We start from the raw sequence: 114,055 nt of genomic DNA on the forward strand, positions 1-114,055 counted from the left end.
TCCTCCGGAGCCGAGCATGACCCGCCCCTTCACCAAGGGTCACAGCGACCCGACCGTCCAGCCGGTGCCCGCGTCCGTGGTCCAGAAGGTCGACGACGCCGACTCCACCCTGCACAACCCCCAGCGGGCCGTGCTCTCCCTCGGCTCCAACCTCGGCAACCGCCTGGAGACCCTCCAGGGCGCCGTCGACGCGCTGGAGGACACGCCGGGCGTCCGCGTCAAGGCCGTCTCCCCGGTGTACGAGACCGAGCCGTGGGGCGTCGACCCCGGCAGCCAGCCGTCGTACCTCAACGCGGTCGTGGTCCTGAAGACCACCCTGCCCCCGTCCTCCCTGCTGGAGCGGGCGCAGGCCGTCGAGGAAGCGTTCCACCGGGTCCGCGACGAGCAGTGGGGCCCGCGCACCCTGGACGTCGACATCGTCTCCTACGCCGGCCTCACCTCCGAGGACCCCCGGCTCACCCTCCCCCACCCGCGCGCCCACCAGCGGGCCTTCGTCCTCGCCCCCTGGCACGACGTGGACCCCGCCGCCGAGCTGCCCGGCCAGGGCGCGGTGGCCCAGCTGCTGTCGGCCGTCACCCGCGAGGGAGTCGCGCCCCGCGCGGATCTGGAACTCCGACTGCCCGAGTAGTCGTTAAGGTCGACACGACCACGGCCCGCACGGGTCCGGGGGGAGCTGAAGGGACACCGTGAAACAACTGCGCATCAGGGTGCTGGCAGGCGTGTTCGTCGTTGCCGGAGTCCTGTCCTGGGCGGGCGCCCGACTGTGGAACTCGTTCGGGACCCTGCCGGGCGTACCGGTGGCCGCGCCCATCGTGCTCGCCCTGATCGCCGTGGTCCTGTTCGCCACGGCGCTCTCCCTGCGCGCCCGCTTCAAGGCCCAGCGCGAGCGCCGCTCCGACGCCAAGGGCGTCGACCCGATGATGGCCGCCCGCGCGGTCGTCTTCGGCCACGCCAGCGCCCTGGTCGCCGCCCTGGTCAGCGGCGTCTACGGCGGCACGGGCGTCCTCCTGCTGGAGCTCCTCGACATCCCCGCCCGCCGCGACCAGGCCATCTACGCCGGCTTCGCGGTCCTGGCCGGCTTCGCCGTCATAGCGGCCGCCATCCTCCTCGAACGCATCTGCCGCCTCCCCGAGGACGACGACACCCCACCCACGGGCACGGAACCGGCGGCTTGAAGGCCGTCGGTCCCCATAGCCGAAGAAGACGCGGTCAGCGCGCCATGATGAGGCTCATCGCCTCGTTGCGGGTCGTCGCGTCCCGCAGCTGACCGCGCACCGCCGAGGTGATCGTCTTCGCGCCCGGCTTGCGGATGCCCCGCATGGACATGCACATGTGCTCGCACTCGATGACGACGATCACGCCGCGCGGTTCGAGTATCTCCATCAGTGAGTCCGCGATCTGCGTGGTCAGACGCTCCTGCACCTGCGGGCGGCGTGCGTACACGTCCACCAGCCGCGCGAGCTTCGACAGACCGGTGATCTTCCCCGAGACCGAGGGGATGTAGCCCACGTGCGCCACGCCCCGGAACGGGACCAGATGGTGCTCACAGGTGCTGTACACCTCGATGTCCTTCACCAGGACCATCTCGTCGTGACCGAGGTCGAACGTCGTCGTCAGCACGTCCTCCGGCTGCTGCCAGAGCCCGGAGAAGATCTCCCGGTAAGCCCGTGCCACCCGTGCCGGGGTTTCCAGGAGGCCCTCGCGGTCGGGGTCCTCGCCGACGGCTATGAGGAGCTCTCGGACGGCGTTCTCGGCGCGTTTCTCGTCGAACTCGCCGATGGTGCCGTCTCCGGCCAGCGTCACGGGGTCGGTCATGTGGTGCCTCGTTCCTGTGCGTCCAGCGCGCGGACATGGTGAAATGCCGCGCCCCCCAGGCTAGAACCCGGGGGGCGCGGCATACATTCCGGCCAGGTGGCCGAGGGAGCGTCAGCTCTCGGGACGGTCCTCGGGGGTCTGCTCCGTGACCGGGCCGTGCTCGGTCGTCGTGGACTTGACCGTGCTGATCGCGGGCGTCACGCCGTTCGCACCGTTGGTCAGTGCCAGCTCCTTGGGGGAGAGCACCGGCGGGCGGGTGGACGGCGTACGGCGCGAGGAGCCGGTCCAGGCCGGACGCGGCGGGCGCTTGTGGATCGACGTGAAGATCTCGGCGATCTCCTCCTTGCCCAGGGTCTCCTTCTCCAGGAGGGCCAGGACCAGGTTGTCGAGCACATCGCGGTTCTCGACCAGGATCTCCCACGCCTCGTTGTGCGCGGTCTCGATGAGCTTCTTGACCTCTTCGTCGACCAGCCCGGCGACCTCTTCCGAGTAGTCGCGCTGGTGGCCCATCTCACGGCCGAGGAAGGGCTCGCTGTTGTCGCCGCCGAACTTGATGGCGCCGAGCCGCTCGGTCATGCCGTACTGGGTGACCATCGCGCGGGCCACGCTGGTGGCCTTCTCGATGTCGTTGGCGGCGCCGGTGGTCGGGTCGTGGAAGACCAGTTCCTCGGCGGCGCGTCCACCCAGCATGTAGGCGAGCTGGTCGAGCATCTCGTTGCGCGTGGTCGAGTACTTGTCCTCGTCCGGGAGCACCATCGTGTAGCCCAGGGCGCGGCCCCGCGACAGGATGGTGATCTTGTGGACGGGGTCGGAGTTCGGTGAGGCCGCCGCGACCAGGGCGTGACCGCCCTCGTGGTACGCGGTGATCTTCTTTTCCTTGTCCGACATGATCCGGGTCCGCTTCTGCGGGCCCGCGACCACACGGTCGATCGCCTCGTCCAGCGCCTTGTTGTCGACCAGCTTCTGATCGCCGCGCGCGGTGAGCAGCGCCGCCTCGTTGAGCACGTTGGCCAGGTCGGCGCCGGTCATGCCGGGGGTCCGGCGGGCGACGGCGGCCAGGTCGACGTCGGGCGCGACCGGCTTGCCCTTCTGGTGGACCTTGAGGATCTCCAGGCGGCCCTGGAGGTCCGGCGGGTCGACCGCGATCTGCCGGTCGAACCGACCGGGACGCAGCAGGGCGGGGTCGAGGATGTCGGGCCGGTTCGTGGCGGCGATCAGGATGACGCCGCCCTTCACGTCGAAGCCGTCCATCTCGACCAGCAGCTGGTTCAGCGTCTGCTCGCGCTCGTCGTGACCGCCGCCGAGCCCGGCACCACGGTGCCGGCCGACCGCGTCGATCTCGTCGACGAAGACGATCGCCGGGGCGTTCGCCTTGGCCTGCTCGAACAGGTCACGGACCCGGGAGGCACCGACACCGACGAACATCTCGACGAAGTCGGAACCGGAGATCGAGTAGAAGGGCACCCCGGCCTCACCCGCGACAGCGCGCGCGAGCAGGGTCTTGCCCGTACCCGGGCGGCCGTACAGCAGCACGCCCTTGGGGATCTTGGCGCCGACAGCCTGGAACTTGGCCGGCTCCTGGAGGAACTCCTTGATCTCGTGGAGCTCCTCGACGGCCTCGTCACAGCCGGCGACGTCGGAGAAGGTGGTCTTCGGCGTGTCCTTGGTGATGAGCTTCGCCTTGGACTTGCCGAAGTTCATGACCCGGGAACCACCGCCCTGCATCTGATTCATCAGAAACAGGAACACGACCACGATCAGGACGAAGGGCAGCAGCGAGAGCAGCACGCCGACGAACGGGCTCTGCTTCGCCGGAGAGACGGTGTATCCCTCGGCGATCTGCTTGTCCTGGTACTTGTTCTGCAGGGTCTGGGCGAGTGCCACACCCTGGTCGCCGATGTAGCTCGCCTGGATCTTCGAGCTGTCCTTGACCTTGACGCCGTCCTTGAGCGTGACCTTGATGGTCTGCTCGTCACCAGTGGTGAGCTTGGCCGACTTGATCTTGTTGTCGTTGATCGCCGCCACGACCTGGCCGGTGTCCACCGTCTTGTAGCCGCCGGAATTGCCGACGACCTGCATCAACACGACCACGGCAAGGACGGCCAGCACGATCCACATGACCGGCCCACGGAAGTATCGCTTCACGTCCATCCATACGGAGCGGTGACGCCCCGTCCCTCCTGCCACAGTGAGTTTGATAAGACAGTTCTTCTGACGGTACCCCAGCCTCGACGTCCGCAGCCGCACTCGGCGGTCCGGACGGACCACGGCCCGTCTTCCAATGCTCCAACGTCGCGGAGCCCGCCGGGGTTCCCGATCTTCCCCGGCGGTGTGGCCCGGTCGGGTCAGCCGCCGTAGACGTGGGGCGCGAGCGTACCGACGAACGGGAGGTTGCGGTACTTCTCGGCGTAGTCGAGGCCGTAGCCGACGACGAACTCGTTCGGGATGTCGAAGCCGACCCACTCCACCTCGATGGAGACCTTGGCGGCGTCCGGCTTGCGCAGCAGCGTGCACACCTTCAGGGAGGCGGGCTCACGCGAGCCGAGGTTGTTGATCAGCCAGGACAGCGTCAGCCCGGAGTCGATGATGTCCTCGACGATCAGGACGTGCCGGCCCTTGATGTCGGTGTCGAGGTCCTTGAGGATGCGGACCACACCGGAGGACTGGGTGCCCGCGCCGTAGGAGGACACGGCCATCCAGTCCATGGTGACGGGGGTGGACAACGCCCGCGCCAGGTCCGCCATCACCATGACGGCGCCCTTGAGGACACCGACGATCAGCAGGTCCTTGCCCGCGTACTCCGCGTCGATCTTCGCGGCCAGCTCGGCCAGCTTCGCGTCGATCTCTTCCTTGGTGATGAGCACCCGCTGGAGGTCGGCACCCATGTCTTTCGCGTCCACCCGCATCACTTTCGGTCGTCCCGCACTTATGGCCGCGCCGGCGGCCACCGGCAGGCCCGGCCCTTCGGAGCCGGGCTCCGGGGGTCGGGATTTCAGCCTTGCCGAATCACCAGTCTGCCACCCTGCCGCCGGGCGACGACCTTGCCCGGCAGATTGATGGCTCCCTGGCCGCGCCAGCCGGTGATCAGGCGGTCCATCTCCTCGACGTGACGGGCGAAGAGGGAACCGGCCGGGGCACCGGCCTCGATGGCGGCCCGGCGCAGTACGCGGCGGCGGACGGCGGGGGGCAGGGCGTAGAGCTTGGCGCACTCCAGCACGCCCTCCGCGTCGCGTACGGAGGACTCGGCCTGGCCGGCCCAGGCGTCCAGGGCGTCGGCGTCGTCGCGCGAGAGCTGGGCGGTGCGGGCGAGCGCCTCCACGACGCCCTTGCCGAGCGCCTTCTCCAGTGCGGGCAGGCCCTCGTGGCGCAGCCGGGACCGGGTGTAGGCGGGGTCGGTGTTGTGCGGGTCGTCCCAGACGGGCAGGGACTGGACCAGGCATGCCTTGCGCGCGGTCTGCCGGTCCAGCTGGAGGAACGGGCGCCGGTAACGGCCGTCGGCCCCCGAGACCGCGGCCATGCCGGACAGGGAGCGGATGCCGGAGCCGCGCGCGAGACCGAGCAGGACGGTCTCCGCCTGATCGTCGCGGGTGTGGCCGAGCAGGACGGCCGCGGCGCCGTGCCGTTCGGCGGCGGCGTCCAGGGCGGCGTACCTGGCGTCCCGGGCGGCCGCCTCGGGGCCGCCTTCGCGGCCCACGGTGACGGCGACGGACTCGACGGGGGCGAGGCCGAGTTCGCGCAGTCTGAGGGCGACCTCGTCGGCGCGCAGGGCGGAGCCGGGCTGGAGGCCGTGGTCGACGGTGATGCCGCCGGCGCGCAGACCGAGGCGGGGGGCCTCGAAGGCGAGGGCGGAGGCGAGCGCCATGGAGTCGGCGCCGCCGGAGCAGGCGACGAGCACGAGCGGGGCGGTGGCGGGGGCGGGGCCCCGGTGGCGCTGCGCGGTGCTCGGGCCGTTGGTGCGGCGGGCGACGGCTACGGCGCCGTGGCCGTGGCCGGTGGTGCCGTGCTCGGCGGCCTGGCCGGTGGCGATGTCGTGGAGGACGCGGCGGACCGCCAGGCGTATCGCCGCGACCGCGGGATGGGGACCCATGTCCGGTTCCCTTCATGAAGTTTCGGGGGACGAGCCCGAAGTCCGGTCACTCAGAGTGCGTCGATGGTGACAGAAGCGGGCCCTTCCCCGAGCATTGCACGCCTACGCATGGCTGACGGTCCCTCGGACGGGTGATTGAGAGGGCGTTCGTCTGCCGTGGGCCGGATGTGTGACACGGTGTTCCGCGCTCGGGTCAGGGTTCAGGTCAGGGTTCGGTGGTGCGGTGCACGCGCGCGACCCAGCCGGCCGGGTCGGAGATCTCGGCCTTGGTGGGCAGGGTGTTGGGCGAGGTCCACACGCGGTTGAAGCCGTCCATGCCGACCTCGCCGACGACCGCGCGGACGAAGCGCTCGCCGTCGCGGTACTGGCGCAGCTTGGCGTCGAGGCCGAGGAGCTTGCGCAGCGCGAGGTCGAGGCGGGAGGCGCCCTTGGCGCGGCGCTGCTGGAACTTCTCGCGGATCTCGGCGACGCTCGGCACGACCTCGGGGCCGACGCCGTCCATGACGAAGTCGGCGTGGCCCTCCAGCAGGGACATGACGGCGGTGAGGCGGCCGAGGATCTCCCGCTGGGCGGGGGTCTGCACGAGTTCCACCAGGGAGCGTCCGCCGTCCTCCTGCTCGCCCTCGGGGCGGCCCCCGGCGAGCGACTGGGCGGCGTCGCGGATGCGTTCGAGGAACGTCATCGGGTCGACCTCGGTCTCCGCGAGGAACGCCTGGATCTCGCCCTCCAGGTGGTCGCGGAGCCAGGGGACGGCGGTGAACTGGGTGCGGTGCGTCTCCTCGTGCAGGCACACCCAGAGCCGGAAGTCATGGGGGGCGACGTCGAGTTCGCGCTCCACGTGGACGATGTTCGGCGCGACGAGCAGCAGCCGGCCGCCGCCGGGGGTGGTTCCTGACGGGAGGTCGGGGGCGGCCGGGGCGAAGGTCTCGTACTGGCCGAGGACGCGGGAGGACAGGAACGACAGCAGCATGCCCAGTTCGACGCCGGTCACCTTGCCGCCGACCGCGCCGAGGACGGCGTTGCCCGCGCCGGGGCCGCGCCGCTCCTGCATCTTGTCGAGCAGGGGCCTGAGCAGTTCGCGGAACCCGGCGACGTTGGCCCGCACCCAGCCGGGCCGGTCGACGACCAGCACGGGGGTGTCGTGGACGTCCCCGGTCCCCATGCGGGTGAAGCTCCGGACGTGCTCCTCGGAGACCTTGGCGTGCCGGCGCAGCTCCGCGACGACCGCCCTGGCCTCGTCCCGGCTGATCTCCGGCCCCGGCCGCACGAGCCGCGTCGCGGTCGCCACCGCGAGGTTCCAGTCGACCATCCCCTGAGAAGCGGTGCCACCGAAGCTCGTCATGCGTCAACGGTACGTGAGCCCCCGCCCTCCGGGCAGTCCGCGAACCGGGCCCGGCGGGCTGGCCGGGACGGCGGTGCCGACGCCACGGACAAGATGCCGACACCGGCCGAGCCCCGCCGCGTCCCGCGCGGGCGCCGAAGCGGGAGCGCGGCACGCGCCCCAGGCCGCGCGACGGTGCCGGGCACGGGCGGCCGTGGGGCGGCGCGGGCGCCGTGCGCGACCCGAAGGCGCCTCACCGCAGGGGCTGGCCCGCGCGAAAGTGGCGTCGGCGCCGACGCCGGTCGGCCGCTGCGCCGGAGCCGATGCGCCGTACCGACGCCACCCGCGCGGGACACGCGCAGGGTGGGCGACCGTGCCGAGGCGGCGAGCCGACTGCTCGCCCGGCGCGCTGAGACCGGTCGTCCCAGGCACCGGGCTCGGCACCAGCGACTCCGCCGGACCGCCGGAGGCTAGCCGCAGCCGCAGTTGGCCAGGGTCGTTGCCGTGTGGTCCAGCGCCGACTGGGCCGACTGGGGGTCGGTGGTGCCCGAGGTGAGGAAGGCGAAGGACAGGAGGCGGCCGTCCTTGGTGACGACCGTGCCGGCCAGGGAGTTGACGCCGGTCAGGGTGCCGGTCTTGGCGCGGACGACGCCGGCCGCGCCGCCGTCGGCGTAGCGCTCGGCGAGGGTGCCGGTGAACCCGCCGACGGGCAGGCCGGTGAGGACCGGGCGCAGGCCGGGCCGGGCGGGGTCGGCGGCGGTGGCGAGCAGGGAGGTCAGGAGGTCGGCGGTGAGCCGGTCGTCGCGGTCGAGGCCGCTGCCGTCGTGGAAGGAGGCGCCGCGCATCGGCAGCCCGAGCTTGGTCAGCCGGGCGGCGACGGCCTTGGCGCCGCCCGCGAAGCTGCCGGGCTGCCCGGAGGCGAGGGCGGTCTGCCGGGCCAGTGCCTCGGCGATGTCGTTGTCGCTGTTGGTGAGCATCCGCTCGACCACGTCGGACATCGGGGGCGAGGAGACGGTGGCGAGGGTCGCGGCGCGGCCGGTGGCCTTGGAGGGGCCGGGCGGTGTGGTGGTGACGCCCGCCTCCTTCAGGAAGCCCGCGAAGGTGCGGGCGGCCTCGGCGGCCGGGTCGGCGACGCGGGCCACGGGTCCGCTGCTGGAGCCGTCGGTACGGCCCTCGTCGGCGGTGAGGGCGCTGATGACGGCGACGTTGTCGTTGACGCCGATGGGGTGCAGGGAGGGGCCGGAGTAGAGCGTGGTGTCGTAGGAGAGCGTGATCTTCTCGACGCCGCGCTTCTTCAGCGCGGCGGCGGTGTCGGCGGCCAGGGTGCGCAGGCTCGCCCAGCCGCCGCTCGCCTTGTGCGCGGTGAGGGTGGGGTCGCCGCCGCCGACCAGGACGAGTTCACCGGTGTCGGGTTCGAGCGCGGTGCGGGTGGTGAGGCGGTGGTCGGGGCCGAGCGCGGACAGCGCGGCCACGGCGGTGGCGATCTTGGTGGTGGAGGCGGGCGTGAACGCCTGGCCGGAGTGGGCCCCGTACAGGCGGGTGCCGGTGGCCACGTCCACGACGGCCGCGGCCTGGCCGTCGCCGAGGGCGGGGTCGGCCAGCAGGGGGTCCAGGACGCCCGCGATGCCGCTGGGCGGGACCTTCTGGGACTTCGCGGGCTCCGCGACGCCACCGAGCCCGCGCAGCACGGGCGGGGCGCTCGGCACGGCGCCGGCACCGCCCGCCTGGGCCGTTCCGCCGTCGTGATCTGCGCCACGTGCGAGCGTGAGGGCGACCGCGTGGTCCCGCTCCGCCGTACGCTGACCCGCGCCGTCGAAGGGGCCGGCGACAGCCACCGCGCCGACGGCCAGCGCCAGTCCGGCGGTGGCCGCCGAGGCGGTGTAGGGCCAGGTCCGCGGGGGCCTGGGACCGGGTCGGCCGGGTCCGGGCCGCATGGCGTTCGTCAACCGCGCAAGACGCGGTTTCGCGACGGCCGCCGCGTGCGCCAGACTCGGTCGTAGGGCGTCCGTGAGCCGCTTCACATGCGGTCTCGCGGACCGCAAAGGTCCCAGCTCCGGCACGACCACCAGCCCCTTTCGCACTCACACACCTGCGTGAGGGACACTTAACCACCAGAACTGTGCGCTGATCATGGAGGAGTCACCGGTGGAGTTCGACGTCACGATCGAGATCCCGAAGGGTTCGCGGAACAAGTACGAGGTGGACCACGAGACCGGTCGGATCCGCCTGGACCGTCGCCTCTTCACCTCGACCGCCTACCCGACCGACTACGGATTCGTCGAGAACACGCTCGGCGAGGACGGCGACCCGCTGGACGCGCTCGTCATCCTGGACGAGCCCACGTTCCCCGGCTGCCTGATCCGCTGCCGCGCGATCGGCATGTTCCGGATGACGGACGAGGCCGGCGGCGACGACAAGCTGCTGTGCGTCCCGTCGACGGACCCGCGCGTGGAGCACCTGCGCGACATCCACCACGTGTCGGAGTTCGACCGTCTGGAGATCCAGCACTTCTTCGAGGTCTACAAGGACCTGGAGCCGGGCAAGTCGGTCGAGGGCGCCAACTGGGTGGGCCGCCAGGAGGCCGAGGCGGAGATCGAGCGCTCCTACAAGCGCCTGGAGGAGCAGGGCGGTCACTGACCTGCCGTTCCGTGCTGAGCGGGCCGTGCCACCCCAGTGGGGGTGGTGCGGCCCGCTCGTGCTTTCACGCGCATACTGAGGCGTAATCGGAAGGTGCCATTCAGGGAGCGGTGCGAGGTGTCGGAGGCGGAGGACCGCAAGCCCCGGTCGGACGAGGCGCGGGCCGCGTACGACCCGGAGATCACGTCCGAGTTCGCCATTCCGGAGGGACTCGCGGTCGCCAGGACGAGCGGCGAGTCGGAGACGACGTCCGAGTTCTCCGTGCCCAGGGGGCTGGAGGGGGCGCAGCCGGAGGCCGAGCCGGAGGGCTCGGCGTTCAACATGCCGCCCACGTACAGCGTCAAGGACGCGCCGTCCGCGTTCACCCCCGCGGCGGGCGTCCCGATGATCACGCTGATCACGGACGCGCCCTGGCAGGACCGGATGCGCACGATGCTGCGCATGCCGGTGGCCGAGCGTCCGGCGCTGGAGCCGGTGGTGCGCGCCGAGGACGAGGGCCCGGCGGTCCCGCGCGTGCTCGACCTGACCCTGCGTATCGGGGAGTTGCTGCTCGCGGGCGGTGAGGGCGCCGAGGACGTGGAGGCCGCGATGTTCGCGGTGTGCCGGTCCTACGGGCTGGACCGCTGCGAGCCGACGGTGACCTTCACGCTGCTGTCGATCACCCATCAGCCCTCCCTGGTGGAGGACCCGGTGACGGCGTCCCGGACGGTCCGCAGGCGCGGCACCGACTACACCCGGCTGGCGGCCGTCTTCCGGCTGGTGGACGACCTCACGGACGCCGAGGCGCACGTCTCCCTGGAGGAGGCGTACGGCCGGCTGGCGGAGATGCGCCGTAACCGGCACCCCTACCCCGGCTGGGCGCTGACCCTGGCGGGCGGGCTGCTGGCGGGTGCGGCCTCGGTGCTGGTCGGCGGTGACGTGATCGTGTTCATCGCGGCGGCGCTGGGCGCGATGCTGGGCGACCGGCTGGCGTGGCTGTGCGCGGGGCGCGGGCTGCCGGAGTTCTACCAGTTCACGGTGGCGGCGATGCCGCCCGCCGCGATCGGGGTGGCGTTCTCGCTGGCGCACGTCGACGTGAAGGCGTCCGCGGTGATCACCGGTGGACTGTTCGCCCTGCTGCCCGGAAGAGCGCTGGTCGCGGGCGTGCAGGACGGTCTGACGGGCTTCTACATCACCGCCGCCGCGCGGCTGCTGGAGGTCATGTACTTCTTCGTCGGCATCGTCATCGGCGTGCTGACGATCCTGTACTTCGGGGTGCAGATCGGCGGCCAGCTGAACCCGGACGCGGCGCTGAACATCTCGTCCCGGCCGGTGGTCCAGATCCTGGCGTCGATGGTGCTGTCGCTGACCTTCGCGGTGCTGCTCCAACAGGAGCGCTCCACCGTGCTGTGGGTGACGCTCAACGGCGGTGTCGCCTGGTCGGTGTACGGCGCGCTGCACTACACCGCGGGCATCTCGCCGGTGGCGTCCACGGCGGTGGCGGCCGGTCTGGTGGGCCTGTTCGGGCAGTTGCTGTCGCGGTATCAGTTCGCGTCCGCGCTGCCCTTCACCACGGCCGCGATCGGCCCGCTGCTGCCCGGTTCGGCCACGTACTTCGGCCTGCTGTCCATCGCGCAGAGCGAGGTGGACAAGGGGCTGGTGTCGCTGGCCAAGGCCGTGTCACTGGCCATGGCCATCGCCATCGGGGTGAACCTGGGTGCCGAGATCTCCCGGCTCACCCTGCGGATCGGCTCCGCGGGCAAGCGCCGGGCGGCCAAGCGGACCAGGGGCTTCTAGGGGTCCCGCCCTACTGGGGGCGGTGGCCGCCCTGGTCGTACCCGTAGGGGTAGGGCTGCTGGGGCTGCTGCGGCTGCTGGGGGCGGCCGTAGCCGTCGTACTGCGGCTGCTGCGGCTGCTGGGGCTGCGGCTGCTGGCCGTAGTACGGGTCCTGCTGCTGCCCGTAGCCGCCCTGGCCCTGGTCGGGGTAACCCTGGCCGCCCTGGGGCTGGTTGCCGTAGCCCTGCTGCCAGTGCTGCTGCTGGGGGTGCTGCGGGGCGGCCTGCTGCTCGTACGGGCGGCCGTACGGGTCCTCGTAGGGCTGGTCGGGCTCGATGCGGCGGAGCTGGGTGGTGGCGTCGTCCATGGCCGGGGCCTGCGGGTGCTCGTGCCGGGGCTGCTCGGGGGCCTCCCGCTCCGCGCGCTTGTTCTTGCCGCGGGCCCGCAGGAACTCGATGGCGATCGGGACCACCGAGATCAGGACGATGAGGATGAGCATCGCCTCGATGTTGTTCTTGACGATGCCGATGTTGCCGAGCCAGGAGCCGAGGAGCGTCACCCCGGCGCCCCACAGGACGCCGCCGATGACGTTGAAGATCAGGAACGAGCGGTACCGCATCCCGCTGACGCCCGCGATGATCGGCGTGAAGGTGCGCACGATGGGCACGAAGCGGGCCAGCACCAGGGACTTGGGGCCGTACTTCTCGAAGAACTCGTGCGCCTTGATCACGTTCTCCTGCTTGAACAGGCGCGAGTCGGGCCGGTTGAACAGGGACGGGCCGACCTTCTTGCCGAACATGTAGCCCGCCTGGTCGCCCAGGATCGCGGCGACGCAGATCAGCGCGATGGCACCCCACAGCGGGAAGTCCAGCTGGCCGGAGGTGATCAGCAGTCCGGCGGTGAACAGCAGCGAGTCGCCCGGCAGGAAGAAGCCGATGAGCAGGCCGGACTCGGCGAAGACGATGAGCAGCAGACCCCAGATGCTGTAGGTGTTCAGCAGATAGTTGGGATCGAGCCAGCTCGGGCCGAGGGCGAGTGTCATCACGGGTCCGGGCTCCTGAGGGGGGAAGAGGGCGGCTACGGCGTCCATGTGCGGCCGCCCAAACTATCAACGCGTCACGACCGGCCCAGGTTCCACCGGCCGTCCCAGAATGCACTGTGGGGCGAGCGGGGCAAAGCTGTGAGCCATGGGACTCGATGACTACGGCGGCGGCCAGGGGCCCGAGCCGGACGTACTGGTGGTGACCGCGAACGACGTGCCCGGACGCCGGGTGGAGCGGGTGCTCGGCGAGGTCTTCGGCCTCACCGTGCGCTCGCGTCACCTGGGCAGCCAGATCGGCGCCGGGCTGAAGTCGATGATCGGCGGCGAGCTGAAGGGGCTCACCAAGACCCTGGTGGAGACCCGCAACCAGGCCATGGAGCGCCTGGTGGAGCAGGCACGCGCGCGTGGCGCCAACGCGGTGGTGGCGTTCCGCTTCGACGTCACCGAGGCGGCCGACCTGGGCACCGAGGTGTGCGCCTACGGGACGGCGGTGGTCCTGGCCCGCGAGTAAGCCAGGACCGGTGTGCCTACGCCTCGTGCCGGTCGGCGTTGGCGGCGATGGCCGCGTTCAGATGGGCGGCGACGCCCGGGCCGAGGGCGTCGTAGTACGCGGTGAAGCGGGCGTCGGCGACGTACATCTCACCCAGACAGCGGTGCATCGGGTACGGGCACTCGTAGAACCAGTGGCCGATGTGGCGGCGGTGCTCCTCGGCGAGGTCCATGGCCGCCGCGCCGGCCGGCGGGACACCGTCGGCCACCAGGGCGGCGTAGCGGGTGTTCCAGTCGTCGGACTCGGCGCGCATCCGCTGCCAGTCGGCCTTGGTGTGGCGGGCGGTGCGGCGCCGGGACTCGGCGTACGCCTCGGTGCCGCCCCAGCGGCGCTCGGTCTCCGCGGCGTATTGCTCGGGGTCGTGGTCCCCGAAGACCTCGAAGCGTTCCTCGGGGGTGAGGTCGATGCCCATCGTGCGTGCCTCCATGGCGTGTTCCACGGCCGCCGCCATCCGGCTCAGCCTCTCGATCCGGGCGGTCAGCAGCTCGTGCTGCCGGCGCAGGTGGGCGCGCGGGTCCGCGCCGGGATCGTCGAGCAGGGCGGCGACCTCGTCGAGCGGGAAGCCGAGCTCGCGGTAGAACAGGATCTGCTGGAGCCGGTCGAGGTCGGCGTCGGCGTAGCGCCGGTGTCCGGCGTGCGTGCGCTCGCTGGGGGCGAGCAGCCCGATCTCGTCGTAGTGGTGCAGGGTGCGCACCGTGATCCCGGCGAACCCCGCGACCTGTCCCACGGAGTAGCTCAACGTTCCTCGCTCCTTGTCGTCCGGGGCGCCGGGTGCGCCGTCGGTACGGGGTCCACGCTGCGTCCTCACGCCGGGTGAGGTGCAAGGGGGAATTCTGTCCGGGATGTTGTGTCGGTTATGTCCGCTTATGGTGAGCCCGTGGCCCAGGACACCGCGCAGCAGCCGCCTCCGACCGCTCCCACGGCCCCGGCACGTGCGCTGCTGCCGCTGATCCTGCCCTCCGTGACGGTGGGGATCGTCGCGAGCCTCATCTTCGTCGGGGTGAGCACGGCGGCCGAGAAGCTCCAGCACGTGCTGTGGGGGCCGCTGCCGGACGCGCTGGGGGTGGGCCGGTACTCGGTGCTGTGGATGTTCGTGATGCTCTTCGCCACCGGAGTCGCGGTCGGCCTGGTGGTGTGGAAGGTCCCCGGTCACGCGGGCCCCGACCCGGCCACCCTCGGCCTGGACGCGCCGGTGCTGCCGCCGGTGGTGCTGCCGGGGCTGGTGCTCGCGGTCGCTCTGATGCTGGCGGGCGGGCCGAGCCTCGGCCCGGAGAACCCGATCATCGCGGTCAACGTCGGCCTCGCCATGTGGCTCGGGCAGAAGCTGGTGCCCAGGGCGCCGGGCTCGCTGTGGCCGGTGCTGGCGGAGGCGGCCACGATCGGGGCGCTGTTCGGCACACCGGTCGCGGCGGCGCTGGTGATCTCCGAGGCGCTGGCCGGGCGCCCGCTGCGCGGACGGCTCTGGGACAACCTCTTCGCCCCGCTGACCGCCGCCGCGTGCGGTGCCATCACCACCACCCTGGTGGCGCGCCCCACCTTCGACCTGGGCCTGCCGCCCTTCGGCCATCCCCGGTGGAGCGACGTGGTGGCGGCACTGGTGATCGCCTCGGCGGCCGCGCTGCTCGGCATGTGCGCGGTCTACGTCTTCCCCTACGTCCACACCGCCTTCCGCCGGCTGCGGCATCCGATGCTGATGCTGCCGGCGGGCGGGCTCGTGCTGGGCGCCCTGGCGGCCGTGGGCGGCCATCTGACGCTGTTCAAGGGGCTCACCGAGGTCGGGGAGCTGGCGCGGGACCCCGACGGCTGGTCGGCGGGCCAGTTCGCGGTGATGGCGGTGGTGAAGCTGGCGGCGCTGGTGGTGGCGGCCTCCTGCGGGTTCCGGGGCGGCCGGATCTTCCCGGCCGTGTTCATCGGGGCCGCGCTGGGCCTGTGCGCGCACGCGCTGGTCCCGGCCGCGCATCCGTCGGTCGCGGTGGCCAGCGGGGTGCTGGGGATGCTGCTGGCGATCACCCGGCAGGGCTGGGTGAGCCTGTTCACGGCCGCGGCCCTGGTCGCCTCGCCCGGAGTGCTCGCCCTGCTGTGCATCGCCTCGCTGCCCGCGTGGCTGCTGGTGACCGGGCGGCCGCAGATGCAGTTGCGCGCGGACGGTACCCCGATCCGCTGAATTCCCCCTGAATTCCCCCTGATGGAGGCATGGTCCATGGCGCTGCACAGAGGTTCCCGGAAGCACGGGGAACGTCACATATCCGTCAACCCGTTCTTCGGGGACGCCGACCCCGTCAGCGGGATGACCGAGGCCCCGCCCACCCACCGGCTGCCGGACGCGCCGCTGGCCCCGGCGACGGCGTACCAGGTGGTGCACGACGAACTCATGCTGGACGGCAACGCGCGGCTGAACCTGGCCACTTTCGTCACCACCTGGATGGAGCCGCAGGCCGGGGTGCTGATGGCGGAGTGCCTGGACAAGAACATGATCGACAAGGACGAGTACCCGCGCACCGCCGAGCTGGAGCGGCGCTGCGTGGCGATCCTCGCCGACCTGTGGAACGCCCCCGACCCCTCGGCCGTGGTCGGCTGCTCCACCACCGGCTCCAGCGAGGCGTGCATGCTCGCCGGGATGGCGCTCAAGCGCCGCTGGACGAAGCGGAACGCCGACCGGTATCCGGGGGCCCGCCCGAACCTGGTGATGGGCGTCAACGTCCAGGTCTGCTGGGAGAAGTTCTGCGACTTCTGGGAGGTGGAGCCCCGGCTCGTCAACATGGAGGGCGACCGCTTCCACCTCGACCCCCGCGCGGCGGCCGAACTGTGCGACGAGAACACCATTGGGGTCGTCGGTGTCCTCGGCTCCACTTTCGACGGCTCCTACGAGCCCATCGCCGGCCTCTGCGCCGAACTGGACGCCCTGAAGGAGCGCACCGGTCTCGACATCCCCGTGCACGTGGACGGCGCCTCGGGCGCGATGGTCGCCCCCTTCCTGGACGAGGACCTCGTCTGGGACTTCCGGCTTCCGCGCGTGGCTTCGATCAACACCTCCGGCCACAAGTACGGGCTCGTCTACCCCGGCGTCGGCTGGGCGCTGTGGCGGGACTCGGAGGCGCTGCCCGAGGAGCTGGTGTTCCGGGTGAACTACCTGGGCGGCGACATGCCCACCTTCGCGCTGAACTTCTCCCGCCCCGGCGCCCAGGTCGCGGCCCAGTACTACACGTTCCTGCGCCTGGGCCGCGAGGGCTACCGCGCGGTGCAGCGCTCCACCCGGGACGTGGCGACCTACCTGGCCGGAAAGATCGAGGCGCTCGGCGACTTCCGGCTGCTGACACGGGGCGACCAGCTGCCGGTGTTCGCGTTCACCACCGCCGACCACGTCACCGCGTACGACGTGTTCGACGTCTCCCGGCGGCTGCGGGAGTACGGCTGGCTCGTCCCCGCGTACACCTTCCCGCCCGACCGGGAGGACCTCTCCGTGCTGCGGGTGGTGTGCCGCAACGGGTTCTCCCACGACCTGGCCGACCTCTTCCTCGCCGACCTCACCCGCGCGCTGCCCGGCCTGCGCCGCCAGCAGGGACCGAGCGGTGACAAGGAAGCGGCCACCGGGTTCCACCACTGAGCGCTACGCGTCGCGCTGCCGCTCCAGCGCGACCAGCTCGAACGCCGTCTTTCCGTCGAGGGACTCCCGGATGATGTCGGCGTGCCCGGCGTGCCGGGCCGTCTCGCGGATCAGGTGCAGACAGAACCAGCGCAGCGAGACCCGGCCGTCCGGCGGGAACCAGGGGTCCGGCGGGAGCGGGAAGGTCTCGTCCAGGCTGGGCGCGGAGCGGATCAGCTTCTCCGTCTCCGCGGCCAGCTCCTCCCAGTACGCGAGCTGCCCCGCGACCGTCTCGTCCTCGGTGAGCTGGAAGCACTCGTGCCAGTTCGACTGGTCCCGGTGCACCGCCGGGGGCTCCTGCCGGGCGCGGGCCTGCCACGCCTGCTCGACCTCGGCGACGTGCTTCAGCAGTCCGCCCAGGGACAGTTCACTCGCACTGGGACGGGTCCGCGCCTGCTCCTCCGTCACGCCCAGCAGGGCCCGGCGGATGCCGCCGCGCTGCTCCTCCAGGAACGCCAGCAGTGCCCCGCGCTCGTCTCCCGGCGCCTCGGCTCCCACATGAGTGACCATGACCGATCCCCTCTTCTGAGCTGTCCGCGGGACTCGTTCGCCCCGACACCGACGAAGCTACGGGCCATTGAGGTCAGATCCTGTCCTCAATGGCCCGTGACGGCGGAAGTTTCGCTGCCGAATCAGAACGGGAAGCCGCTGCGCCCGTGCTGCACCGAGATCCACTTGGTGGTGGTGAACGCTTCGAGGGTCGTCTCGCCGTTCAGCCGGCCGATGCCGGAGTGCTTCTCCCCGCCGAAGGGGACGATCGGCTCGTCGTGCACGGTGCCGTCGTTCACATGGAACATCCCGGTGTCGATCCGCTGCGCGAAGGCCACCCCGCGCTCGATGTCACCGGTGTGGACGGCGCCGCTGAGGCCGTAGGGAGTGTCGTTGACGATGCGGACCGCCTCCTCCTCGCCGTCGAACGGGACGAGGAAGACGACCGGCCCGAAGACCTCCTGCCGCAGCAGCTCCGACCCCTCGGGCACATCGGTGAGCACGCTGGGCGCGACCAGGTTGCCCTCGACCGTGCCGTGCACCAGGGCCGTCGCCCCCTCGGCGAGCGCCTGCTCGACCACCCCGGAAAGGGCGTTCGCCTGCGTGGAGTTGATGACCGGACCGATGACGGTACGCGGGTCGCGCGGGTCGCCGACCGGCAGCGAGCGCACCTTGGCGACGAACTTCTCGGTGAACTCCGCCGCGACCGAGCGGTCCACCAGCACCCGGTTGGCGGCCATGCAGACCTGCCCCTGGTGCACGAACCGGCTGAAGACCGCCGCGTCCACCGCGTAGTCGATGTCCGCGTCCTCCAGCACCACCAGGGCGCTGTTGCCGCCGAGTTCGAGCACCGCGCGCTTGAAGTGCGCGGCGCACACGGTGGCGACATGGCGGCCGGTGCCGTCGGAGCCGGTGAAGGAGATGACCCGGGGCACCGGGTGCTCGATGAAGGCGTCCCCGATCTCGGCGATGTCGGTGACGACCACGTTGAGCAGCCCGCCGGGCAGGCCCGCGTCCTCGAAGAGCTTGCCGATGAGGGTGCCGCCCGCGATCGGGGTGTTCTGGTGCGGCTTGAGGACCACGCCGTTGCCGAGCGCGAGCGCGGGGGCGACCGACTTGAGCGACAGCAGGAAGGGGAAGTTGAACGGGCTGATCACGCCCACCACGCCGACCGGCACCCGGTAGAGGCGGTTCTCCTTGCCTTCCAGCGGGGAGGGCAGGATGCGGCCCTCGGGGCGCAGCGCCAGGTGGACCGCCTCGCGCAGGAACTCCTTGGCCAGGTGCAGTTCGAAGCCCGCCTTCACCCGGGTGCCGCCCAGCTCCGCGACGATCAGCTCGGCGATCTCCTCCTCGCGCTCCTCCAGCAGGGCGAGGGCCCGCTCGAAGACCGCGCGACGCGCGTAGGGGCTGGTGCGCGCCCATTCCTTCTGGACGCGCTCGGCGGCCCGGTACGCCTGGTCGACCTCGTCGACCGAGGCCACGGTGATCGAGGCCAGCTTCTCGTCGTCGTAGGGGTTGAAGTCGATGACGTCCCAGGAGCCGGTGCCCGGCCGCCATTCGCCGTCGATGTACTGCTGGGCGAGGTCGCTGAAAAAGGCCGCCATGTGATCCCTCAATCGTGAGCGTACGGCTGAGTCACGCCAGGTGCTGATCACGGGCCATCGTACTGGTGCGCGCTGGAGAAGCCGAGGAGCCCTATGGCCCTCAACTTCCTTGCGCTTCAGGCTTGTTGGGCGAGCCGCTCGATGAGGTCGCGGCTCTCCTCGGGGCCGGGGCTGTCCTGCTGGAGCTCCTTGAGGGCGTGCTCGTACTGGGCGACGTCCTCACGCTTGTCCAGATAGAGCGCGCTGGTGAGCTGCTCCAGGTAGACCACGTCGGAGAGGTCGGACTCGGGGAAGCTGAGCAGGGTGAAGGCACCGCTCTCCCCGGAGTGCCCGCCGAAGCCGAACGGCATGACCTGGAGGCGTACGTTGGGCCGCTCGGAGACCTCGATCAGGTGTCGGAGCTGTCCGCGCATGACCTCGCGGTCGCCGTACGGGCGGTGCAGGGCGGCCTCGTCGAGCACGATGTGGAACTCGGGCGCGTGATCGCCGAGCAGATGCTTCTGCCGCTCCAGGCGCAGCGCGACCCGTCGCTCCACGTCCTCCGCGCTGGCGCCGCGCATGCCACGCCGGACGACCGCGCGGGCGTAGTCCTCGGTCTGGAGCAGGCCGTGCACGAACTGCACCTCGTAGACCCGGATGAGGTGCGCGGCGCCCTCCAGGCCCACATAGGTGGGGAACCAGCTCGGCAGCACGTCGGAGTAACTGTGCCACCAGCCCGCCACGTTGGCCTCCCGCGCGAGGGAGAGCAGCGACTCGCGCTCGGCCTCGTCGTCGATGCCGTAGAGCGTCAACAGGTCTTCGACGTCCCTGGTCTTGAAGCTCACCCGGCCCAGTTCCATCCGGCTGATCTTCGATTCGGAGGCGCGGATCGAGTAACCCGCCGCCTCGCGCGTGATCCCCCGAGCTTCACGCAGCCGCCTGAGTTGCGAACCGAGCAGCATCCGCCGCACCACCGATCCGGGCTCTCCCGCGCTCACGTTCGTCAGCCTCCCCAACCCGTCCTCAAGTGCCTGAGTCTGCCACTAAAACACTTCAAGCAGTACTCGTACGGTTACGGAAACGGAAAGAGCTGAACCGTTTCTGCCCGCCATAGGTCACGACCACTGGCGGCGATGGGCACTCCAATGGCGGAAAAAATGGCCAAGAAGCGGTACGCGCAGGGTGATTTCGGCCGCGTGCACGTGCATCTGCCCTTGCATCTGCTGTGCGCATCCGAAACCATGGTGCCGCGCCACCGCTGCCTCGCAACGACCGCGAATCCCGGGAGTGCCTCGCATGGGGACGAATGGATCGACCATGCTCAAGCCGTTACGGCAGGGCCTTCCGCCGCTGGACCCCACGGCCGTGTCCGAAGCCGCCTCCTGTGCCCTGCCCGCCCGTTACGAGGCGGTCCGCGAGGCCCGGCGCTTCACCCGCTCCACCCTCGGCCACTGGGACGTCGGCGACCGCTTCGACGACATCGCCCTGGTCGTCTCCGAACTCGTCACCAACGCCCTGCGCCACGCGCTGCCCGCCGAACTCCCGCCCGGCGCCACGCAGTCGGCGCCCGTCCGGCTGCATCTGCTGCGCTGGACCGGCCGGCTGGTGTGCGCGGTGCGCGACCCGAGCGACGAGACGCCCGTGCCGCGCGAGACGGAGGACGACTTCTCCGCCGAGTCGGGCCGGGGGCTGCTGCTGGTGGAGTCCTTCGCGGACGGCTGGGGCTGGCACCCGGTCGCGGGCGAGGCCGGCGGCAAGCTGGTCTGGGCGCTGTTCCGGCTGGGAAGCGCCGACTGAGCGGCCGGAACTCCCTTGCTGGTCACGGCTTTTGACATCGTTGCCAGCGCGGCTGCCGCCAAGGCCCGCCGGTGGCGGGGTCAGCCGGCGATGAGGTGGTCGAACTCGCCGTCCTTGATGCCGAGGAGCATCGCCTCGATCTCCGCGCGGGTGTAGACCAGCGCGGGCCCGTCCGGGAAGCGCGAGTTGCGTACGGCCACCTCGCCGCCGGGCAGCCGCGCGAACTCCACGCAGGAACCCTGGGAGTTGCTGTGGCGGCTCTTCTGCCAGGCCACGCCGTCCAGCTGCGTGGCAGTCATGCCGTTGTACACGTCGTACCCCCCGTACACGCCGTCAACGTAGCGGTCCACAGGTCGCTCCCCGCTGTGCACTGTCTGATGTGGCCATGGATGCTCTGGTCGATGTCGCACTGATCGACGTCGTGCTGGTCGATCGACCCGGATCATAACCTTGTTCATGTGCAGATGAATGGGCAGATGCACGTGCACGGCGGGTGTTCCCGCGGTTACAGCTTTGACGTCCGCTTTACCCGAGCCTCGGGGCAGGTGATGTTGACGCGTCTGCCCCGAAGCGGCTTTCGGCATGCGCGCGCGGGCTCCGCGCACGCGCTTCCGCGCCAGGTCGTCCGGATCGGAACGTCCCGCCCCGGGCAGAGACGCGCGCCGGGCCCTTCCTGTTCCCCGGTGTCCCGCGATCCCCCGGGTAACGGCTGGTAACTTGCTGCGGACCTCCGGCTCAGGGGGGCCTCGCGCACGGCCGGCGGGGCGACCGGCTACTGGTTGGGAGCTTGACGTGACGACGGCTACGGCGAAGGTGCGGGCCGCTGCGGCGGCGGGACTGGTGGGCGCGCTCGCGCTCACCGTGACGGCGTGCGGCGGAGACGGCTCACCGGACGACTCCCCCGCCACGAGCAGCGCGGCCCCGGCCCCCTCCGGCGCGGACGGCTCCGGCGGCGCCGACGCCTCCGACCGGCTCCAGGGCAGCTGGATCACCACCGGCGGGGGCAAGATCGTCGCCCTGGTGATCACCGGGAAGCAGGCCGGGCTGTTCGTGACCGGCGGCACGGTGTGCAGCGGTACGGCGGGCGAGCAGGCCGGTAAGGGCGTGATCCGGCTGAGCTGCCAGGGCGGCGACGACAGCCGGGCCGAGGGCACGGTCGACTCGGTCAGCGGCAAGGCGCTGAAGGTGACCTGGAAGGGGAGCGCCGGGTCGGAGTCGTACACCAGGGCCGAGGGCGGCAAGCTGCCCACCGGGCTGCCGACGAGTCTCCAGCCCTCGTAGGCCGGTCTCTCCTGTTTCCCCTTTCCCGTCATCTCCGCCTGAAGTGGTGAATCGGCGGGGGTGCGTGCTCGGTCCCCGCGCGAAGGCGCCATGATGCGGGGAGACGTCACGATCTCGATGGGACCAGTACATGCGCCGTGTCATTCCGCTCACCCTCACCGCTCTCGCCGCCGCCCTCGCCCTGACCGCCTGCGACGACGGCGGCAACGGCGGCGCGGACGGCGCCAAGAGCAAGACCGGATCGGGCTGCGCGACCGGCGCGGTCGCCCTGGAGGTCGGTTCCGCGAGCGTCGCGCCCGCCGCCGGGGACAGCGGCGAGGTGCCGGTCAGCATCACCAACCAGAGCGCCCCCTGCACCCTGGACCACTTCCCCGGCGTCACCCTGCGCCAGGGCGACCGGTCGGTGAAGCTGCCGGTGAGCGAGGGCGCGCAGGCGCAGACCCTGAAGCTGGCCAAGGGCGCCTCGGCGACCTTCACCGTCTCCTACGTACGCGGCGCGGACGGCGATGCCAAGGCCCTCAAGGCGAGCACCATGGAGGTCACGCTGCCGGGCGGCGGGGACACGAAGAGCTTCCCGTGGAAGTTCGGCCCGGTCGCGGGCAAGGGCGCGGACGGCCTGGACGCGTCGGTGAGCGCGTTCCAGCAGGTGGGCGACTAGGGCCCCGCCGGGGCGCGGGCCGCCTCCGTGCGGCCCTCGGCCGTGGCGACCCCCGGTATGGCCGACGGCGGCGTCCTCACGGCAGTGGTCGGCGGGATCTGACCTGGGCCTCGTCCGCCGCTCTCGCTCCTTCCGTCCACCCGGCCTCGTCGCTGACGCCGCGCAGCCGGGTGGTGGTCGTCTGCGGGAACATGCTCTCCACGCGGTCGGTCACCGCCGTCTCGCGGGTGACCAGCACCGGCAGCAGATCCCGGCTGACCTGGCTCTCGGCGGCGGCCGCGAGCCGGTCGCCGACGCGGTGGGCGTAGGCGGCGAGGAACGACTGCCGGAAGGTCTTGGTCCGCTTGCGGCCCCCGGCCCGCTGCGCCGCCTCCGCCCTGGCCATCGCGTGCGTGGCCTGCACCAGCAGCGAGGTGTACAGCAGCTCGACCGCCTCCAGGTCCGCCTCGAAGCCGACGACCGTGGAGAAGGCGAACGGTTCGTTCCACACCGCGCGGCAGTGGTTGGCGCGGGCGACCGCGTCCAGCAGCACGGCCTTGGCCTGCTCGTACGGCGGCTCGACGCCTGTCCGGCAGGCTCCGGGGGCGTCCGGCGCCGGGGCGGAGGCGGCGAGCAGCGCCTCGTCGACACTGTGCCGGGCCATCAGCTCCTGCGCCTTGGCGGTGAGCGCCTCGGCCTCCTCCGGATACCCGGTGCCCTCGGCCTTGGCGAGCAGGGCGCGGATACGGCCGAGGGTGCGGGAGGTGCCCGGTCCGGCGGGCCGCCGGGGTTCCTCCAGCGGCTCCAGCGTGGGCAGGCGCAGCAGCAGCCGGTACAGCTCCAGGACGGTGGTGGCGTACGAGAAGCGGTCGGTGGGGCGGGCGTCCGGCTGGTCGGCGAGGGCGTCGAGCTGGGCGGTCCAGCGGTGCCCGCGCGGCCGGTCCTTCGCCGCCTGGGCGCGGATCAGCCCTGCGGCGAGGCCGAGGTGGGCGTCCTCCAGCTCCCGGCGCACCAGCCGCGCCACATCGGCGGGCTGCCACCCGCGCTGCCAGGCCGCCGCCATGAACTCCTCGCCGCGCCGGGTGAGTTCGGCGTCGGCACCGGTGTCGGCGGCGAGCAGGGACGCGCCGGTGTCGAGCCCCGAGTCGGTGTCGTCGTAGAGAGCGGCCGCGAAGGCGCGTTCGACGGTGCTGGCAGTGCTGGTCACATGGTCGATCGTGCCATGTCCCGCCGACAGGCCACCAAAGTTGTCCACAGGGTGTGGACAACGGCGCCCCGTGTGAGCCGGGGACCCGAAAAGGGGTGTCAACCATCGGTTGACAGTGTCGAAGTGTCAACCTACGGTTGTCACATGGCGACCAACCCGAAAGTCACGGCATCCGTACGCCTCGACGACCTCATCGAGGCCATCAAGACCGCCCACGCCGAGCCCCTCGAACAACTCCAGGACGCGGTGATCGCCGCGGATCACCTGGGCGATGTGGCGGACCATCTGATCGGGCACTTCGTGGACCAGGCCCGTCGCTCCGGCGCGTCCTGGACCGACATCGGCAAGAGCATGGGGGTGACCCGGCAGGCGGCCCAGAAGCGGTTCGTCTCCAAGGAGTCGGCCGATCTCGACCCCAACCAGGGCTTCAGCCGCTACACCCCCCGCGCCCGCAACGTCGTCATGGCGGCGCACAACGCGGCGGTGACCGCGCGCAACGCGGAGGGGCGCCCCGAGCACCTGGTCCTCGGCCTGCTGGCCGAGCCGGAGGGCATCGCGGTGAAGGCGATGGCCGCGCAGGGCGTCGAGGCCGACGCCGTACGCCAGGCCGCGACCGCCGCGCTCCCCCCGGCCACCGGGACCACCCCCGACCTGGTCCCCTACGGCCCCGAGGCCAAGAAGGCCCTGGAACTCACCTTCCGCGAGGCGCTCCGGCTCGGCCACAACTACATCGGCACCGAGCACATCCTGCTGGCCCTGCTGGAGCAGGAGAACGGCGAGGGCGTCCTCGCCGGCCTCGGCATCACCAAGGAGGGCACCGAGGAGTACGTGAACCGGGTGCTGGCCCTGCTCCTGGAGCAGAAGAAGGCGGCCACCTCGGCCCAGCAGGCGGCCACCCACCCGGACGACGCGCAGGACAGCTGACCCGCGCGTCGAAAGCGCAGGTCAGCACCATTGTCAGACCCCCCTGCCACACTCACACGCATGACCGACCGGTGGGCGCTCGCACCGGCCGAGGACGGTGGCGTGGACGTCGCCCCCCTCGGCCCGGACGGGCTGCCCGCCGGTCCGGTCCGGCGCGAGAGCGATCTCGCCCAGGCGGTGCGGAGCCGCCCGGAGACCGGACGCTGGGTGTGGAGGTCGACCTCCGAGGTCTACCCGCGCCTGCTCGCCACGGGGGTGCGAGTGGAGCGGTGCTACGACATCGAGGACGCCGAGACCCTGCTCCTGGGCCACGAGGGGCGGTACGGCGAACCACGCTCGGCCGCCGCCGCCCTGGCCCGCCTCCGGGGCGGCCCCGTACCGCCCGACCCGCCGCAGCGCGCGGCCGAACCGGGCGCCCAGTCCTCGCTGTTCGAGCCGTCCGGCACCCGGATGCCGCTGACCGACCTCCTCGAGGTCTACGCCGAACAACAGCGAAGACACGAGCGGACCGCCCACCCCGACCGGATGCGCCTGCTGACCAGCGCGGAGTCGGCGGGCATGCTGGTGGCCGCCGAGATGAACCGCGCGGGCCTGCCCTGGCGCGCGGACGTGCACCGCGCCCTGCTCACCGACCTCCTGGGCGAGCGGTACGCGGGCGGCGGCGAACCGCGCCGCCTCGCCGAGCTGGCCGACGAGGTGTCCACGGCCTTCGGCCACCGGGTGCGCCCGGATCTCCCGGCCGATGTGATCAGGGCCTTCGCGCGGGCCGGGATCAAGGTCGGATCCACCCGCCGCTGGGAGATCCAGTCCCTCGACCACCCGGCCGTGGCCCCGCTGCTGGAGTACAAGCGGCTGTACCGGATCTGGGTGGCGCACGGCTGGTCCTGGCTGCGGGACTGGGTGCGCGAGGGCCGGTTCCGTCCCGAGTTCCTCGCGGGCGGCACGGTCACCGGGCGCTGGGTCACCAACGGCGGGGGCGCGCTGCAGATACCCAAGGTGATCCGGCGCGCGGTCGTGGCCGACCCCGGCTGGCGGCTGGTGGTGGCCGACGCCGCCCAGATGGAGCCCAGGGTGCTGGCGGCGATCTCCCGCGACCCCGGCCTGATGGAGGTCGCGGCCCGCGAGAGCGACCTCTACCAGTCCGTGTCCGAGCGCGCCTTCTCCGGCGACCGCGACCAGGCCAAGCTGGCCGTCCTCGGCGCGATCTACGGCCAGACCTCGGGCGACGGCCTGAAGAACCTGGCCGCGCTGCGCCGCCGCTACCCGAAGGCCGTGGCCTACGTGGACGAGGCGGCCCGCGCGGGCGAGGAGGGCCGCCTGGTCCGCACCTGGCTGGGCCGCACCTGCCCGCCGGTGGCCGGCGCGGACGCGGCGGAGGAGGCGGGCATCCCGCTCGGCGAGGAAGGCGGGGACGGCAGGGATGGCAGGGATCGCGGCGGCACGTCCACCGACCGCGGCCGGGGCCGCTTCGCCCGCAACTTCGTCGTCCAGGGCAGCGCGGCCGACTGGACCCTGCTGCTCCTGGCGGCCCTGCGCCGCGCGTGCGCGGACCTCGCCGCCGAGCTGGTCTTCTTCCAGCACGACGAGGTCATCGTGCACTGCCCCGCCGAGGAGGCCGAGCAGGTCGCCGCGGCCATCCGGGAAGCCTCCGCCCTGGCGGCCCGCCTCACCTTCGGCGACACCCCGGTCCGCTTCCCGTTCAGCACGGCCGTGGTGGAGTGCTACGCGGACGCGAAGTGAGCGCGCGGCGCCTGTGCGACCATGGCTGACAGAGCTCGATCGCGGCTCCTGGACGAGGTGCGCCGTACCCAGCACACGACAAGACGGCGCGTGGGAGTTCTCCATGGGATGGATCGCGCTCGTACTGTCCGGAATGCTGGAAGCGGTGTGGGCGACAGCCCTCGGCAAGTCGGAAGGCTTCAGCCGCCCGCTCCCGTCCGTGATCTTCGTACTCGGCCTGCTGCTCAGCATGTCGGGCCTGGCCTTCGCCCTCCGCACGGTCCCCGTCAGCACCGGTTACGCGGTCTGGGTCGGCATCGGCGCGGCCCTCACAGCGGCCTACGCCATGCTCTTCGACGGCGAACCGGCCGGCACCGTCAAGATCCTGCTGCTGCTCGGGATCATCGCGTGTGTGGCGGGCCTGAAGCTGACGCACTGACAGCGACCGGAAATACGTGGCTCATCCAGGGCAACCCTGACCACACCTCACGCGTCACACGAGCATCACTTGTCCGTGTTTCCGCAGGTCCGGAAAGGGCCCCACTTCCTGTGATGACTCGTACCCGCGTGGCAGCGGCGGCACTGACAGCCGCGTTCGCCACCGCCGGCGGTCTGCTGACCGCCACCCCGGCTTCCGCCGTCACCTGTGCCTCGCCGTCCTGGACCGCGCAGTACTACGCGAACACCTCGTTCAAGGGCACGCCCAAGCTGACCGCCTGCGACTCGGCGATCGCCGAGACCTACGGCTACGGCGACCCGGCCGGTGTGACGCTGCCGAAGGACAACTTCTCCGTCCGCTGGTCCGTCACCCGTGACTTCGGCTCCGGCGGCCCGTTCCGCCTCTCCGCGGCCACCCAGGACGGCATGCGCGTCTACGTCGACGGCGTGCGGCGGATCGACCTGTGGCGGAACGTTTCTTCGACCGTTCGCAAGACCGTCGACCTGCGCATCCCCGCTGGCAGGCACACGCTCCGCGTGGACTATGTCGCCTGGACCGGCTACGCCTCCGCCGCCTTCACGTACACCCCGCGCACCGACGCCAAGACCGACACGGTGAAGCCGCTCGCGCCGACCGGGCTCACCGCCGCGTACGACCGCAAGACGGCGAAGGCCACGCTGCGCTGGACCCGGAACAAGGAGATGGACCTCGCCGGGTACCGCGTGTACCGGCGGCTGAGCGGCGCGAGCTGGGCGAAGGCCAGCGGCACCAAGCTGCTCACCTCGCCTTCCTTCGTGGACGCGCCGCCCGTGACCGGCCAGACCTTCTTCTACGAGCTGCGCGCCGTCGACAAGGCCGGCCGCGAGTCCACCGGCAGCGCCGACGTGTCCGCCACCACGGTCGACCGCACCGCACCGGCGGCCCCGGCCGGCCTGACGGCGACGGACGGGCAGGACGGCGTGGCGCTGGCCTGGCAGCCGGTCCCGGGTGCGGCCAAGTACACCGTCTTCCGCCGGCAGCAAGCCGAGCCTGGCTTCCCGGAGACACCGGTGACCCAGCTCGCCACGGTGCCCTCGCCCTCCTGGACCGACAAGGCCGCCGCCGAGCGAACGGGCTACACCTACTACGTCGCCGCCGTCGACGCGGCCGGCAACCCCTCGGCGACGCGCGCGACGGCGTCCGCCACCCGTGGCGATCACGCACCCGCACCGGCCACCGACGTGACGGCCGTGTTCGAGCCGCGTACCGGCATCGTGCTGCGGTGGACCCCGTCGACCAGCGACGACGTCGACCGCTACGACCTCTACCGCGACGGTTACCTCTACCGGGACGACGTGTGGGGAGCCACCTACACCGACGCGACGCTCGACCACGGCCGCACGTACACGTACACCGTGGTCGCCGTCGACAAGGCGGGCAACCGCTCCCCCGTCTCCGCCCCGGCCTCCGCGACCACCGACGGCGACCAAGTCGCCCCGGCACCCGTCACCGGCCTGAAGGCGACACCGCGCGAGGACGGTGTCCTCCTGGAGTGGGCCCCGAACACGGAGCCCGACCTCAAGCGGTACGAGGTCTTCAAGGCCGAGAAGTACGACGACGGCGACGGCGGCCAGGTCTGGCTCGCCCACCGGGTCGAATACCTCGGCGAGGACACCACCTCGTTCCTCCACGCCAGCCCACCGGACGGCGAGAACGTCCTGTACGCCGTGATCGCCGTCGACAACTGGGAGAACCAGCTCCGCGTCGAGGACGAGACGGTGAACTGGGTCGAGGTGACGGAACTGGGCACCCCGACCGGGGACTGACCCCCCGGTCGCGGCCCCCCGCACCCGGCGGGGGGCCGCTCCCCGGCGCCCCGCTCCCGGACAACAGAAAACCCCAGGTCACGGCGAGTGAGTCCTGGGGTGATCCGAGCCGCTTTCGGGATTCGAACCCGAGACCTACGCATTACGAGTGCGTTGCTCTGGCCATCTGAGCTAAAGCGGCGTGCTGGACGCACCGGGGTGCGATCGGCAACGTCGGTAAGTCTACACAGGTGCGGGGGTGGTTCGTACCGGCCCCGGAGGGTGGGGCCGGTACCCGGGGTGGTCAGGTGCAGCGTTTGCCCTGGGCGGGCGGGGTGCCGTGGAGGAGGTAGGTGTTGATCGCGGAGTCGACGCAGGTGCTGCCGCGGCCGTAGGCGGTGTGGCCGTCGCCCTCGTAGGTGAGGAGGCGGCCCGAGGAGAGCTGGCGGGACAGGGACTGGGCCCAGCGGTAGGGGGTCGCCGGGTCGCGGGTGGTGCCGACGACCACGATGGGCGCCGCGCCCTCCGCCTCGATGCGGTGCGGCTCGCCCGTGGCCTTCACCGGCCAGTACGTGCAGTTCAGGGAGGCCCAGGCCAGGCTGGGGCCGAACACCGGGGACGCCTTCGCGAACTCCGGCAGCGCCTTCTCCACCTGCTCCGGGCCGTCGAAGGCGGGCGGGAGGTCGAGGCAGTTCACGGCCGCGTTGGCCATCATCAGGTTGCTGTAGTGGCCACGGGCGTCGCGTTCGTAGTAGCTGTCGGAGAGGGACAGCAGGCCCGCGCCGTCGTTCTCGTCCATCGCCGAGTTCAGCGCCTCGCGGAGCTGTTGCCAGGTGCTCTCGTCGTACATCGCCGCGATCACGCCGATGGTCGCCAGCGACTCGGTCAGGCGGCGGCCGTCCGCGTCGCCGGCCGGGATCGGGTGGGCGTCGAGCGCGCGGAAGAACTTCTCCAGGCGGTCGCCGACCTGCGCGGGCGTCGCGTCCTTGCCGTCCAGGGGGCAGTCGGCCTGCTTGACGCAGTCCTCGGCGAACGCCCGGAACGCCGTCTCGAAGCCCGCCGTCTGGTCCAGGTTGAGCTGCCGGGCGTCCAGGGAGGGGTCCATCGCGCCGTCCAGCACCAGCCGGCCGGTGCGGTGCGGGAACAGCCCGGCGTACGTCGCGCCGAGGAAGGTGCCGTACGACGCGCCCACGTAGTTCAGCTTCTCGTCGCCGAGCAGCTGACGCAGGACGTCCATGTCGCGTGCCGCCTCGACGGTGGAGACGTGCCGCAGCAGCCGCGCGGAGTGCTTCCCGCAGCCCTCGGCGAAGTTCCGGTCCGCGGCGGTCAGCGCGTCCGTCTCCCTGGCGTCGTCCGGGGTCGTGTCCGTCAGGGTGAACGCGTCCATCTGGCGGCCGTCGAGGCACTCCACGGGCTCGCTGCGGGCCACCCCGCGCGGGTCCACGGCGACCATGTCGTAGCGGGCGCGGACCTCGGCGGGGTAGCCGATGGCCGCGTAACTCTGGAGGTAGCCGATCGCGGAGCCGCCCGGACCGCCCGGATTCACCAGCAGCGAGCCGAGCGGCTTGCCCTTGCCGGTGGCCTTCTTGCGGGTGACGGCCAGCTTGATGTCGCCCGAACCGGGCTTGTCGTAGTCGAGCGGCACCTTCATCGTCGCGCACTCGAAACCGGCGGCGCCGCACGCCCGCCAGCTCAGCTTCTGCGTGTAGTACGGCGACAGCGCCGACGGGGTCGAGCGCGGCAGCGCGGCCAGCGCCGCCGCCACCGTGCCGCCCGGACTCCCGCCGCCGGGGGCGCAGCCGGACACGAGCAGCACGGACGCCGCGAGCAGGGCGGCCGCCACACGGGCCGTGGCGCGGGAGGCGGCCATCGGCCGGGACGGACGGCACGCCGGGGACGCCCCGAAGGACGGCCGGGCGGGCGAGGGCGACGGGGAGGGCCTGGTGTACATCAGATGAGCGTAACCCTGCGCGACGTTCCGGGTGCTGTGCGTCCTGATCGTGGCGCCGTACGGGGGAGGCCGGGCGTCAACTCGCATACGCCCCGCTCACCCCGCGCGCAGGGCCATCGTCATCGCCTCCACCGCCAGCAGCGGGGCCACATTGCGGTCGAGGGCGTCGCGGCAGGCGGCGATCGCCTCAATGCGGCGCAGCGTGGACTCCGGGGAGCCCGCGCGGGCGATGCGCTGGAGGGAGTCCTCGGCGTCCTCGTTGGCGATGGCCACACGGGAGCCGAGCTGGAGGGCGAGGACATCGCGGTAGAAGCCGGTGAGGTCCCCCAGGGCCACGTCGAGGCTGTCGCGCTGGGTGCGGGTACGGCGCCGCTTCTGCATGTCCTCCAGGTCCTTCATCACACCCGCCGTGCCGCGCGGCAGCCGTCCGCCCTGCGCGGCGCCGAGCGCCGTCTTCAGCTCGTCGGTCTCCTTGCCGTCCATCTCCTCCGCGAGCTGCTTGGCGTCCTCGGCGGCGGCGTCGACCAGTTCCTGGGCGGCCTTGAGGCAGGCGCCGACCTCGTCCACCCGCAGCGGCAGCTTCAGCACCGAGGCACGGCGGCGGCGGGCCTCGGGGTCGGTGGCCAGGCGCCGGGCCCGGTCGACGTGCCCCTGGGTGGCACGAGCGGCGGCCGCGGCCACGTCGGGCTCGACACCGTCGCGGCGCACCAGCATGTCGGCGACGGCCGCGACGGGCGGCGTGCGCAGGTTCAGATGGCGGCAGCGGGAGCGGATCGTCGGCAGCACGTCCTCGATGGAGGGTGCGCACAACAGCCAGACCGTGCGCGGGGCCGGCTCCTCGACGGCCTTGAGGACGGCGTTGGCCGACTTCTCGTTCAGCCGCTCGGCGTCCTCGACCAGGATGATCTGCCAGCGGCCGGTCGCCGGGCTGGTGAACGACTTGCGGACCGTGTCCCGCATGTCCTTGACCAGGATCTCCGCGCCCACGGCCGCGACCGAGGAGACGTCCGCGTGAGTGCCGAGCAGTGCGGTGTGGCAGCCGTCGCAGAAGCCGCAGCCCGGGGTGCCGCCGAGGGCGCGGTCGGGGCTCACGCACTGCAGAGCGGCGGCGAAGGCCCGCGCCGCCTGGTTACGGCCCGCGCCGGGCGGGCCGGTGAACAGCCAGGCGTGGGTCATCTTCGACGCCTCCGGCGGCGGCTGGCCCGCCGCGGCGGCCGTGACGAGCGCGTCGGCGTCCCGCGCGGCCGCTTCGAGCGCCGCGCTCACCTTCTCCTGCCCGACGAGGTCGTCCCAGACGCTCATGGGTCACGCCGCCCTTTCCATCACTTCGTGTTCCGTCGTCCATTGTGCGGGCGGGCACCGACAATGCCCGGCCCGCACGGCGAAGGGCGGCACCCGCCGCAGCGCCGAAGCGCTCCGGTGGACACCGCCCCCAGGTTCCGCCGGCTCAGCTGCGACGACCCCGGCCGCGCCGGTCGCGGCCGTCGTGCTCGTCGGCGTCCCGCTCGTCGTACGACCCGAGAAGTTCGTCCGCGAGCGACGGCAGGTCGTCCAGCGGGGTCTCCTCGGCCCAGTCGGGGCGCGGGCGCCGGGGCTTGCCGTCGGCGCCGAGCTGCGGGATCTCGCGGGTGCGGTCCTCCGCGTCGTGGGCCTCGGCGGGCCGCTCGTCGCGGAAGTACCCGGGCGGCGTCCGGTCGGCGGGCGCGTCGTCGCGTACGGGCGGCAGCACGGCCGTCTCGTCGGCGCCCCGATCGGAGAACTTCGGCAGCAGCGCCGTCTCGTCCGCCGCGCCCTGGGGGGCGGGCGGCTGCGGCAGCTCGGCCGTCACCTCGGACTCGGAGCCGCCGTCGCGCACCGGGCGCAGCACGGCCGTGTCGTCGGCCGCGCGGGGCGCCGGGGCGTCCGGAACGGCGCGCTCCCGCTCGGCCGGCTTGCGGGCCGCGGTGTCGGCCGCCGCGGCGGCCTCGGCCGCGCGCCTGCGGGCCTCCTCGGCGCGCAGCAGGGCGTCCTCGGCCCTGCGCTGCTTCTCCAGGCGCAGGGCCTCGGCCTCGGCGCGCTGCCGCGCCTCCTCCTCGGCCTGCTTACGGCGCCGCTCCTCCTCGGCCCTGCGGCGGGCCTCCTCCTCGGCGCGGGCCTTCTCCTCCGCGAGCAGACGCTGACGCTCCTCCTCGGCACGGCGGTGCGCCTCCTCGGCGCGACGGCGGGCCTCTTCCTCCTGCCGCTCGGCCTCGCGGCGCTGCGCCTCCTCCAGCTCGCGGCGCTTGCGCTCCTCCTCCTCGGCACGCAGGCGGGCCAGCTGCTCCTCGCGCTCGCGCGCCACGCGCTCTTCCTCGGCCTTGCGGGCGGCCTCTGCCTCGGCCTTGCGGCGGGCCTCCTCCTCGGCCTTCTTCCGCGCCTCCTCCTGGGCCTTGATCTCGGCCTCGGAGAGCGGCAGCACGGTGTCGAGCCGGTGCCGGATCACGGAGGTGACGCCCTCGGACTCCTGGCCCGCGTCCACGACCAGATAGCGGCCGGGGTCGGCGGCGGCGAGGGTGAGGAAACCGGCCCGCACGCGCGCGTGGAACTCGGCCGGCTCGGACTCCAGCCGGTCCGGCGCCTCCGTGAACCGCTCCCGCGCGACCTCCGGCGGCACATCCAGCAGGACGGTCAGATGCGGGACGAGACCGCCGGTGGCCCAGCGGTTGATGCGGGCGATCTCGGTCGGCGACAGATCGCGGCCCGCGCCCTGGTAGGCGACGGAGGAGTCGATGTACCGGTCCGAGATGACGACCGCGCCACGCTCCAGCGCGGGCCGTACGACGGTGTCGACGTGCTCGGCACGGTCGGCGGCGTACAGCAGCGCCTCCGCGCGGTGCGACAGGCCGGCCTCGGACACGTCCAGCAGGATCGAGCGGAGCCGCTTGCCCACGGGGGTGGCGCCCGGCTCGCGGGTCAGGACGACCTCGTGGCCCTTGGCCCGGACCCACTCGGCGAGGGCCTCGGCCTGGGTGGACTTGCCCGCGCCGTCACCGCCCTCCAGGGAGATGAAGAAACCGTTCCCCGCGGGGGCGGTGACCGGGTCGTCGCCGCCGAGCAGGGCGTCCTTGATGTCCTGGCGCAGCGGGATGCCGGAGCGGTCGTCGACCTTGGCGAGGACGAGCACGGCCACCGGCAGCAGCAGCGCGCCGACCAGCATCAGGGTGAAGGAGGCACCGCCGTGCGCGAAGACGAAGCGGCCGTTCTCCAGCCGGTGGCGGCCGATGAGCCCGGCGACGACGGGGGCGATGAGGACGCCGAGCGCCATGAAGACCCGGACGACGGCGTGCAGGTGCTCGGTGACGCGGCCGCGGCGGGAGTCCTCGGTCTCCTGGTCGAGCAGGGCGTGCCCGGTGTTGGCGGAGATGCCCGCGCCGACACCGGCCAGGGTGAGGATCAGCAGGACGGTGGTGACGTCCGGGACGAGTCCGGCGGCCAGCAGGGCGACGCCGGTGAGGGCGATGGCCAGGGCGAGCAGCCTGCGCCGGGACAGCGAGGGCAGCAGCGCGGGCGCGGTACGGATACCGACGCCGACACCGCCGGTCAGGCCCAGCACCAGCAGGCCGTAGAGCACCGGGCCGCCGCCCAGGTCGGAGGCGTGCAGCACGCACACCGCGACGGCGGCGGAGATGGCTCCGGCCACGGCGGCGCAGGCGATGACCAGCAGCAGCACGGCGCCCGTGCGGCCCTTGTCGACACCGGTGCCGGTGCGCGGGCGGCGCAGGCCCTCCAGCGGGGACCGCGGGCGCGGGGTGCGCGTGCCGGGCAGCTTCAGGGCGGTCAGCACGGACACGGACGCGGCGAACAGGCCGGCCGCGACGTACGCCGCGAGGGCGGCGTGGTGCTGGTCGAACCAGGCGATGCCGGTGCCCAGCAGGTTGTTGAACAGGGAGGCGGTGACCAGGGCGGCGGCGGCCAGCGGGAGCGCCACGAAGCCGGTGCGCAGCGACAGGCGGCGCAGCGCGTCCAGGTGGTCGGGCAGCGGCCGCACCGACGCGCCCTCGGGGGGCGGGGTGGGCAGCAGCGCGGGGGCCGCGCTCTCCCGGCACACCGTCCACAGCCGCTCGGCCATGCCGGTGACGAAGGCGGTGGCCAGCAGGACGGTCAGGGCGTCGCCCGGCATCCAGTCGATCCACAGGGGCGCCACGATCAGCAGCGCGGCCCGCAGGCCGTCGGCGCCGACCATGGTCCAGCGCCGGTCGAGCGGGCCGTCCTGGGCGGTGAGCGTGGTCAGCGGGCCGAGCAGGACGGCGCCGAAGAGCACGGTGGCCAGCACGCGGGCACCGAAGACCGTCGCCACTGCGAACGCCGCGCCCCGGTATCCGCCGCCGAAGGAGCCCTCGGCGATGGCCGCCTGGAGGACGAGCACCACCAGCACGAGCAGCGCGAGGGCGTCACCGACACCGCTCACGAGCTGCGCGCTCCACAGTCGGCGCAGGTCGGGTCGGCGCAGCAGTGAACGGACGGCTCGCTCGCGGGAATCCGCGACGAGGGCGTCGTCCGATGCTGGATTGGGGGCCGTTGGCTGCTCGGCTCGCGTCATGCGTTCAGCCTATCCGCAGCCACCGGCCCTCATGCCCCCCTTGTCCCCACCCCTTCCCTGACACTCGGCCCTTGATCCCTTGAGGGGCGCACCCCGGCGCGCGGAACACCCCGGCACCGAGACCGGTACCGGGGTGTTCGCGAACGCGGAGCGCGAGGCCGCGCGGGAAGCGGGGGTCAGTCCTCCGAGCCGGAGCCCGTCGCCTTGGCCGCCGTGGTCTTCTTCGCGGTCGTCTTCTTCGCCGTGGTCTTCTTGGCGGCCGTCGTCGTCTTCTTGGCCGCCGTCTTCTTGGCGGCGGTCTTCTTCGCCGGGGCCGTCTTCTTCGCGGGGGCCTTCTTCGCCGTCTTCTTGGCCGGCGCCTTCGCCCGCTTCTCGGCGAGCAGCTCGAAGCCGCGCTCCGGGGTGATCTCCTCCACACTGTCGCCGGAGCGCAGGGTGGCGTTGGTCTCCCCGTCGGTGACGTACGGACCGAAGCGGCCGTCCTTGACCACGACCGGCTTGGCGGAGACCGGGTCCTCGCCCAGCTCCTTCAGCGGCGGCTTGGCGGCGGCCCGGCCACGCTGCTTGGGCTGGGCGTAGATCGCCAGCGCCTCCTCCAGCGTGATCGTGAAGAGCTGCTCCTCGGCCGTGAGCGAGCGGGAGTCCGTGCCCTTCTTCAGATACGGGCCGTAGCGGCCGTTCTGCGCGGTGATCTCCACGCCCTCGGCGTCCGTGCCGACCACGCGGGGCAGCGACATCAGCTTCAGGGCGTCCTCGAGGGTGACCGTGTCGAGCGCCATGGACTTGAAGAGGGAGGCCGTGCGCGGCTTGACCGCGTTCTTGCCGGTCTTCGGGGTGCCCTCGGGGAGCACCTCGGTGACGTAGGGGCCGTACCGGCCGTCCTTGGCGATGATCTGGCGGCCGGTGACCGGGTCGGCGCCAAGCTCGAAGTCGCCGCTGGGCTTGGCCAGCAGTTCCTCGGCCAGCTCGACGGTCAGCTCGTCCGGCGCCAGGTCCTCGGGGACGTCGGCGCGCTGGTGCTGCTCGGTGTCCTTCTCGCCCCGCTCGATGTACGGGCCGTACCGGCCGACGCGCAGCATGATCCCGTCGCCCACCGGGAAGGAGGAGACCTCACGGGCGTCGATCGCGCCCAGGTCGGTGACCAGTTCCTTCAGGCCGCCGAGGTGGTCGCCGTCGCCGTTGCCCGCGTCCGCCGCGGCACCGGAGTCCGTGCCTTCGCCGAAGTAGAAGCGCTTGAGCCACGGCACGGACTTGGCCTCACCGCGCGCGATGCGGTCGAGATCGTCCTCCATGCGGGCGGTGAAGTCGTAGTCGACGAGCCGGCCGAAGTGCTTCTCCAGCAGGTTGACCACGGCGAAGGACAGGAAGGACGGCACCAGGGCCGTGCCCTTCTTGAAGACGTAGCCGCGGTCCAGGATCGTGCCGATGATCGACGCGTACGTCGACGGGCGGCCGATCTCGCGCTCTTCCAGCTCCTTGACCAGGGACGCCTCGGTGTAGCGGGCCGGGGCCTTGGTGGCGTGGCCGTCGACCGTGACCTCGTCGGCGGCCAGCGGGTCGCCCTCGGAGACCTGGGGCAGCCGGCGCTCGCGGTCGTCCAGCTCGGCGTTCGGGTCGTCGGCGCCCTCGACGTACGCCTTCAGGAAGCCGTGGAAGGTGATCGTCTTACCGGAGGCGCTGAACTCGACGTCCCGGCCGTCGGCGGAGGTGCCGCCGATCTTGACGGTCACGCTGTTGCCGGTCGCGTCCTTCATCTGGGAGGCGACGGTCCGCTTCCAGATCAGCTCGTACAGCCTGAACTGGTCGCCGGTCAGGCCGGTCTCGGCGGGGGTGCGGAAGCGGTCGCCGGAGGGGCGGATCGCCTCGTGCGCCTCCTGCGCGTTCTTGACCTTGCCGGCGTAGGAGCGCGGCTGCGGCGGGAGGTAGTCGGCGCCGTACAGCTGCGTGACCTGGGCGCGGGCGGCGCCGATGGCCGTCTCGCTCAGGGTCGTGGAGTCCGTACGCATGTACGTGATGTAGCCGTTCTCGTACAGCTTCTGGGCGACCTGCATGGTCGCCTTCGCGCCGAAGCCGAGCTTGCGGCTGGCCTCCTGCTGGAGGGTCGTCGTACGGAACGGGGCGTACGGCGAGCGGCGGTACGGCTTGGACTCCACCGAGCGCACGGAGAACCGGGTGGTCTCCAGGGCGGCGGCGAGCGCGCGGGCGTTCGCCTCGTCGAGGTGGAGGGTGTTGGCGCCCTTCAGCTGCCCCAGGGAGTCGAAGTCGCGGCCCTGGGCGACACGCCGGCCGTCGACGGTCTGGAGGCGGGCGACCAGCACGGAGGGGTCCGAGGAGTCGCCCGCGCGGCCGGTGGCGAAGGTGCCGGTCAGGTCCCAGTACTCGGCGGAGCGGAAGGCGATGCGCTCGCGCTCGCGCTCGACGATGAGCCGGGTGGCGACGGACTGGACACGGCCCGCCGACAGCTTCGGCATGACCTTCTTCCACAGGACCGGCGATACCTCGTAGCCGTAGAGGCGGTCGAGGATGCGGCGGGTCTCCTGGGCGTCGACCAGCTTCTTGTTCAGCTCGCGCGGGTTGGCGACGGCCTCGCGGATCGCGTCCTTGGTGATCTCGTGGAAGACCATCCGCTTGACGGGGATCTTCGGCTTGAGGACCTCCTGGAGGTGCCAGGCGATCGCCTCGCCCTCGCGGTCCTCATCGGTGGCGAGGAAGAGCTCGTCGGAGTCCTTCAGCAGATCCCGGAGCTTCTTTACCTGTGCCTTCTTGTCCGCGTTGATGACATAGATCGGCGCGAAGTCGTGTTCCACGTCCACACCGAGGCGGCGGACCTCACCGGTGTACTTCTCCGGCACCTCCGCGGCGCCGCTGGGAAGGTCCCGGATGTGCCCGACGCTCGCCTCGACTACGTATCCGGGGCCGAGGTAGCCCTTGATCGTCTTCGCCTTGGCAGGCGACTCGACGATGACGAGTCGGCGGCCGCCCTGTGCGGTCTCGCTGGTCGGGGACAACTTCGCTCTTCTCTCCGGTCGGCGCTGGGAATCCTCCCCAGGCGCTCGTCCCTGGGGTCGCGGCGTGGTGTGGCTGGTGTGACGCTGCGGAGTGTGACGGTACATCCCGCCCCCGTGTCAAACGGGAAAAGCCCACAACGGCCACTCGAACGGTAACCCGACTACCGCCATTCCTGCCGCCCGGAGTACCCGCCGAGCGCTCACCCCATGCCCGGAGCCCTTCGCTCCGCCCGCCGCCGCACCGCCCCGGCCTGCGCGGTCAGGGACGTGTCAGGCAGTACGCGGCCAGCCCCAGCGAGACGACGGCGGCGGCCCCCGCGAGCACCGCCGATGCGACCCGGCTCACACCGACGGCGACCGGTTCGGCGCGGCGCACCCGCACCCCGGTCCACACCATCAGAGCCCCTCCGAACAGCGCGAACACCGCTCCCGCGAACACCGCCGGCACACTTTCCATGATCCGTCCGCCCCTCCCGCGCCCTCGGCGCGGTCCGCTCCGATCCAGCGCGGGGAGGCTGCCACGCCAGGAGAACGGCGGGGCGACGCCGGGGTGAACGGACGGGGCCGGGCGACGCCGCCTTCACGGCCGGGCGGGCGGCACACGTCGTTTTCCGGCCGATTCACGGCACCGGCCCGTGCCCCCGGCATACGACGATGATCCGGCCCGCGCGTCCACCGGCTCGGGTACGCCGGGTACGACAGTCGGATCAGCCGCCGTACCCCGCGCCCGGCGGCTCAGCCCACCGGTTCCAGGAAGCCCTGCTCCACCAGCAGCCGGATCTGCGCGGGCGTGCGGTCCCGCAGCACCACGGGGTCCTCGCCGACCAGCTGGGCGATGGCGTCCAGGATGACGCCCGCGCTCAGCGAGCCGTCGCACACGCCCGCGAAGCCCGCGCCGATGGTGTCCACCTTCGTCGCCCGGCGCATGCCCCGGTGCTGACGGAGCACCACATGCTCGGGGTCCTCGGCACCGGGCAGCCCGACCTGCTCCTGCACGACCTCGGCGGCGAGCCTGAAGTGGCCCTCCAGCAAGGCCGCGTCGTCGTGCGCGCGCAGGTGGTCGACGCGGTCGAAGTGGTCCCGGATGGTGTCCCCGAGAGGCTGCTCGACCGGGTGCGGCCACTCCTCCACCGTGATGGAGGGCTCGGCCGCGCCGGTGCGGCGCAGGGTGATCCAGCCGAAGCCGACCGCCTTCACCTTGCGCGCCTCGAACTCGTCCAGCCACGCGTCGTACCGCGACTGGTACTCCACCTGGTCCTCGCGGTGGTCCCCGGCGTCCCTGAGCCACAGCTCGGCGTACTGCGTGATGTCCTGGACCTCGCGCTGCACGATCCACGCGTCGCACCCGCGCGGCACCCAGGAGCGCACCCGGTCCTCCCAGTCCTCCCCTTCCACGTGCTGCCAGTTGGCGAGGAACTGCGCGAACCCGCCCTCGTTCAGCCGGTCCCCCGCCTGCTGAACGAGCGAGCGGCACAGATCGTCCCCGCTCATCCCGCCGTCGCGGTAGATGAGCCGGGCGCCGGGCGAGATGACGAAGGGCGGGTTGGACACGACCAGGTCGAACGTCTCGTCGTCCCGGACCGGTTCGAACAGCGAGCCCTCGCGCAGGGCGGCGGCGGGTGCGCCGGAGAGGGCGAGGGTGAGCGCGGTGATGTGCAGGGCGCGCGGGTTGAGGTCGGTGGCGGTGACCCTGGTCGCGTGCTGGGCGGCGTGCAGCGCCTGGATGCCGGAGCCGGTGCCCAGGTCGAGCGCGGCGCCGACGGGGGTGCGCACGGTGATGCCGGCGAGCGTGGTGGAGGCGCCGCCGACGCCGAGGACCACGCCCTCGTCCCGGCTGCCGATGCCGCCCGCCCCGCCGACCGCGCAGCCGAGGTCGGACACGATGAACCAGTCCTCGCCGTCGGGCCCGCCGTAGGGGCGCACGTCGACGGTGGCGGCCAGCTCGTCGCCGCCCACGGGCGCGAGCCATCCGGCGTCCACCGCGTCCTGGACCGGCAGTACGTCCGTCAGGCGGGCGCGCGGCACCGGTTGCTGGAGCAGGAACAGCCGCACCAGCGCCTCCAGCGGCGTGTCGCCGCGGGTCGCGCGCAGGGCGGGCACGGTCTCGCTGCGGGCGAGCGCCGCGTACGCGGGCGCGCCGAGCAGATCGAGCAGGCCGTCCGCGGTGAAGGAGGCCGACAGCAGGGCGTCGCGCAGACGGGCGGCCGCTTCGGGCCGGTCGGTGGCGGGCAGGGGGGCGGAGCCGGAGTCAGTCACGACCCCATTGTGGCCCGCCGCGCCGCGCCGCCCCGGGTCCGCCGCCGTCAGCCGTCCGTGCGGGTGCCGTCAGCTCTTGGCGGCGGGTGCCGAGGCGGAGACCTTGCAGCTCTGCTGCTCGGCGATCGCCTCCTTGACGTCGCCCTGCTCCAGCCGCTTCAGCGCCTCGGTGCCGCTGCTGCTCTGGCGGCCGATCTCCTTGGTCTGGTCGGCGACCTCGTGCAGGCCCTTGGCGAACTTGCCCTGGTCCTTGGTGTCGAGCCCGTCGACCTTCTTCTTCAGGTTGGCGTAGGAGGTGGCCAGCCCGTTGAGGTTCGTGACCGCGTCCTGCTGCCGCTTGGCCCCGCCCTCGACTCCGGGGGGAGCGCCGGCGCCGTTGATGGCGGTGGCGATGGCCTTGTAGCCGTCGGACATGTCCTGGAACGCCTGCGCGTACGTCTCCTTAGCCGTCTTGGGCGGGAGGTCGCTGTCACTGGCGATCTTGGCGATCCCGGCGTTGGCCGCCTTGATCTTGGTGTACTGCGCGGGCACCGCGTCGCACACCGACTTCGCCCAGACACCCAGCTTGGGGTCGGGGCCGCCGCCGTCGCTGCCGCATCCCGTCAGCGCTGTTATCAGTACCGCGCCGCCGGACAGGGCGGCCGCGAGTTTCTTGTTCACCGGATCGGTCCCTTCCATGGCACTCGGCCCCCGGAATCTACACGGCGGACCGAGACCCTCCACACGACCGATGCCCTATAAGCAGATTTTTGTGATGCTTCGCACCATGCGAGACAAGGCTCACGGCCGAGGGACGCCCACACACGCGTGAGCGGGCGGCGACGCGTCAGCACGCGCCGTCCGCCCGCCCGTTGACCGAGCCTCGGGGCCGGCCCTACGGAACCACTGCCGGAGGCGTGGAGTTGGAGACCTCGCCGGCCTCCTCGTCCCCCACCGCGATCCCGCGCCGCTTGGACACGTACACCGCGACGACGATCACCAGCAGCGCGAACACCGCGACCAGTACGCGGACGAGCATGCTGCCGTGGTCGCCGTAGGAGAACTTGATCACGGCGGGCGCGATGAGCAGCGCGACCAGGTTCATCACCTTCAGCAGCGGGTTGATCGCCGGTCCTGCGGTGTCCTTGAAGGGGTCGCCGACCGTGTCGCCGATCACCGTGGCCGCGTGGGCGTCGCTGCCCTTGCCGCCGTGGTGGCCGTCCTCCACCAGTTTCTTGGCGTTGTCCCAGGCGCCGCCGGAGTTGGCCAGGAACACCGCCATCAGCGTGCCCGCGCCGATGGCGCCCGCGAGGAAGGCACCGAGGGGGCCGACGCCGAGGGTGAACCCGATGAAGATCGGCGCCATCACGGCGAGCAGTCCGGGTGTGGCCAGCTCGCGCAGGGCGTCCCTGGTGCAGATGTCGACGACCCGGCCGTACTCGGGCTTCTCTGTATAGTCCATGATCCCCGGCCGCTCGCGGAACTGCCGCCGCACCTCGAACACCACCGAACCGGCGGAGCGCGACACGGCGCTGATGGCGAGTCCGGAGAAGAGGAAGACGACGGCCGCGCCCGCGATGAGCCCGACGAGGTTGTTGGGCTGGGAGATGTCCATCGACAGGGTCAGCGGCGCGCCCGGGCCGGTGAGCCGCTCCCCCACGTCCGCGACGCCGGTGGTGATCGCGTCCCGGTACGAGCCGAAGAGCGCCGCGGCCGCGAGCACGGCGGTGGCGATGGCGATGCCCTTGGTGATGGCCTTGGTGGTGTTGCCGACCGCGTCCAGGTCGGTGAGCACCTGGGCGCCCGCGCCCTCCACGTCCGAGGACATCTCGGCGATGCCCTGTGCGTTGTCGGAGACCGGGCCGAAGGTGTCCATGGCGACGATCACGCCGACCGTGGTGAGCAGCCCGGTCCCGGCGAGCGCCACCGCGAACAGCGCCAGCATGATCGAGGTGCCGCCGAGCAGGAACGCGCCGTACACGCTGAGGCCGATCAGCAGCGCGGTGTAGACGGCCGACTCCAGGCCCAGCGAGATGCCGGACAGGACGACGGTGGCGGGGCCGGTGAGCGAGGTCCGCCCGACGTCGCGGACCGGGCGGCGGCTGGTCTCGGTGAAGTAGCCGGTCAGCTGCTGGATGACGGCGGCGAGCAGGATGCCGATGCCCACGGCGACCAGCGCCAGCACCCTCGGGTCGCCGTCCTTGCCGCTGATCGCCGCGTCGGTCACACCGTCCAGCTCGGAGTAGCGGCCGGGCAGATAGAGGTAGACGGCGACGGCGACCAGCACGAGGGAGATCACGGCGGAGACGAAGAAGCCCCGGTTGATGGCGCTCATACCGCTGCGGTCGGCGCGGCGCGGGGCGACCGCGAAGATGCCGATCATCGCGGTGAGCACGCCGATGGCCGGCACCAGCAGCGGGAAGGCGAGCCCGGCGTCGCCGAAGGCGGTCTTGCCGAGGATCAGCGCGGCCACCAGGGTGACGGCGTAGGACTCGAAGAGGTCGGCCGCCATGCCCGCGCAGTCGCCGACGTTGTCGCCCACGTTGTCCGCGATGGTCGCGGCATTGCGCGGGTCGTCCTCCGGGATGCCCTGCTCGACCTTGCCGACCAGGTCGGCGCCGACATCGGCGGCCTTGGTGAAGATGCCGCCGCCCACTCGCATGAACATGGCGATCAGCGCGGCGCCCAGGCCGAATCCCTCCAGCACCTTGGGCGCGTCGGCCGCGTAGACCAGCACCACGCAGGAGGCGCCGAGCAGTCCGAGGCCCACGGTGAACATGCCGACGACGCCGCCCGTGCGAAATGCGATCTTCATCGCCTTGTGCGAGACGACGGTGAGATCCTTTTCGGGTTCACCCTCACCCGGAGTCGCCTCCCGCGCGGCGGCGGCGACGCGCACATTGCTGCGTACGGCGAGCCACATGCCGATATAGCCGGTGGCCGCCGAGAACACCGCGCCGATCAGGAAGAACACCGAGCGTCCGGCCCGCTGATTCCAGTCGTCCGCGGGGAGCAGCAGAAGCAGGAAGAACACGACGACGGCGAATACGCCGAGTGTGCGCAACTGCCGGGCCAGATAAGCCTTCGCGCCTTCCTGGACCGCTTCCGCGATCTCCCGCATGCGTTCGGTGCCCTCGCCCGCCGACAGCACCTGGCGCACCAGGACGCCCGCGACCACCAGCGCGGCCAGGGCGACCGCCGCGATCACGGCGACGAGGACACGGTTGCCGTCGGTCAGGACCACGGCCGCGAGGGATGCGGAGTGACCCGCCTGACCAGGGATGGATAGCCCCGCCATTCGTCCTCCTTGACGCTTGGGCTGAGCTCAAGATGTGGACGGACTTGTAGCTACTCGATCGTGATCCCGACCGGGCACGGTAAACAGAATTGCCCGCCACTTACCCTTTAGCAAACGATCGAGTGGAGGACCAGAGCACGGAACCCGGACGGAGTAATACCCCTGAGGCATTTACGGTCGCGGGTTCGCACGCGACCTGCGGGGTTTCCGGTCGTGAATTCCTTCACGGATTCCGGGCCGTGGGCGACTCGGCCGAAAGTGGCCGAAACAGCACGAGGGGCCCTGCGGTACAGGGCCCCTCGTCAGTCATGGGTCGCGCGCTGCGCGCGGGTCAGATCAGTACGGTCGGCGGCGGGACGGTCGGCCAGGACATGCGGATCAGTCCGCCGTTCTCGCCGGTGGTGACCTCGACGTCGTCCACGAGGCCGCTGATGACCGCGAGGCCCATCTCGTCCTCCTCGGCCTCCACGTCCGCGTCGGCGGCGGCGCCTCCGGCCACCCGCTCGGCGGGCACGGCGTGCGGGGCTTCGTCGCCGACCTCGATGGAGAACAGCTTCTCCTCCTCGATCAGCGCCACCTTCACCGGCGCGGTGATGCCGACGCTCTGGTGGAGCCCGACCGCGCGGGAACACGCCTCACCGACGGCGAGGCGGACCTCGTCGAGTACGGCCTCGTCCACTCCGGCCCTGCGCGCCACCGCGGCCGCCACCAGACGGGCGGTCCGGACGTGCTCGGGCAGCGCGCTGAAGCGGAGTTCGACGGTGGCCATGCATCCCCCTCGCGTACTACGGGTGTGCGGTGCGGGGCCGGGGCCGCCGAAAGACCGCACGCCCACGATGAAACTTGTGTGCGCCCCGGACCGCTACGGGACCGAGGCGGGGCCCACCGGCGTCCGGACCGCACAGACGGCCCGGACCCGGCGAACGACCCTGATCAGTCGGTGGCCGCCACCGCTTCCTCGACCGAGGTGTGGATCGGGAACACCTTGGTGAGGCCGGTGATACGGAAAATCTTCAGAATGCGCTCCTGGTTGCAGACCAGGCGGAGCGAGCCCTCATGGGCACGCACCCGCTTCAGGCCGCCGACCAGCACGCCGAGCCCGGTGGAGTCGAGGAAGTCCACGCCCTCCATGTCGACGACAAGATGGAAATTGCCGTCGTTCACCAGCTCGACCAACTGCTCGCGCAGCTTGGGCGCGGTGTACACATCGATTTCGCCACCGACCTCGACGACCGTACGATCGCCGACGGTACGGGTCGACAGGGACAGGTCCACGAATCCTCCAGCACCTTGCTATCGAGCGGTCATCCCTCGGGACATCCCGGCTTACGGCCCTTGGAACACATCGCCAGCCGCGATGGCATTCAATCACTTACCGGCAGGTGTGCACGACGCCTTGGCTCCATTGTCCGTCAAGCCGGTGACACACTCGGTGCCGATGGCCAAGAATCACCGACCCGATCACCCCCAGCCGGACCCGGCGTCCCGCCCGTCTCCGGAGGCGGTTCTGCACCGGCTCGCCTCCGGTCCGAGCAGGTCCGCGCGCATCACTCATACGGAGCACTTGCCCCCGCGGGCGGGCCGCCATGCCGTCTGGCCGGACCGGATTCGCTCCGAGGTGATCGCGGCGGTCCAGGCTCGGGGGATCGAGCACCCCTGGGCCCACCAGGCGCTCGCCGCCGAGCACGCCCTGGACGGCGACTCGGTGGTCGTCGCCACCGGCACCGCCTCCGGCAAGTCCCTCGCCTATCTGATGCCGGTGCTGTCCGCCCTGCTGGACGGCTCCGAGGCACCGAACGGGCGCGGCGCCACCGCCCTGTACCTCTCCCCCACCAAGGCCCTGGCCGCCGACCAGTGCCGGGCGGTGCGGGAACTCGCCGCACCGCTGGGCAACGCGGTGCGCCCCGCGGTCTACGACGGCGACACCCCGTTCGAGGAACGCGAGTGGGTCCGGCAGTACGCCAACTACGTGCTGACCAACCCGGACATGCTGCACCGGGGCATCCTGCCCTCCCACGCCCGCTGGGCCTCCTTCCTGAAATCGCTCAAGTACGTCGTCATCGACGAGTGCCACACCTACCGGGGCGTGTTCGGCTCGCATGTCGCCCAGGTGCTGCGCCGCCTGCGCAGACTGTGCGCCCGCTACGGCGCGTCGCCCGTCTTCCTGCTGGCCTCCGCCACGGCCGCCGAGCCCTCCGTGGCCGCCCGCCGGCTGACCGGGCTGCCGGTGGTCGAGGTCGCCGACGACGCCTCCCCGCGCGGGGAACTCGTCTTCGCCCTCTGGGAGCCCCCGCTCACCGAACTGCACGGCGAGAAGGGCGCCCCGGTGCGCCGCACCGCCACCGCCGAGACCGCCGACCTGCTGACCGACCTCACCGTGCAGGGCGTGCGCTCGGTCGCCTTCGTCCGCTCCCGGCGCGGTGCCGAACTGATCTCGGTCATCGCGCAGGAACGGCTCGCCGAGGTCGACCGCTCCCTGGTCCGGCGTGTCGCCGCCTATCGCGGCGGCTACCTCCCCGAGGAACGCCGCGCCCTGGAACGCGCCCTGCACTCCGGCGAACTCCTCGGCCTCGCCGCCACGACCGCCCTGGAGCTGGGCGTGGACGTCTCCGGCCTGGACGCGGTGGTGATCGCCGGGTATCCGGGCACCCGCGCCTCCCTGTGGCAGCAGGCGGGCCGCGCCGGACGCTCCGGGCAGGGCGCCCTGGCGGTCCTGGTGGCCCGCGACGACCCGCTGGACACCTATCTCGTCCACCACCCGGAGGCCCTGTTCGACCGCCCGGTGGAGTCCACGGTCCTCGACCCGGACAACCCCTACGTCCTCGCCCCGCATCTGTGCGCCGCCGCCGCCGAGATCCCGCTGACCGAGGCCGACCTCGAACTCTTCGGTCCGGTCAGCGCCGATGTGCTGACCCAGCTGGAGGCCGCGAAGCTGCTGCGCCGCCGCACACGGGCCTGGCACTGGACGCGCCGGGAACGCGCCGCCGACCTGACCGACATCCGGGGCACCGGCGGGCCTCCGGTGCAGATCGTCGAGGAGGGCACCGGGCGCCTGCTCGGCACGGTCGACGCGGAGGCCGCGCACTCCGCCGTCCACGAGGGCGCGGTCCACCTCCACCAGGGCCGCACCTACCTGGTGCGCTCGCTCGACCTGAAGGACTCCGTCGCCCTGGTCGAACGGGCCGACCCGCCGTATTCGACCGCCGCCCGCGACACCACGTCCATCGCCGTCCTGGAGACGGACACCGAGATCCCGTGGGGCTCCGGCCGTCTGTGCCTCGGCTCGGTCGAGGTCACCAACCAAGTGGTCTCCTTCCTGCGCAGACGCCTGATCACCGGTGAGGTGATGGGCGAGACGAAACTCGATCTCCCTCCGCGTACGCTCCGCACCCGCGCGGTGTGGTGGACGGTCACCGAGGACCAGCTCGACGAGGCCCGGATCAACCCCGAGATCCTCGGCGGCGCCCTGCACGCCGCCGAACACGCCTCGATCGGCATGCTGCCCCTCTTCGCCACCTGCGACCGCTGGGACATCGGCGGGGTCTCGGTACCGCTGCACCCGGACACGCTGCTCCCCACGGTCTTCGTCTACGACGGCCACCCCGGCGGGGCGGGCTTCGCCGAGCGTGCCTTCCACACCGCCCGCTCCTGGCTGACGGCCACCCGCGAGGCCATCGCCTCCTGCGAGTGCGAGGCCGGCTGCCCCTCCTGCGTCCAGTCCCCCAAGTGCGGCAACGGCAACGAGCCACTGCACAAGCGGGGAGCGGTGCGGCTCCTCACGACGCTGTTGCGGGGGGCGCCGGAGGAGTCGGGACCGGGGGCCGACGCGGCGGATGCGGGGGCGTCCGAGGAGCCGGGCTAGGGGCCAGGGCCGGCGATGCGGGGTCCGGTGGTCCCGCTCTGGCCCGCACCTCCGCCGCGAACGGCCCGTGTCCCGAGCCCGCGCTCACGTCCGAGGTCTCGCCGACGATCGCGCACCGCACCAGCCGCGCGCCCTGGGCCGACGCCACCCGGCGCCCCGCGGCGCAGGCAGCCTCCGTGCCCTCGGCCCAGTGGTCCGCCGCCGCGAGCGCCGCCAGGTCGGCCGCGCCCGCCGCCCGGTGCCGGACGACGACGGCATGCCCCAGACCGAGCACCGCACCGAACACCACACACAGCAGCGCGATGACCCCGAGACTCCAGACGGTGGCAGACCCCCGATCACTGTTCCGGCACCTCATGGCCCTCCTCCCCGGCTCCCACCGCCTCCTCCGCGGCGGCCACGGCCTCCTCCCGCACTTCGAACGGCAGCCCCGTCAGCACCGGGGACCTCGCCACCACCGTCACGCGCACCCGCTCGCCCTCGCGGGCGACGCCGACCGTCGCCCCGCTCGGTGCCGCCTCGCGGGCCAGCCGCACCACCTCGTCGGGCGGGTCCTGGCGGGCGGCGGCCCGCGCTCCGGTGCGGGCGGCGTCCACGCACTGGATCTGGGCGGCCACGGCGAGCAGCCCCCAGACCAGCGCCATGGTGAACGCCACCAGCACCGACAGCACCACGGCCGCCTCCGCCGTCACGAACCCCCGGTCCGTGCCCCGTTCACATCCGCGCACTGAGCGCTCGTTTCACGATGCCCTGGAGTTCCGCCTTGACCTGGCCGCTGGTGACGACCTCATAGAGCAGCAACGCGAACCCGACCGCCGCGATGATCCCCATCGCGTACTCGGAGGTCACCATTCCGGCGTCCTTGCGGCAGCGTTCCCGCAGCAGCGCCCACGCCCTGCCCGCCTTCTCACGCATCTCAAGTTCCTTTCTTTCCAGCTTGGTTGTCGATTTCGTTCGCGTCAGTCCGCCTCGTCGGTCCACTCCGTCAGGGCCCACCTCCTCCCAGCGCGCCGCCCGCGAGGCCGATCACCACGGGCAGGACGCCGACCGCGATGAAGGCGGGGAGGAAGCACAGCCCGACCGGTGCGGAGATCAGCACGGCCGCCCGGCGGGCCCGGACCGTGGCCGCCCGTATCGACTCCGCCCGCGCGTCCGAGGCGAGCCGGGCCACGGGGTCCGCCGCGGGGAGCCCGGAACGGTCGGCCCGCTCCAGCAGCCGGGCCAGCGACCCGGCGCCGGGCAGCGCCGTCAACCGCGCCCAGGCATCCGCCGGCTCGCCACCGAGCCGGGCTTCCGCCGCGCCCCGCGCCAGCGCCTCACCGACCGGACCGCCCAGCGCCTCCCCCACCGCCTGGGCGGCGAGGACCGGACTCGCACCGGACTCGATGCAGGCGGCCAGCAGCTCGGCGGCGAGCGGGAGTTGACCGGCCGCCGCGGCCGTGTCCGCCCCTGCCGCCGGCCGGGCCACCGCCCGGTGCTCCTGCCACCGCCACAGCCCCACGACGGCCACGATCCCCACCAGTGCCCCGACGGCCCCACCGACCACCGCCCACGCCCCGCACCCCACCCCTGCCACCGGCAGCCACCGCCTGACCATGGCCGGGACCGCGATGGAGCGGCCGGCACCGGGTGGCTCCATGGCCAGCAGCCCCGCCACCCGCTTCCGCGCCAGGCGCCGCTGCCGAGCCGGCTCCAGCCACCGGACCGCCGAGCCCAGAGCGACGGCCACCGCCAGGGCCACCCCCAGGCTGTGGACGACATCGCCGCTCATGCCGCCTCAGCTCCCCGCACGATCCGGGCCGCCCACCACACCCCGGCGCCCTCGAACAGCGCCCCCGCCACCAGACAGCCCAGCCCAGCCCCCGTGTGCAGGAGCACCCGCAGCGGGTCCGCACCCATGGCCCCGCCGAGGAGCAGCCCGAGCAGGGGCAGCACCGCCAGCAGCAGGGCCGTGGCCCGAGCACCGGACAACTGGGCGATCAGATCGGCACGTTGATCCCGCTCCGCGCGCAGGGCCCCGTCCAGCCGACCGAGACCGGCGGCCAGCCCCGCGCCCTGGTCCACCGCGACCCGCCAGCAGGCGGCCAGCCCCAGCAGTCCCTCGGCGCCCGGTTGCCGGGCCGCCATGGCGAGCGCCCCCGGCACATCACCGCCGAACCGGGCCGCCGCGATCACGGCCGCCTGCGCCTCGCCCAGGCCCCCGGAGTCCCGCTCCGCCCGCAACAGCGCCTCGCCCGGTTGCTGCCCGGCACGGACCTCCCCGGCGAGCACCCCGCACAGGGCGATCACCGCGTCCGCCCGGCGCTCCCTCACCAGCCGGGCCCGCCGGGCCTTCGCCATCCGGCGCAGCACCGGCACCCCGACGGCCCCCGCGACCACCGGGATGACCGAGGCCCCGGCCAACGCCAGTACCAGCCCCGCCACGAGCGACCACCACTCGGCGCCCACCCGGTCGTGCAGCCGCCGCAGTTCACCAAGGACCCGTTCCCAGGGCGCCGGCCCGGTGTCCACCACTCCGTCGCCCGCGAACAGCAGCCTCGCCCGCCGTACCCCCTGGTGCCGTGCGTTCAGCAGCCAGGCCACGCCACCGGCGCAGGCCAGCCCCGCGCCCATCACCGTCTCTCCCATGCCGACGTCACCCATCGCTGCCACCGCCCCTCTCGCTCCCGGCCCCGTCCAGCAGCGCCCGCAGCCGCTCCCAGCCGCGCTCCGGCACAAAGGCCCGTTCGCCCCAGCGCAGGGCCGGCACCGTCCGCACCAGCCCCGAGTTGTCCCGCTCCAGCACGTGCACCTCCGCGATCCGGCGTCGCCCGGCGCGGTCCCGCACCAGGTGGATCACCACCGACAGCGCCGCCGCCAACTGGCTGTGCAGCGCGGCCCGGTCGAGCCCGGCCGCCGTCCCCAGTGCCTCCAGCCGGGCCGGTACGTCGGCGGCCGCGTTGGCGTGCACGGTGCCGCAGCCGCCCTCGTGGCCGGTGTTGAGCGCGGCCAGCAGATGCACCACCTCGGGGCCGCGCACCTCCCCGACGACCAGCCGGTCGGGCCGCATCCGCAGGGCCTGCCGGACCAGGTCCTCCAACGTGACCAGACCGGCGCCCTCCTGGTTGGCGGGCCGCGTCTCAAGCCGGACGACATGCGGGTGGTCAGGCCGCAGCTCGGCCGAGTCCTCGGCCAGCACGATCCGTTCACCGGGCCCGACCAGCCCGAGCAGCGCGCTCAGCAACGTCGTCTTGCCGCTGCCGGTTCCGCCGCTGACGAGGAAGGACAGCCGGGCCCCGACCAGCGCCCGCAGCAGCCCCTCACCGCCGGGCGGGAGCGTGCCCGCGCGGGCCAGCTCGCCGAGGGTGAACGCGCGCGGCCGCACCACGCGCAGGGACAGGCAGGTGCAGCCGACCGCCACCGGGGGCAGCACCGCGTGCAGCCGGGTCCCGTCGGGGAGGCGGGCGTCCGCCCAGGGCCGCGCGTCGTCCAGGCGGCGTCCGGCGACGGCGGCCAGCCGCTGCGCGAGCCGTCGCACCGCCGGGGCGTCCGGGAAGGTGACCCGGGTCAGCTCCAGGCCGCCGCCCCGGTCCACCCACACCCGGTCCGGCGCGGTGACCAGCACGTCGGTGACGCTCGGGTCGGCCAGCAGCGGCTCCAGCGGGCCGGAGCCGACGAGTTCGGAGCGCAGGTGTTCCGCAGCGCCGAGCACCTCGGCGTCGCCCAGCACCCGGCCCTGTTCGCGCAGGGCCTGCGCGACGCGCGCGGGGGTGGGTTCGGCGCCGCTCTCGGCGAGCCTGCGCCGGACGCCGTCGAGGAGGGCCGCGCCGTCGGCCCGGTCGAGTCCGGGAAGCGTCATCGGGGGCCTCCCGCCTCGGCCAGCGCCTGCTCCCAGAAGGCGGTGCAGAACCGGGACAGCGGGCCGCGTCCGGCCGCGCCGGGCGGTCTGGCCGTGCTGCGGGGCCGCAGCAGCGCGGGCTCGACGGGCACGGTGCCGATCAGCGGCAACCCGAGCAGCCGGGCGACCTCGTCCTCGTCGAGGCCCGGCGCGTACGGCCCCCTGACCGCGACCCGCAGGTCCCGCACGACCATGCCCATGGCGGACGCGACCCGGCCGGCCGCAGCCAGGGCGCGCAGCTCCGCCGGTACGACGAGCACCGCCATGTCGAGCTGGGCGAGGGCTTCCGCGACGCCGTCGTCCAGGCGGCGCGGGAGGTCGACGACCACCGTGCCGCCTCGCCGCCGGGCAGCGGCGAGCACCGCGCGCACGGCCTGGGGCGGCACGGCCACGCAGTCGCCCCGGTCCCAGCTGAGCACGCGCAGCGCGTGCAGTTCGGGCAGCGACTCCTCCAGGGCGCCGCCGCCGACCCGGCCGCGCGAGGCGGCGAAGGCCGGCCAGCGCAGTCCTTCCGCACTCTCGCCGCCGAGGAGCACGTCGAGTCCGCCGCCCAGGGGGTCGGCGTCCACCAGCAGGGTGCGAAGGCCCTGGTGGGCGGAGGTGACGGCGAGGGCACAGGCGAGGGTGGAGGCTCCGGCGCCGCCCCGGCCGCCGATGACGCCGACCGTGAGGGCGGGGCGGCCGACGCCCTCGGCCACGTCGGCGATGCGGTCGATCAGCCACTGCTCGCCGTCGGGCAGCATCAGCACATGGTCGGCGCCGATCCCGACCGCGCGTTTCCACACGTCCGGGTCGTCCTGGTCACGGCCGACCAGGACCACTCCGCGCCGCCGGGCGGCGCCGCGCACCCGGCGGGCGGCGTCGTCTCCGACCAGGACGAGGGGCGCGCCGTCCCATCCCCCGCCGTGGTCCGGGACGCCGTGGTGGACCTCCGGTGTGGCGCCGGCCGCCGCGCACAGGCGCAGCAGATCGTCGAGGAGTGCCGCGTCCTCGGTGACGATGAGCGGCCGTCCCGGTCGTCCGGCCGTGGCCGGTGGTGGATCGTGCGCGACGGTTCCGGTCATGGTGTTCCCCCTTCACTGCGCTTCCGCGCCGCCCTCTCGGCCACGCAATTCCCGAAGATGTGGAGAACCCGTAACGGCCTCCATATGAACGGCCGATAGGAACCGGCCATACGCGCTCGGCAATGCGATCCGGCCATGAACGGGCCTGGATCAGGAGCGCTGGAATCACGATGCGGCGATCCGCGAAATCGTGTGGATCTTGGTCGAAATCTGTGGACGACGGAGCGTCTGTGAATAACTTCGTCACCCATACCGGTGACACCCGTACTGACTGTGTACGAGTTCCTGAGCGCACTCTGATGATTACCGTACGTAATCAATCGTGGGCATGACGAAAGGGCGGCCGCAGCCGCCCGGTACCGGTCTCACGCCGGCCGAAGGAGGAGGAAAACGCGTCCGGACATGCGACGACCCCCGCCGGGGGGGAGAGCGGGGGTCGTCCCCACGGTCCAACTCGGGGGGGGAGGAGTCGGACCGGGGTTAGCACGGTCGCGAACGATCCGTGACTTCCATGGTGTACCCGAGAGGCCTCTCAGGCAAACCCACACGCCACACCTTACGCCGAATGGTGGGCGCCTATGCTCAGGGATGTGGAAAACCACTCCTTGCCCCGCGCAGCGGCCTTCTTCGACCTGGACAAGACGGTCATTGCGAAGTCCAGCACACTCACCTTCAGCAAGTCCTTCTACCAAGGCGGTCTGATCAACCGCAGGGCGGCCTTGCGCACCGCATATGCCCAGTTCGTCTTCCTGGTCGGCGGTATGGACCATGACCAGATGGAGCGCATGCGGGAGTACCTCTCCGCGCTCTGCCGGGGCTGGAACGTGCGGCAGGTCAGAGAGATCGTGGCCGAGACCCTGCACGACCTGATCGACCCGATCATCTACGACGAGGCCGCCTCCCTGATCGAGGAGCACCACACGGCAGGCCGTGACGTCGTGATCGTGTCCACGTCCGGCGCCGAGGTGGTGGAGCCGATCGGCGAGCTGCTCGGCGCCGACCGGGTGGTGGCCACCCGTCTGGTGGTCGGCGAGGACGGCTGCTTCACCGGCGAGGTGGAGTACTACGCCTACGGCCCCACCAAGGCCGAGGCGATCCGGGAGCTGGCCGCCTCCGAGGGGTACGACCTCGACCGGAGCTACGCCTACAGCGACTCGGTCACCGATCTGCCGATGCTCCAGGCCGTCGGTCACCCGCACGCGGTGAACCCCGACCGCGCGCTGCGCCGGGAGGCCGTCTCCCGCGGCTGGCAGGTCCTCGAGTTCCGCAAGCCGGTCCGGCTCAAGCAGCGCCTGCCCGCGCTGTCCGCGCCCAGCCCGGCGGTCGTCGCGGTAGCGGCCCTGGGCGCGGCGGCCGCGACCGCCGGCCTCGTCTGGTACGCCAGCAAACGCCGGGGCACGAGCGCCTGACCGGTTCACCCCTGCCCGATTCACCCCCGTTTGAAGGTAAAAGTAAAGAAGTGTGGGCAGGGGTTCCGCTTGCTCCGCAGTTGCAGTACAAAGGAATCAACGGCCTGCGGGACCAAGGACATCCGAGAGGATTCCCTACTACTACGCATGCGGCCCCGAAGACCTCGCATGAACACAGGGCACCCACGCGACGTCGGACCGTCGATTACGGGCCTGCTACACCAGGGCCGGGCAAAGACCCCGACCTGATGAGCAACATATCGAGGACGCTTGGTAACCAGGTGAACATGCCAGCGGCGGTACGAGAACTCGTACCGCCGCAACCCTGTCCGGGCCTTCTTCCGAGGGGGCCTTTCGTATGACCGGTCAGGCCGCTCCGCGCTGGAGCGCCTCGCACACCGCCGTCGACTCGCGCGCCCCCAGCTCCACCGCCCGGCCGCAGTGGGCGATCCAGGCCGCCATGCCCGCGGGGGTGCCGGAGACGTATCCGTCGAGCGCGGCGAGGTAGGAGGCGCGGCCCAGATCCGCGTGGCCCACCTCGGCCGGGCACACCGACTTCGGGTCCAGACCGCTGCCGATCAGGACGATCCGCTCGGCCGTGCGCGCCACCAGCCCGTTGTGGGAGGTGAAGGGGCGCAGCGCGAGGAGTTCGCCGTGCACCACGGCGGCCGTCACCAGCGCGGGCGCGGAGGACCCGGTGATGATCAGCTCCGCGAGGCCGTCCAGGCGTCCGGAGACCTCCGGGGCGTCCGGCAGGGGCAGCTCGATGAGGGGTTCGTCGGCGAGTTCGCCCGCGCGGCGCGGGCGGCCGACCTCGTCGCCGTCGCTCGCGGCGGCCACCATGTGCAGCCGGGCCAGCACCCGCAGCGGGGACTGCCGCCAGATGGACAGCAGTTGCCCGGCCTCGGCGGTGAGCCGGAGGGCAGCGCCCATGACCTGCGCCTCGGCGCCGGTGCTGAAGTCGGTGCGTCGCCGCACCTCCTCCAGGGCCCAGTCGGCGCCGGACAGCGCCGCCGAGCCGCGGGCGCCGCGCAGGGCCGCCTCGGAGGTGATGGCGTTACTGCGGCGGCGCATGATCCGGTGCCCGTAGACCCGGTCCACGGCCTTGCGCACGGATTCCACGGAGTCGGCCACGCCGGGCAGCGAGCCCAGGGCCGCAAGGGGGTCCCCCCTGTTCGAGCTCGTTCGAGAGCTTGGGGGAGGATCTGCGGTCGCTCCTGTCGTACTCATGAGGTCGACCCTACGCGTCCGCCCCACCGGTTGACCGGCACCCCTTCTTCGGCCGCCACACCCCTCGAAGGAGTGACCTTCCCCTACTTCCTGGCACACACAGCTACTCGATCACTACGCTTCGTGAACATGAAAATTGCTTTCGTCGGGAAGGGCGGCAGCGGCAAGACCACGCTCTCTTCCCTCTTCATCCGCCATCTCGCGGCCGCCGGAGCCCCGGTGGTCGCCATCGACGCCGACATCAACCAGCACCTCGGGCCGGCCCTCGGGCTCGACGAGGCCGAAGCGGCGGCGCTGCCCGCCATGGGCGACCGGCTGCCGCTGATCAAGGACCATCTGCGCGGCTCCAACCCGCGGATCGCCTCGGCCGAGACGATGATCAAGACCACTCCGCCCGGCACGGGTTCGCGGCTGGTCCGGATCGGCGAGCCCGACGCGATCCACGACGCCTGCGCGCGTCCCGTGGAACTCGACGGCGGCACCGTCCCTCTGATGGTCACCGGCCCCTTCACCGACGCCGATCTGGGGGTCGCCTGCTACCACTCCAAGACCGGAGCGGTGGAGCTGTTCCTGAACCACCTCGTCGACGGCCCCGGCGAGTACGTGGTGGTCGACATGACCGCCGGCTCGGACTCCTTCGCTTCCGGCATGTTCACCCGCTTCGACATGACGTTCCTCGTCGCCGAGCCGACCCGGAAGGGAGTCTCCGTCTACCGCCAGTACAAGGAGTACGCCCGCGACTTCGGCGTCACGCTCAAGGTCGTCGGCAACAAGGTCCAGGGGCCGGACGACGTCGATTTCCTGCGCGCGGAGGTCGGGGACGATCTGCTGGTGACGGTCGGGCACTCGGACTGGGTGCGCGCCATGGAGAAGGGGCGCCCGCCGCGCTTCGGCCTCCTGGAGGACGGCAACGCCCGCGCGCTGGCAGCGCTCCGGGCCGCCGCCGACGCGACGTACGAGCTGCGTGACTGGGAGCGGTACACCCGCCAGATGGTCCACTTCCATCTGCGCAACGCCCAGTCGTGGGGCAATGAGCGCACCGGGGCCGACCTGGCGGCGCAGATCGACCCCGGGTTCGTGCTCGGCGAGAGTGTGGCGACCCCCGCCTGATTCCTACTGCTTGGCGGCCGGCGCTCCGGGGACGCCCTTCGGCGCCGGGGCCGGGCGGCCGGAGAGCAGGGACGCCCAGCCCTGCTTGGGCGTCTCGCCCACCTCGAGGGTGCGCAGCTTGGCCAGGGTCTGCGGGTCCTGGGCGTCCAGCCAGTCGGTCAGCTCGCGGAACGAGACACAGCGGACGTCGGGCTTGTTGCACACGGTCTTGACGACGTCCTCGATGGCGCGCATGTAGGTGCCGCCGTTCCAGGACTCGAAGTGGTTGCCGATGATCAGGGGTGCGCGGTTGCCGTCGTAGGCGCGGTCGAAGCCCTTCAGCAGGCCGTCGCGCATCTCGTCGCCCCAGGTGGCGAACTTGTCGGGGTCGCCCTGGGTACGGGTGCCGGACTGGTTGACCATGAAGTTGTAGTCCATGGTCAGCTGCTCGAAGGTGTGGCCGGGGAAGGGGACCAGCTGCATGGACAGGTCCCAGAGACCTTCCCTCTTCTTCGGCCACACCTGGTTGTTGACGCCGCTGGAGTCATAGCGGAAGCCCATCTGGCTCGCCGCCTTGATGAAGTTCTTCTGCCCTTCCAGGCAGGGGGTGCGGGCGCCGATGAGTTCCTTGTCGTAGTCGAAGGGCAGCGGCGACGACTTCTTCAGGCCCGAATTGGTCTTCCAGGTCTTCACGAACTCCTTGGCCTGGCTGATCTCGCTCTTCCACTCCGCCACCGACCACTGGCCGACCCCGCCCTCGGGGCCGCAGAAGTGGCCGTTGAAGTGGGTGCCGATCTCGTTGCCCTCGAGCCAGGCCAGGCGCGCCTGCTTGGCGGTGTCGGAGATGCCCTGCTCGTCGTTGAAGCCGATGTCGGAGCGGCCCGGCGAGTGCTGCGGCGGCTTGTACAGGTCGCGCTTCTCCTCCGGCAGCATGTACACACCGCTGAGGAAGAACGTCATGTTCGCGCGGTTGTCCTTGGCGACCTTGCGGAAGTGCGAGAACAGCTTCTGGCTGTCCTCACCGGCGCCGTCCCAGGAGAACACCACGAACTGCGGCGGCTTCTGACCGGGCTTCAGCTTCTCGGGCCGGGGCAGGTGCGGCTGCGCGCCGGTGTACGCGGTGGACCCGTCGCCGATCAGCCGGACGACGCTCTTGGGAGCCGGGGCGCCTTTCTGCGGGCCGGGCGCGCCTTCCCCCGACCCGTCGGAGCCGGTGGCGCAACCGGCGAGGGACGCGGCACCGGCAGCGGCGACCATGGCACAGACGGCGATCCTCTGGGTGGCGGCCATGTTCCGCCCACCTTCTTCCTTCTCTCGGGCGAACTCTCAGGCGAACGCCGATGAGGGCGTTTTCTGGTGATGCGCCGGATTCCTCCCGGCGGCGCCGTCAAAGTCGCATGGGGTCGAGAAGGAAGTAGTACGACAAGCCGACGAAATGCCCGCTTCACTCGGCCGGGTGCACATATGTGCCATTTGCTTCGAAAAGATATGCCCAGCCTTTACTCTGGATTACGGTTCGTTTACCGAGCGTTGAATCATCCCGCCGCTGTACGCCGTGACCCACGGCCGCGACCGAACCCCCCGCCCCGGGCGGGAACCCCCAGTCCGCGACCGCGCTGCCCCGGAGGAGACGGGAACATGTCAGCCTGCGCACCACCTCGCACCGAGCACTCCCCACCCCACACCACCCCACCGCCCCGGCGCCGCCGTTTCCGCGTCGAGAGCGCCGACGTCTCCGCGTCCATCGCCGTCTTCCTCATCGCCCTGCCGCTCTCCCTGGGCATCGCCCTCGCCACCGGCGCCCCGCTCCAGGCGGGGCTGGTCGCCGCGGCGGTCGGCGGGATCGTCGCCGGACGGATCGGCGGCTGCCCGTTGCAGGTCAGCGGGCCCGCCGCCGGTCTGACCGTGGTCACCGCCGACCTCATCCACCAGTACGGCTGGCGGGCGACCTGCGGCATCACCGTCCTCGCCGGACTCGCCCAGCTCGGCCTGGGCTGTCTGCGGGTGGCGCGCGGCGCGCTGGCCGTCAGCCCGGCGGTCGTGCACGGCATGCTCGCGGGCATCGGCGTCACCATCGCCGTCGCCCAGCTGCACATCGTGCTCGGCGGCAGACCGGACAGCTCCGTCCTCACCAACCTGAGGTCGCTCCCCGCCCAGCTGGCCCGTCTCGACCCGGCGGCCCTGGTGATGAGCGTGCTGACCCTGACCCTGCTGCTGGCCTGGCCCCGCATCCCGGACCCCGCGGGCAGCCTGCTGCGCAAGGTCCCCGCCGCGCTGGTCGCCGTCATCGGGGCCACCGTGACGGCGGCGCTCGCCGGGCTCACCCTGCCCCGCGTCGATCTCCCGTCCTGGCGCAGCCACGCCCTGGCCGGACTGCCCGAGGGGCCGACGCTCGGCATCGTCGCCGCCGTGCTCACCACCACGCTGGTGTGCAGCGTGCAGTCGCTGCTGGGCGCGGTGGCCGTGGACAAGCTGGCGGCCGGCCGGACCGGTCCGGTCCACGTCGGGCGCTCCGACCTCGACCGCGAGCTGCTCGGTCAGGGCGCGGCGAACATCGTCTCCGGCGCGCTCGGCGGGCTGCCGGTCGCCGGGGTGGCGGTGCGGAGCACGGCGAACGTGAACTCAGGTGCCGTGAGCCGGAACTCCACGATGCTGCACGGCGTGCTCGTGGTGATCGCCGCCCTGCTGATGGTTCCGCTCCTGGAGCAGATCCCGCTCGCCTCGCTCGCCGCCCTGGTGATGGCCGTCGGCATCCAGATGGTGTCCCTGAACCACATCCGCACGGTGACCCGCCACCGTGAAGTGCCGGTGTACGCCGCGACCACCCTCGGCGTGGTGTGCCTCGGTGTCCTTCAGGGCGTCCTCCTCGGAATCGCCGTGGCCGTCGCCCTCGCCCTGCACCGCCTCACCCACACCCGCATCACGCACGAGGAGAAGGAGGGAGTCCATCACGTCCATGTACGCGGCCAGTTGACGTTCCTCGCCGTGCCCCGGCTCAGCAGAGCACTGCACCGCGTGCCCCACGGCGCCCGTGCCGTGGTGGAGCTGGACGGTTCGTTCATGGACCACGCGGCGTACGAGTCGCTCCAGGACTGGCAGAGCTCCCACACCGCGCGGGGCGGCTCCGCCGAGCTGAAGGACCGCCGTACCGGAGTACGGAGCGCGGGCACCCCGTCCTCCACCGTCTGCCGGTGCCGGCCCTGGACACCGTGGCGGAATCACCGGTGCGACATGCCGGTGGCGGCCGCGCGGAAGGACGCGGGGAAGGGTGCGGGCGACCGCCCCGGCGACTCCCGTCCCCACTCCGACACCCATGAACTCGCCCGTGGCATCAGCTCGTTCCAGCGGAACACCGCCCCGCTTGTGCGGGAGGAGCTGGCCCGGCTGGCCAGAGAGGGGCAGCGGCCCTCGCAGCTCTTCCTCACCTGTGCCGACTCCCGGCTCGTCACGTCGATGATCACCGCCAGTGGCCCCGGTGACCTGTTCGTGGTCCGCAACGTCGGAAACCTGGTGCCGCCGCCCGGCCAGGAGCACTCCGACGACTCGGTGGCCGCCGCCATCGAGTACGCGGTGGACGTGCTCGGGGTCAGGTCGATCACCGTGTGCGGGCACTCCGGGTGCGGGGCGATGCAGGCCCTGCTGACCGCCGAGCCCGGTGCCGCTACGACCCCGCTGCGCCGGTGGCTGCGGTACGGGCTGCCGAGCCTGGAGCGGATGGCCGACGGGCGCCCGGAGCGGCCCCGGCTCGCCACGCGGCCGGTGGCCGACGCGGCGGAGGAGCTGTGCCTGACCAATGTGGTGCAGCAGTTGGCGCATCTGCGGGCGCACGAGTCGGTCGCGCGCGCCCTCGCGGCCGGATCGCTGGAGCTGCACGGCATGTACTTCCACGTCGGCGAGGCGCGGGCGTACCTGCTCGGGGACGAGGTGGACGCAGAGGTGTTCCACGACGTGCGAGAGGACGTGCGAGAGGGGGCGGAGGTGGGCAGTTTGCTCTGAGCGGCCACCCGCGCGTGACCGCAGAAAGGTCTAAACCAATTCTGCGGTCCACCCTTGTCATCAGCCCCGACGTCTGATGAGGTGTGGCCCGGAACACAACGGACACCCTGGGAAAGGGAGATGTCGTGAGCAACGAGAGCCTGGCCAACCTTCTTAAGGAGGAGCGACGCTTCGCGCCGCCGGCCGGTCTGGCCGCGAGCGCCAACGTCACGGCCGAGGCGTACGAACAGGCCGCGGCCGACCGGCTCGGCTTCTGGGCCGAGCAGGCCCGCAGGCTGAGCTGGGCCAAGGAGCCGACGAAGACGCTCAACTGGTCGAACCCGCCGTTCGCCAAGTGGTTCGAGGACGGCGAGCTGAACGTCGCCTACAACTGCGTGGACCGGCATGTGGAGGCCGGGAACGGCGACCGGGTCGCCATCCACTTCGAGGGCGAGCCGGGCGACAGCCGCTCCATCACCTACGCCGAGCTGAAGGACGAGGTCTCCAAGGCGGCCAACGCCCTGCTGGAGCTGGGTGTCCGCAAGGGCGACCGGATCGCCATCTACATGCCGATGATCCCCGAGACCGCGATCGCCATGCTGGCCTCGGCCCGCATCGGCGCCGCGCACTCGGTCGTCTTCGGCGGCTTCTCGGCGGACGCGCTGGCCACCCGCATCAAGGACGCGGACGCCAAGGTCGTCATCACCGCCGACGGCGGCTACCGCCGCGGCCAGCCGTCCGCGCTCAAGCCCGCCGTGGACGACGCGGTCGCCAAGGCCGGCACCGTCGAGCATGTGCTGGTGGTCCGCCGTACCGGGCAGGACGTGGCGTTCGACGCCGGGCGGGACGTGTGGTGGGACGAGCTGGTCGGGCGCCAGTCGGCCGAGCACACCCCGGAGGCGTTCGACGCGGAGCACCCGCTGTTCATCCTCTACACCTCCGGCACCACGGGTAAGCCGAAGGGCATCCTGCACACGTCGGGCGGCTACCTCACCCAGACGGCCTACACCCACTGGGCCGTGTTCGACCTCAAGCCGGAGACGGACGTCTACTGGTGCACGGCCGACGTCGGCTGGGTCACCGGGCACTCCTACATCGTCTACGGCCCGCTGGCCAACGGCGCGACGCAGGTGATGTACGAGGGCACCCCGGACACCCCGCACCAGGGCCGGTTCTGGGAGATCGTCGAGAAGTACAGGGTCTCGATCCTGTACACCGCGCCGACGGCGATCCGGACGTTCATGAAGTGGGGCGACGACATCCCCGCCCAGTTCGACCTGACCTCGCTCCGGGTGCTCGGTTCGGTGGGCGAGCCGATCAACCCCGAGGCGTGGGTCTGGTACCGCAAGAACATCGGCGCCGACCGCACCCCGGTCGTGGACACCTGGTGGCAGACCGAGACCGGCGCGATGATGATCTCGCCGCTGCCGGGCGTCACCGAGACCAAGCCCGGCTCCGCGCAGCGGGCGCTGCCCGGCATCAGCGCGACCGTCGTCGACGACGAGGCGAACGAGGTGCCGAACGGGGGCGGCGGCTACCTGGTCCTCACCGAGCCGTGGCCGTCGATGCTGCGCACCATCTGGGGTGACGACCAGCGCTTCCTGGACACCTACTGGTCGCGTTTCGAGGGCAAGTACTTCGCCGGCGACGGCGCGAAGAAGGACGACGACGGGGACATCTGGCTCCTCGGCCGGGTGGACGACGTGATGCTGGTGTCGGGCCACAACATCTCCACCACGGAGGTGGAGTCGGCGCTGGTGTCGCACCCGTCCGTCGCCGAGGCGGCCGTCGTGGGCGCCGCCGACGAGACGACCGGGCAGGCCATCGTCGCGTTCGTCATCCTGCGCGGCTCGGCCGCCGAGGACGAGAAGCTGGTGGCCGAACTGCGCGACCACGTCGGCGCCACGCTCGGCCCGATCGCCAAGCCCAAGCGCGTGCTGCCGGTCGCGGAGCTGCCCAAGACCCGCTCCGGCAAGATCATGCGCCGGCTGCTGCGGGACGTCGCGGAGAACCGTCAGCTCGGGGACGTCACCACGCTGACCGACTCCACGGTCATGACGCTCATCCAGTCCAAGCTGCCGTCCTCCTCCAGCGAGGACTGAGCAAGGGCCCAGCGAGGCCGAGAGGGGGGTGTCCCGGTGCTCATGCCGGGGCACCCCCCAGCCCGTACGGGTGCGCCCCCGCATCCCCTTGGGTAAAGTCAGCACAGTTCGGCACATGTCCGAGCCTCGAGGTGCGCCGGGAAGTCTGGTCGGCAAGCGATCCGTCCTGCCCACCACCCGGAGGTCCCACCGTGGCCGCGCCCCGCACCCCCAACGCCGCCCGCAAGGCATTCGACCGCCTGTCGCTGCCGGAGCGGACCGCCGTCGCGGACGCGCTGCGCACCGAGACCGTGGGCGGTGTCCTCCTGCTCGCCGCCGCCGTCGCGGCGCTGATCTGGGCCAACATTCCCGCGCTGAGCCACGCCTACGAAACCGTCAGCCACTTCCACCTCGGCCCCGCGGCCCTCGGCCTGGACCTCTCCGTCGCCCACTGGGCGGCCGACGGCCTGCTCGCGGTGTTCTTCTTCGTCGCCGGGGTCGAGCTGAAGCGCGAGCTGGTCGCCGGGGACCTGCGTGACCCCAAGGCGGCCGTGCTGCCCGTGGTGGCCGCGCTGTGCGGGATGGCCGTACCCGCGCTGGTGTACACGCTCACCAACCTCACCGGCGGCGGCTCCCTGGCCGGCTGGGCGGTGCCCACCGCCACCGACATCGCCTTCGCGCTCGCCGTCCTCGCCGTCATCGGCACCTCGCTGCCCAGCGCGCTGCGCGCCTTCCTGCTGACCCTCGCCGTGGTCGACGACCTCTTCGCCATCCTGATCATCGCGGTGTTCTTCACCGGCCGGATCGACTTCGCCGCGCTCGGCGGCGCCGTCGCCGCGCTGGCGCTGTTCTGGCTGCTGCTGCGCAAGGGGGTGCGCGGCTGGTACGTGTACGTGCCGCTGGCGCTGGTGATCTGGGCGCTGATGTACAACAGCGGCGTGCACGCGACCATCGCCGGTGTGGCGATGGGCCTGATGCTCCGCTGCGTCACCCGTGAGGGTGAGGAGCGGTCGCCGGGTGAACGGCTGGAGCATCTGGTGCGGCCCCTGTCGGCCGGGCTCGCGGTACCGCTGTTCGCCCTGTTCAGCGCGGGCGTGCCGGTGTCCGGCGGGGCACTGGCGCGGGTGTTCACCGGGCCGGAGACGCTCGGGGTGGTGCTCGGGCTGATCGTCGGCAAGACGGTCGGTGTCTTCGGCGGGACCTGGCTGACCGTGCGCTTCACCCGTGCCTCGCTGGGCGAGGGGCTGGCCTGGGCGGATGTCTTCGCGGTGGCCACGCTCGCCGGGATCGGCTTCACCGTCTCCCTGCTCATCGGCGAGCTGGCCTTCGCCGGCGACACCGCGCTCATCGCCGAGGTGAAGGCGTCCGTCCTCGTCGGATCGCTGATCGCGGCCATCTGTGCGACCGTGCTGCTGAGGATGCGCAACGCCAAGTACCGGCGGTTGTGCGAGGACGAGGACCGAGACGAGGACCTGGACGGCATCCCCGACGTCTATGAGCAGGACGACCCGGCGTACCACCTGCGCATGGCCGGGATCCACGAGGGGAAGGCCGCCGAGCACCGGCGTATCGCCGCCGAGCTGTCCGGCGCCGCGCGCCACGCGCGTGCCGAAGTGCCGGGCGGGGCAGGCGAGGAGAACGGTCGTCCGGCATGATCTGACGAGACGGTACAAAACAAGACGGCACACAGAGCAGAGGGAGAGAACGCGATGAGCGCACCCGACGGCAGGCCGGTCGGCGCCGAACACAGCATCGGCCAGCTGGTCGCCTCGGCGACGACCGAGATGTCGGCGCTGGTGCACGACGAGATCGCGCTGGCCAAGGCGCAGCTGAAGCGGGACGTGAAGCGCGGCGCGGCGAGCGGCGGGGCCTTCTCGGGCGCCGGCGCGGTGCTGGTGTTCTCGCTGCCGATGCTCAACTTCGCGCTGGCGTACGGCATCCGGACCTGGAGCCACTGGAACCTCGCGGTCTGCTTCCTGCTGTCCTTCGCCGCCAATGTGCTGCTGGCCGGTCTGCTCGCCCTGATCGGTCTGGCGTTCGCCAAGAAGGCCAAGAAGAGCAAGGGCCCGCAGAAGGTCGCCGCGTCCATGAAGCAGTCGGCGGGCGTTCTCCAGAAGGCCAAGCCGCACCCGCGCGAGCTGCCTGTGGCGGACCGTGCGCGCAAGGCTGTGGCACGCTCGTCCTCATGACGGAACCAGCCGCCGCACCAGCCGTACGCCTCGACCTGCCCTCCGGGGAGCAGGTGACGCACCGGGACGTCGCCGCCAACGGCGCGCGTTTCCACATCGCCGAACTGGGCGACGGCCCCCTGGTGCTGCTGCTGCACGGCTTCCCGCAGTTCTGGTGGACCTGGCGGTACCAGCTGTCCGCGCTGGCGGGCGCGGGCTACCGGGCCGTCGCCATGGATCTGCGGGGCGTCGGCGGCAGCGACCGCACCCCGCGCGGGTACGACCCCGCCAACCTGGCGCTGGACGTCACCGGGGTGATCCGCTCGCTCGGCGAGCCGGACGCCGCGCTGGTCGGCCACGACCTGGGCGGTTACCTGGCGTGGACGGCGGCGGCGATGCGGCCCAAGCTGGTGCGACGGCTCGCCGTGGTGTCCATGCCGCACCCCCGGCGCTGGCGCGCGGCGATGCTGCGGGACGCCCGGCAGACGGCGGCCAGCTCCTACATCTGGGGTTTCCAGCGGCCGTGGATTCCCGAGCGGCAGCTCACCGCCGACGACGGCGCGCTGGTGGGAGAGCTGATCCGGGACTGGTCCGGGCCCCGGCTGCCGGAGGACGCGGACGTGGAGGCGTACCAGCGGGCGATGTGCATTCCGTCGACGGCGCACTGCTCGATCGAGCCGTACCGCTGGCTGGTGCGTTCGCTGGCCCGGCCGGACGGCATCCAGTTCAACCGGCGGATGAAGCGGCCGGTCCGGGTGCCGACCCTGCATCTGCACGGCTCGCTGGACCCCGTCACCCGGACCCGCAGCGCGGCCGGTTCGGGCGAGTACGTGGAGGCGCCGTACCGCTGGCGGCTGTTCGACGGGCTCGGGCACTTCCCGCACGAGGAGGACCCGGTGGCGTTCTCGACCGAGCTGATCAGCTGGCTGAAGGACCCCGAACCCGACCGATGACCGTTCGGATGCGCCGACTGTCCCTTTTCCTGACCGTTTCCGATCACTTGTCCCCTGAACTGCCACATGCCTGACGCATAGGCCGATCGGGGGGCCCGGGCGTGATTATCGACCTTGGGGCGGGGGCACACGTCGGGGTATGGGCTGGACGCACGACTACGGTGACGCACCCCGCGAACGACGCTCGGCCTCCGGGCCCAGTTCGCCACAACGAGGAACGCCGCAACTCGCGGAAGCGGACCCGAGAGTGGGGATTCCGCGCATCCTGCGCCGTCGGGCCCGCTGGGTGTCGGTACGCCTGCGTCACACCACGCGCGCCTGAGCCACCATCACACCGCTGACCCGCCGCCCCGGCCCCATGTGGGCCGTCACAGGGCGCAGTTGTCGGTACCCACTTGGCTGTTCGCCGTACGTCCCCGCGCGATGTCCTGGCGGATCTCGTCGGCGGTGAGGGCGTAACCGGTCTCGGCGTCGTCCAGCGACTTGGCGAACACCACGCCGTACACCCTGCCCTGAGGGGTCAGCAGCGGGCCGCCGGAGTTGCCCTGACGGACGGTGGTGAAGAGTGAGTACACGTCACGGCCGACCGTGCCCCGGTGGTAGATGTCCGGGCCGTTGGCCGTGATGCGCCCGCGCACGCGCGCCGCGCGCACGTCGTACGCGCCGTTCTCCGGGAAGCCGGCCACGATCGCGCCGTCCCCGCTGTCGGCGTCCTCGGCGGCGAACCGCAGCACGGGCGCCTTCAGGTCCGGCACGTCCAGGACGGCGATGTCGCGCCGCCAGTCGTAGAGGACCACGGTGGCGTCGTACTTGCGGCCCTCGCCGCCTATCTGGACGGTGGGTTCGTCCACGCCCCCGACGACGTGCGCGTTGGTCATCACGCGCCGCTCGCCGAAGACGAAGCCGGTGCCCTCCAGCACCTTGCCGCAACTGCGGGCGGTGCCGGTGACCTTGACGATGGAGCGCTGGGCCCTGGTGGCCACCGCGCTGCCCGCCAGGGCCGGGTCGGGCGGCTGGACCTCGCGGATCTGCTCGTCGGAGAACGGGCTGAAGACCTGCGGGAAGCCGTTCTGCGCGAGGACCGAGGTGAAGTCCTTGAACCAGGTGTTGGACTGCGCGGGCAGCACCTGGTCCATCCCGACCAGCACCTTGGAGCCGCGGACCTCCCGGCCCAGGGTCGGCAGCGTGGTCTGGGCGAGGGCGGAGCCGATCAGCCAGGCGACCAGCAGCATGGCGACGACGTTGACCAGGGCGCCGCCAGTGGCGTCCAGCGCGCGGGCCGGTGACCAGGTGATGTGGCGGCGCAGCTTGTTGCCCAGGTGGGTGGTGAGGGCCTGCCCGACGGAGGCGATGACGACGACGACGATGACCGCCACGACGGCGGCCGCGGTACTGACCTCCGCGTCTTCGGTCACGGCGTCCCAGGCCAGGGGCAGCGTGTAGACGGCGAGCAGGCCGCCGCCGAGGAAGCCGATCACCGACAGGATGCCGACGACGAAGCCCTGGCGGTAGCCCACGACCGCGAACCACACGGCGGCCAGCAGCAGCAGAATGTCCAGCACGTTCAACGCTTCAGGCCCCGCCCATCGACTTTCTCCGCGGTAAGGAACACGCACGACACCCTGTCACGACCACCGGTCGAGCGGGACCTGCCGGGTTCTGTCCCACGGGCGTTCCCAGCCCGCGTAGTGCAGCAGCCGGTCGATGACACCGGCCGTGAACCCCCACACCAGGGCCGATTCGACCAGGAATGCCGGGCCCCGGTAGCCGCTGGGGTGCACGGTGGTGGCGCGGTTGGCCGGGTCCGTGAGATCCGCCACGGGGACGGTGAAGACACGGGCGGTCTCGCCCGGGTCGACGACACCGACCGGGCTGGGCTCGCGCCACCAGCCGAGGACGGGGGTGACGACGAACTCGCTGACCGGGATGTAGAGGGCGGGCAGCACACCGAAGAGCTGGACGCCGGCCGGGTCGAGCCCGGTCTCCTCCTCCGCCTCGCGCAGCGCCGCCCGCAGCGGGCCGTCGGTCTGGGGGTCGCCGTCCACGGCGTCGAGGGCGCCGCCGGGGAAGGAGGGCTGGCCCGCGTGGGAGCGCAGCGAGCCGGAGCGCTCCATCAGCAGCAGCTCGGGGCCGCGCTCGCCCTCGCCGAACAGGATCAGCACCGCCGACTGGCGGCCACCGCCGTCCTCCGGCGGCAGGAAGCGGCTGAGCTGGAGCGGCTGGACCGTCTCGGCGGCCCGCGCCACCGGCTCCAGCCAGCCCGGCAGCCCCTCCCTGCGCAGCGCCACCGGACTCTCGTGCGTGTCACGCGTGTACGTCATGCCACCCCCCCTGCTGCCGTGTCCAACGCCCGCGTGCCCCGAGATCGTTCCGTCATCCGGCCCCCAGCGGCGGGGCCGCGATGCCGCCCGCGTCCAGATAGGACTGCGGGGGGTTGAGCCGCTGGCCGGGGAAGCCGCCCTTCTCGTACTTGAGGAGCCCCCGGGCCTTCTCCGGGTCGGTCTCGCCCTCGCCGTACGACGGGCAGAGCGGGGCGATGGGGCAGGCGCCGCAGGCGGGCTTGCGGGCGTGGCAGATGCGGCGGCCGTGCCAGATGACGTGGTGCGAGAGGTCGGTCCAGTCCTTCTTGGGGAAGAGCGCGCCGACCGCGGCCTCGATCTTGTCGGGCTCGGTCTCCTCGGTCCACTTCCAGCGCCGCACCAGCCGCTGGAAGTGGGTGTCCACGGTGATGCCGGGCCTGCCGAAGGCGTTGCCGAGGACCACGAACGCGGTCTTGCGGCCGACGCCGGGCAGCTTGACCAGGTCCTCCAGCCGGCCGGGGACCTCACCGCCGAAGTCCTCCACGAGCGCCTTGGACAGCCCTATGACGGAGCGCGTCTTGGCCCGGAAGAAGCCGCAGGGGCGCAGGATCTCCTCCACCTCGGCGGGGTCGGCCGCCGCGAGGTCCTCCGGGGTGGGGTACTTGGCGAACAGCGCCGGGGTGGTCTGGTTGACGCGCAGGTCGGTGGTCTGGGCCGACAGGACCGTGGCGACCACGAGCTGGAAGGGGTTCTCGAAGTCCAGCTCGGGGTGGGCGTACGGATAGATCTCGGCGAGTTCGCGGTTGATACGGCGGGCGCGGCGGACCAGCGCGGTGCGGGATTCACCGGTCGGGGTCGCGGCCGTGCCGGACGCTTTCGCGGGCGCTTTCTTCGCCGGGGCCTTTTTTATGGATTTCACCTTTTTGCCACTTCCATCGGAATCCTGTTCGCCCACGGCGGAATCACGTCGTGCAACCACCCGCCCAGCCCCCTCGGCCTGTGCTCTCACCGGCGATTTGGACACCCGGCCAGCCTAGAGCCCGGCACCGACATCCGCTCCGGACCTGGAAGATCGGCCCCCGATTGGACCCCTGCCGCTTACCTCGGGACACCTGTGCGGCATCCTTGTGACAGATCACACTGTTTGGACCGTCCGGTAAAACGGGGAACACGGTCCCCTGGCACGCTGGGGAGGAACATCCCCTGAGCAGCTCGACAAGGAGAGAACTCGTGGACGACGTTCTGCGGCGCAACCCGCTCTTCGCGGCTCTTGACGACGAGCAGTCCGCGGAGCTGCGCGCCTCCATGAGCGAGGTGACCCTCGCCCGTGGCGACTCCCTGTTCCACGAGGGCGACCCCGGCGACCGGCTGTACGTCGTCACCGAGGGCAAGGTCAAGCTGCACCGCACCTCCCCCGACGGGCGGGAGAACATGCTGGCCGTGGTCGGTCCCAGCGAGCTGATCGGTGAGCTGTCGCTGTTCGACCCCGGCCCGCGTACGGCCACCGCGACCGCGCTGACCGAGGTCAAGCTGCTCGGCCTCGGCCACGGCGACCTCCAGCCCTGGCTGAACGTCCGCCCCGAGGTCGCCGGCGCGCTGCTGCGTGCCGTCGCCCGCCGGCTGCGCAAGACCAACGACGCCATGTCCGACCTGGTCTTCTCCGATGTGCCCGGCCGTGTCGCCCGCGCCCTGCTGGACCTGTCCCGCCGCTTCGGCGTGCAGTCCGAGGAGGGCATCCACGTGGTGCACGACCTCACTCAGGAGGAGCTGGCCCAGCTGGTCGGCGCCTCCCGCGAGACGGTCAACAAGGCGCTCGCCGACTTCGCCCAGCGCGGCTGGCTCCGCCTGGAGGCCCGCGCGGTGATCCTGCTGGACGTCGAGCGCCTGGCGAAGCGGTCGCGCTGACGCTGGTCCCGACCGGGCGACCGCTCGTCGGCCCCGAGGGGCCTCGTCCTCGATCGCCGGACGGGCTCAATTGATGCCGACCGGTGCCGGGCAAGGCCCTGGCGCTCGTAATTGACCTGCACCGCCGCCCCCCGGCGGTGCACAGTGTCCGCATGTCAGGACCGCCGGTCCCCCACGGCCTCGACGCCGAGGGGTTCATCGCCCGTGAAGGCTCCCTCGCGCGCGTGCAGGACGCGTTCCGTCCCGTCGTGGCCGCCGCGCGGGACAGGCTGGCGGAGACGTTCGGGGCGCGGCTGCACAGCGGCTACCTCTACGGGTCGATCCCGCGCGGCACCGCCCGCGTGGGGCGCAGCGACCTGGACCTGCTGGTCGCGCTGCGCACCGGGCCGACCGACGCCGACCGGGCCGCCATGGCGGCCCTCGGCGCGGCCCTGGACCGGGAGTTCCCGCAGATCGACGGCGTGGGCCCGCTGCTGTACAGCGAGGCCCGGCTGCTGAGCGAGGCGGAGCGGCACGACCTGGGCTGGTTCCTGGCCTGCCTGTGCACCCCGCTGCTCGGGGACGACCTCGCCGGCCGGCTGCCCCGCTACCGGCCCACCTCCCTGCTCGCCCGCGAGACCAACGGCGACCTGGCCCGGCTGCTCCCGCGCTGGCGTGAGCGGATCGCGGGCGCCGCCGACACCGAGGAGGCCCGGCGTCCGCTGGTCCGGTTCATGTCCCGGCACCTGGTGCGCACCGGCTTCACCCTGGTGATGCCCCGCTGGAACGGCTGGACGAGCAACCTGGACGAGATGGCGGAGGTCTTCGGCGCCTACCACCCGCGCCGGGCCGCCCCGATGCGCGTGGCGGCCCGCTACGGCCGCGAGCCCGTCGGAGACCCCGCGATCCTGCGCGGCTACGTGGACGACCTGGGGCCGTGGCTGGCGGAGGAGTACGCGCGCGTGCACGGCGTGAAGGGCACGCGGGACCCCTGCCCCTAGATCAGCCCGTGCTCGCCCAGATAGTCCAGCTGGGCCCGTACCGACAGTTCCGCCGCCGGCCACAGGGAGCGGTCGACGTCGGCGTACACGTGGGCCACGACGGCCTCGGCCGTGCGGTGGCCGTTCTCGACGGCCGTCTCGACCTGGGCGAGGCGGTTGGCGCGGTGGGCGAGGTAGAACTCGACGGCGCCCTGGGCGTCGTCCAGTACCGGGCCGTGGCCGGGCAGGACGGTGTGCACGCCGTCGTCCACGGTCAGCGAGCGCAGCCGGCGCAGGGAGGCCAGGTACTCGCCGAGGCGGCCGTCGGGGTGGGCGACCATGGTCGTGCCGCGCCCGAGGATGGTGTCGCCGGTGAGCACCGCGCGGTCGGCCGGGAGGTGGAAGCTCAGGGAGTCGGCGGTGTGGCCGGGGGTGGGCACGACCCGCAGTTCGAGACCGCCGACCGTGATCACCTCACCGGCGCCCAGCCCCTCGTCCCCCAGCCGCAGCGCCGGATCGAGCGCACGCACGCGCGTGCCGGTGATCTCGGCGAACCGGGAGGCGCCCTCGGCGTGGTCGGCGTGGCCGTGGGTGAGCAGGGTGAGCGCTATCCGCTTGCCCGCCTTCTCGGCGGTGTCGACGACCTCGCGGAGGTGGCCGTCGTCCAGCGGGCCGGGGTCGATGACCACGGCCAGGTCGGAGTCCGGTTCGGCGACGATCCAGGTGTTGGTGCCGTCCAGGGTCATGGGTGAGGCGTTGGGCGCGAGCACGTTGACCGCGCGCTCGGTCGCCGGGCCCGAGCGGACCACGTCGCGGGGCTGGCCGGGCAGGGCCGCGGCGTCCGTCATGCCGTACCTCCCCGCGGGCCCGGAGCGGCCGGGACGTGCTTGGTGAACTCCTCGTGCCCCGGCCAGCTCAGCTCCACCCGGCCGTCGAGCAGCCGGGCCCGGGCGAGCACCGGGGTGAGATCGCGCTCCGGCGCCGCGGCGAGGGCGTCGGCGGCCGTGCCGTAGGGCAGCAGCTGGCGCAGGGTGGCGATGGTGGGCGGCATCATCAGCAGCTCGCCCCGGTCGTACCCGGCGGCGGCCTCGGCGGGCCGTGTCCACACCGTGCGGTCGGCCTCGGTGGACAGATCGCGGGTGTGCTGGCCCTCGGGCAGGGCGGCGACGAAGAACCACGTGTCGTAGCGCCGGGACTCGAACTCGGGGGTGATCCAGCGGGTCCACGCCCCCAGCAGGTCGGAGCGCAGCACCAGCCCCCTGCGGTCCAGGAACTCCGCGAAGGACAGCTCGTGCGCGACCAGGGCGGCGCGGTCGGCCTCCCAGTCGTCGCCGCTGGTGTCGCCGACGACCGAGTCGGGGCCGGTCCCGGCGAGCAGGACGCCGGCCTCCTCGTAGGTCTCGCGCACGGCCGCGCAGACGATCGCCTGGGCGCCCAGTTCGTCGCCCTTGTCCATGCCCAGCCGGTCCGCCCACCACGCGCGCGTGGGGCCCGCCCAGCGGACGTGGTGGTCGTCGTCGCGCGGGTCGACACCGCCGCCCGGATACGCGTACGCGCCTCCGGCGAAGGCCATGGAGGCGCGTCTGCGCAGCATGTGGACGGCCGGACCGGCCGGGGTGTTCTTGAGCAGCAGCACGGTCGCCGCCCGCTTGGGGACGACGGGAGTGAGCGTGCCGTCCGCCAGGGCGCGGATGCGGTCGGGCCACTCCGGGGGGTACCACTGACCGTTCGCCATGGGCGGAGGCTATCCCGAACAGGGCAGATGTTCGAGAGGTGCCGGGCCCATGGCCGGGCGGGCTACGGGACCAGCTCGACCAGGATCTCGACCTCGACCGGCGCGTCCAGCGGGAGCACCGCGACACCCACCGCGCTGCGGGCGTGCACGCCCTTGTCGCCGAGGACCTCGCCGAGCAGCTCGCTGGCGCCGTTGAGGACGCCGGGCTGGCCGGTGAAGTCGGCGGCGGAGGCGACGAAGCCGGTGACCTTCACGACGCGGGCGATCTTGTCCAGGTCGCCGGTGACGGACTTGACGGCGGCCAGCGCGTTCAGCGCGCAGATCCGGGCCAGGCCCTTGGCCTCCTCGGCCGTGACCTCGGCACCGACCTTGCCGGTGACCGGAAGCTGTCCGTCCACCATCGGGAGCTGGCCCGCGGTGTAGACGTGGTCCCCGGACCGCACGGCGGGCTGGTAGGCGGCCAGCGGCGGCACGACCTCCGGCAGCGTGAGGCCGAGGTCGGCGAGCCGGGCCTCGACCGCGCTCACGCCTGCTTCTCGCGCTTCAGGTAGGCGACGAGCTGCTCGGGGTTGGGCCCCGGCACGACCTGGACGAGCTCCCAGCCGTCCTCGCCCCAGTTGTCCAGGATCTGCTTCGTGGCGTGGACGAGCAGCGGCACAGTTGAGTATTCCCACTTGGTCATGGGCCGACTGTAGTCGCTGTTATCCACAGCCTCCCGCGTGAGTGTCGCCCGGACTGGTTAGGCTCGAAGACGTGAGCAGGCTCCAGGTCGTCAGCGGCAAGGGCGGGACCGGAAAGACGACGGTCGCCGCCGCCCTAGCGCTGGCCCTCGCCACCGAGGGGAAGCGGACGCTTCTCATCGAGGTCGAGGGCCGGCAAGGCATCGCACAGCTCTTCGAGACCGAGGCGTTGCCCTACGAGGAGCGGAAGATCGCCACCGCTCCCGGAGGAGGTGAGCTGTATGCCCTCGCCATCGATGCCGAACAGGCCCTTCTGGACTATCTCCAGATGTTCTACAAACTCGGCAGCGCGGGCCGCGCGCTGAGAAAACTCGGCGCCATAGACTTCGCGACCACCATCGCGCCGGGACTGCGGGACGTCCTGCTGACCGGCAAGGCGTGCGAGGCGGTGCGCCGCAAGGACAAGAACGGCGAGTTCCTCTACGACCACGTCGTGATGGACGCGCCCCCCACCGGCCGCATCACCCGCTTCCTGAACGTCAACGACGAGATGGCCGGCCTCGCCAAGATCGGCCCGATACACAATCAGGCGCAGGCCGTGATGCGGGTGCTGAAGTCCCCGGAGACGGCCGTGCACCTCGTCACGCTGCTGGAGGAGATGCCGGTCCAGGAGACCGCCGACGGCATCTGTGAACTGCGCGCGGCGGGGCTGCCGGTGGGCCGCGTCATCGTGAACATGGTCCGCCCCGAGCTGCTGGACGCGGCCGAGCTGGAGCTGGCCCGCACCGTCCCGCACACCGCCGTCGCCCGCGCGCTGTCCTCGGCGGGCCTGGGCGGAGCACGCCGCGGCGGGCACGCCGAGCGGCTGGTCGACCCGCTGCTGACGCAGGCCGCCGAGTACGCCGAGCGGCACGCGCTGGAGCAGGAGCAGCGCGCGGTCCTCGACGAGCTGGGCCTGCCGGTGGACGAGCTGCCGTTGCTCGCCGAGGACATGGACCTGGCGGGCCTCAACGAACTGGCCACCGAGTTGCGGAAGCAGGGGTTGTCATGAGTCCGGACCCGCAGACCGCCGCCGACCCGGACGCGCGCTCCGGCCTGTCCCCGGCACGGACACTGCACGTGGACGCGCTGCTGGACGACCCGGAGACCCGGATCGTGGTGTGCTGCGGCTCCGGCGGCGTCGGCAAGACGACCACGGCCGCCGCGCTCGCCCTCCGGGCCGCCGAGCGGGGCCGCAAGGTGGTCGTCCTCACCATCGACCCGGCCAAGCGGCTGGCCCAGTCGATGGGCATCGACTCCCTCGACAACGTGCCGCGCCGGGTCAAGGGCACCGAGGACCGCCGCGCCGAGGCCCCCGGCGAGAGCGCCGAGGCCGGCGAACTGCACGCCATGATGCTCGACATGAAGCGCACCTTCGACGAGGTCGTGGAGACGCACGCGGACCCCGAGCGGGCGGCCCAGATCCTGGCGAACCCCTTCTACCAGACGGTCTCCGGCGGCTTCGCGGGCACGCAGGAGTACATGGCGATGGAGAAGCTCGGCCAGCTGCGGGCCAAGGACGAGTGGGACCTGATCATCGTCGACACCCCGCCGTCCCGCTCCGCGCTGGACTTCCTCGACGCGCCGAAGCGGCTCGGCTCGTTCCTGGACGGCAAGCTGATCCGGGTGCTGACCGCGCCCGCGAAACTGGGCGGCCGCGCGGGGATGGCGTTCCTGAACGTCGGGATGTCGATGATGACCGGCACCCTGGGCAAGCTGCTGGGCGGACAGCTGCTCAAGGACGCGCAGACGTTCGTCTCCGCGATGGACACCACCTTCGGCGGCTTCCGCACCCGCGCGGACGCCACCTTCAAGCTGTTGCAGGCGCCCGGGACGGCGTTCCTGGTGGTGGCGGTGCCGGAGCGGGACGCGCTGCGCGAGGCCGCGTACTTCGTGGAGCGGCTGGCCGCGGAGAAGATGCCGCTGGTCGGCCTGGTGCTCAACCGTGTCCACGGCAGCGGCGCCACCCGGCTGTCGGCCGAGCGGGCGCTCACCGCCGCGGAAAATCTTGCCGAGCCCGGCATTGTGGATCAGGAGGACGGGAAGGCTGACGTTCGTAACTCCCCTGAAACGGACGGAAGTTCAGATTCCGCCTCGCTCTCCGACACCTCTCCGGCTTCCGAGGACGGCTCCCCCGCCCCGGCCCCGGACCGGCCCGTGGACGAACTGACCGCGGGTCTGCTGCGGCTGCACGCCGAGCGCATGCGGCTGCTCGCGCGCGAACAGCACACGCGGGACCGTTTCATCAGCGACCACCCCGAGGTGGCCATCGTGGAAGTGCCCGCGCTCCCCGGCGATGTGCACGACCTCACGGGCCTGCGCGACATCGGCGACCGCCTGGCGGCTGGGCACACGGAACTGTCGTAGCGGTCCCGAGCGCTTACGGGCATGCCGCGCGCCCCCGCGTGCGGCAGCACGGGCGGGCGCGCACAGCGCCCGGCTCCCCCGCGGCATCGCCGTGCCGCAGGCGTACCCGGCCCGCGTCGGACCTCGGTGCCCCCGGTCTATGCCGGAGGCGAAGCCCTCAGCTGACGGCCGCGTAGTTCTCGTACACCTCGTCGTCGTCGAGGGGCACGATGCCGGTGCCGCGCTCGTACTCCGAGCGGGCGGTCTCCAGCAGCCGCCGCCAGGAGCTCACGGTGGGCCGCCGGCGCAGCAGTGCCCGGCGCTCGCGCTCCGTCATGCCTCCCCACACGCCGAACTCGACGCGGTTGTCCAGCGCATCGGCCAGGCACTCGGTGCGTACCGGGCAACCGGTGCACACCGCCTTGGCCCTGTTCTGCGCTGCTCCCTGCACGAACAGTTCATCCGGATCGGTAGTGCGGCAGGCGGCCTGCGCACTCCAGTCGGTAACCCAGCCCATACCGGCGCCGTCCTCTCCCGAATCGAGGCTCCCCCACGGCGGCAGCGGCATATTCACCGCCGCCAGTTGAGGACGTTACGGAAGGCGCGGACAGCGCAACACCCCCTTCGGGCCCAATCTTGAATGGCCCGAACGGACTATGGGTAAGCGGCAGATCACCCGGAGGAGTGAGCTGGCGACTTGCGTGATCATCCCGGCAAAGCGGGACGGTTGTGATGCGGCACATGGGGCGCCGGGTGACACACGAGGCGGTTTCGGACACGTCCCCACCGGGAGAGCCGGGGTACTCCGGAACGATTCGGGGTCGCCGGACGTATTGCTACATGGCCCCGCCGCTGTGACAGTTGAGAGCAGCTTAGGCCAATGCCTGTGCGTGTGTCCGGCGAATGACAACTGAGCCCCCGCTTTGCCGCGCCATGACGCGCCCGGCCCCCTCCGGCATGCTCCGGCGCATCCGAAAGGCCGTATCGCGGAGGTGCCCCGCCACCCGACCGGACGTCACGATCCTGCACCCGAACCGCCCGAGGGCCCGTCGCTCCCCCGGAACGCTTATCACCACGGATTAGGCTGCCCCCATGCCAAAGAAGCGCTCGGGCGGTGGTCTGTCGGTCACGCAGCAGGCTGCCAAGTTCCTCGGTGTCAGCGTGCTCGCGGGGGCGGTGATGGCGGGCATCGCACTGCCGGCCGCCGGGGCGCTGGGCCTCGCCGCGAAGGGCTCGGTGCAGGGCTTCGACGAGATCCCGGCCAACCTCAAGAGCCCCCAGCTCAGCCAGCGCACGACCATACTGGACAGCCGGGGCAACCAGATGGCCACCGTCTACTCCCGTGACCGCACGGTGGTGGAGCTCAAGGACATCTCGCCCTACATGCAGAAGTCCATCGTCGCCATCGAGGACTCGCGCTTCTACCAGCACGGTGCCATCGACCTCAAAGGCGTGCTGCGCGCGCTGAACAAGAACGCGCAGAGCGGGGGCGTCGCCCAGGGCGCGTCCACCCTCACCCAGCAGCTGGTGAAGAACTACTTCATCGAGGAGGCCGGCGACGACCCGACCAAGGTCGCCCAGGCCACCCAGCAGACCCTCGGCCGCAAGGTCCGCGAGCTGAAGTACGCGATCCAGATCGAGGAGAAGCTCGGCAAGAAGAAGATCCTGGAGAACTACCTCAACATCACCTTCTTCGGCGAGCAGGCGTACGGCGTCGAGGCCGCGGCCCAGCGCTACTTCTCCAAGCACGCCAAGGACCTGAACCTCCAGGAGTCCGCCCTGCTGGCGGGCATCGTGCAGTCCCCGAGCCGCTACGACCCGGTCAACGACGAGGCCGAGGCCACCAAGCGGCGCAACACCGTGCTCCAGCGCATGGCCGAGCTGGGCGACATCTCCCAGGCCGAGGCCGACCGCGCCGGCAAGGAGCCGCTGGGCCTGCGGGTCAGCCGTCCCAAGAACGGCTGCATCACCGCGACCCGCGACTCCGCTTTCTTCTGCAAGTACGTCGAGAACGTCTTCCTCACCGACCCGGTCTTCGGCAAGTCCCGCGAGGAGCGCGCCAAGCTCTGGAACAAGGGCGGTCTGACGATCCGTACGACGCTGGACCCGCAGGCGCAGAAGTCGGTGCAGGACTCGCTGAAGGACCACGTCTACAAGTCCGACTCGGTGGCGGCGGCCGCGACCCTGGTGCAGCCGGGCAACGGCAAGGTGCTGGCGATGGGCCAGTCGAAGCCGTTCGGCTACGCCAAGGACGAGACCGAGTACAACTTCTCGGTCGACCGGGACCTGGGCGGCTCCAACTTCGGATTCCCGACGGGTTCGACGTTCAAGCCGTTCGTGGCGGCGGCCGCGATCGAGGGCGGCAAGCCGCCGACGCAGGCGTACTCCGCGCCGTACAAGATGAACTATCCGAGCCCCATCCAGCGGTGCGGCGCCAACCCGTACCTCAACAACAAGCGCAAGAAGGAGACGGCGGAGAACGAGAACGAGTCCGAGAAGGGCCCGTACCGCATGAAGGAGGCGATGGCCAAGTCGGTCAACACCTACTTCGTGCAGCTCATCGCCGACATCGGCCTCTGCCCGGTGGTCAAGATGGCCGACAAGCTGCACGTGGTGCAGGGCGACGGCTCCAAGCTGCCGCAGACGCCGGCCATCGCGCTCGGCGCCATCGGCCTGTCCCCGCTGACCATGGCCAACGCGTACGCCACCTTCGCCGCGCGCGGCATGTACTGCACGCCGGTCGCCATCGAGTCGATCACGGAGAAGGCCGGTGACGAGGAGAAGTCGCTGCCGGTGCCGAAGTCGACGTGTTCGCGGGCGATGAGCGAGAAGACGGCGGACACGGTCAACACCCTGCTCCGGGACGTGATCGACTCCGGTACCGGCCAGGAGGCGGGCCTGAACGACCGGGACAGCGCGGGCAAGACGGGTACGACGGACGAGCGGAAGAACGCCTGGTTCGTCGGCTACACCCCGAACATGTCCGGCGCCGTCTGGGTCGGCAGCGCCCGGCAGGACGTGCAGATGAGCAACATCACCATCGGTGGCACGTTCCATCCCCTCGTCTTCGGTGGCGGCGTGCCGGGCCCCATCTGGCGGGACGCGATGTCCGGCGCCCTCGTGGGCAAGGACGCGCCCGACTTCAACACGATCGACATCCCCGACGAGCAGGACAAGGGCGACGGCGGGGGCAACGGCCGCGGTGACGGCGACGACGGCCGCCAGGGGACGCCGGGCGGCGGCCTGATCGGCGGCCTCTTCGGCGGGCTGACCGGCGGCAACGGTGGCAACGGCGGCCGTCCGGGTGCCGGGAACCCGAAGCCGACGAAGCCGGGGAACCTGGTGCAGGGGAACACGAACGGCGGACGCCGGAACTGAGTCCCGTACGACAGTGGGGCCGCACCTTTCGAAGGTGCGGCCCCACTGTCATGTCCTGCCTAGCCCTGGAGCTGCTGCTTCACGATCGCGGCGACCCGGCCGCCGTCGGCCTGCCCGGCCACCTTGGGGTTCACGATCTTCATGACGGCGCCCATGGCACGCGGGCCCTCGGCCCCGCCCGCCTTCGCCTCCTCGACGGCCTGGGCCACGATCGCGGTCAGCTCGTCGTCGGAGAGCTGCTTGGGCAGGTAGGTGGCGAGCAGCTTGCCCTCCGCCTTCTCCCGCTCGGCCTGCTCGGGACGGCCACCCTGGGCGAAGGCGTCGGCGGCCTCGCGGCGCTTCTTGGCCTCCTTGGTGATCACCTTGAGGACCTCGTCGTCGGACAGCTCGCGCTTCTCCTTGCCCGCGACCTCCTCCTTGGTGATCGCGGAGAGGGTCAGCCGGAGCGTCGCGGAGCGCAGCTCGTCGCGCTCGCGGATCGCGGCGTTGAGGTCGTCGTGGAGCTTCGCCTTGAGCGTGGTGGTCATGGACCGATTGTCGCAGGTGCGTACGGCCGAACGCCCCCTGATTAAAGGGGCGCCCGCTCTTGGCGCCACGCCGGGGTCTGACACGATGGGCGTATGCGCGCGCGATACGGAGTACCCCTGGGAATCATGGCGGCCGGCGCCGCCGGAGTGGCGTACGCGGCGGGCTTCGAGGTCCGCTCCTTCCGCCTTCGACGAGTGACCGTGCCGGTCCTTCCGCCGGGCATGCGCCCGCTGCGGATGCTTCAGGTCTCCGACATCCACATGGTCGGCGGGCAGCGCAAGAAGCAGCGCTGGCTCCAGTCGCTGGCCGGGCTGCGGCCCGACTTCGTGATCAACACCGGTGACAACCTCTCGGACCCCGAGGGCGTCCCCGAGACGCTGGACGCGCTGGGCCCGCTGATGGAGTTCCCCGGCGCGTACGTCTTCGGCTCCAACGACTACTACGGCCCCAAACTCCGCAACCCCGCGCGGTACTTGCTGGAGAAGGCGAGCGGCAAGCACGGCCTGAACGGCAACGCGCCCGCGGTCGGTGTGATCCACAACCCCTGGGAGGACCTCAGGGACGGCTTCGACACCGCGGGCTGGCTGAACCTGACCAACCAGCGGGGCGTGCTGAAGGTCGAGGGCGTCTCCATCGAGCTGACCGGCCTGGACGACCCCCACATCAAGCGCGACCGCTACGCCCGCGTGGCCGGCGGCCCCTCCGGGACGTACGACTTCTCGATGGGCGTCGTCCACGCCCCCTACCTGCGCACCCTGGACGCCTTCACGGCGGACGGCTACCCGCTGGTCCTCGCCGGGCACACCCACGGGGGCCAGCTCTGCATCCCCTTCTACGGCGCGCTGGTCACCAACTGCGACCTGGACGCGGACCGGGTGAAGGGTCTGTCGACGCACACGGCGGACGGCAACACCTCCTACCTGCACGTCTCGGCGGGCTGCGGCACGAACCGGTACACCCCGGTCCGCTTCGCGTGCCCGCCGGAGGCGACGCTGCTGACGCTGGTGGAGCGGACGTAACCCGTCCGGAGTGCCCTGAATGGCCGCGTTTCGCCCTCCTGCCTAGCGTGAGGGCATGACCGTACCGATACCGCCCGTGCCCAGGGAGATCCCGGATCTGCCCGCGATCCCCTGGGAGAGCACGCCCGTACTGAAGCCGTCATTCGTGCCGGTGACGGCGGTGGTGGCCCCGGTCCGACGGCCCCTGGTGGCGGCGTTCCGCCTGCTCACCGCGCTGCTGGCGGCGGCCGGGGTGGCCCTGGAGATCCTTCTGGCCGGCCCGGCCCGCGCGCTGAGCTACTTCAGCGTGCAGAGCACGGTCCTGCTGGCGGTGGTCATGCTCCTGTCGGCGTCGAGATCCTGGCGTCCGCGCCGCGCGCTCCCGGCCTCGGTGACGGGCGCGGTGCTGCTGTACGCGGTGACCGGCGCGCTGGTGTACCACCTGCTGCTGGCCCACACGACACCTCCGTTCGCCATGACGGACGCGACGGCGCCCCCGGCGAGGTGGCACGCCCAGTGGGCCGCCCTCCAGGTCCTGCACACGCTGATCCCGCTGGCGGCGGTACTGGACTGGCTCCTGCTGACCCCGGCCTCGCGGATGCACCTGCGCCAGGCGGCGGCGTGGCTGCTGTTCCCGCTGGCATACCTGATCTTCACCCTGAGCCGGGCGACGGTCGTCTCCTCGGCCTCCCCCACTCGCTACCTCTACCCCTTCCTCGACGTCACGGCCCACGGCTACCGCCACACCCTGGCCAACGCGCTCCTTCTCGGCCTGGCGATCTACGCCTGCGCGTTGGTGCTGATCATCCTCGACCACGCCCGCCCCACCCCGGTCCGCCGCCGAGTCTGAACCGGATTTCGCCTCCGGCCCCCGGTGGGCTAAAGTAAACGACGTCGCAGCGACAGCGAGCGACATCGGGGTGTAGCGCAGCTTGGCAGCGCGCTTCGTTCGGGACGAAGAGGTCGTGGGTTCAAATCCCGCCACCCCGACAGCCGTGTTACCCGTCAGGGGCCTGATCCGCGAGAGCGGGTCGGGCCCCTGGCGGGTTTTTGGCGTCCTTCTCCGGGGAGCCGCCCGGGAGCCGACTTCGGAATCAGGCTCCCAGTGGCCAATACATGAGCCCCTCCTCTCCCTGGGGGGGGCAGCTCTGTCGGGATGAGGTGCTTCTGTGCGAGGGGCCTGAGCCGGGTATGGAGGGTGCGGTCAGGTCGAGGAGGAGCAGGGCGTCGTGGTCGGGGGTGCCGGGTCCGGCGGTGTAGACGCCGATGCGCTGGCCGGGGGTGCCTTCGACGTGCAGCGACTGCGAGGTGAGGGTGACCGTGCCGACCTGGGGGTGCTGGAAGGTCTTGTGGGCCGGCTTGCGTCCGGTCACTTCGTAGCGTTCCCACAGGCCCGCGAGGTCGGGGCTTTTGAGGAGGAGTTCGCCGACGAGGTTGGTGAGGTCGGGGGCGTCCGGGGCGGTGCCGGCGATGGCGTGCAGGCGGGCGACGCAGGCGGCGTTCTGCCGGTCCCAGTCGGTGATGAGGTCACGGGCCGCTGGGTGGAGGAAGAGGTAGCGGGCGAGGTTGCGGTGCTTGGCCGGCCAGTCGTCCAGGCCCGCGTAGAGAGCGAGGCGCCACCCTCGAAACCGGCGCCTCGCTGTTCTTCGACCACCACGACCCCGAGATCGTCACCTGGCTCGCGGGGCGCCGCCTGGACGCCTGACCCGCCCCCCATGCCACCCCGAGAGCCGTAACACCAAGTCAGGCGTTGTCGGCGGCCTTGCGGCGTCGTACCGCGATGAGTGCTCCGGCGCCGATCGCCACGGCGGCGGCGCTTGCCAGGGCGAGCGGCAGGGTCGCGGAGTTCGCGCCGGTCGAGGCGAGAGCGCCGACGGCGGAGGGCGTGGGCGCTGGCCCGGCCGCGCCGCCCTGGGGCGAAGTGTTGTTGCCCTTGCCGGGCTTCGCGGTGGTCGGGCGTGTGTCGTCGTTCTTTCCGGGACGGCCGGGCTTGGCGTCCTCGACCCGGCCGGGGGCGCTGCCCGCGGGCAGGATTTCGAGGTCGTAGCGCCTCATCGGGCCCAGGACGCAGGGGTTGTACGCGTCGGAGGCGTCGCCCGCGAACAGGGCGAGCCCGGCGCTCTTGTGGGCCGAGGCGTCGACCGTCAGGCGCATCTTGACGTCTCGGTGGCCGCGGGGCGGCAGGCTGTCGATCCGTCCGATGTGCTCGGGCTGGTCGGCGCTCAGGGTCCGCCAGGCGGTGCCGTCGGCCCACTCGGCCTTCAGCAGGTTCTTCGCACCGGCGCCCTCGGCGGCCGCGTGGAGGAACACCAGCGGGTCCACGTCCAGGGTGCGCTCGGTGCCGTTGGTCACGCTCAGGGTGAAGCCGACGGTGCTCCCCGCGACGACCTTGGAGGGGAGCCCCTGGGCGAGCGCGGTCAGGCCGTTCTCCCTGACGCACTCCTTGGCGGCGGCGAGCGCGGCGTCGGCGGCCGTCTGGGCCTTGCTGGTCCGGTCGAGGTCGGCCTGCAGCATGCCGTACTTGCGGGTCGCGGCGACCCTGGCGTCGTCCACCGCGGTGTCGGCCTTCTCCAGTTCGGCGTCGGCCGTCTGCTGGTCCTTGACCGCCGTCGCCAGGTCGGCCTCGGCCGTCGTCAGGGCCTGCTGGGCCGCGGCCTTCTCGGTGTCGCCCTCGGCCGCTTCCAGCTCGGCCTTGGCCTTGGTGACGCGCTCGTCGGCCGCGTTCTTGGCGGAGGCCGCCGCCTTCGCCACCTTTTCCGCGGCTATCGCGGCCGCCTTGAGCGGGTGCTCGGGGGAGTCCAGGGCGTCCAGGCTCGCCTCGACCTCCTTGCGGCCCTCCGCCTCGGCGGTGACGGCTGCCGTGTGCGCCTTCGCCGCGGCCGCCGCGGCTGCCTGCAGTTCCTCGTACGTCGGCTGGTTCCGCGTCTGGGCCGGGGTCGCCCCGGCGGCCAGCGCCGGGGCGGCGGCGCACAGCGCGAGGGGCGCGGCCACCGTGCAGGCGAGGGCCGCGGCGAGGGAATGACGAAGCTTCACAGAGGGACCTTCCCCGATGAGAGAGGCGGAGGAAACACCGCCGAACGAGCACCGGTCCGCGAGAAAAGCGGTGGGCCTGGATCTCATGCAGGTTATATGCCGGGTAAAGGGACGACCGGTTCCGTTTCCTGGTCTCCGGTCAGCAGAGGCGGGTGCCGCGGAGTGAAACCGGACGGACACGGACGGTTGTTCACAACACCCGCACTTTTTCTATGACCCATCTCACCCGGGCCATCCCCTCTACACCAGCAGCGGCAGCGACACCAGCCCCCGCATCAGGCGAGTGTGGCGCCACGTCAGTGAATCCGTCGGGACCGCCAGGCAGGCGTCGGGGTAGCGGGAGATCAAGGCGCCCAGGGCGAGTTCGGCCTCGGCTCGGGCCAACGGAGCGCCCAGGCAGCGGTGGATGCCGTGGCCGAAGGCGAGGTGGCCCGTGGCGGATCGGTCGAGGTCGAGACGGTCCGGGGCGGGGAAGCGCACGGGGTCCCGGTTCGCGGCGCCGGGCGCGATCAGCACGGGAACACCCGCCGGAATCACGGTGCCGCCGAGCGTGAGTTCCTCGATGCTGTAGCGGAACGTGGCGATCCCGACCGGCGAGTCGAAGCGCAGCAACTCGTCCAGCGCGGTCGGCAGTAGCTCCGGCTCCTTCCGCAACCGGCTCCAGGAATACGGGTGTTGGAGCAGCGCCAGCGCGGCGTTGCCGATGAAATTGGTGGTGGTCTCATGGCCGGCCACGAGCAGGAGCACGGCGATCGATACGAGCTCGTCCTCCGTCAGCCGGTCCTGGTCGTCGCGTACGGCGATGAGGTCGTCGAGCAGACTCGTCCCGGGCGCGGCGCGCTTGGCGGCGACCAGGTCGGTCATGTAGCCGCCGATGGCGTGGGAGGCGGCGTCGGTCCGCTCGGGCTCTCCGGCGGCGAACAGCTCGCCCGACCAGGTCCGCACGAGCGGGCGGTCGGCTTCGGGCACCCCGAGCATCTCGCAGATGACGGTGACCGGGAGGGGGACCGCGAGGCTCTCCACGAGGTCCGTCTGTCCGTGCTCCGGCCAGGTGTCGAGGAGCTCGTCGACCAGGCCGGCGATGTACGGGCGCAGCCGCGCCACGGCCCCGGTGGTGAACGCTCTCGTCACCAGCGACCGCAGGCGTCCGTGCTCCGGGGAGTCGGTGGCGAGCATGTTCCGGGCCACGGCCGGATGGAGGTCGCGCCGTGACGGCCGGCCGGCGAAGAACCGCGCGGTGTCCTTCGAGAGCCGGGGATCGGCGAACGCCTGCCGGGCCTCCGCGTACCCGGTGACCAGGTAGCTGGGGTGCCCGCCCGAACCGGTGGGCACCTCGCGCACCGGGGCCGCGTCCCGCAGAGCGGCGTAGGTCGGGTACGGGTCGGCGAAGAAGCGCGGGTCGCGCAGCGGGTCGGTCATGCCGTCGCCTCCGTGCCGGAAGGGGCGCTGACGATGCGCCGGCTCCGGCGCAAGGCGGGAATGTCGGCCCTCGGCGGGCCCGTCGAGTCCCATGACCGTTGCCCGATGACCCCTTCATCCCGCGCTTCTGGGCCGCCTCGCCCTCCGAGCCGATTCCACACCTCGGTCACCTCCGCGCGAAGTGGCCGACAGGTCGCCCGGTGTCGGGACGACTCCTCACGACCGTGGCTCGAACCCCAGCGATCGACTTGCCTCGACGGAGAGCCGCAGGAGTGCATCCCGATCCGCGGCGGGGATCTGGAAGTTGTGACGTTCGGCGTTCTCGAGGAAGTCGTGAGGCAGATCGATGCGGTACTTCTCCACATATGCCGCCAGATCTTCACGCCAAACGAATTCTCCATCGGAGAGCAGGGAAGATCCACCCGGCACCCGAAAAGCATCACCAATTACGTCGACGGTCAACTCCATGACATCGAGTATCGGGTATCCGGCCTTGAGATAGCGGACGACATCCGCCGGCGAATACTTTCCCGCACCCGACTCGGCCGGCGGTATGGAGCCGCCCCAGTCCGCGGCATACGCCGAGTCCATTTCCTGGTAAAAACCGATCAGTTTCATCTCACCCTCCGGTGGCGGGGTGGAAGATCCGCCAATGCCCACCGTTGTCGATCTGCGCAACCTGTCCTGGACCGAGTAGCGGATTCGTACCGACCCGGTCTGTGGGCGCCCTCACGGTGACCCCCATTTCGTTGGCTATCTGCTGCGCGATGCCCGAACTTTCCGCTCCGGAGTGGCACACCATGAGACGGAGTGGCCCTCCATTGTAATTCGGGTTATTACGGATGGCGTCCACGAGCTGACCACCGTTCACCGGACCGTAGGGGGTCTCCAAGAACCCGTCTCGTGATCCATGAGCAACCACGTCGTGCTCACCCTCGTTAAGGACATTCCGGAAATTCCTGACGCTCGGTCCGTCCTCACCGACCAGCGTAGCTGTTTCTCCGTGCGTCACCGGGGAGCCTGCCGGAATACGGTTGTCGCTCATGTAGTCCATGCCGCCTCGCGCCGGACAGGGCGTGAGGCCGAGCGGATCGCTCCACGTGAGCGGGTTCCCGACGTAGGTGTCCGGATTGGGCGCCGGCTGCAAGCCGAGAGGGTCGGAGCTCAGATACCGCGCCGTCTCCGGGTCATAAACCCGGAAGTAGTTGTAGTGCAGACCCGTCTCGGGGTCGTAGTACTGGCCGGGGAAGCGCAACGGCGTGTACGCCGTGCTGTTCGCCGCCCAAGCCGTCGTTCCCCACAGCGTGCTGCGGGTACGCCAAGCCGTTTCTCCCTGTTCGTCGACCAGTTCTGTCGGGGTGCCGATCAGGTCGGTGACGATGGCGTAGAAGCGGGAGTCGATTTCCGTGTCGGAGGCGGAGGTGATGCGTTCCGTCTGGGTGACGGGGTGGAGGCCCTGGTGGTCCCAGGTGAGGGTGACCGGGTGGGGCAACTCGGTGGACGTCGTGGTCTGTTCGCAGAGGGTCGTGCCGTCCCAGGTGAAGTCGACGCGCTCCACAACCCTGTCGCCCGCCATGCGGAGCTTCGCCGTGCGGCGGCCCAGGGGGTCGTAGGTGTACTGCCAGCGGGTGCCGTCCGGGGTGGTCACCGCTGTCAGGCGGTCCTCGGTGTCCCACTCGTAGCGCCAGGTGTGCGGGCGGCGGGAGAGGCGGGTCTTCTGGCGGAGGACCGTGCGGCCCAGGGAGTCGTGCTCGTAGCGGATGCCGCCCGCCCGGGTGATGCGGGTGCCCGTGTACGTGCGCGGGCCCGTCGCCTCGCCGCCCGGGTGGGTCGACGGCCAGCTCGCCTCGGTCTGGTTGCCGGCCTCGTCGTACGCGTACCGCTCCGTCCAGCCGTCCGCGTGGACCGCGGTGACCCGGCCGGTGGCGTCCAGGTCGAAGGTGCGGGAGGACAGGTCCTCGTCGATGCGGGTGACGTTGCCGTCCGCCCGGTACTCGTACGCGCGATGCCGGACCAGGCCACCCCTCGCCGTCCGTACCGACTGGGCCTTCATGCGGCCCAGCACGTCGAAGGTGTGCTCCAGGGACAGTGACTCGCCTATGTGGCGGCCCACTTCGCGGCCTGCCGCGTCGTAGGTGAAGTCGATGCTGTGGCCCGAGGCGACCATGCCGGTGCGACGGCCCGCCGCGTCGTAGGACCAGGTGGTCGTGGCCCCGGTGGGGGTGGTGCGGCCGGTGCGGCGGCCGAGGGTGTCGTGCGTGTACGTCAGCGTTCGGCCGTCGACCGTCTCCGAGACCGTTCGGCCGTAACGGTCACGGAGGATCTGGAGGGTAGTGCCGTCCGGGCCCACCGCCTCGGCCAGTTGGTCGGTGAGGTCGAAGGCGTACGTGGTGACCGCGCCCGCCGCGTCCTTGCGGACCGTACGGCCCAGCTCGTCCCGCTCGAAGGCGATGGTCTCGCCGAGGGCGTTGGTGCGGGCGGTGAGGCGGCTCGCGGCGTCGTATGCGTACGTGAGCGCGCGGTCGTCGAAGTCCGTCTCCGTGGCCAGGCGTCCCGCCGGGTCGTACGCGTAACTCCACTTCAGGCCCTGCGGGTTGGTGACCTCCGTCAGGCGCAGCTCGGTGTCGTACGTGAACTCGTGGCGGACGCCGTCCGGGCCGGTGCGGGCCGTCAGGAGGTCGAAGTGGGTGTACTCGAAGCGGGACACCGCGCCGAGGGCGTCGGTGTGGGTGGTGCGGTTGCCCTCGCCGTCGTACGTCCATGACTCGGTCGTGCCGTCCGGCGCCGTACGGCGGGCCAGGTGGCCCTCCACCGTCCACTCCAGGCGGGTCACCGCGCCGGTGGGGTCGGTGATCGTGACCGGGCGGCCGAAGGCGTCGCGCTCGTAGGACGTGGTGGCGCCGAGCGGGTCGGTGACGCGCAGCGGGAGGCCGGCGCGGTCGGCGGCGATGGTGGTGGTGTGCCCGAGCGGGTCGGTGACGGAGACGAGGTGGCCGGCGCCGTCGTACGCCAGGTGCGTGGTCCGGCCCGCCGCGTCCGTCGCCGAGGTGAGGTTGCCGCGGTCGTCGAACGCCCGGTGGACGGTGGTGCCGTCCGGGCGGGTCACCTTCACCGGGAGGCCGAGCGCGTCGTACTCCGCGCGGGTCTCACGGCCGTCGGGGCGGACGACCGTGCGCGGGTTGCCGTCGGCGTCGCGGTGGAACTCCGTGGTGTGCCCGAGGGGGTCCGACACCGACAGGAGGCGGTTGCGGCGGTCGCGCTGGTAGCGGGTGGTGGCGCCGAGCGGGTCGGTCTCGGCCACGACCTGGCAGTGGCGGTTGACGCGGTAGTGGCTGGTGTGGCCGAGGGAGTCGGTGATGCTGGTGACGGAGTCGCCGGTGGACGGGTCCGGCTCGCCGTAGGTGAAGGTGGAGCGCAGGTCGCCCTCGGCGCCGGACTGGTGGGTGCAGCGGTCCTGGTCGTCGTAGCCGTACGTGAAGTGGCTGTCGTTGGTGTCGGTCCAGGAGGTGATGCGGGCCGCTTCGTCGTAGGTGAAGCGGGTGGGGCGGCCGGAGGAGTTGGTGACCTCGGTGAGGTGGCCGTCGGTGTGGCCGTAGCGGATCAGCTCCTGGTCGGCGCCCGCCAGGCGCAGGGCGGTGACGCGGCCCTCGGCGGTGGATATCCCCAGGTGGTAGCCGCCGCTGTGGACGAGGGCGCGGGGCGCGCCGTCGGCGTCGTACTCGAAGGTGATCCAGTTGCCGTTGCGGTCGTCGAGCTGTTCGAGGACCGCGAGAGTGTCGGAGCGGTCGGCGAAATGACGCGTGTGCCCCGACTCCGGGTCGGTGAGGGTGTAGCCGCCCTCCACCCGGTCCAGCGGCCACCGCGGGCCGTGCGCGGGCAGGGTCGGCACACCGGGCGCGGGGTGCGGGTAGGCCAGGACGAGGCCGTCCTCGCCGACGAACACCACGCCCTCGGTGTCGATCTCCAGCCGCTGGTCCAGCGTGGAGGACCAGGACGGGCCGAACCAGCCGCCCAGCCGGTACGACGACTCGAACTGCCGCTTGACCAGCAGCGGAAGCACGCCCGGCAGGGCCACGTCGGTCTGCGGCAGCACCATGCGGCCGGTGGCGACGTCGACCGGGTCCTTCTCACAGACCTTCTCGCCCGGACGGCGGGCCACGTCGTCCGCGTCCTTCTCGACCACGTTCCGGGCGGTACGGCGGATGCCCTGACTGGCGGCCTCCTCCGCGCCCTCCTTCATGGCGAGCCGGAGCCCGCCCCGCGCCAGCCCCGCGCCCTTGGTGCCCACCAGTTCCGGGATCAGGCGTCCCACGAACTCCGACGGGTCCTTCTTCAGGCCGTCCACCACGGCCTGCACCGTGCGTTCGGGGTGGGTGGCGGTGGAGACCAGGCCCGACAGCGTCATGTTGACGTTCTGGAGGTACGCCGCCGGGTGGGTGAGGTTGTACGGGTCGGTGGGGTTGAGGCCGCGGGCGAAGTTGACCAGGCCGCCCGTGCCCTTCAGGGCACCGCCGACGACGTGGGTCAGCTCGGTGTTGGCGGCCTGGAAGCCGTCGGTGAAGTCGTTGCCGAGGCGTTCCAGCGGCGGGGGTTCGGCCGGGGCGTGCGCGAGGGCCGCCCTGACCTTGCCCTGAGCCTCCGCGGCGGCGGTGTTGCGCTGCTTGCGGGCCTCGTTCAGCTTGGCCACGGCCGCGTCGCGGTCGGCCTTGCCCGCCTGCATGTCCTGCTTCGGTACCGGTCCGGGGTCGTCGCCCGCGTCGGCCTTGGTCTTGTAGGCGGCGGCCTTCCGCTTGAAGTCGTCGGCCGCGTCGTCGAACGCCTTCGTGCCCTTCTTGTACAGCTCGACGGCCTCCGCGGCCTGCTTCTGCGCCCAGGTGACCGTGTCCGCGTACCGCTCCAGCGCGCCCGCCGCCGATCCGCATGCCTCGGCCGCGTGCGCCCACTTGGCGGGGTGGACGCCGAACTTCTCCCGGAAGGCGTTGCCGCCCTCGCCCTTCCAGCCCGCCGAGTCGATCTTCTTCAGGCCCGAGCCGACCTTGTCGAACGCCCCGTGGAAGTCCTTCAGGTGCTTGGCGCTCTCGCGGATCTTCTCCGGTTTGCCGTGCACGAGTTCGTCGGCCTGCTCGGTGTCGCCGAGCTGCTGCTCGCCCGGTGTCGCGCCCAGGTCGGAGGCGATGTCGTCGCCCCAGTCCTCCACACCGTCGGCCCAGTCGTGCAGGCCGACGCGGTCCATCGCGCCGCCCAGCTTGTCCGTGCCGTCGTCGACCAACTCGCCGACCTTCTTCTTGCCCTTGTCGTAGAGGTCCTCGGCGCCGCCCAGCAGCGAGTTGGTGATGTCCCCCAGCCCCATCAGCCCTCACCGCCCTGCTGCTCGGCCGCCTTCGCGCGGGCCTCCGGTGACGGGCCGAAGGTGTCGTCCAGGAACTGGTCGTACTGCTCGTCGGACACCCCCAGCCCGCCGTGCAGGTTCTCCGGGGTGACCGGGACCGTGCCGATCATGTGCGAGGTCATCGCGTCCCGGCCCGCGTCCTTCCAGCCCTGCTTGCTGTTCTCCCACGCCTGCTCGAAGGACTCCTGCGAATAGTCCACGCTGTGACCGGACTTGGCGATGTCCCCCCAGCCCATCTTCTCCACGTCCTCCTCGGAGGCGTACGGGTTGCCCACCGCCGAGTTCGCCACGACCTTCACACTGCCCTCGAGGTACTTCTCGGTCTCGTAGTACGTGCCCGCCGACAGGTTCGTCTTCAGCGCGAACGCGTTGCCCTCCGCGACCAGGGCCCGTACGCCCCACTCCCAGCGTTCGCAGAACGTCTTCAGCTCACCCGTCAGAGCCTCGTGACCCAACTCCAGCCCCGACAGGGCGATCCCGGAGAAACCCCGGCCCGCGCCGGCCGCGCCGACCATGCCCAGCTCGCCCAGTTCGCCCAGCGCCTCCGTCAGGCCCTTGGCGATCTCCTCCAGGCCCTGCGCCTGGAGATCCATCCCGCCCTCGCCGCTCATACCGCACCCCCGTGCCGCGTTCCGTCGTCCAGGTCCACCGCCGCGCCGTCCGGCACGATCCCCGCCACCGGCGGGAACACCATCCCGTCCGAACCGTCCGCACAGTCCAGCGCCACCCCGCACGGCACGCCTGCCGCGGGCACGGCAACGTCCAGCAGGCGGGCGCCCAGAATCCGCTGGTACGTCCACTCCCGTGCCGACTCCCCGCGAGCGATGGCGTATCGGGCGAGGGCCTGCTCGTCGGAGAAGGCCAGGATGAAGCGGATGCCGTTGAAGTCGGCGGTCAGCAGCGCTTGTTCGCCGCCCGGATCAGCGCCCAGCGGTACGAGAACGGGGGTACGGCGGAACTCACCGAGCAGCTCGGCGAACTCCCGTCTACGGGCCGCCACTTCCGCCGCCTGCGCGGGTGCAGTGCCCGAACCCGCTATCCGGTCCCCGTTCTCAGACATCCCGCCATCATCACGACTGCGACGAGAGCGGACAAGTTCATACCCGTCACACCCTTGTCACGTGCGGGGCGTGGCGGTCGCGAGTACCGCGTCGTTCCCGGCCGTCAGGACAGCGCCTTGTAGACGCCCCAGCCAGTGCCGATCTTCACACGTCCGCCGAAGCCGCCCTTGCCGTTGCCCGCCCAGCGGTAGAGGTTGCCCGCGGTGTCGCGGGCGACGAGGTCGTTGCGCCCGTCCTGGGTCAGGTCGCCCACACCGACCAGCGCGTTGTACGTGCGGAAACCAGAGGCGATCTTCACTCGCCCCCCGAAGCCGCCCTTTCCGTTTCCGTACCAGCGGTAGAGGTTGCCGGCCTTGTCCCGGCCCAGGAGGTCGCCGGTTTTGTCGCCGTTGAGGTCGCCCACTCCCACCAGCGCCGTATAGCCGGACAGTCCGGTACCGACGCGCACCCGGGACTTGAACGTTCCCTTACCGGTGCCGGCGTGGAACCACAGGGCTCCGGACCGGTCACGGGTCAACAGGTCAAAGTGGCCGTCGCGGTTGAGATCCCCGGCCGAGGTCAGCAGGTCGTACGTGTTCCAGCCCTTGCCGAGGAGGGTGGACTTGTTGCTTCCCCGGGCGAAGTACACCTGCCCGAAGCCCCAGTACGCCCGCAACTCGCCCGCAGAGTTGCGGACCAGCATGTCCGCGTACCCGTCGCCGTTGATGTCGCCGACCGGCACCAGGGTGGAGGATGCCGGCCAGTCAGCGGTGTAGCTGCGGTTGTAGAAGTGCCCCTGGGGATGCCCCTCCCACGAGTCGGTCCGGCCGTCCTTGCGGACCGCCACCATGTCGGGGAAGCCGTCGCAGTCGTAGACATGGGTCGGGAGGGCGCCGCACATCACCTGGAGGAGGCCGCTTCCCACCTTCACCGGCGCGGTCCCGCCGCCGACGCGAGCGGTCAACTGGTAGGTATAGGTGCCACTCGGGGGGAGAGCGCCGTTCGGCTCCCTGCCGTTCCATGAGGCTTGGAGGGCGTAGCGGCTTCGTACGGCTCCGCCCCTCAGTGTGGCCACCCTGCGCCCGGTCGCCTTCTGGACGATGTCCACCTGCCAGGAGTCCACGGGGCGGCTCAGATGGAACGAGGCCGTCCAGGTCGAGTAGTACGACGAGGGCGTCCTCGGCGCGACGTTTCCGTTGGTGTATTCCTCCCCCACGACCGGGGCGGAGTCCGGCACGCCGTCCGCCGCCACGTGGACGCGGCGGTCGGCGTCCGCGTAGGCGACATGACCGCTGTACTTGTCCACCGTCCACGTGATCCCGCGGTCGTCCGCGAGCGGGCCGGTGGGGAGGGCGGCGAAGGAGCGCTCCGCGAGCGGGCTGCCGGTGTGGAAGTCGGTCAGCTTGAGCTCGCCCGCCGCACGGTCGTGCCGGATCACGTAACCGTCGCCGAGCATGGCGGGGCCCGACGGCACGGTGAAACCGTGATTGTTCGTCAGGTCGTACACGCCGGCCTGCTTGTCGGCACCGCAGGACCAGTACAGCCATCGCGCGGTCGCCTGCAGCTCGGTGGGCACGCAGGCGGCGCCGGTCCGCACGGTGCGCACGGGCTTGCCGGGCACGGTGGCGTCCGAGGTCAGCCGCTCCGCGGTCAGCGTTCCGGGGGCGGCGGGGGCCGCGCTCCACAGGGTGGAGTACCAGAGCGCCGCGGCCTGCACCGGGCGGCTGCGGATCACCCGGCCGTAGCCCGGGTCGATCACGTACTGGGTCTTCGGGGAACCGCCGTCCACCACCACGTACGAGGGGGAGGCGTCCCGGACCTCGCCGCCGCTGCCGGGCAACTGCACCCGCACGTGCGAGGTGTAGGGGTCCACCCGGGTCTCCAGGTATGTTCGCCCGCCCGTCTCGGAGAGGAAGGAGACCCCGTACTCGTTGCCCTCCACCACCCGTACGCAGTCCTCACCCGTCGCGCAGCGCACGGTGGACGAGGGCATGCCCACGGGCAGGGGCTCGGCCGCTCCCGCGACAGGAACCGGCCCGGTGCCGATGTCCTGCTGATGGATGGAGATCCTGCCCTCGGTGCTGTCCACCCGGCCGAGAGTGCCCCGGTACAGGCTCAGTCCCAGAAGCTTGGCGGACACCGGGGGCAGCGGCTGGGCCACCTCGTGTGCCGGTGTCCCTTCGGGGCGCGCGGTGAAGCGGTGCACCGCCCAGTCGCCGCTGCCGGTACCGCCGACGAACAGGGCGTTTCCGTCCGCCGTCTGGGGCGGAGAGTCCGATACGAGCGCGAGGTGGTCGAGCACGGTGGTCGGCTCCGTGCCGTCGAGCGGCCGGGCGGTCAGCCGCCGGCCGAGCGCGGTACCCGAGGTGGTGTCCGGGGAAGAGGTCAGGAGGGTGTCGCCGAGCAGCGCCAGAGGGAACGCGTCGTCGGGGAGCGGAAACTCCTCCGTACCGGAGGAGAAGTCCCCTCGCGGCAGCCAGCGCAGGCCGGCGTAGCCGTGCCCCCACCAGGCGATCCGGTCGGCGCTCAGCAGGATGTTGAGTCCCTCGCCGCTCATCGCCTCGGGGAGCGGGGTGATCACGGCCGTCGCAGGGTCGAGCAGGCCGTAGCGGTACGCGCCGTCCTGCCGGAAGGAGATCACCGCGCCGCGGTCGTCCGTGGCCTGCTGCTGCAGGGAGAGGCTGCTCAAACTGGCACCCTCGGGCAGCCCGGTGATCTGCAGCGGCTGCGCGGCGGAGGCTCCCGGGTCCAGAAGCGCCCCGGCGGAGCTGGTGGTGCTGGTCGCCGACTCCAGTGCCAGCACCTTGCCGCCGACGGTCCCCCGGAAGGTGTGGTGCGCCGGGAGCTGTACGTCCCGCCGCTCACCGGTGTGCGGATCGAGCAAGGTGTACCAGGCTGCGCCCCGGGCCGGGCTCGGTGAGATGGCGAGCAGGTCGCCACCGGCGCCGACGGGACGTACGAGCGCGTTGGCCGGCAGGGTCTGCAGGCCGGGCACCTGCGTCTGGGTGCCGCTCGCGAAGTCGGTCCAGGTGTAGCCGTCGCTGCCCTCCTGCTGGTGCAGAAAGCCGGTGCCGGTTGCCGCCAGCGGGGTGTCCACACGAGGTGTGGCCCGGTCGGCGCGCGGGATCACGACCTCCTGGGACGGGTTCCCCGCGGTCGTCATCTGGGCGGCCTGCGCGGCCGTGGCGAGCGGGACCGCTGTTCCTGCGACCGCCAGAATCATGGCGGTCGCACCGGCCGCGAGACCCCCGCCCCCACTGCGGCGGCCGCGTCCACGCAATGCTTCAGTCGACGTCCGGGTCAATGCCCCCACGCCACGCCCCCTCATTGATGCGATTGTGTGCCGCCGTGCGGCGCCCCCGTTCGTGGCCGGACACTGCCGCGCCGGTCCACGGTGGCCGCGGTGGATCTCGTCAGCCACGTGCGGCTAGACGTTAATGGATCAACGAGGCCCTGGTCAGCCGTGTAAAGATCACGATCAGACAATCCGACGGTGGGGGAACCGCTACGGCGCCTGGTTCACCAGAATGCTGCGCGGGGAGGCGGACCTGCGGGAGAACGCACTCGCCGTCACTCCTCGGCGTAGGCCCTCAGCGTCGCCAAGTGGACGGTCCGGGCGACCGCTTCGGCGTGGGTCGCGGGGGCAGTGACGCGTACGGCGACCCCGTCCCCGGCCGCCGTGAGGACGACGTCCGCCGTGATCTCCGTGCCGAAGCCGTGCAGGGTGAGGGCGCTCAGCCCGGTGAACGCCAGCTCGATCTGCACGGTGTTGAAGCCCTGAGCCGCCCATTTCCGGGGCGGGTCGGCGGGATACGGCAGGTCGAGGCGGAGGGTGAGGGCGGGGCCGTCCTCGTGGAGGGTGAGCTGCCGGAGGCGTACGGCGGTGAGGGGTGGAGGCGTGGCGCCGTAAATCGCCTTCAGGCCCTGGGGGTTGAGGAGGTGGGCCGACCAGGGTTCAAGGGGCATCGGGACGTCTCCTCCAAGAGGGCTCAGGCAGACATCGTAGGAGTCGGCATCAAGCCCAGACCGCCTCTGCGAACGCCGTCCCCACGAAGGCCGCTCCCAGCCCCGCGACCACGCTCGCCACCACGTTGGCCGCCGCGAGGAACCTCGCTCCGTCCTCCGTGAGGCGGAGGGTCTCGTAGGAGAAGGTGGAGTACGTGGTGAGGGCGCCGCAGAGGCCGGTGCCGATGAGGAGTTGGACGTGGGAGGTGGCGGCGCCCGCTACCACCGCGCCGGTCAGCAGGCCGAGGATGAAGCAGCCCAGGACGTTGACCGTGAAAGTTCCCCAGGGGAAGACGGCGTCGTGGCGTTTTTGGACGGCGCGGTCGGTGAGGTAGCGCAGGGGGGCTCCGGCCGCGCCTCCGATGATCACCAGCAGCCAGTTCACGCCTTCTTCTCCTTGCCCGAGTGTCCCGAGTGCCGGCGCGAGTGGCGGCCCGAGTGGCTGCCGGCGTAGCGGATGACCTGGCAGTCGTCCAGGATCACCAGCCCCGACCCCACCAGCTCGTCCAGTTGCGGCAGGAACGCCCGTACGCGTTCCCCGGTGTCGACGATCACGATCGCCACCGGCAGTTCCTCGTTCAGCGAGAGCAGCCGGGCGGTGTGGATCAGGGAGGACGCGCCGAAGCCCTCGATGCCCCGGAACACGCTGGCGCCCGCGAGGCCGGCCGCGTGCGCGCGGTGCACGATCTCGCTGTAGAGCGGCTTGTGGTGGTAGGTGTCGTGCTCGCCGATGAAGACCGTCACCCTGAGGGCGTCGCCGGTCAGCCGTGTCGTGGTCATCGCTGCCTCCAGGCCAGGACGCGGCGCGTGAGCGCGACCGCGAGTCCGACCGAGCCGAGGGCCGCGAAGAGGGTCGCGGCCAGATACGCGAGGGCGGTGCGCGCCTCACCGGCGTCCACCAGCCGTTCGATCTCGACGGCGTACGTGGAGAACGTGGTGAAGCCCCCCAGCACGCCGGTGCCGAAGAACGGCCGGACCAGCCGGTGCGCCGTCCACACCTCGCTGATCAGCACCATGAAGACGCCGATGACCGCGCAGCCGGTCACGTTGACCAGCAGGGTGGTCCAGGGGAAGCCGGGGTTCGCCACCGGCCACAGCAGCGACGCCGCGTACCGGGCCGTCGCGCCGATCGCGCCGCCGAGCGCGACCACGGCCACGACCGGGCCCTGCCCCCGCCAGGCTTCCTGCCACTGGGCGGGAGAGCGCAGGTCGATGTCGGGGTCGACGGGTTCGTTCGTCGTGGGTCGTGGTGCTGTCATGGGCGTACGTCTCCTACTCGCCGGGGCCCGCGCACGCGGGCGCACTCCATCGCAAGTAGGGACTGTTGGCGGCGTCGATGCCGCGGTTCGGGTACGGCGAGCCCCACCGCCGCGCCGCACGGTGAGGCGCGGCCGGTCATCAGGGTATCGCGGGGGGCGCGGTGGGGCGCGGCTACGAGGGCGTGAGGGGGAGGTCGTCCGTGTAGGCGTTGACCGGCTGGGCCATGGGGTGGGTCTCGCGGATGTCGAGCGCGGCCTGGGCGGTCTTGGTGCCGAGGCGGCCCGCCGGGTGCCAGGTGCCGGTGATCGCGAGCCAGGTGTTGGCGGGCGGGGCGTCGGCTCCGTACACGCGGATCTTGACGGTCTGGGAGTCGGCGGCGCAGCAGGTGAAGATGATCCGGGTCAGGTACCAGCCGCCGCCGGACCCGGCCGGGGTGACGAACCCGGTGAGCTGGACGGACCGGCCCTTGATCGCCAGCGTGGGGTCCTGCTGGACGCGCTGGGTGAAGCCGGTGAGGGTCAGAGGGAGCGGGGAGGTCGCGGGGAGCGCGGGGAACCGTTCCCGCGCGGTGGTCGGCACCGGCTTCCCGTTGGAGTGCGCGGCCGTGTACGCGCCGAGGGCGGGCGGGGCGTACAGCAGGAGGCTCAGGGCGGGGAGGGCGAGGAGCCAGGCGACCCGGGGGGCGGTGGAGTGGTCGTGGCCGTGCTCATGGGCGGGCGCGTGCTCGGGGGTCTCCGGTCGGCGCAGGTCGAAGTACGCGTTCACCGCGGCGAGGAGCAGCAGGACGACGCCGGAGGCGATCAGGACGGGGCGCAGGCCCTCCTTGACGTAGCGCAGGTAGAGGTCGGTGAAGAGGGCCGTGTGCAGCAGGCCGGCGCCGATGAGGGCGAGCAGGGCGGTCTGGGCGAGGCGTCTCACAGCAGCGCGCCTCCGATCAGGGCGCTGGCGGTGACGGCGACGACCGTCGTCGCGGCGGAGAACCGTACGGCGAAGGCGCGGCCGAAGGTGCCCGCCTGAAGGGCGATCAGCTTCAGGTCCACCATGGGGCCGACCACCATGAAAGCGAGCCGGGCTGTGGGTGAGAAGCCTGTGAGGGAGGCCGCTACAAAGGCGTCGGCCTCCGAGCAGACCGCGAGCAGGACGGCGAGTCCGGCGAGGAAGAGCACGGAGAGCCAGGGCGAGCCGGAGAAGGTGTCGAGCACGGTGCGCGGCACGGCGACGTTGAAGGTGGCCGCGGCCATCGCGCCGAGCACCAGGAAGCCGCCCGCGTGCAGGAAGTCGTGCTGGAAGCCCTGGCGGAACTCGGCCCAGCGGCTGTGTCCGTGCTGGTGGCCGGTGTGCCGTACGGCCGGGCGCAGCCACTTCTCCTTGCCGAAGCAGAGCCACAGCCAGCCCATCACGGCGGCGGTGGCCAGCGAGGCGAGCAGCCGGGCGGCGACCATCGCGGGGTTGCCGGGGAAGGCGACCGCCGTGGCGGTGAGCACGATCGGGTTGATCGCGGGCGCGGACAGCAGGAAGGCGAAGGCGGCGGCCGGGGTGACGCCCCGCCGGATCAGGCTGTTGGCAACCGGTACGGACGCGCACTCGCACCCCGGCAGCACCGCGCCCGCCATCCCCGCCACCGGTACGGCGAGCGCGGCCCGCTTGGGCAGCACGCGGGTGAACAGGTCGGCCGGGACGAAGGCGTTGATCGCGCCGGACAGCACGGTGCCGAGGATCAGGAAGGGCAGCGCCTGCACGGTGATCGCCAGGCAGACCGTGCGCCATGCCTGGACGGCGGGCCGGTCGAGCACCCCGGCGCGGGCGAGCAGCAGCACCGTGATCCCGACGGCCGCCGCGGCGGTGAGGGCGAGCAGGGGCCGTACGGGGCTGGGGCGGGCCGGTGGAGCGGTGGGCGTGACGACCGTCGCAGCCCCGTCGACCACTCCCACCAGCTCATCCGTTTTTCCCATTTTCACTCCGGATGTCGGTGTTTGGCCGACGATAAGCGAGCGGCGTGCGCGCGGCGGGGCGCACACGCCGACTCGCCTCCGGATGCCCGAGGGAGCGGGCGCGTGTGGCGGGTGCGTCGGCTCCGTACGGCTCAGGCGAACTGGCCGACCTGGTAATCCCCGGCGGGCATGCGGATCATGACGTTCATGCGGTTGTAGGTGTTGATCAGGCCGATGAGGAAGACCAGGGCGGCGAGCTGGTCCTCGTCGTAGTGCTTGGCCGCGTTCGCCCACGCCTCGTCGGTGACGGCGCCCGGGGTGTCGGCGAGGCGGGTGCCCTGCTCGGCCAGTTCGAGGGCGGCGCGCTCGGCGTCGGTGAAGACGGTGGCCTCGCGCCAGGCGGCGACCATGTTCAGCCGCTGCTGGGTCTCGCCCGCGTGCGCGGCCTCCTTGGTGTGCATGTCGAGGCAGAAGCCGCAGCCGTTGATCTGGCTGGCGCGGATCTTCACGAGCTCCTGGGTGGCGGCGGGGAGTGTGGAGTCCGAGACCACCTTTCCGGCCGCGTTGATGTGCTTGATGACCTTGGCGGCGGCGGGGATGGCGAAGGGGTTGAGGCGAGCGTCCATTGCTGCACTCCTGTGGGCCGGTTCCGTTGGATTCACGGTTACGACGGGTGGTGCGGCTCTGGTGTGACATGTGGAGGTGTGACCTGCGTCACCGGGCCACATGGGGTGCAGGCATATGGGGTGCGGGCACATGGGGTCCGGCCATATGGGGTGCGCCCACACGGGTTCCGGCCACACAGGTTCCGGCCACCTGGAATCCGCCGGGAATGTGTGCAGGAGGGCCACATGGGGCGCACACAGTCTTCTGAAAGCCCCGTTACGGTGGCGGCCGCTCACCCGCGCCCGTCGACCCAGGAAGACCGCGAATGGACTACTGCTCCGCCTGCCGTCGGCATCTGAACGGCGCCCTGGTCTGCCCCGGCTGCGGCGCCTGCGCCTCCCCGGACCTGGCCCCGATGCCGGTCCGCCCGAGCACGTACGCCGTCCGGCAGCCCGGCGAGGAGGACGCCCCCTCGGCCGCGTCCCGCCGCGGCAGGTCGGTGCCCCCGCCGGCCGCCCCGCGCCCGCACTCGCAGTCCCCGGCCGAGGTGCCCGCGGGCACCGGTCGCGCGGCCCGGCGCCGTGAGCAGACCCGCTGGAGGAAGTCCCGCCGCCGGGCCGTCCTGGCGACCGCCGTGGCCCTGGTCGGCGGCGGCCTGACCTTCGCCGCGCTGAACCACCAGCCGACCGACCGCACCCGGACCACGGCGGCGCAGGGCGAGCGCCCGATGGGCGGTACGGGACCGGAGGCCACGGCCGGCCTCCCGGCACCGACGCCGTCCCCGACTCACGGCTCGGCCACCCCGAGCAGCACACCGCACACAGGCGCCGAGCACACGGCCCCCTCCGCGCCCCGCTCCAAGGCCCCCACCGCACCGCGCACCGCCTCCCCGGAGCCGTCCAAGCCGTCCAAGCCGTCCCGCTCGGCGTCCCCCTCCGTCCTCCCGCACTCCCGCTCGCTGCTCCCCCTCCCCCACAGCACCGCGCCCGCGCCGGACTCCGCCACCCCCACCTCCCCCCTGGCCCCGACGGAGCAGTCCCCCACCCCGACGCAGAGCACCCCCACTCCCGACACCACGACGGAGTCCCCAAGCACCACCCCGTCGACGACGGCCCCCGAGTCGCAGTCCCCCACCCCCACGGCCTCCCCGACCCCGTCGGCCTCCCCGTCCCCCTCCCACCTCTGCCTGCTGGTCCTCTGCCTGAACTGACCGCCTGATCCTCTGCCCCCCTGATGACCCCCTGACCGGTGCGAGGATCTCGCCGGACGACGCCCGGATCGCCGGTCGGCGCTTGCCCGGCCGGCCCCAAGGCTCGTGGGATCGCGGAGCAGCGGCGCCCACCACGGTCGCCAAGGCCGCCCGCCGGACCCGGCGCGCTGCCCGGCGCTGCCCGGCGACCCGACCGCGAGGCCAGTGGTGCCGGAGGGCGCGCGGTCCACGGAGCCGAAGCGGGCGGACCAGCCGCCGACGCGGACGACGGCTCGTCGCCGGGCTGTCAGGCGTTGCCGGGATTCAGCCCGCCGGCACCCCTCACTTGTTCCACGTCTCGTCATAAGGATCAGCCGGAGCGGGCACCGGCCGCGCCGAAGTGACCCGCAGATACGGGATCAACCCGTTGTTGACCGGGTCGCGCGTCACCCGGGGCGCGTACACCCCCGTCACCTCCATCCACGCGTCCGGCCGTAGCACCGGCGGGAGTTGGCCCGTCAGGCCGACCTTCACCGGCTGGGCGTCGGCGGCGCAGCAGTTGAGGGCCATGCGGACCAGGTAGGGCGTGCCGTGCGCGTCCAGGGCGAGGAAGCCGGTGACGCGGACGGTGCGGCCGCGCAGGGTGTGGCCGTAGGCGGCGCGGGAGGCGTAGTCGACCACGCTCAGGCGGACGGGGTCCGAGGCGGGCAACGGGTCGAGTCCGTAAGGGGGTTGGAGTGCCGTACCGGTGCGTACCGCGCTGTAGGAGCCGAGGGCGGGCGGGGCGATGAGGATGAGGGCGAGGACGGGCAGCACCAGGAGCCAGGCCACACGCGGCTCCGGGTGTCCTCCGTGAGCCTTCGCCCGCTTCCGCTCGTACCAGACCGTGGCCAGCGCGGCCGCGATCAGCACGACGCTCGCGGCCAACAGCAGCGGCTGGAGGCCGGACTTGACGTACCGGAGGTAGAGGTCGGTCGTCCCCGCGTGCAGCAGCGCCCCGCCGAGCAGGAACATGACGGCGGCCTGCGCCTGGCGGCTCACAGCAGCACCGCCCCGGTGACCAGCGCGCCCGTGATGGCCAGCGCGAAGGTGGCCGGGGCGAAGCGCAGCGCGAAGCCGCGGCCGAAGGTGCCCGCCTGCATGGCGAACAGCTTGAGGTCGATCATCGGGCCCACCACCAGGAACACCAGCTTGGCCGTCGGGGAGAAGTCGGTCAGCGAGGCGGCGACGAACGCGTCCGCCTCCGAGCAGATGGACAGCACCACGGCGAGCACGGCGAGGGCGAGGACGGCGAGGAAGGGGTTGCCGGCGGCCGTGCGGAGCCACTCCGCCGGGGCGAGGGCCTTCAGCGTGGCGGCGGCCATCGCACCGACCACCAGGAAGCCGCCCGCGTGCATGGTGTCGTGGCGGACGGAGTTCCAGAAGGTCTCCCCCTTCGTCCCGCCCTCGTGCGCGCCGTGCGCGGGCGGGCGCAGCCAGTCGGCGCGGCCGAGCCGCTGCCACAGCCAGCCCATCGCGCAGGCCACCAGCAGGCTCGCGGCGAACCGGGCGAGGACCATCTCCGGGGCGTTCGGGAAGGCGACGGCCGTGGCGGTGAGCACGATCGGGTTGATCGCGGGCGCGGACAGCAGGAACGCCAGCGCGGCCGCCGGGGTCACGCCCCGCCGCACCAGCGCGCCCGCCACCGGCACCGACGCGCACTCGCACCCCGGCAGTACAGCGCCAGCCATCCCCGCGACCGGCACGGCGAGGGCGGGCCGGCTGGGCAGGGCGCGGGCGAAGAAGGCGGGCGGTACGAAGACGGCGATGGCGGCGGAGAGCAGGACCCCGAGCACCAGGAAGGGCAGCGCCTGCACGGTCACGGCGACGAACACCGTGGTCCAGCTCTGCATCACCGGGGTGCCGAGCGCGCCCCGGATCGGGCCCTGGGCGAGTACGGCGAGCAGCAGCACCAGGGTCAGTACGAGGGGGGAACTGAGCCTGGTGCCGGTGCCGGTGGACCGTTCGCCGGGCGGGGCGTCTTCGGTGCTGGCCACGGCTGGGGTACCTCCGGCTGGGTGCGGCTGCTCTGCGGTACGCGGCCGCGGCCGGGCCCGTTCAGGTGATGGCTGGAACCGTCCGCCTTCTTGGGGCAGTCTTTCCCCTCGTGGCGAACAGCGTTCCGTATCAGGGCGGTCCAGGTGGCGCGTCGGCGCCGATGGTGGTGTGCGGGGACGACGGTCTCGCGCACCGGCTGTCCGCCGAGTTGCGCGGAGTCTACGGCGAGCAGGTCGTCCTCGTCGTGCCGCCGAACGCGCGCACCGCGCGGCGGCCCGTGGTCGGGCGGCCCCGGTCGGCTCCGGCGGCGCTCTTCGACCGGGTGGTCGGGGTGGCGGTCGGCCGGGGCGGAGGCACCTCTCCGGCCGGGAGCGAGTCCGGTGCGGGAGACCGGCCCCGGGGCGGGGAACGGGTGTTGGAGACCGAGTTCCTGACCGAGCAGGTGCTCGCCGAGGCGGGGGTGGAGCGGGCGGCCGCGCTGGCGCTGGTCTACGAGGACGACGAGACCAACATCCGTGCCGCGCTCACCGCTCGGCGGCTGAACCCGCGCCTGCGGCTCGTACTGCGGCTGTACAACCGCCGGTTGGGCCAGCACATCGAGGAACTCCTCGATCAGGCGGCCGTGTTGGTGGGTGAGGACGACGAGGCGGTCCGGGACGCGGCCACCTCCGTGCTCTCCGATGCCGACACCGCCGCGCCCGCGCTCGCGGCGACCGCCGTGGCCGGTACCGGCAAGGTGATCCAGGCGGATGGGCTGCTGCTGCGGGCGGTGGAGCGGATCTCGCCCCCGTCCGGCGTACCCGCCCCGCGCGGCCTGTGCACGCTGGCGCTGCTGTCCGCCGACGGCGACGACGAGGGCCCGGTGCTGCTGCCCGACGACGAGGAGGTACGGCGGGCCGGCGGCCGGTCCACGGTGCTGCTGGAGCGGTTCTCGGCGGCGGAGGGAGCGGCGCCGGGGAACGGGCTCGGAGTGGGCGGTGTGCCGCCCCTCTCCTCCCTGTTCTCCAAGCAGTTGAGGTGGTCGCTGGCCGTGCTGGCGGGCTGCGTGATCGCGCTCGCGGTGGCCCTGTCGATCGTGACCGGCATCCACCCGCTGGGCGCCTTCTATCTGACCCTGCTGGACCTCTTCGCCATCGACGAACCCGCCCTGGGACAGCCGTTGGGCCGCCAGATCCTCCAACTTCTGTCCGGACTGGTCGGGTTGCTGCTGCTTCCGGTGCTACTGGCTGCGGTACTGGAGGGATTGGGCACCTTCCGTACGCAGTCCGCGCTCCGGAAGCCACCACGCGGGCTCGGCGGGCATGTCGTCCTGCTGGGGCTGGGGAAGATCGGTACGCGGGTGCTGATCCGGCTGCGGGAGCTGCACATCCCGGTGGTGTGCGTGGAGGGCAACCCGGAGGCGCGCGGGCTCGCGGTGGCCCGGCGGCTGCGGGTGCCGGTGGTGATCGGGGACGTCACGCAGGAGGGCGTACTGGAGGCGGCCAAGATCCACCGGGCGCACGCCCTGCTCGCGGTGACCAGCGCGGACACCACCAACCTGGAGGCCGTCCTGTACGCCCGAGGGGTACGCCCCGACCTCCGCGCGGTGCTGCGCCTGTACGACGACGACTTCGCCACCGCCGTCTACCGCACCCTGCGCGTGGCCCACCCCCTGGCCACGACCCGCAGCCGCAGCGTCTCGTACCTCTCGGCACCCGCCTTCGCCGGAGCGATGCTGGGCCGCCGGGTCCTGGGCGCGGTCCCGGTGGAGCGGCGCGTGCTCCTCTTCGCCTCCGTGGACGTCGCCGACCGCCCCCAGCTGGTGGGCCGCACCCTGGCGGCCGCCTTCGAACCCGGTGTCTGGCGTGCCCTCGCGGTGGAGGGCGAGGCCGACACCCCACCCGGCCGCCTCCTCACGAAGGACGACCGGGTGGTGATCGCGGCGACCCGCCGGGGCCTGGCGGAACTCGGCTGAGCCGTCCTGCTTCTCCGAGCCCCCGTCCTGCTTCTCCGAACCCCCGTCCTACTTCTCCGAGCCCCCGAGGTGCCGCCGGGCGAAGTCCATCTCCAGCCGGACCTGCTTGATGCGTTCGTCCACCACCAGCGAGCCGTGGCCGGCGTCGTAGCGGTAGACCTCGTGGGGGGCGCCCCGGTCGTTCAGGCGGGTGACGTAGTTGTCGATCTGGCGGATGGGGCAGCGGGGGTCGTTGACGCCGGCCGAGATGTAGACGGGGGCCTTGACCTGGTCGACGTAGGTCAGCGGGGAGGACGCGGCGAAGCGGTCCGGGACCTCCTCCGGGGTGCCGCCGAGGAGGGTGCGGTCCATGGCCTTCAGCGCCTCCATCTCGTCGTGGTACGCGGTGACGTAGTCCGCGACCGGCACCACGGCGATGCCCACCGTCCACGCCTCCGGCTGGGTGCCGATGCCGAGGAGGGTGAGGTAGCCGCCCCAGGAGCCGCCGGTGAGGACGAGGCGCTCGGGGTCGGCGAGACCGGAGGAGACGGCCCACTCGCGCACCGCGGCCACGTCCTCCAGCTCGATCAGGCCGACCCGGTGCTTGAGCGCGTCGGTCCAGGCGCGCCCGTACCCGGTGGAGCCGCGGTAGTTGACGCGGACCACGGCGTACCCCTGGTCGACCCAGGCCGCCGGGCCCGCCGCGAAGGAGTCGCTGTCGTGCCAGGTGGGGCCGCCGTGCAGGTCGAACACGGTGGGCAGGGGACCGGTGGCACCGGCGGGCTTCTGGACGAGGGCGTGGATACGGCCGCCGGGGCCGTCCACCCACACGTCCTCCACCGCGACCGACGGCGGGCACTTCAGGCCGGGCGGGTCGAGCACGACCTCGCCGCTGGTGGAGCGGACTACCGGCGGCTCGGCGGCCGAGGACCACAGGTACTCCACGCTGCCGTCCGGGCGGGCGGTCGCCCCGGAGACGGTGCCGGGCGGGGTGGGGATACGGTCCAGCTCGCGGGTGGCGAGGTCGTAGCGGAACAGCTCGCTGCGGGCCTCGAAGCCGTGGGCGATCAGCAGGGCGGAGCCGTCCGGGTACCACTCGGCGGCCACGTCGCCGGGCAGGTCCAGCGGGAGGTCCGTCTCGGTGCCGCTCGCCACGTCCCACACCAGGGGCTCCCAGCGGCCCCGGCGCTGGTGGCCGATGAGGAGGCGGGTGTCGCCGTCGACGGGGGCGAAGCCCAGCACCTCCAGGCCCAGTTCCTCGGTGCCGCCGCGGGTGTCGTCCAGGTCGGCGACGGCCGTGCCGTCCGGGCGCAGCACGCGCAGGGCGCTGTGCATGGCGTCGCCGTGCTCGGTGTGTTCGACGGCGATCAGCGTGCCGTCGTGCGAGAGGTCGCCGACGCCGGCGGACTCGCGGTGCCGGTAGATCTCCACCGGTGCCTCACCGGCGCGGGCGAGGTGGATCGTCGTGCCGTCCTCGTCCGTCGACCGGCCGACCACGGCCGTCCGCCCGTCCCGGCCGAGTGCCAGCCCGGCCGGGTAGGAGGGCGCTAGGCCCGGTACGGCCGGCTCGTCGGGGCCGCCCCCGAAGGGCTGGCGGCGCCAGACCCCGAACTCGTCCCCGTCCTTGTCGTCGAACCACCAGATCCACGCCCCGTCCGGCGAGAGCACGCCGTCCGTCGTGCCGTTCGGCCGGTCCGTCGCCTGCCGCTGCGCACCGCTCGCGCGGTCCCACGCGTACAGCTCGTACGTGCCGGTCGCGTTCGACACGAACAGCGAGCGGTCGGGCGCGTCCTCGGCCCAGTCGGGCAGGGAGACCCGCGGCGCACGGAACCGCTTCTCCCAGTCGGGCATCTCCACAGCTTCGTCAGCTTTGTCCATGCCCCCTAGGATCACCTGTCCGACGCCCTACGGGACACCCCTGAGCTGGGCGATGAGGTTCGGGGCGGCGGCAGGGCGCGCCGAGCCCCGGGCCCCCCGTAAGGGGTGTCCTGGGGGGCGCCGTACCTTTGGGGTGTGTACCGGTTTCTGCTGACACCCCGCTGGTGGGGCATCAACGTCTTCGTGCTGCTCGCCATCCCGTTCTGCGTGTTCATGGGGTCGTGGCAGCTCAGCCGGTTCGAGGGGCGGGTGCAGGACCATCGCACCGCCACCGAACAGGCGGCGGCCTCCCGCCATGAGGAGGCGGTGCCGCTCGCGCGGATGCTGCCCGTCGACAAGGCCACCTCGGGCCGCCGGGTCGTCGTCGGCGGCGAGTACGGCAGGCAGCTGCTCGTGCCCGGCCGTGAGCTGGACGGGAAGACCGGCTTCTACGTCGTGACCCTGCTGCGTACCTCCACCGGCGAGTCCCTCCCCGTGGTCCGGGGCTGGCTGCCCGGTACGGCCGACGCGGCGAAGGCGCCCGCGCCACCGGCCGGGAAGGTCACCGTCACCGGCGCCCTCCAGGCCCCCGAGGCACCGGGCAGCAACGGCGTCCCCGCCACCGGCGGCCTGCCCGCCGGGCAGACGGGCGCGATCAGCCCGGCCACCCTGGTGAACCTGGTGCCGGACCGGCTGTACGCGGCCTGGGTCACGCTCGACCGGGGCGACGCCGGGATGAAGGCGGTGCCCGCGACCGCGCCCGCCGGGACCGGCCTGGACCTGAAGGCGTTCCAGAACCTCGGCTACACCGGCGAGTGGTTCGTCTTCGCCGGGTTCGTGGTCTTCATGTGGTTCCGGCTGCTGCGCCGCGAGGCCGAGGCCGCGCGCGACGCCGAGCTGGGACTCGTGACGGACGGTGCCGACGTCCCGAAGGACGCCAGCACCCCCAGCACCGTCTGAACCGCTACCCCTCGGACTGCATCCCGGAGTAGTACACCGTCCCCGCGCAGGCGCCCGACACGAGGGCCGAAGCCGCCGGGCCGCCGGCTGCCGCGCTGTACGTGACCTGCACGCTGCCGTCCGCCGGACCGTCGGCCGTGAGCAGCTGCGGGGCCGCGCCGACCGTGCCGCCGGTGTCCGTGGTGCCGGTCGTGCCCGCGTCCTGGCTGGGCGACGGGTCGGGCGAGGGGCCCCCGGTGGCCGAGCCGCCGGTGGTGGTGGTGCCGCCGCCCGGGACCGGACACGTCTCGGAGGGCACGAAGGCGAACTTCTCCGCGTACGCGCCGCCCGGCTGGAGCACCAGCGCGGACACCGTCAGCGACGGGTCGGGCAGCCCGCTCGCCGAGTCGCCGGACACATGGGCGGCGACGCTCAGCTTGGCCTGGTCGGCCGCGCCGAGAGCCGCCGCGCCGACCTGACCCGTGCCGGAGACCGTGCAGGGGGTGCCGGAGACGTTGGCGACCCGGAAGCTGCCGTAGACCACGCCGCCCGCGTCGGGACCGCCCGCGCTGCCCGTGACACCCAGCTGGGCCGGGGTGCAGTCGGCGGCGCCGGAGGCGAGGCTCGCCGAGGGGTCGGCCGCACCGGCGGACCCCGACTCGCCGCCGCCCTTCTTGCCGGGCTCGTGCTTCTCGTCGCTGTCCTTGCCGGAACCCGGTGTGTCGCCCGTGGTGCCGCGGGTGTCGCCGGTGGCGCCGTCGGACGTCCTGCCCTTGCCCTCGGTGCCCTGCGTCAGCTCGGACTGGCCGGCCATCGCGGTGTTGGGGTCGGTGCCGCCCGCGTTGGAGACGTGGACCAGGGCGGGGATCGCCGTGCCGAGCAGCAGGGCGGCCGCCGCCATCCCGACAGCCGCGTGCCGCTTACGGGCCCGCCGCGCGGGAACGGCCCGCCGCAGATGCTCCAGCGAGCCGGTACGGGGCTCCACGTCCTCGACGGCGGAGTGCAGCAGCCGCCGCAGCGCCTGCTCGTCCGCACCGAGCCCGTCGTCCAGTCCGTCGGCCTCGATACCCCGGCCGGCACGCTCACCGCCGGACGGTCCGCCGCTCAGCGCCAACAGCCGTTCGAACCCGTCGAGATCGAGCTTGCGGGTCTCGTCCGGAGCATCCGGCTCTGCCGGCGCGGCCTCGGCGTCCGGAGCCGGGGCACTCCCACGCGGCTCCTCGGCGGCCGCGGCCTCGCCGGCTTCGTTCCGTTCGCCCCGCTCCTCGTCGAGACGGGCGGAGTCCTGCCTGTGGGGGCCGTCGTTCACAGTTTCGTTCCCAGCGTGCGTCGGCTTGTCGTGTCGGTCGGCCCCCGTGGCTGACTCGGCGTGCTCGCTCACTTCTTGGCCCCCATGGACACGCGCAGCGCGGCGATGCCCCGTGAGCCGTACGCCTTCACCGAGCCGAGCGAGAGGCCGAGCGTCTCGGCGACCTGGGCCTCCGTCATGTCCGCGAAGTAACGCAGCACCAGCACCTCGCGCTGGCGGCGCTGGAGCCCCTTCATCGCCTTGATGAGGGAGTCCCGCTCCAGCAGGTCGTACGCCCCCTCCTCCGCGCTCGCCATGTCCGGCATCGGCTTGGAGAGCAGCTTCAGGCCGATGATGCGGCGGCGCAGCGCGGACCGGGAGAGGTTGACGACCGTCTGGCGCAGGTAGGCCAGGGTCTTGTCCTTGTCCCGGACGCGTTTGCGCGCCGAGTGAACGCGGATGAACGCCTCCTGCACGACATCCTCGCAGGAAGCGGTGTCGTCCAGGAGCAGCGCGGCGAGACCGAGCAGCGAGCGGTAGTGCGCCCGGTAGGTCTCGGTGAGATGGTCGACGGTCGTGCCGGCTGCCGCGTCACCCGCGGTGTCGTCGGCGCCGTCACGCTGGCCGGGTATGCGGGTGGAACGCGCGGCGGGCATCGGCGCGATCACCGGCATGCCGCCGGGCACACGCGGACGGAGTGCCGCACGGGGCGGCCGGAGCGCCGCCGCGCCACGGACTGCTGGGGATACGCCCGGCTCGAAGAGAGCCGGTGCGAGTTCGAGTACCTCTGCCACGTCAGTTGGACACACGTACCCCCCGCAGGGTTGTACGTGCCGGGCGTCAAAGTCATGACGACCGACAGTTCCTCAAGTGCCGCCATGCGCCCCGCTCTTCCCCTACGCCTAGTTGAAAGGGCGTCACCACGCCCCACCGCGACGCCCCGCGCCCGGAATCCACGTCCCGCCGCATCAGGGTGAGGGCAAAGACGCTCCCCGTACTCGCGCGGTTGCGGAAGGCCGGGAGGGAAATCCTCTGTCGTGGTCAGGGCCGGTTACAAGTGGTTTGGACCATGGTTCCGGCCACATTCCCCAGGAGAATCCCATGAACCCCATAGGATTCTCACACCATTTCGGCGGCCACCAGCTCGGCGATCTGGGCGGTGTTGAGCGCGGCGCCCTTGCGCAGGTTGTCGCCGCAGACGAAGAGTTCGAGCGCGGTCGGGTCGTCCAGCGCCCGGCGGACCCGGCCCACCCAGGTGGGATCGGTGCCCACTACATCGGCCGGGGTGGGGTACTCCCCGGCGGCCGGGTCGTCACAGAGGACGACTCCGGGGGCGGTGGCGAGGATCTCGCGGGCGCCGTCCACGGTGACCTCGCCCTGGAAGCGGGCGTGGACGGTGAGGGAGTGGGTGGTGACGACCGGGACCCGTACGCAGGTCACGGCGACCGGCAGGGCGGGCAGGCCGAGGATCTTGCGGGTCTCGTCGCGGACCTTCATCTCCTCCGAGGACCAGCCGTCCTCGCGCAACGACCCGGCCCACGGCACCACGTTGAGCGCGACGGGCTCCGGGAACGGCCCGGTCAGCTCGCCGACCGCGCGGCGTACGTCACCGGGCGCGCTGCCCAGCTCGGTGCCCGCGACCAGGGACAGCTGGGCGCGCAGTGTCTCGATCCCGGCCCGCCCGGCCCCGCTGACCGCCTGGTACGAGGAGACGACCAGCTCGCGCAGCCCGAACTCGGCGTGCAGCGCGCCGAGCGCGACGATCATCGACAGGGTCGTGCAGTTGGGGTTGGCGACGATCCCGCGCGGCCGCATCCGCACCGCGTGCGGGTTGATCTCGGGGACGACGAGCGGGACTTCGGGGTCCATGCGGAAGGCCCCGGAGTTGTCGACGACGACCGCGCCGCGCGCGGCGGCGACGGGTGCCCACTGGGCGGCGACCTCGTCGGGCACGTCGAACATCGCGACGTCGACGCCGTCGAAGGCGTCCTCGGTGAGGGCGGCGACCTCGACCTCCTCGCCGCGCACGGCCAGCTTGCGGCCGGCCGAGCGCGGGGAGGCGATCAGGCGGATCTCGCCCCAGATGTCCGCCCGTTGGGACAGGATCTGGAGCATCACCGCTCCTACGGCTCCGGTCGCCCCCACGACCGCCAGTGTCGGGCGACCGGTGCGTGCCATCAGCGGCCCGTGCCCCCGTAGACGACGGCCTCGTCGGTGTCGGAGTCGAGCCCGAAGGCGGTGTGCACGGCGCGGACGGCCTCGGGGACCTCGTCGGCGCGGGTGACGACCGAGATGCGGATCTCGGAGGTCGAGATCAGCTCGATGTTCACGCCCGCGTCGCTGAGCGCCTCGAAGAAGGCGGCCGTGACCCCGGGGTTGGTCTTCATCCCGGCGCCGACCAGGGAGATCTTGCCGATCTGGTCGTCGTAGCGCAGGGAGTCGAAGCCGATGCCGGGGCGGTTGCGCTCCAGCGCGTCGATGGCCTTGCGGCCCTCGGTCTTCGGCAGGGTGAAGGAGATGTCGGTCAGGCCCGTGGAGGCCGCCGACACGTTCTGCACGACCATGTCGAGGTTGATCTGCGCGTCGGCGATGGTCCGGAAGATGGCCGCGGCCTCGCCCGGCTTGTCCGGCACGCCGACGACGGTGATCTTGGCCTCGGAGGTGTCGTGCGCGACACCGGAGATGATGGCCTGCTCCACCTGCTGTTCCCCTTGCTCGATCGGCTCGCTGCTGACCCACGTGCCGCGCAGCCCGCTGAAGGAGGAGCGGACGTGGATCGGGATGTTGTACCGGCGGGCGTACTCCACGCAGCGGTGGAGCAGCACCTTGGAGCCGGACGCGGCCAGCTCCAGCATGTCCTCGAAGGAGATCCAGTCGATCTTCCGGGCCTTCTTCACCACGCGCGGGTCGGCGGTGAACACGCCGTCCACGTCGGTGTAGATCTCACAGACCTCGGCGTCGAGCGCGGCGGCCAGTGCGACGGCGGTGGTGTCGGAGCCGCCGCGGCCCAGCGTGGTGATGTCCTTCTTGTCCTGGCTCACACCCTGGAAACCGGCGACGATGGCGATGTTGCCCTCGTCCAGCGCGGTACGGATGCGGCCGGGCGTGACGTCGATGATGCGGGCTTTGTTGTGGACCGAGTCGGTGATGACACCTGCCTGGCTGCCCGTGAACGACTGGGCCTCGTGGCCCAGCTTTTTGATCGCCATCGCCAGCAGGGCCATGGAGATACGCTCTCCGGCGGTCAGCAGCATGTCGAATTCACGTCCGGCAGGCATCGGAGACACCTGCTCGGCGAGATCGATCAGCTCGTCCGTCGTGTCGCCCATCGCGGAGACCACGACAACCACCTGGTTGCCGTTCTTCTTGGCTTCCACGATCCGCTTGGCGACGCGCTTGATGCCCTCGGCATCGGCTACGGAGGAGCCTCCGTACTTCTGCACGACAAGGCCCACGTGCGCTCCTCGCTCGGTTCGTTTGTGTCGGCTCAGTCTATCGAGCGTCCGAAATCCACCATCGCGCTCCCGCATGGTGAGACGTCGTCCGCCCGGTCCCGAACCTGCCCAGCGGTACGTCCGCCACGCGGAAAGTGCCCCGCGTCACAGCGCGTACGAGCTGGGTCAGTGCACCTGGCGGATGCCGAGCGGGGTGCCGATCTCCTCGGCCATGACGCGGCCCGCCTCCACCTCCAGCGCCTCGTCGCCCAGGTCCTGGTCGGTGTCGAGGCCGTCCAGCTCCTCCAGGGGCTGGTTGAGGCGGACGTGGATCAGGACGGACTGGAGGGCGCGCAGTACGGCGGAGGCGGTGGGACCCCAGTTGGAGAAGTAGGAGAACTGCCACCACCACATGGCCTCGGCGGTGCGGCCCGCGCGGTAGTGGACCATGCCGTGGCGCAGGTCGGTGATGACGTCCGCGAGGTCGTCGGAGATCCGGGCGGCGACCGGCGCGGTGCGGGGCGCGTAGGGGTCGAAGACCTCGGAGTAGACGTCGACCGGGTCCAGCAGGCGGGCCAGGTTCTCGCGCAGACCGTCCGCGTCGACCTCGGGGCCGGGGTCGGGCTCGTAGCGCTCGTCGGGGACGAAGTCCTCGTGCGCGCCGAGGCGGCCGCCGGCCAGCAGCAGCTGGGAGACCTCCAGCAGCAGGAAGGGCACGGTGGAACCGGGCTCGTCACCCTTGGCGACCTCGGTCACGGCGACCAGGAAGCTCTCCACCTGGTCGGCGATCTGGACCGCGAAGTCGTCCGGGTTCCGTGACGTGGCGTGCAGCGTGGCGTCAGACATCTAGGAGTCGTCTCCCCTCGAAGGCGCGGCCGAGGGTGACCTCGTCCGCGTATTCCAGGTCCCCGCCTACCGGGAGGCCGCTGGCCAGGCGGGTGACCTTCAGACCCATGGGCTTGATCATGCGGGCGAGGTACGTCGCCGTGGCCTCGCCTTCGAGATTGGGGTCGGTGGCGAGGATCAGCTCCGTGACGGCGCCGTCGGCGAGGCGGGCCAGGAGTTCCCTGATCCGCAGATCGTCCGGGCCGACGCCCTCGATGGGGCTGATGGCGCCGCCCAGGACGTGGTAACGGCCCCGGAACTCACGGGTGCGCTCGATGGCCACGACGTCCTTGGGCTCCTCGACCGCGCAGATGACCGAGGGGTCGCGGCGCGGGTCGCGGCAGATGTTGCACAGCTCTTCCTGCGCCACGTTGCCGCAGGCCGCGCAGAAGCGGACCTTGGCCTTGACCTCCAGGAGGGCCTGCGCGAGCCGTTTGACGTCCGTCGGCTCGGCCTGGAGGACGTGGAAGGCGATCCGCTGCGCGCTCTTGGGACCGACGCCGGGGAGCCGCCCCAGCTCGTCGATGAGGTCCTGGACCACGCCTTCGTACAACGGACTGCCTTTCCTTCAAGACCTTGCGGTACGTACGGTAGTTGCCCCGGCGTCAGAAAGGCAGACCGGGGATGCCGCCGCCGCCGAGTCCCTCGGCCAGCGGGCCGAGCTTCTGCTGCTGGAGAGCCTGCGCGTTCTCGTTCGCCGCCTGCACGGCCGCGACGACGAGGTCCGCGAGGGTCTCGGTGTCCTCCGGGTCCACGGCCTTCGGGTCGATCTTCAGCCCGCGCAGCTCGCCGGAGCCGGTCACGGTCGCCCGGACCAGGCCGCCGCCCGCCTGGCCGTCGACCTCCGTGTTCGCCAGCTCCTCCTGGGCCCGCTGAAGGTCCTGCTGCATCTTCTGGGCCTGCTGGAGCAACTGCTGCATGTCGGGCTGGCCGCCACCGGGAATCACGGGGTTCTCCTGTCTCTCTCGCACCACTTCTCTGCTCGGCACGAGCCTACGTGGTCCGGGCGGCCCTCGCCCTGCCACTCTTTCGGGTGAGATCGCCTCCGGCCCCCTACCTGATCAAACCCCTCTTCCGGGCGTACCACCCCGCGATCGTGGCCCCCCGCCACCCGTTGAGCGGTAGGAAGGACACTTCGCGCCGCCACGGGGTGTGACGGCCGCGCGATCGGTGTTCATGTTCAGTAGGGAGTGCCGGGTGGGTCAGCCGGAGCAGCAACCCGACCGTCCGCCGCAGGAGGGCCGCGACGGAGCCTCGGGCACTCCTCTTCCCAGAGACCAGGGGTCTGACGGGGCGCGGCCCTGTGATCTCGACGTGAGCGGACCTCGACCGGGAGACCCGGGAGACCCGGGCACGGGTACGGGTGCGTCCGGGCCGGACGAGCCGGGTGAGGACGCGTCCCGGCGCACCGGGCGGAACGCGTCCGGGCCGCTGCCCGGTGATCTGGTGGGGCGGGCGTTGCCGCTCGGGGACT

The 114,055-nt window shown here is 72.0% G+C and carries 100 protein-coding genes, 2 tRNA genes, 1 pseudogene and 1 riboswitch (2 of these 104 cut by a window edge); of the genes and pseudogenes, 36 read left to right on the forward strand and 67 right to left on the reverse strand.

Annotated features, from left to right (window positions below):
- The 3 genes in view from folB to ACIGA3_RS16355 are tightly spaced (at most 58 nt apart) and all read left to right on the forward strand, a layout consistent with a single transcriptional unit that may run on beyond the window.
- A protein-coding gene (gene folB / locus ACIGA3_RS16345; protein WP_350754840.1) for a dihydroneopterin aldolase crosses the window boundary here: on the forward strand, positions 1–20 show its 3' portion. The gene continues 340 nt to the left of window position 1, outside the view; the window shows 20 of its 360 coding nt (coding positions 341–360); the start codon falls outside the window, past its left edge; it ends in the stop codon at positions 18–20.
- Complete coding sequence (folK, locus tag ACIGA3_RS16350) at positions 17–628, forward strand: 2-amino-4-hydroxy-6-hydroxymethyldihydropteridine diphosphokinase (RefSeq protein WP_399715602.1); 612 nt, start codon at positions 17–19, stop codon at positions 626–628. Before folB ends, folK begins: the two co-directional genes overlap by 4 nt.
- 58 nt (positions 629–686) lie before the next feature.
- The gene (locus ACIGA3_RS16355; RefSeq protein WP_399715605.1) at positions 687–1,175 is read left to right on the forward strand and encodes a DUF3180 domain-containing protein; all 489 of its coding nucleotides are present in this window, start codon (positions 687–689) and stop codon (positions 1,173–1,175) included.
- Positions 1,176–1,209: 34 nt separating this feature from the next.
- Here ACIGA3_RS16355 and folE read toward each other — a convergent pair whose 3' ends face one another.
- The 6 genes from folE to dacB all read right to left on the reverse strand — a co-directional run bounded on the left by folE (position 1,210) and on the right by dacB (position 9,289).
- On the reverse strand, positions 1,210–1,815 hold the full coding sequence (gene folE / locus ACIGA3_RS16360; protein WP_399715608.1) for a GTP cyclohydrolase I FolE: 606 nt from the start codon (positions 1,813–1,815) through the stop codon (positions 1,210–1,212).
- A 111-nt stretch (positions 1,816–1,926) separates the two neighbouring features.
- Complete coding sequence (ftsH, locus tag ACIGA3_RS16365) at positions 1,927–3,966, reverse strand: ATP-dependent zinc metalloprotease FtsH (RefSeq protein WP_399715611.1); 2,040 nt, start codon at positions 3,964–3,966, stop codon at positions 1,927–1,929.
- A 194-nt stretch (positions 3,967–4,160) separates the two neighbouring features.
- Complete coding sequence (hpt, locus tag ACIGA3_RS16370; protein ID WP_350901074.1) at positions 4,161–4,721, reverse strand: hypoxanthine phosphoribosyltransferase; 561 nt, start codon at positions 4,719–4,721, stop codon at positions 4,161–4,163.
- Between the two features lie 86 nt (positions 4,722–4,807).
- Positions 4,808–5,902 (reverse strand): tRNA lysidine(34) synthetase TilS, encoded by a 1,095-nt coding sequence (gene tilS, locus ACIGA3_RS16375; protein ID WP_399715613.1) that lies wholly within the window; start codon positions 5,900–5,902, stop codon positions 4,808–4,810.
- 205 nt (positions 5,903–6,107) lie between these two features.
- The gene (locus ACIGA3_RS16380) at positions 6,108–7,244 is read right to left on the reverse strand and encodes a zinc-dependent metalloprotease (RefSeq protein ID WP_399715614.1); all 1,137 of its coding nucleotides are present in this window, start codon (positions 7,242–7,244) and stop codon (positions 6,108–6,110) included.
- A 449-nt stretch (positions 7,245–7,693) separates the two neighbouring features.
- On the reverse strand, positions 7,694–9,289 hold the full coding sequence (gene dacB / locus ACIGA3_RS16385) for a D-alanyl-D-alanine carboxypeptidase/D-alanyl-D-alanine-endopeptidase (protein WP_399716645.1): 1,596 nt from the start codon (positions 9,287–9,289) through the stop codon (positions 7,694–7,696).
- A 79-nt stretch (positions 9,290–9,368) separates the two neighbouring features.
- Here dacB and ACIGA3_RS16390 point away from each other — a divergent pair, with 79 nt between their 5' ends.
- Positions 9,369–9,860 carry an inorganic diphosphatase gene (locus ACIGA3_RS16390; protein WP_030811306.1) on the forward strand — a complete coding sequence of 164 codons (492 nt, stop codon included), beginning with the start codon at positions 9,369–9,371 and terminating at the stop codon, positions 9,858–9,860.
- A 117-nt stretch (positions 9,861–9,977) separates the two neighbouring features.
- Positions 9,978–11,636, forward strand: coding sequence for a threonine/serine exporter ThrE family protein (locus tag ACIGA3_RS16395; protein WP_399715617.1), 1,659 nt, complete (start codon positions 9,978–9,980; stop codon positions 11,634–11,636).
- A 10-nt stretch (positions 11,637–11,646) separates the two neighbouring features.
- Here ACIGA3_RS16395 and ACIGA3_RS16400 read toward each other — a convergent pair whose 3' ends face one another.
- Positions 11,647–12,660: a DedA family protein gene (locus tag ACIGA3_RS16400; RefSeq protein WP_399715619.1), complete on the reverse strand. Its 1,014-nt coding sequence runs from the start codon at positions 12,658–12,660 to the stop codon at positions 11,647–11,649.
- Between the two features lie 142 nt (positions 12,661–12,802).
- Between ACIGA3_RS16400 and ACIGA3_RS16405 the strand changes: the two genes are divergently transcribed.
- A complete protein-coding gene (locus ACIGA3_RS16405) occupies positions 12,803–13,168 on the forward strand; it encodes a YbjQ family protein (protein ID WP_399715622.1) in 366 nt (121 codons plus the stop codon).
- A gap of 16 nt (positions 13,169–13,184) precedes the next feature.
- Here the strand turns inward: ACIGA3_RS16405 and ACIGA3_RS16410 are convergent, their stop codons facing one another.
- Positions 13,185–13,946: a MerR family transcriptional regulator gene (locus ACIGA3_RS16410; protein ID WP_399715625.1), complete on the reverse strand. Its 762-nt coding sequence runs from the start codon at positions 13,944–13,946 to the stop codon at positions 13,185–13,187.
- Positions 13,947–14,084: 138 nt separating this feature from the next.
- On the opposite strand from ACIGA3_RS16410, the gene ACIGA3_RS16415 reads away from it, so the two are divergent.
- Positions 14,085–15,371, forward strand: a complete 1,287-nt coding sequence (locus ACIGA3_RS16415) for an ion channel protein (RefSeq protein WP_399715628.1) — start codon at positions 14,085–14,087, stop codon at positions 15,369–15,371.
- A gap of 36 nt (positions 15,372–15,407) precedes the next feature.
- A complete protein-coding gene (locus ACIGA3_RS16420) occupies positions 15,408–16,811 on the forward strand; it encodes a glutamate decarboxylase (protein ID WP_399715631.1) in 1,404 nt (467 codons plus the stop codon).
- A gap of 3 nt (positions 16,812–16,814) precedes the next feature.
- On the opposite strand, the gene ACIGA3_RS16425 is transcribed toward ACIGA3_RS16420, so the two are convergent.
- The 3 genes from ACIGA3_RS16425 to ACIGA3_RS16435 all read right to left on the reverse strand — a co-directional run bounded on the left by ACIGA3_RS16425 (position 16,815) and on the right by ACIGA3_RS16435 (position 19,884).
- Positions 16,815–17,360 carry a DinB family protein gene (locus ACIGA3_RS16425; protein ID WP_399715634.1) on the reverse strand — a complete coding sequence of 182 codons (546 nt, stop codon included), beginning with the start codon at positions 17,358–17,360 and terminating at the stop codon, positions 16,815–16,817.
- 122 nt (positions 17,361–17,482) lie between these two features.
- Positions 17,483–18,943: an aldehyde dehydrogenase family protein gene (locus ACIGA3_RS16430; protein WP_399715636.1), complete on the reverse strand. Its 1,461-nt coding sequence runs from the start codon at positions 18,941–18,943 to the stop codon at positions 17,483–17,485.
- Between the two features lie 116 nt (positions 18,944–19,059).
- A complete protein-coding gene (locus ACIGA3_RS16435; RefSeq protein ID WP_399716648.1) occupies positions 19,060–19,884 on the reverse strand; it encodes a helix-turn-helix domain-containing protein in 825 nt (274 codons plus the stop codon).
- A gap of 355 nt (positions 19,885–20,239) precedes the next feature.
- Here ACIGA3_RS16435 and ACIGA3_RS16440 point away from each other — a divergent pair, with 355 nt between their 5' ends.
- Positions 20,240–20,719, forward strand: a complete 480-nt coding sequence (locus tag ACIGA3_RS16440) for an ATP-binding protein (RefSeq protein ID WP_399715638.1) — start codon at positions 20,240–20,242, stop codon at positions 20,717–20,719.
- Positions 20,720–20,799: 80 nt separating this feature from the next.
- Here the strand turns inward: ACIGA3_RS16440 and ACIGA3_RS16445 are convergent, their stop codons facing one another.
- On the reverse strand, positions 20,800–21,018 hold the full coding sequence (locus ACIGA3_RS16445; RefSeq protein ID WP_203617983.1) for a DUF397 domain-containing protein: 219 nt from the start codon (positions 21,016–21,018) through the stop codon (positions 20,800–20,802).
- A 493-nt stretch (positions 21,019–21,511) separates the two neighbouring features.
- Here ACIGA3_RS16445 and ACIGA3_RS16450 point away from each other — a divergent pair, with 493 nt between their 5' ends.
- On the forward strand, positions 21,512–22,000 hold the full coding sequence (locus ACIGA3_RS16450; RefSeq protein WP_399715641.1) for a hypothetical protein: 489 nt from the start codon (positions 21,512–21,514) through the stop codon (positions 21,998–22,000).
- Between the two features lie 130 nt (positions 22,001–22,130).
- On the forward strand, positions 22,131–22,658 hold the full coding sequence (locus ACIGA3_RS16455) for a DUF4232 domain-containing protein (RefSeq protein ID WP_399715643.1): 528 nt from the start codon (positions 22,131–22,133) through the stop codon (positions 22,656–22,658).
- A 76-nt stretch (positions 22,659–22,734) separates the two neighbouring features.
- On the opposite strand, the gene ACIGA3_RS16460 is transcribed toward ACIGA3_RS16455, so the two are convergent.
- A complete protein-coding gene (locus tag ACIGA3_RS16460) occupies positions 22,735–23,844 on the reverse strand; it encodes a DUF2786 domain-containing protein (RefSeq protein ID WP_399715645.1) in 1,110 nt (369 codons plus the stop codon).
- A 144-nt stretch (positions 23,845–23,988) separates the two neighbouring features.
- On the opposite strand from ACIGA3_RS16460, the gene ACIGA3_RS16465 reads away from it, so the two are divergent.
- The 4 genes from ACIGA3_RS16465 to ACIGA3_RS16480 all read left to right on the forward strand — a co-directional run bounded on the left by ACIGA3_RS16465 (position 23,989) and on the right by ACIGA3_RS16480 (position 28,731).
- Entirely contained in the window at positions 23,989–24,768 is a 780-nt protein-coding gene (locus tag ACIGA3_RS16465; RefSeq protein ID WP_399715648.1) for a Clp protease N-terminal domain-containing protein, read from the forward strand.
- Positions 24,769–24,828: 60 nt separating this feature from the next.
- Positions 24,829–26,508, forward strand: coding sequence for a bifunctional 3'-5' exonuclease/DNA polymerase (locus ACIGA3_RS16470; protein WP_399715650.1), 1,680 nt, complete (start codon positions 24,829–24,831; stop codon positions 26,506–26,508).
- A gap of 28 nt (positions 26,509–26,536) precedes the next feature.
- A riboswitch (guanidine-III (ykkC-III) riboswitch) is annotated at positions 26,537–26,601 on the forward strand.
- Positions 26,602–26,611: 10 nt separating this feature from the next.
- Complete coding sequence (locus ACIGA3_RS16475) at positions 26,612–26,926, forward strand: DMT family transporter (RefSeq protein ID WP_399715653.1); 315 nt, start codon at positions 26,612–26,614, stop codon at positions 26,924–26,926.
- A 113-nt stretch (positions 26,927–27,039) separates the two neighbouring features.
- Complete coding sequence (locus ACIGA3_RS16480; protein WP_399715656.1) at positions 27,040–28,731, forward strand: fibronectin type III domain-containing protein; 1,692 nt, start codon at positions 27,040–27,042, stop codon at positions 28,729–28,731.
- Positions 28,732–28,838: 107 nt separating this feature from the next.
- Here the strand turns inward: ACIGA3_RS16480 and ACIGA3_RS16485 are convergent.
- The 11 genes from ACIGA3_RS16485 to bldG all read right to left on the reverse strand — a co-directional run bounded on the left by ACIGA3_RS16485 (position 28,839) and on the right by bldG (position 45,035).
- Positions 28,839–28,912: transfer RNA gene (locus tag ACIGA3_RS16485), tRNA-Thr, on the reverse strand.
- Between the two features lie 102 nt (positions 28,913–29,014).
- Positions 29,015–30,661, reverse strand: a complete 1,647-nt coding sequence (locus ACIGA3_RS16490) for an alpha/beta hydrolase (RefSeq protein WP_399715660.1) — start codon at positions 30,659–30,661, stop codon at positions 29,015–29,017.
- Between the two features lie 96 nt (positions 30,662–30,757).
- Positions 30,758–31,963 (reverse strand): DNA polymerase III subunit delta', encoded by a 1,206-nt coding sequence (locus ACIGA3_RS16495; protein WP_399715663.1) that lies wholly within the window; start codon positions 31,961–31,963, stop codon positions 30,758–30,760.
- A 145-nt stretch (positions 31,964–32,108) separates the two neighbouring features.
- Complete coding sequence (gene tmk, locus ACIGA3_RS16500; RefSeq protein ID WP_399715666.1) at positions 32,109–35,219, reverse strand: dTMP kinase; 3,111 nt, start codon at positions 35,217–35,219, stop codon at positions 32,109–32,111.
- Between the two features lie 176 nt (positions 35,220–35,395).
- The gene (gene topA / locus ACIGA3_RS16505; protein WP_399715668.1) at positions 35,396–38,227 is read right to left on the reverse strand and encodes a type I DNA topoisomerase; all 2,832 of its coding nucleotides are present in this window, start codon (positions 38,225–38,227) and stop codon (positions 35,396–35,398) included.
- Positions 38,228–38,486: 259 nt separating this feature from the next.
- Positions 38,487–38,684 (reverse strand): hypothetical protein, encoded by a 198-nt coding sequence (locus tag ACIGA3_RS16510; protein ID WP_399715671.1) that lies wholly within the window; start codon positions 38,682–38,684, stop codon positions 38,487–38,489.
- 278 nt (positions 38,685–38,962) lie between these two features.
- A complete protein-coding gene (locus tag ACIGA3_RS16515) occupies positions 38,963–40,483 on the reverse strand; it encodes a methyltransferase (protein WP_399715674.1) in 1,521 nt (506 codons plus the stop codon).
- Positions 40,484–40,552: 69 nt separating this feature from the next.
- A complete protein-coding gene (locus tag ACIGA3_RS16520) occupies positions 40,553–41,143 on the reverse strand; it encodes a small secreted protein (RefSeq protein ID WP_399715676.1) in 591 nt (196 codons plus the stop codon).
- A 214-nt stretch (positions 41,144–41,357) separates the two neighbouring features.
- A complete protein-coding gene (locus ACIGA3_RS16525) occupies positions 41,358–43,760 on the reverse strand; it encodes a sodium-translocating pyrophosphatase (protein ID WP_399715679.1) in 2,403 nt (800 codons plus the stop codon).
- A 331-nt stretch (positions 43,761–44,091) separates the two neighbouring features.
- A complete protein-coding gene (locus ACIGA3_RS16530) occupies positions 44,092–44,529 on the reverse strand; it encodes an ATP-binding protein (protein WP_130338270.1) in 438 nt (145 codons plus the stop codon).
- A 164-nt stretch (positions 44,530–44,693) separates the two neighbouring features.
- The gene (gene bldG / locus ACIGA3_RS16535; RefSeq protein WP_010986038.1) at positions 44,694–45,035 is read right to left on the reverse strand and encodes an anti-sigma factor antagonist BldG; all 342 of its coding nucleotides are present in this window, start codon (positions 45,033–45,035) and stop codon (positions 44,694–44,696) included.
- Positions 45,036–45,117: 82 nt separating this feature from the next.
- On the opposite strand from bldG, the gene ACIGA3_RS16540 reads away from it, so the two are divergent.
- Positions 45,118–47,622: a DEAD/DEAH box helicase gene (locus tag ACIGA3_RS16540; protein WP_399715682.1), complete on the forward strand. Its 2,505-nt coding sequence runs from the start codon at positions 45,118–45,120 to the stop codon at positions 47,620–47,622.
- Here ACIGA3_RS16540 and ACIGA3_RS16545 read toward each other — a convergent pair.
- The 7 genes from ACIGA3_RS16545 to ssd all read right to left on the reverse strand — a co-directional run bounded on the left by ACIGA3_RS16545 (position 47,537) and on the right by ssd (position 52,563).
- A complete protein-coding gene (locus tag ACIGA3_RS16545; protein WP_399715685.1) occupies positions 47,537–47,980 on the reverse strand; it encodes an Rv3654c family TadE-like protein in 444 nt (147 codons plus the stop codon). The genes ACIGA3_RS16540 and ACIGA3_RS16545 overlap by 86 nt on opposite strands.
- On the reverse strand, positions 47,961–48,314 hold the full coding sequence (locus ACIGA3_RS16550) for a TadE family type IV pilus minor pilin (protein WP_399715688.1): 354 nt from the start codon (positions 48,312–48,314) through the stop codon (positions 47,961–47,963). The genes ACIGA3_RS16545 and ACIGA3_RS16550 overlap by 20 nt, the downstream gene beginning before the upstream one ends.
- Before the next feature lie 22 nt (positions 48,315–48,336).
- A complete protein-coding gene (locus ACIGA3_RS16555; protein ID WP_086690392.1) occupies positions 48,337–48,537 on the reverse strand; it encodes a DUF4244 domain-containing protein in 201 nt (66 codons plus the stop codon).
- Positions 48,538–48,607: 70 nt separating this feature from the next.
- Positions 48,608–49,393 (reverse strand): type II secretion system F family protein, encoded by a 786-nt coding sequence (locus tag ACIGA3_RS16560; RefSeq protein ID WP_399715690.1) that lies wholly within the window; start codon positions 49,391–49,393, stop codon positions 48,608–48,610.
- Positions 49,390–50,265 (reverse strand): type II secretion system F family protein, encoded by an 876-nt coding sequence (locus ACIGA3_RS16565; protein ID WP_399716651.1) that lies wholly within the window; start codon positions 50,263–50,265, stop codon positions 49,390–49,392. Before ACIGA3_RS16565 ends, ACIGA3_RS16560 begins: the two co-directional genes overlap by 4 nt.
- Positions 50,258–51,460, reverse strand: coding sequence for a TadA family conjugal transfer-associated ATPase (locus tag ACIGA3_RS16570; protein WP_399715693.1), 1,203 nt, complete (start codon positions 51,458–51,460; stop codon positions 50,258–50,260). The genes ACIGA3_RS16565 and ACIGA3_RS16570 overlap by 8 nt, the downstream gene beginning before the upstream one ends.
- The gene (gene ssd / locus ACIGA3_RS16575) at positions 51,457–52,563 is read right to left on the reverse strand and encodes a septum site-determining protein Ssd (RefSeq protein ID WP_399715696.1); all 1,107 of its coding nucleotides are present in this window, start codon (positions 52,561–52,563) and stop codon (positions 51,457–51,459) included. The genes ACIGA3_RS16570 and ssd overlap by 4 nt, the downstream gene beginning before the upstream one ends.
- A 578-nt stretch (positions 52,564–53,141) precedes the next feature.
- On the opposite strand from ssd, the gene ACIGA3_RS16580 reads away from it, so the two are divergent.
- Positions 53,142–53,972: an HAD family hydrolase gene (locus tag ACIGA3_RS16580; protein WP_399715699.1), complete on the forward strand. Its 831-nt coding sequence runs from the start codon at positions 53,142–53,144 to the stop codon at positions 53,970–53,972.
- 366 nt (positions 53,973–54,338) lie between these two features.
- Here ACIGA3_RS16580 and ACIGA3_RS16585 read toward each other — a convergent pair whose 3' ends face one another.
- A complete protein-coding gene (locus tag ACIGA3_RS16585) occupies positions 54,339–55,202 on the reverse strand; it encodes an oxidoreductase (protein WP_399715701.1) in 864 nt (287 codons plus the stop codon).
- A 129-nt stretch (positions 55,203–55,331) separates the two neighbouring features.
- Between ACIGA3_RS16585 and ACIGA3_RS16590 the strand changes: the two genes are divergently transcribed.
- A complete protein-coding gene (locus ACIGA3_RS16590; RefSeq protein ID WP_399715704.1) occupies positions 55,332–56,312 on the forward strand; it encodes an ATP-binding protein in 981 nt (326 codons plus the stop codon).
- Positions 56,313–56,315: 3 nt separating this feature from the next.
- Here the strand turns inward: ACIGA3_RS16590 and ACIGA3_RS16595 are convergent, their stop codons facing one another.
- The gene (locus ACIGA3_RS16595) at positions 56,316–57,581 is read right to left on the reverse strand and encodes a hypothetical protein (protein WP_399715706.1); all 1,266 of its coding nucleotides are present in this window, start codon (positions 57,579–57,581) and stop codon (positions 56,316–56,318) included.
- Between the two features lie 348 nt (positions 57,582–57,929).
- Between ACIGA3_RS16595 and ACIGA3_RS16600 the strand changes: the two genes are divergently transcribed.
- From ACIGA3_RS16600 to ACIGA3_RS16625, 6 genes are all read left to right on the forward strand, one after another.
- On the forward strand, positions 57,930–60,287 hold the full coding sequence (locus ACIGA3_RS16600) for a SulP family inorganic anion transporter (protein ID WP_399715709.1): 2,358 nt from the start codon (positions 57,930–57,932) through the stop codon (positions 60,285–60,287).
- A 125-nt stretch (positions 60,288–60,412) separates the two neighbouring features.
- Positions 60,413–62,368 (forward strand): acetate--CoA ligase, encoded by a 1,956-nt coding sequence (acs, locus tag ACIGA3_RS16605; RefSeq protein WP_399715711.1) that lies wholly within the window; start codon positions 60,413–60,415, stop codon positions 62,366–62,368.
- Positions 62,369–62,559: 191 nt separating this feature from the next.
- Entirely contained in the window at positions 62,560–64,002 is a 1,443-nt protein-coding gene (nhaA, locus tag ACIGA3_RS16610; RefSeq protein WP_399715714.1) for a Na+/H+ antiporter NhaA, read from the forward strand.
- Between the two features lie 54 nt (positions 64,003–64,056).
- Positions 64,057–64,536, forward strand: a complete 480-nt coding sequence (locus tag ACIGA3_RS16615) for a phage holin family protein (RefSeq protein WP_399715716.1) — start codon at positions 64,057–64,059, stop codon at positions 64,534–64,536.
- The gene (locus ACIGA3_RS16620) at positions 64,533–65,468 is read left to right on the forward strand and encodes an alpha/beta fold hydrolase (RefSeq protein WP_399715718.1); all 936 of its coding nucleotides are present in this window, start codon (positions 64,533–64,535) and stop codon (positions 65,466–65,468) included. Before ACIGA3_RS16615 ends, ACIGA3_RS16620 begins: the two co-directional genes overlap by 4 nt.
- Positions 65,469–65,607: 139 nt before the next feature.
- The gene (locus ACIGA3_RS16625) at positions 65,608–65,790 is read left to right on the forward strand and encodes a hypothetical protein (protein ID WP_399715721.1); all 183 of its coding nucleotides are present in this window, start codon (positions 65,608–65,610) and stop codon (positions 65,788–65,790) included.
- Positions 65,791–65,836: 46 nt separating this feature from the next.
- Here ACIGA3_RS16625 and ACIGA3_RS16630 read toward each other — a convergent pair whose 3' ends face one another.
- From ACIGA3_RS16630 to nth, 3 genes are read right to left on the reverse strand one after another with little or no spacing between them, the layout of a single operon-like run.
- Positions 65,837–67,036: a MarP family serine protease gene (locus ACIGA3_RS16630; protein WP_399715724.1), complete on the reverse strand. Its 1,200-nt coding sequence runs from the start codon at positions 67,034–67,036 to the stop codon at positions 65,837–65,839.
- 57 nt (positions 67,037–67,093) lie between these two features.
- Positions 67,094–67,789, reverse strand: a complete 696-nt coding sequence (locus ACIGA3_RS16635) for an NUDIX hydrolase (protein ID WP_399715727.1) — start codon at positions 67,787–67,789, stop codon at positions 67,094–67,096.
- A 52-nt stretch (positions 67,790–67,841) separates the two neighbouring features.
- Positions 67,842–68,687: an endonuclease III gene (gene nth, locus ACIGA3_RS16640; RefSeq protein WP_399715729.1), complete on the reverse strand. Its 846-nt coding sequence runs from the start codon at positions 68,685–68,687 to the stop codon at positions 67,842–67,844.
- A gap of 311 nt (positions 68,688–68,998) precedes the next feature.
- On the opposite strand from nth, the gene ACIGA3_RS16645 reads away from it, so the two are divergent.
- On the forward strand, positions 68,999–69,673 hold the full coding sequence (locus ACIGA3_RS16645) for a Crp/Fnr family transcriptional regulator (RefSeq protein WP_030811441.1): 675 nt from the start codon (positions 68,999–69,001) through the stop codon (positions 69,671–69,673).
- Positions 69,674–69,825: 152 nt separating this feature from the next.
- Entirely contained in the window at positions 69,826–70,653 is an 828-nt protein-coding gene (locus ACIGA3_RS16650) for a nucleotidyltransferase (protein WP_399715732.1), read from the forward strand.
- Here ACIGA3_RS16650 and ACIGA3_RS16655 read toward each other — a convergent pair.
- From ACIGA3_RS16655 to ACIGA3_RS16670, 4 genes are all read right to left on the reverse strand, one after another.
- Entirely contained in the window at positions 70,650–71,480 is an 831-nt protein-coding gene (locus tag ACIGA3_RS16655) for an MBL fold metallo-hydrolase (protein ID WP_399715734.1), read from the reverse strand. The two genes, ACIGA3_RS16650 and ACIGA3_RS16655, sit on opposite strands and share 4 nt — an antisense overlap.
- The gene (locus tag ACIGA3_RS16660) at positions 71,477–72,367 is read right to left on the reverse strand and encodes an NUDIX hydrolase (protein ID WP_399715737.1); all 891 of its coding nucleotides are present in this window, start codon (positions 72,365–72,367) and stop codon (positions 71,477–71,479) included. Before ACIGA3_RS16660 ends, ACIGA3_RS16655 begins: the two co-directional genes overlap by 4 nt.
- Positions 72,368–72,429: 62 nt before the next feature.
- A complete protein-coding gene (locus tag ACIGA3_RS16665; protein WP_399715740.1) occupies positions 72,430–72,894 on the reverse strand; it encodes a RidA family protein in 465 nt (154 codons plus the stop codon).
- On the reverse strand, positions 72,891–73,049 hold the full coding sequence (locus ACIGA3_RS16670) for a DUF4177 domain-containing protein (RefSeq protein WP_018547934.1): 159 nt from the start codon (positions 73,047–73,049) through the stop codon (positions 72,891–72,893). Before ACIGA3_RS16670 ends, ACIGA3_RS16665 begins: the two co-directional genes overlap by 4 nt.
- A gap of 71 nt (positions 73,050–73,120) precedes the next feature.
- Here ACIGA3_RS16670 and ACIGA3_RS16675 point away from each other — a divergent pair, with 71 nt between their 5' ends.
- Positions 73,121–74,098 (forward strand): ArsA family ATPase, encoded by a 978-nt coding sequence (locus ACIGA3_RS16675; RefSeq protein ID WP_399715743.1) that lies wholly within the window; start codon positions 73,121–73,123, stop codon positions 74,096–74,098.
- On the forward strand, positions 74,095–75,453 hold the full coding sequence (locus ACIGA3_RS16680; protein WP_399715746.1) for an ArsA family ATPase: 1,359 nt from the start codon (positions 74,095–74,097) through the stop codon (positions 75,451–75,453). The genes ACIGA3_RS16675 and ACIGA3_RS16680 overlap by 4 nt, the downstream gene beginning before the upstream one ends.
- Positions 75,454–75,610: 157 nt before the next feature.
- Here the strand turns inward: ACIGA3_RS16680 and wblA are convergent, their stop codons facing one another.
- The gene (gene wblA / locus ACIGA3_RS16685) at positions 75,611–75,949 is read right to left on the reverse strand and encodes a transcriptional regulator WblA (RefSeq protein WP_030811461.1); all 339 of its coding nucleotides are present in this window, start codon (positions 75,947–75,949) and stop codon (positions 75,611–75,613) included.
- A gap of 575 nt (positions 75,950–76,524) precedes the next feature.
- Between wblA and ACIGA3_RS16690 the strand changes: the two genes are divergently transcribed.
- On the forward strand, positions 76,525–78,810 hold the full coding sequence (locus ACIGA3_RS16690; RefSeq protein WP_399715748.1) for a transglycosylase domain-containing protein: 2,286 nt from the start codon (positions 76,525–76,527) through the stop codon (positions 78,808–78,810).
- Positions 78,811–78,869: 59 nt separating this feature from the next.
- Here ACIGA3_RS16690 and ACIGA3_RS16695 read toward each other — a convergent pair whose 3' ends face one another.
- Positions 78,870–79,337 (reverse strand): GatB/YqeY domain-containing protein, encoded by a 468-nt coding sequence (locus ACIGA3_RS16695; protein ID WP_399715751.1) that lies wholly within the window; start codon positions 79,335–79,337, stop codon positions 78,870–78,872.
- A gap of 93 nt (positions 79,338–79,430) precedes the next feature.
- Here ACIGA3_RS16695 and ACIGA3_RS16700 point away from each other — a divergent pair, with 93 nt between their 5' ends.
- The 3 genes from ACIGA3_RS16700 (at position 79,431) to ACIGA3_RS16710 (ending at position 81,326) form a co-directional block, all read left to right on the forward strand.
- Positions 79,431–80,357, forward strand: coding sequence for a metallophosphoesterase (locus ACIGA3_RS16700; protein ID WP_399715754.1), 927 nt, complete (start codon positions 79,431–79,433; stop codon positions 80,355–80,357).
- 55 nt (positions 80,358–80,412) lie between these two features.
- Complete coding sequence (locus tag ACIGA3_RS16705) at positions 80,413–81,186, forward strand: Pr6Pr family membrane protein (RefSeq protein ID WP_399715757.1); 774 nt, start codon at positions 80,413–80,415, stop codon at positions 81,184–81,186.
- Positions 81,187–81,252: 66 nt separating this feature from the next.
- Positions 81,253–81,326, forward strand: a tRNA-Pro gene (locus tag ACIGA3_RS16710).
- 104 nt (positions 81,327–81,430) lie between these two features.
- Here the strand turns inward: ACIGA3_RS16710 and ACIGA3_RS16715 are convergent.
- From ACIGA3_RS16715 to ACIGA3_RS16785, 15 genes and pseudogenes are all read right to left on the reverse strand, one after another.
- A pseudogene (locus ACIGA3_RS16715) lies at positions 81,431–81,949 on the reverse strand (transcriptional regulator); the annotation flags it as partial.
- 130 nt (positions 81,950–82,079) lie between these two features.
- A complete protein-coding gene (locus tag ACIGA3_RS16720; RefSeq protein WP_399715759.1) occupies positions 82,080–83,369 on the reverse strand; it encodes a hypothetical protein in 1,290 nt (429 codons plus the stop codon).
- A 240-nt stretch (positions 83,370–83,609) separates the two neighbouring features.
- Positions 83,610–84,788 carry a cytochrome P450 gene (locus tag ACIGA3_RS16725; protein ID WP_399715762.1) on the reverse strand — a complete coding sequence of 393 codons (1,179 nt, stop codon included), beginning with the start codon at positions 84,786–84,788 and terminating at the stop codon, positions 83,610–83,612.
- 216 nt (positions 84,789–85,004) lie between these two features.
- A complete protein-coding gene (locus ACIGA3_RS16730) occupies positions 85,005–85,406 on the reverse strand; it encodes a hypothetical protein (protein ID WP_399715765.1) in 402 nt (133 codons plus the stop codon).
- A gap of 1 nt (position 85,407) precedes the next feature.
- Positions 85,408–90,138 (reverse strand): putative T7SS-secreted protein, encoded by a 4,731-nt coding sequence (locus ACIGA3_RS16735; RefSeq protein WP_399715767.1) that lies wholly within the window; start codon positions 90,136–90,138, stop codon positions 85,408–85,410.
- A complete protein-coding gene (locus ACIGA3_RS16740; protein ID WP_399715770.1) occupies positions 90,138–90,788 on the reverse strand; it encodes a hypothetical protein in 651 nt (216 codons plus the stop codon). Before ACIGA3_RS16740 ends, ACIGA3_RS16735 begins: the two co-directional genes overlap by 1 nt.
- On the reverse strand, positions 90,785–91,237 hold the full coding sequence (locus tag ACIGA3_RS16745; RefSeq protein WP_399715772.1) for a hypothetical protein: 453 nt from the start codon (positions 91,235–91,237) through the stop codon (positions 90,785–90,787). The genes ACIGA3_RS16740 and ACIGA3_RS16745 overlap by 4 nt, the downstream gene beginning before the upstream one ends.
- A gap of 104 nt (positions 91,238–91,341) precedes the next feature.
- Positions 91,342–94,440, reverse strand: coding sequence for an FG-GAP repeat domain-containing protein (locus ACIGA3_RS16750; RefSeq protein WP_399715775.1), 3,099 nt, complete (start codon positions 94,438–94,440; stop codon positions 91,342–91,344).
- A 347-nt stretch (positions 94,441–94,787) separates the two neighbouring features.
- Positions 94,788–95,183: an Imm50 family immunity protein gene (locus tag ACIGA3_RS16755; RefSeq protein WP_399715777.1), complete on the reverse strand. Its 396-nt coding sequence runs from the start codon at positions 95,181–95,183 to the stop codon at positions 94,788–94,790.
- A 49-nt stretch (positions 95,184–95,232) separates the two neighbouring features.
- Positions 95,233–95,607, reverse strand: a complete 375-nt coding sequence (crcB, locus tag ACIGA3_RS16760) for a fluoride efflux transporter CrcB (RefSeq protein ID WP_399715780.1) — start codon at positions 95,605–95,607, stop codon at positions 95,233–95,235.
- Positions 95,604–96,002, reverse strand: coding sequence for a DUF190 domain-containing protein (locus tag ACIGA3_RS16765; RefSeq protein ID WP_399715782.1), 399 nt, complete (start codon positions 96,000–96,002; stop codon positions 95,604–95,606). Before ACIGA3_RS16765 ends, crcB (ACIGA3_RS16760) begins: the two co-directional genes overlap by 4 nt.
- Positions 95,999–96,481 (reverse strand): fluoride efflux transporter CrcB, encoded by a 483-nt coding sequence (gene crcB / locus ACIGA3_RS16770; RefSeq protein ID WP_399715783.1) that lies wholly within the window; start codon positions 96,479–96,481, stop codon positions 95,999–96,001. The genes ACIGA3_RS16765 and crcB (ACIGA3_RS16770) overlap by 4 nt, the downstream gene beginning before the upstream one ends.
- 172 nt (positions 96,482–96,653) lie before the next feature.
- Entirely contained in the window at positions 96,654–97,400 is a 747-nt protein-coding gene (locus tag ACIGA3_RS16775) for a TIGR03943 family putative permease subunit (RefSeq protein ID WP_399715786.1), read from the reverse strand.
- Positions 97,397–98,434 carry a permease gene (locus tag ACIGA3_RS16780; protein WP_399715788.1) on the reverse strand — a complete coding sequence of 346 codons (1,038 nt, stop codon included), beginning with the start codon at positions 98,432–98,434 and terminating at the stop codon, positions 97,397–97,399. Before ACIGA3_RS16780 ends, ACIGA3_RS16775 begins: the two co-directional genes overlap by 4 nt.
- A gap of 131 nt (positions 98,435–98,565) precedes the next feature.
- Complete coding sequence (locus ACIGA3_RS16785) at positions 98,566–99,039, reverse strand: carboxymuconolactone decarboxylase family protein (RefSeq protein ID WP_399715790.1); 474 nt, start codon at positions 99,037–99,039, stop codon at positions 98,566–98,568.
- Between the two features lie 305 nt (positions 99,040–99,344).
- Here ACIGA3_RS16785 and ACIGA3_RS16790 point away from each other — a divergent pair, with 305 nt between their 5' ends.
- Positions 99,345–100,229 carry a hypothetical protein gene (locus ACIGA3_RS16790; RefSeq protein WP_399715792.1) on the forward strand — a complete coding sequence of 295 codons (885 nt, stop codon included), beginning with the start codon at positions 99,345–99,347 and terminating at the stop codon, positions 100,227–100,229.
- 321 nt (positions 100,230–100,550) lie between these two features.
- Here the strand turns inward: ACIGA3_RS16790 and ACIGA3_RS16795 are convergent, their stop codons facing one another.
- Positions 100,551–101,249: a TIGR03943 family putative permease subunit gene (locus ACIGA3_RS16795; RefSeq protein ID WP_399715795.1), complete on the reverse strand. Its 699-nt coding sequence runs from the start codon at positions 101,247–101,249 to the stop codon at positions 100,551–100,553.
- Positions 101,246–102,244 carry a permease gene (locus tag ACIGA3_RS16800; RefSeq protein ID WP_399715798.1) on the reverse strand — a complete coding sequence of 333 codons (999 nt, stop codon included), beginning with the start codon at positions 102,242–102,244 and terminating at the stop codon, positions 101,246–101,248. The genes ACIGA3_RS16795 and ACIGA3_RS16800 overlap by 4 nt, the downstream gene beginning before the upstream one ends.
- A gap of 161 nt (positions 102,245–102,405) precedes the next feature.
- Between ACIGA3_RS16800 and ACIGA3_RS16805 the strand changes: the two genes are divergently transcribed.
- Positions 102,406–104,199, forward strand: coding sequence for an NAD-binding protein (locus ACIGA3_RS16805; RefSeq protein WP_399716653.1), 1,794 nt, complete (start codon positions 102,406–102,408; stop codon positions 104,197–104,199).
- Positions 104,200–104,247: 48 nt separating this feature from the next.
- Here the strand turns inward: ACIGA3_RS16805 and ACIGA3_RS16810 are convergent, their stop codons facing one another.
- Entirely contained in the window at positions 104,248–106,056 is a 1,809-nt protein-coding gene (locus tag ACIGA3_RS16810) for a prolyl oligopeptidase family serine peptidase (protein WP_399715801.1), read from the reverse strand.
- Between the two features lie 135 nt (positions 106,057–106,191).
- On the opposite strand from ACIGA3_RS16810, the gene ACIGA3_RS16815 reads away from it, so the two are divergent.
- Complete coding sequence (locus ACIGA3_RS16815; RefSeq protein WP_399715803.1) at positions 106,192–106,995, forward strand: SURF1 family protein; 804 nt, start codon at positions 106,192–106,194, stop codon at positions 106,993–106,995.
- 4 nt (positions 106,996–106,999) lie between these two features.
- Here the strand turns inward: ACIGA3_RS16815 and ACIGA3_RS16820 are convergent, their stop codons facing one another.
- The 7 genes from ACIGA3_RS16820 to ACIGA3_RS16850 all read right to left on the reverse strand — a co-directional run bounded on the left by ACIGA3_RS16820 (position 107,000) and on the right by ACIGA3_RS16850 (position 113,528).
- A complete protein-coding gene (locus ACIGA3_RS16820; RefSeq protein ID WP_399715805.1) occupies positions 107,000–108,283 on the reverse strand; it encodes a hypothetical protein in 1,284 nt (427 codons plus the stop codon).
- A gap of 68 nt (positions 108,284–108,351) precedes the next feature.
- Positions 108,352–109,056: a SigE family RNA polymerase sigma factor gene (locus ACIGA3_RS16825; protein ID WP_399715808.1), complete on the reverse strand. Its 705-nt coding sequence runs from the start codon at positions 109,054–109,056 to the stop codon at positions 108,352–108,354.
- Between the two features lie 325 nt (positions 109,057–109,381).
- Positions 109,382–110,440: an aspartate-semialdehyde dehydrogenase gene (locus ACIGA3_RS16830; RefSeq protein WP_399715811.1), complete on the reverse strand. Its 1,059-nt coding sequence runs from the start codon at positions 110,438–110,440 to the stop codon at positions 109,382–109,384.
- Positions 110,440–111,717, reverse strand: a complete 1,278-nt coding sequence (locus ACIGA3_RS16835; RefSeq protein ID WP_399715814.1) for an aspartate kinase — start codon at positions 111,715–111,717, stop codon at positions 110,440–110,442. Before ACIGA3_RS16835 ends, ACIGA3_RS16830 begins: the two co-directional genes overlap by 1 nt.
- Before the next feature lie 165 nt (positions 111,718–111,882).
- Positions 111,883–112,542: a DUF5063 domain-containing protein gene (locus tag ACIGA3_RS16840; protein ID WP_399715817.1), complete on the reverse strand. Its 660-nt coding sequence runs from the start codon at positions 112,540–112,542 to the stop codon at positions 111,883–111,885.
- Complete coding sequence (gene recR / locus ACIGA3_RS16845) at positions 112,535–113,134, reverse strand: recombination mediator RecR (RefSeq protein WP_399715820.1); 600 nt, start codon at positions 113,132–113,134, stop codon at positions 112,535–112,537. Before recR ends, ACIGA3_RS16840 begins: the two co-directional genes overlap by 8 nt.
- A gap of 52 nt (positions 113,135–113,186) precedes the next feature.
- Positions 113,187–113,528, reverse strand: coding sequence for a YbaB/EbfC family nucleoid-associated protein (locus ACIGA3_RS16850; protein ID WP_399715823.1), 342 nt, complete (start codon positions 113,526–113,528; stop codon positions 113,187–113,189).
- A 250-nt stretch (positions 113,529–113,778) separates the two neighbouring features.
- Between ACIGA3_RS16850 and ACIGA3_RS16855 the strand changes: the two genes are divergently transcribed.
- Positions 113,779–114,055, forward strand: the start of a protein-coding gene (locus ACIGA3_RS16855) for an SLATT domain-containing protein (RefSeq protein ID WP_399715826.1). It continues 629 nt past the right edge of the window; 277 of the gene's 906 nt are visible here — the first part of the coding sequence; its start codon is at positions 113,779–113,781; the stop codon falls past the right edge of the window.

Source organism: Streptomyces sp. NPDC085596, from assembly GCF_044541565.1.
Classification (GTDB): domain Bacteria; phylum Actinomycetota; class Actinomycetes; order Streptomycetales; family Streptomycetaceae; genus Streptomyces.

Bases quoted from the DNA above. Each gene is read 5' to 3' on its own strand.
- folK (WP_399715602.1), top strand. From the start codon at position 17: ATGACCCGCCCCTTCACCAAGGGTCACAGCGACCCGACCGTCCAGCCG.
- folE (WP_399715608.1), bottom strand. From the start codon at position 1,815: ATGACCGACCCCGTGACGCTGGCCGGAGACGGCACCATCGGCGAGTTC.
- ftsH (WP_399715611.1), bottom strand. From the start codon at position 3,966: ATGGACGTGAAGCGATACTTCCGTGGGCCGGTCATGTGGATCGTGCTG.
- hpt (WP_350901074.1), bottom strand. From the start codon at position 4,721: ATGCGGGTGGACGCGAAAGACATGGGTGCCGACCTCCAGCGGGTGCTC.
- tilS (WP_399715613.1), bottom strand. From the start codon at position 5,902: ATGGGTCCCCATCCCGCGGTCGCGGCGATACGCCTGGCGGTCCGCCGC.
- ACIGA3_RS16380 (WP_399715614.1), bottom strand. From the start codon at position 7,244: ATGACGAGCTTCGGTGGCACCGCTTCTCAGGGGATGGTCGACTGGAAC.
- ACIGA3_RS16405 (WP_399715622.1), top strand. From the start codon at position 12,803: ATGGGACTCGATGACTACGGCGGCGGCCAGGGGCCCGAGCCGGACGTA.
- ACIGA3_RS16420 (WP_399715631.1), top strand. From the start codon at position 15,408: ATGGCGCTGCACAGAGGTTCCCGGAAGCACGGGGAACGTCACATATCC.
- ACIGA3_RS16425 (WP_399715634.1), bottom strand. From the start codon at position 17,360: ATGGTCACTCATGTGGGAGCCGAGGCGCCGGGAGACGAGCGCGGGGCA.
- ACIGA3_RS16430 (WP_399715636.1), bottom strand. From the start codon at position 18,943: ATGGCGGCCTTTTTCAGCGACCTCGCCCAGCAGTACATCGACGGCGAA.
- ACIGA3_RS16435 (WP_399716648.1), bottom strand. From the start codon at position 19,884: ATGCTGCTCGGTTCGCAACTCAGGCGGCTGCGTGAAGCTCGGGGGATC.
- ACIGA3_RS16440 (WP_399715638.1), top strand. From the start codon at position 20,240: ATGCTCAAGCCGTTACGGCAGGGCCTTCCGCCGCTGGACCCCACGGCC.
- ACIGA3_RS16445 (WP_203617983.1), bottom strand. From the start codon at position 21,018: ATGACTGCCACGCAGCTGGACGGCGTGGCCTGGCAGAAGAGCCGCCAC.
- ACIGA3_RS16455 (WP_399715643.1), top strand. From the start codon at position 22,131: ATGCGCCGTGTCATTCCGCTCACCCTCACCGCTCTCGCCGCCGCCCTC.
- ACIGA3_RS16465 (WP_399715648.1), top strand. From the start codon at position 23,989: ATGGCGACCAACCCGAAAGTCACGGCATCCGTACGCCTCGACGACCTC.
- ACIGA3_RS16470 (WP_399715650.1), top strand. From the start codon at position 24,829: ATGACCGACCGGTGGGCGCTCGCACCGGCCGAGGACGGTGGCGTGGAC.
- ACIGA3_RS16475 (WP_399715653.1), top strand. From the start codon at position 26,612: ATGGGATGGATCGCGCTCGTACTGTCCGGAATGCTGGAAGCGGTGTGG.
- ACIGA3_RS16480 (WP_399715656.1), top strand. From the start codon at position 27,040: ATGACTCGTACCCGCGTGGCAGCGGCGGCACTGACAGCCGCGTTCGCC.
- ACIGA3_RS16490 (WP_399715660.1), bottom strand. From the start codon at position 30,661: ATGTACACCAGGCCCTCCCCGTCGCCCTCGCCCGCCCGGCCGTCCTTC.
- ACIGA3_RS16495 (WP_399715663.1), bottom strand. From the start codon at position 31,963: ATGAGCGTCTGGGACGACCTCGTCGGGCAGGAGAAGGTGAGCGCGGCG.
- tmk (WP_399715666.1), bottom strand. From the start codon at position 35,219: ATGACGCGAGCCGAGCAGCCAACGGCCCCCAATCCAGCATCGGACGAC.
- ACIGA3_RS16510 (WP_399715671.1), bottom strand. From the start codon at position 38,684: ATGGAAAGTGTGCCGGCGGTGTTCGCGGGAGCGGTGTTCGCGCTGTTC.
- ACIGA3_RS16525 (WP_399715679.1), bottom strand. From the start codon at position 43,760: ATGGCGGGGCTATCCATCCCTGGTCAGGCGGGTCACTCCGCATCCCTC.
- ACIGA3_RS16530 (WP_130338270.1), bottom strand. From the start codon at position 44,529: ATGGCCACCGTCGAACTCCGCTTCAGCGCGCTGCCCGAGCACGTCCGG.
- ACIGA3_RS16540 (WP_399715682.1), top strand. From the start codon at position 45,118: ATGGCATTCAATCACTTACCGGCAGGTGTGCACGACGCCTTGGCTCCA.
- ACIGA3_RS16545 (WP_399715685.1), bottom strand. From the start codon at position 47,980: ATGAGGTGCCGGAACAGTGATCGGGGGTCTGCCACCGTCTGGAGTCTC.
- ACIGA3_RS16555 (WP_086690392.1), bottom strand. From the start codon at position 48,537: ATGCGTGAGAAGGCGGGCAGGGCGTGGGCGCTGCTGCGGGAACGCTGC.
- ACIGA3_RS16560 (WP_399715690.1), bottom strand. From the start codon at position 49,393: ATGAGCGGCGATGTCGTCCACAGCCTGGGGGTGGCCCTGGCGGTGGCC.
- ACIGA3_RS16565 (WP_399716651.1), bottom strand. From the start codon at position 50,265: ATGGGTGACGTCGGCATGGGAGAGACGGTGATGGGCGCGGGGCTGGCC.
- ACIGA3_RS16570 (WP_399715693.1), bottom strand. From the start codon at position 51,460: ATGACGCTTCCCGGACTCGACCGGGCCGACGGCGCGGCCCTCCTCGAC.
- ssd (WP_399715696.1), bottom strand. From the start codon at position 52,563: ATGACCGGAACCGTCGCGCACGATCCACCACCGGCCACGGCCGGACGA.
- ACIGA3_RS16580 (WP_399715699.1), top strand. From the start codon at position 53,142: ATGCTCAGGGATGTGGAAAACCACTCCTTGCCCCGCGCAGCGGCCTTC.
- ACIGA3_RS16585 (WP_399715701.1), bottom strand. From the start codon at position 55,202: ATGAGTACGACAGGAGCGACCGCAGATCCTCCCCCAAGCTCTCGAACG.
- ACIGA3_RS16590 (WP_399715704.1), top strand. From the start codon at position 55,332: ATGAAAATTGCTTTCGTCGGGAAGGGCGGCAGCGGCAAGACCACGCTC.
- ACIGA3_RS16595 (WP_399715706.1), bottom strand. From the start codon at position 57,581: ATGGCCGCCACCCAGAGGATCGCCGTCTGTGCCATGGTCGCCGCTGCC.
- ACIGA3_RS16600 (WP_399715709.1), top strand. From the start codon at position 57,930: ATGTCAGCCTGCGCACCACCTCGCACCGAGCACTCCCCACCCCACACC.
- ACIGA3_RS16615 (WP_399715716.1), top strand. From the start codon at position 64,057: ATGAGCGCACCCGACGGCAGGCCGGTCGGCGCCGAACACAGCATCGGC.
- ACIGA3_RS16620 (WP_399715718.1), top strand. From the start codon at position 64,533: ATGACGGAACCAGCCGCCGCACCAGCCGTACGCCTCGACCTGCCCTCC.
- ACIGA3_RS16625 (WP_399715721.1), top strand. From the start codon at position 65,608: ATGGGCTGGACGCACGACTACGGTGACGCACCCCGCGAACGACGCTCG.
- ACIGA3_RS16635 (WP_399715727.1), bottom strand. From the start codon at position 67,789: ATGACGTACACGCGTGACACGCACGAGAGTCCGGTGGCGCTGCGCAGG.
- ACIGA3_RS16650 (WP_399715732.1), top strand. From the start codon at position 69,826: ATGTCAGGACCGCCGGTCCCCCACGGCCTCGACGCCGAGGGGTTCATC.
- ACIGA3_RS16655 (WP_399715734.1), bottom strand. From the start codon at position 71,480: ATGACGGACGCCGCGGCCCTGCCCGGCCAGCCCCGCGACGTGGTCCGC.
- ACIGA3_RS16660 (WP_399715737.1), bottom strand. From the start codon at position 72,367: ATGGCGAACGGTCAGTGGTACCCCCCGGAGTGGCCCGACCGCATCCGC.
- ACIGA3_RS16670 (WP_018547934.1), bottom strand. From the start codon at position 73,049: ATGACCAAGTGGGAATACTCAACTGTGCCGCTGCTCGTCCACGCCACG.
- ACIGA3_RS16680 (WP_399715746.1), top strand. From the start codon at position 74,095: ATGAGTCCGGACCCGCAGACCGCCGCCGACCCGGACGCGCGCTCCGGC.
- wblA (WP_030811461.1), bottom strand. From the start codon at position 75,949: ATGGGCTGGGTTACCGACTGGAGTGCGCAGGCCGCCTGCCGCACTACC.
- ACIGA3_RS16690 (WP_399715748.1), top strand. From the start codon at position 76,525: ATGCCAAAGAAGCGCTCGGGCGGTGGTCTGTCGGTCACGCAGCAGGCT.
- ACIGA3_RS16695 (WP_399715751.1), bottom strand. From the start codon at position 79,337: ATGACCACCACGCTCAAGGCGAAGCTCCACGACGACCTCAACGCCGCG.
- ACIGA3_RS16700 (WP_399715754.1), top strand. From the start codon at position 79,431: ATGCGCGCGCGATACGGAGTACCCCTGGGAATCATGGCGGCCGGCGCC.
- ACIGA3_RS16705 (WP_399715757.1), top strand. From the start codon at position 80,413: ATGACCGTACCGATACCGCCCGTGCCCAGGGAGATCCCGGATCTGCCC.
- ACIGA3_RS16725 (WP_399715762.1), bottom strand. From the start codon at position 84,788: ATGACCGACCCGCTGCGCGACCCGCGCTTCTTCGCCGACCCGTACCCG.
- ACIGA3_RS16730 (WP_399715765.1), bottom strand. From the start codon at position 85,406: ATGAAACTGATCGGTTTTTACCAGGAAATGGACTCGGCGTATGCCGCG.
- ACIGA3_RS16735 (WP_399715767.1), bottom strand. From the start codon at position 90,138: ATGGGGCTGGGGGACATCACCAACTCGCTGCTGGGCGGCGCCGAGGAC.
- ACIGA3_RS16740 (WP_399715770.1), bottom strand. From the start codon at position 90,788: ATGAGCGGCGAGGGCGGGATGGATCTCCAGGCGCAGGGCCTGGAGGAG.
- ACIGA3_RS16745 (WP_399715772.1), bottom strand. From the start codon at position 91,237: ATGTCTGAGAACGGGGACCGGATAGCGGGTTCGGGCACTGCACCCGCG.
- ACIGA3_RS16750 (WP_399715775.1), bottom strand. From the start codon at position 94,440: ATGATTCTGGCGGTCGCAGGAACAGCGGTCCCGCTCGCCACGGCCGCG.
- ACIGA3_RS16755 (WP_399715777.1), bottom strand. From the start codon at position 95,183: ATGCCCCTTGAACCCTGGTCGGCCCACCTCCTCAACCCCCAGGGCCTG.
- ACIGA3_RS16765 (WP_399715782.1), bottom strand. From the start codon at position 96,002: ATGACCACGACACGGCTGACCGGCGACGCCCTCAGGGTGACGGTCTTC.
- crcB (WP_399715783.1), bottom strand. From the start codon at position 96,481: ATGACAGCACCACGACCCACGACGAACGAACCCGTCGACCCCGACATC.
- ACIGA3_RS16780 (WP_399715788.1), bottom strand. From the start codon at position 98,434: ATGGGAAAAACGGATGAGCTGGTGGGAGTGGTCGACGGGGCTGCGACG.
- ACIGA3_RS16785 (WP_399715790.1), bottom strand. From the start codon at position 99,039: ATGGACGCTCGCCTCAACCCCTTCGCCATCCCCGCCGCCGCCAAGGTC.
- ACIGA3_RS16790 (WP_399715792.1), top strand. From the start codon at position 99,345: ATGGACTACTGCTCCGCCTGCCGTCGGCATCTGAACGGCGCCCTGGTC.
- ACIGA3_RS16805 (WP_399716653.1), top strand. From the start codon at position 102,406: ATGGTGGTGTGCGGGGACGACGGTCTCGCGCACCGGCTGTCCGCCGAG.
- ACIGA3_RS16810 (WP_399715801.1), bottom strand. From the start codon at position 106,056: ATGGACAAAGCTGACGAAGCTGTGGAGATGCCCGACTGGGAGAAGCGG.
- ACIGA3_RS16830 (WP_399715811.1), bottom strand. From the start codon at position 110,440: ATGGCACGCACCGGTCGCCCGACACTGGCGGTCGTGGGGGCGACCGGA.
- ACIGA3_RS16840 (WP_399715817.1), bottom strand. From the start codon at position 112,542: ATGTCTGACGCCACGCTGCACGCCACGTCACGGAACCCGGACGACTTC.